The sequence below is a fragment of the Bradyrhizobium sp. LTSPM299 genome (assembly GCF_000938235.1).
In the GTDB taxonomy this organism is placed as follows: Bacteria; Pseudomonadota; Alphaproteobacteria; order Rhizobiales; family Xanthobacteraceae; genus Bradyrhizobium.
The window spans coordinates 340,250-455,592 of the sequence record NZ_JYMU01000013.1 but is presented as its reverse complement, the minus strand read 5'-3'; the positions used below and the strand labels follow the sequence as shown (position 1 = coordinate 455,592).

At 64.3% G+C, this 115,343-nt stretch carries 98 protein-coding genes, 1 other RNA gene and 1 pseudogene (2 of these 100 running past the window's edge); 41 read left to right on the top strand and 59 right to left on the bottom strand.

Annotated elements, in window-relative coordinates:
• Positions 1-1,147 carry the 3' portion of a glycine betaine ABC transporter substrate-binding protein gene (locus UP10_RS10115; protein WP_044587145.1) on the top strand. Its footprint begins 413 nt before the window's first position, so only the last 1,147 of its 1,560 coding nucleotides appear in the window; the start codon falls outside the window, past its left edge; its stop codon occupies positions 1,145-1,147.
• Between the two features lie 96 nt (positions 1,148-1,243).
• Here the strand turns inward: UP10_RS10115 and UP10_RS10110 are convergent, their stop codons facing one another.
• Positions 1,244-2,956 (bottom strand): sulfatase-like hydrolase/transferase, encoded by a 1,713-nt coding sequence (locus UP10_RS10110; RefSeq protein ID WP_044587144.1) that lies wholly within the window; start codon positions 2,954-2,956, stop codon positions 1,244-1,246.
• A gap of 168 nt (positions 2,957-3,124) precedes the next feature.
• Positions 3,125-3,832, bottom strand: a complete 708-nt coding sequence (locus UP10_RS10105; RefSeq protein ID WP_044587143.1) for a TetR/AcrR family transcriptional regulator — start codon at positions 3,830-3,832, stop codon at positions 3,125-3,127.
• 110 nt (positions 3,833-3,942) lie between these two features.
• Between UP10_RS10105 and UP10_RS10100 the strand changes: the two genes are divergently transcribed.
• On the top strand, positions 3,943-4,563 hold the full coding sequence (locus UP10_RS10100; RefSeq protein WP_044587252.1) for a hypothetical protein: 621 nt from the start codon (positions 3,943-3,945) through the stop codon (positions 4,561-4,563).
• 20 nt (positions 4,564-4,583) lie between these two features.
• Here UP10_RS10100 and UP10_RS10095 read toward each other — a convergent pair whose 3' ends face one another.
• Together UP10_RS10095 and UP10_RS45730 are read right to left on the bottom strand one after the other, a co-directional pair.
• Positions 4,584-4,820 carry a hypothetical protein gene (locus UP10_RS10095; protein WP_245321704.1) on the bottom strand — a complete coding sequence of 79 codons (237 nt, stop codon included), beginning with the start codon at positions 4,818-4,820 and terminating at the stop codon, positions 4,584-4,586.
• A gap of 25 nt (positions 4,821-4,845) precedes the next feature.
• Complete coding sequence (locus UP10_RS45730; RefSeq protein WP_245321703.1) at positions 4,846-5,274, bottom strand: lysozyme inhibitor LprI family protein; 429 nt, start codon at positions 5,272-5,274, stop codon at positions 4,846-4,848.
• A 158-nt stretch (positions 5,275-5,432) separates the two neighbouring features.
• On the opposite strand from UP10_RS45730, the gene UP10_RS10085 reads away from it, so the two are divergent.
• Entirely contained in the window at positions 5,433-6,476 is a 1,044-nt protein-coding gene (locus UP10_RS10085; protein ID WP_044587142.1) for an adenylate/guanylate cyclase domain-containing protein, read from the top strand.
• Between the two features lie 201 nt (positions 6,477-6,677).
• A complete protein-coding gene (locus UP10_RS10080) occupies positions 6,678-7,784 on the top strand; it encodes a DUF2336 domain-containing protein (RefSeq protein WP_044587141.1) in 1,107 nt (368 codons plus the stop codon).
• Positions 7,785-7,809: 25 nt separating this feature from the next.
• Here UP10_RS10080 and UP10_RS10075 read toward each other — a convergent pair whose 3' ends face one another.
• Positions 7,810-10,836, bottom strand: coding sequence for a bifunctional diguanylate cyclase/phosphodiesterase (locus tag UP10_RS10075; protein ID WP_050043616.1), 3,027 nt, complete (start codon positions 10,834-10,836; stop codon positions 7,810-7,812).
• Between the two features lie 182 nt (positions 10,837-11,018).
• Between UP10_RS10075 and UP10_RS10070 the strand changes: the two genes are divergently transcribed.
• Positions 11,019-11,255: a PilZ domain-containing protein gene (locus UP10_RS10070; protein WP_082077045.1), complete on the top strand. Its 237-nt coding sequence runs from the start codon at positions 11,019-11,021 to the stop codon at positions 11,253-11,255.
• Between the two features lie 131 nt (positions 11,256-11,386).
• Here UP10_RS10070 and ilvC read toward each other — a convergent pair whose 3' ends face one another.
• The 8 genes from ilvC to miaA form a co-directional block, all read right to left on the bottom strand.
• Entirely contained in the window at positions 11,387-12,406 is a 1,020-nt protein-coding gene (ilvC, locus tag UP10_RS10065; RefSeq protein ID WP_044536126.1) for a ketol-acid reductoisomerase, read from the bottom strand.
• Between the two features lie 150 nt (positions 12,407-12,556).
• Positions 12,557-13,168, bottom strand: a complete 612-nt coding sequence (locus UP10_RS10060; protein WP_044587139.1) for a LysE family translocator — start codon at positions 13,166-13,168, stop codon at positions 12,557-12,559.
• Between the two features lie 7 nt (positions 13,169-13,175).
• Complete coding sequence (locus UP10_RS10055; RefSeq protein ID WP_044587138.1) at positions 13,176-14,051, bottom strand: EamA family transporter; 876 nt, start codon at positions 14,049-14,051, stop codon at positions 13,176-13,178.
• A 35-nt stretch (positions 14,052-14,086) separates the two neighbouring features.
• Entirely contained in the window at positions 14,087-14,782 is a 696-nt protein-coding gene (locus UP10_RS10050; RefSeq protein WP_044587137.1) for a class I SAM-dependent methyltransferase, read from the bottom strand.
• Between the two features lie 3 nt (positions 14,783-14,785).
• Positions 14,786-15,328, bottom strand: coding sequence for an acetolactate synthase small subunit (gene ilvN, locus UP10_RS10045; RefSeq protein WP_044536122.1), 543 nt, complete (start codon positions 15,326-15,328; stop codon positions 14,786-14,788).
• A 24-nt stretch (positions 15,329-15,352) separates the two neighbouring features.
• On the bottom strand, positions 15,353-16,351 hold the full coding sequence (locus UP10_RS10040) for a threonine dehydratase (RefSeq protein ID WP_044587136.1): 999 nt from the start codon (positions 16,349-16,351) through the stop codon (positions 15,353-15,355).
• Positions 16,352-16,510: 159 nt separating this feature from the next.
• The gene (locus UP10_RS10035; protein WP_044587135.1) at positions 16,511-18,286 is read right to left on the bottom strand and encodes an acetolactate synthase 3 large subunit; all 1,776 of its coding nucleotides are present in this window, start codon (positions 18,284-18,286) and stop codon (positions 16,511-16,513) included.
• A gap of 343 nt (positions 18,287-18,629) precedes the next feature.
• Positions 18,630-19,580 (bottom strand): tRNA (adenosine(37)-N6)-dimethylallyltransferase MiaA, encoded by a 951-nt coding sequence (gene miaA / locus UP10_RS10030; RefSeq protein WP_044587134.1) that lies wholly within the window; start codon positions 19,578-19,580, stop codon positions 18,630-18,632.
• Here miaA and serB point away from each other — a divergent pair.
• Entirely contained in the window at positions 19,558-20,463 is a 906-nt protein-coding gene (gene serB / locus UP10_RS10025; RefSeq protein WP_044587133.1) for a phosphoserine phosphatase SerB, read from the top strand. The genes miaA and serB overlap by 23 nt on opposite strands.
• Positions 20,464-21,548: 1,085 nt before the next feature.
• Here the strand turns inward: serB and UP10_RS10020 are convergent.
• From UP10_RS10020 to UP10_RS09970, 11 genes and pseudogenes are all read right to left on the bottom strand, one after another.
• Positions 21,549-23,057 (bottom strand): Do family serine endopeptidase, encoded by a 1,509-nt coding sequence (locus UP10_RS10020; protein WP_044587132.1) that lies wholly within the window; start codon positions 23,055-23,057, stop codon positions 21,549-21,551.
• A gap of 249 nt (positions 23,058-23,306) precedes the next feature.
• On the bottom strand, positions 23,307-23,507 hold the full coding sequence (locus tag UP10_RS10015; protein WP_044536117.1) for a DUF2065 domain-containing protein: 201 nt from the start codon (positions 23,505-23,507) through the stop codon (positions 23,307-23,309).
• A 95-nt stretch (positions 23,508-23,602) separates the two neighbouring features.
• Positions 23,603-24,505, bottom strand: a complete 903-nt coding sequence (hflC, locus tag UP10_RS10010) for a protease modulator HflC (RefSeq protein WP_044536116.1) — start codon at positions 24,503-24,505, stop codon at positions 23,603-23,605.
• Positions 24,502-25,641: an FtsH protease activity modulator HflK gene (gene hflK / locus UP10_RS10005; RefSeq protein WP_044587131.1), complete on the bottom strand. Its 1,140-nt coding sequence runs from the start codon at positions 25,639-25,641 to the stop codon at positions 24,502-24,504. Before hflK ends, hflC begins: the two co-directional genes overlap by 4 nt.
• A gap of 146 nt (positions 25,642-25,787) precedes the next feature.
• Positions 25,788-26,300, bottom strand: coding sequence for a dihydrofolate reductase (locus UP10_RS10000; RefSeq protein WP_044587248.1), 513 nt, complete (start codon positions 26,298-26,300; stop codon positions 25,788-25,790).
• Positions 26,300-26,785 (bottom strand): GNAT family N-acetyltransferase, encoded by a 486-nt coding sequence (locus UP10_RS09995; RefSeq protein ID WP_044587130.1) that lies wholly within the window; start codon positions 26,783-26,785, stop codon positions 26,300-26,302. The genes UP10_RS10000 and UP10_RS09995 overlap by 1 nt, the downstream gene beginning before the upstream one ends.
• 19 nt (positions 26,786-26,804) lie before the next feature.
• On the bottom strand, positions 26,805-27,599 hold the full coding sequence (locus tag UP10_RS09990) for a thymidylate synthase (RefSeq protein WP_044587129.1): 795 nt from the start codon (positions 27,597-27,599) through the stop codon (positions 26,805-26,807).
• Between the two features lie 197 nt (positions 27,600-27,796).
• On the bottom strand, positions 27,797-29,311 hold the full coding sequence (locus UP10_RS09985; protein WP_044536111.1) for a tripartite tricarboxylate transporter permease: 1,515 nt from the start codon (positions 29,309-29,311) through the stop codon (positions 27,797-27,799).
• Positions 29,312-29,318: 7 nt separating this feature from the next.
• Positions 29,319-29,819, bottom strand: a complete 501-nt coding sequence (locus UP10_RS09980; protein WP_044536110.1) for a tripartite tricarboxylate transporter TctB family protein — start codon at positions 29,817-29,819, stop codon at positions 29,319-29,321.
• A gap of 86 nt (positions 29,820-29,905) precedes the next feature.
• Entirely contained in the window at positions 29,906-30,439 is a 534-nt protein-coding gene (locus tag UP10_RS09975; protein WP_044587128.1) for a chromate transporter, read from the bottom strand.
• Positions 30,436-31,046 (bottom strand): annotated as a pseudogene (locus UP10_RS09970) (chromate transporter). The gene UP10_RS09975 and the pseudogene UP10_RS09970 overlap by 4 nt, the downstream one beginning before the upstream one ends.
• Positions 31,047-31,123: 77 nt before the next feature.
• Here UP10_RS09970 and ssrA point away from each other — a divergent pair.
• The 6 genes from ssrA (at position 31,124) to UP10_RS09945 (ending at position 35,079) form a co-directional block, all read left to right on the top strand.
• Positions 31,124-31,493: a transfer-messenger RNA gene (gene ssrA / locus UP10_RS42535) on the top strand.
• Positions 31,494-31,658: 165 nt separating this feature from the next.
• On the top strand, positions 31,659-32,189 hold the full coding sequence (locus UP10_RS09965; protein WP_044587127.1) for an SspB family protein: 531 nt from the start codon (positions 31,659-31,661) through the stop codon (positions 32,187-32,189).
• A 182-nt stretch (positions 32,190-32,371) separates the two neighbouring features.
• Positions 32,372-33,811, top strand: coding sequence for a class II fumarate hydratase (gene fumC / locus UP10_RS09960; RefSeq protein ID WP_044587126.1), 1,440 nt, complete (start codon positions 32,372-32,374; stop codon positions 33,809-33,811).
• Positions 33,812-34,091: 280 nt separating this feature from the next.
• Positions 34,092-34,280 (top strand): DUF4169 family protein, encoded by a 189-nt coding sequence (locus tag UP10_RS09955; protein ID WP_044536105.1) that lies wholly within the window; start codon positions 34,092-34,094, stop codon positions 34,278-34,280.
• Positions 34,277-34,549, top strand: coding sequence for a ribbon-helix-helix domain-containing protein (locus UP10_RS09950; protein ID WP_044536104.1), 273 nt, complete (start codon positions 34,277-34,279; stop codon positions 34,547-34,549). Before UP10_RS09955 ends, UP10_RS09950 begins: the two co-directional genes overlap by 4 nt.
• Before the next feature lie 176 nt (positions 34,550-34,725).
• Entirely contained in the window at positions 34,726-35,079 is a 354-nt protein-coding gene (locus UP10_RS09945) for a VOC family protein (protein ID WP_044587125.1), read from the top strand.
• Position 35,080: 1 nt separating this feature from the next.
• Here the strand turns inward: UP10_RS09945 and UP10_RS09940 are convergent, their stop codons facing one another.
• Both UP10_RS09940 and UP10_RS09935 read right to left on the bottom strand, forming a co-directional pair.
• A complete protein-coding gene (locus UP10_RS09940) occupies positions 35,081-38,806 on the bottom strand; it encodes an AsmA family protein (protein WP_044587124.1) in 3,726 nt (1,241 codons plus the stop codon).
• A gap of 188 nt (positions 38,807-38,994) precedes the next feature.
• Positions 38,995-40,227 (bottom strand): cytochrome P450, encoded by a 1,233-nt coding sequence (locus UP10_RS09935; RefSeq protein ID WP_044587123.1) that lies wholly within the window; start codon positions 40,225-40,227, stop codon positions 38,995-38,997.
• A gap of 158 nt (positions 40,228-40,385) precedes the next feature.
• On the opposite strand from UP10_RS09935, the gene UP10_RS09930 reads away from it, so the two are divergent.
• Positions 40,386-40,997, top strand: coding sequence for a TetR/AcrR family transcriptional regulator (locus UP10_RS09930; protein WP_044587122.1), 612 nt, complete (start codon positions 40,386-40,388; stop codon positions 40,995-40,997).
• 6 nt (positions 40,998-41,003) lie between these two features.
• Here UP10_RS09930 and UP10_RS09925 read toward each other — a convergent pair whose 3' ends face one another.
• Entirely contained in the window at positions 41,004-42,296 is a 1,293-nt protein-coding gene (locus tag UP10_RS09925; RefSeq protein ID WP_044587121.1) for an MFS transporter, read from the bottom strand.
• Between the two features lie 207 nt (positions 42,297-42,503).
• On the opposite strand from UP10_RS09925, the gene UP10_RS09920 reads away from it, so the two are divergent.
• Positions 42,504-42,980 carry a hypothetical protein gene (locus UP10_RS09920; RefSeq protein ID WP_156179731.1) on the top strand — a complete coding sequence of 159 codons (477 nt, stop codon included), beginning with the start codon at positions 42,504-42,506 and terminating at the stop codon, positions 42,978-42,980.
• 15 nt (positions 42,981-42,995) lie between these two features.
• Complete coding sequence (locus tag UP10_RS09915; RefSeq protein ID WP_044587119.1) at positions 42,996-43,673, top strand: class I SAM-dependent methyltransferase; 678 nt, start codon at positions 42,996-42,998, stop codon at positions 43,671-43,673.
• On the opposite strand, the gene UP10_RS09910 is transcribed toward UP10_RS09915, so the two are convergent.
• The 8 genes from UP10_RS09910 to UP10_RS09875 form a co-directional block, all read right to left on the bottom strand.
• Positions 43,588-46,776, bottom strand: a complete 3,189-nt coding sequence (locus UP10_RS09910; RefSeq protein WP_156179730.1) for an adenylate/guanylate cyclase domain-containing protein — start codon at positions 46,774-46,776, stop codon at positions 43,588-43,590. The two genes, UP10_RS09915 and UP10_RS09910, sit on opposite strands and share 86 nt — an antisense overlap.
• A 98-nt stretch (positions 46,777-46,874) precedes the next feature.
• Positions 46,875-47,621 (bottom strand): ABC transporter ATP-binding protein, encoded by a 747-nt coding sequence (locus tag UP10_RS09905; RefSeq protein ID WP_050043614.1) that lies wholly within the window; start codon positions 47,619-47,621, stop codon positions 46,875-46,877.
• Positions 47,602-49,401, bottom strand: coding sequence for a branched-chain amino acid ABC transporter ATP-binding protein/permease (locus UP10_RS09900; RefSeq protein ID WP_044587118.1), 1,800 nt, complete (start codon positions 49,399-49,401; stop codon positions 47,602-47,604). Before UP10_RS09900 ends, UP10_RS09905 begins: the two co-directional genes overlap by 20 nt.
• The gene (locus tag UP10_RS09895; protein WP_044587117.1) at positions 49,401-50,258 is read right to left on the bottom strand and encodes a branched-chain amino acid ABC transporter permease; all 858 of its coding nucleotides are present in this window, start codon (positions 50,256-50,258) and stop codon (positions 49,401-49,403) included. The genes UP10_RS09900 and UP10_RS09895 overlap by 1 nt, the downstream gene beginning before the upstream one ends.
• Before the next feature lie 21 nt (positions 50,259-50,279).
• The gene (locus UP10_RS09890) at positions 50,280-51,476 is read right to left on the bottom strand and encodes an ABC transporter substrate-binding protein (protein WP_044587116.1); all 1,197 of its coding nucleotides are present in this window, start codon (positions 51,474-51,476) and stop codon (positions 50,280-50,282) included.
• Positions 51,477-51,635: 159 nt separating this feature from the next.
• The gene (locus tag UP10_RS09885) at positions 51,636-52,619 is read right to left on the bottom strand and encodes an NAD(P)-dependent oxidoreductase (RefSeq protein WP_044587115.1); all 984 of its coding nucleotides are present in this window, start codon (positions 52,617-52,619) and stop codon (positions 51,636-51,638) included.
• A gap of 71 nt (positions 52,620-52,690) precedes the next feature.
• The gene (locus tag UP10_RS09880) at positions 52,691-54,544 is read right to left on the bottom strand and encodes a TRAP transporter large permease (protein ID WP_044587114.1); all 1,854 of its coding nucleotides are present in this window, start codon (positions 54,542-54,544) and stop codon (positions 52,691-52,693) included.
• Positions 54,545-54,554: 10 nt separating this feature from the next.
• Positions 54,555-55,586: a TRAP transporter substrate-binding protein gene (locus UP10_RS09875; RefSeq protein WP_044587113.1), complete on the bottom strand. Its 1,032-nt coding sequence runs from the start codon at positions 55,584-55,586 to the stop codon at positions 54,555-54,557.
• Between the two features lie 174 nt (positions 55,587-55,760).
• On the opposite strand from UP10_RS09875, the gene UP10_RS09870 reads away from it, so the two are divergent.
• A complete protein-coding gene (locus tag UP10_RS09870; RefSeq protein WP_044587245.1) occupies positions 55,761-56,504 on the top strand; it encodes a FadR/GntR family transcriptional regulator in 744 nt (247 codons plus the stop codon).
• 266 nt (positions 56,505-56,770) lie between these two features.
• On the opposite strand, the gene UP10_RS09865 is transcribed toward UP10_RS09870, so the two are convergent.
• Together UP10_RS09865 and UP10_RS09860 are read right to left on the bottom strand one after the other, a co-directional pair.
• On the bottom strand, positions 56,771-58,141 hold the full coding sequence (locus tag UP10_RS09865) for a serine hydrolase (protein ID WP_197086775.1): 1,371 nt from the start codon (positions 58,139-58,141) through the stop codon (positions 56,771-56,773).
• A 114-nt stretch (positions 58,142-58,255) separates the two neighbouring features.
• On the bottom strand, positions 58,256-60,316 hold the full coding sequence (locus tag UP10_RS09860) for an adenylate/guanylate cyclase domain-containing protein (protein WP_044587111.1): 2,061 nt from the start codon (positions 60,314-60,316) through the stop codon (positions 58,256-58,258).
• Positions 60,317-60,505: 189 nt separating this feature from the next.
• On the opposite strand from UP10_RS09860, the gene UP10_RS09855 reads away from it, so the two are divergent.
• The 11 genes from UP10_RS09855 to UP10_RS09805 all read left to right on the top strand — a co-directional run bounded on the left by UP10_RS09855 (position 60,506) and on the right by UP10_RS09805 (position 72,584).
• Positions 60,506-61,237, top strand: a complete 732-nt coding sequence (locus UP10_RS09855; RefSeq protein WP_082077036.1) for a cytochrome c biogenesis CcdA family protein — start codon at positions 60,506-60,508, stop codon at positions 61,235-61,237.
• A 137-nt stretch (positions 61,238-61,374) separates the two neighbouring features.
• A complete protein-coding gene (locus UP10_RS09850; RefSeq protein ID WP_044536087.1) occupies positions 61,375-61,839 on the top strand; it encodes a DoxX family protein in 465 nt (154 codons plus the stop codon).
• Positions 61,840-61,924: 85 nt separating this feature from the next.
• Positions 61,925-63,715 carry a DUF255 domain-containing protein gene (locus UP10_RS09845; protein WP_044587110.1) on the top strand — a complete coding sequence of 597 codons (1,791 nt, stop codon included), beginning with the start codon at positions 61,925-61,927 and terminating at the stop codon, positions 63,713-63,715.
• Between the two features lie 313 nt (positions 63,716-64,028).
• The gene (bufA2, locus tag UP10_RS09840) at positions 64,029-64,292 is read left to right on the top strand and encodes a BufA2 family periplasmic bufferin-type metallophore (RefSeq protein WP_044536085.1); all 264 of its coding nucleotides are present in this window, start codon (positions 64,029-64,031) and stop codon (positions 64,290-64,292) included.
• Between the two features lie 208 nt (positions 64,293-64,500).
• On the top strand, positions 64,501-64,758 hold the full coding sequence (bufA2, locus tag UP10_RS09835; RefSeq protein ID WP_197086774.1) for a BufA2 family periplasmic bufferin-type metallophore: 258 nt from the start codon (positions 64,501-64,503) through the stop codon (positions 64,756-64,758).
• Positions 64,759-64,929: 171 nt separating this feature from the next.
• Complete coding sequence (gene bufB, locus UP10_RS09830; RefSeq protein WP_044587108.1) at positions 64,930-65,778, top strand: MNIO family bufferin maturase; 849 nt, start codon at positions 64,930-64,932, stop codon at positions 65,776-65,778.
• Positions 65,775-66,560 carry an HvfC/BufC N-terminal domain-containing protein gene (locus UP10_RS41995; RefSeq protein WP_050043612.1) on the top strand — a complete coding sequence of 262 codons (786 nt, stop codon included), beginning with the start codon at positions 65,775-65,777 and terminating at the stop codon, positions 66,558-66,560. Before bufB ends, UP10_RS41995 begins: the two co-directional genes overlap by 4 nt.
• 10 nt (positions 66,561-66,570) lie before the next feature.
• The gene (locus tag UP10_RS09820) at positions 66,571-67,347 is read left to right on the top strand and encodes a creatininase family protein (RefSeq protein ID WP_044587107.1); all 777 of its coding nucleotides are present in this window, start codon (positions 66,571-66,573) and stop codon (positions 67,345-67,347) included.
• The gene (locus UP10_RS09815; RefSeq protein WP_245321702.1) at positions 67,344-68,333 is read left to right on the top strand and encodes a gluzincin family metallopeptidase; all 990 of its coding nucleotides are present in this window, start codon (positions 67,344-67,346) and stop codon (positions 68,331-68,333) included. Before UP10_RS09820 ends, UP10_RS09815 begins: the two co-directional genes overlap by 4 nt.
• A gap of 311 nt (positions 68,334-68,644) precedes the next feature.
• Positions 68,645-70,333, top strand: coding sequence for a SulP family inorganic anion transporter (locus UP10_RS09810; RefSeq protein ID WP_044587106.1), 1,689 nt, complete (start codon positions 68,645-68,647; stop codon positions 70,331-70,333).
• Between the two features lie 301 nt (positions 70,334-70,634).
• Positions 70,635-72,584: a potassium transporter Kup gene (locus UP10_RS09805; RefSeq protein WP_197086773.1), complete on the top strand. Its 1,950-nt coding sequence runs from the start codon at positions 70,635-70,637 to the stop codon at positions 72,582-72,584.
• A 115-nt stretch (positions 72,585-72,699) separates the two neighbouring features.
• Here the strand turns inward: UP10_RS09805 and UP10_RS09800 are convergent, their stop codons facing one another.
• Together UP10_RS09800 and UP10_RS09795 are read right to left on the bottom strand one after the other, a co-directional pair.
• Positions 72,700-73,092 carry a hypothetical protein gene (locus tag UP10_RS09800; RefSeq protein ID WP_044587105.1) on the bottom strand — a complete coding sequence of 131 codons (393 nt, stop codon included), beginning with the start codon at positions 73,090-73,092 and terminating at the stop codon, positions 72,700-72,702.
• 90 nt (positions 73,093-73,182) lie between these two features.
• A complete protein-coding gene (locus tag UP10_RS09795; protein ID WP_044587104.1) occupies positions 73,183-74,607 on the bottom strand; it encodes an FAD-binding oxidoreductase in 1,425 nt (474 codons plus the stop codon).
• Between the two features lie 82 nt (positions 74,608-74,689).
• On the opposite strand from UP10_RS09795, the gene UP10_RS09790 reads away from it, so the two are divergent.
• On the top strand, positions 74,690-75,202 hold the full coding sequence (locus tag UP10_RS09790) for a thioesterase family protein (protein WP_044587103.1): 513 nt from the start codon (positions 74,690-74,692) through the stop codon (positions 75,200-75,202).
• Positions 75,203-75,214: 12 nt separating this feature from the next.
• On the opposite strand, the gene UP10_RS09785 is transcribed toward UP10_RS09790, so the two are convergent.
• On the bottom strand, positions 75,215-76,774 hold the full coding sequence (locus tag UP10_RS09785; protein WP_197086772.1) for a helix-turn-helix domain-containing protein: 1,560 nt from the start codon (positions 76,772-76,774) through the stop codon (positions 75,215-75,217).
• 136 nt (positions 76,775-76,910) lie between these two features.
• Here UP10_RS09785 and UP10_RS09780 point away from each other — a divergent pair, with 136 nt between their 5' ends.
• Positions 76,911-77,753, top strand: coding sequence for a class I SAM-dependent methyltransferase (locus UP10_RS09780; RefSeq protein ID WP_502692174.1), 843 nt, complete (start codon positions 76,911-76,913; stop codon positions 77,751-77,753).
• 94 nt (positions 77,754-77,847) lie between these two features.
• On the opposite strand, the gene UP10_RS09775 is transcribed toward UP10_RS09780, so the two are convergent.
• Positions 77,848-78,021, bottom strand: coding sequence for a DUF1328 domain-containing protein (locus UP10_RS09775; protein ID WP_044536078.1), 174 nt, complete (start codon positions 78,019-78,021; stop codon positions 77,848-77,850).
• Between the two features lie 277 nt (positions 78,022-78,298).
• On the opposite strand from UP10_RS09775, the gene UP10_RS09770 reads away from it, so the two are divergent.
• The 5 genes from UP10_RS09770 to UP10_RS09750 all read left to right on the top strand — a co-directional run bounded on the left by UP10_RS09770 (position 78,299) and on the right by UP10_RS09750 (position 83,937).
• Positions 78,299-80,959, top strand: a complete 2,661-nt coding sequence (locus tag UP10_RS09770) for an ATP-dependent helicase (protein WP_044587101.1) — start codon at positions 78,299-78,301, stop codon at positions 80,957-80,959.
• 63 nt (positions 80,960-81,022) lie between these two features.
• A complete protein-coding gene (locus tag UP10_RS09765; protein ID WP_044587100.1) occupies positions 81,023-81,436 on the top strand; it encodes a hypothetical protein in 414 nt (137 codons plus the stop codon).
• Entirely contained in the window at positions 81,436-82,110 is a 675-nt protein-coding gene (locus UP10_RS09760) for an OmpA family protein (RefSeq protein WP_197086771.1), read from the top strand. The genes UP10_RS09765 and UP10_RS09760 overlap by 1 nt, the downstream gene beginning before the upstream one ends.
• A gap of 145 nt (positions 82,111-82,255) precedes the next feature.
• Positions 82,256-83,179 carry an ABC transporter ATP-binding protein gene (locus tag UP10_RS09755; RefSeq protein ID WP_044587098.1) on the top strand — a complete coding sequence of 308 codons (924 nt, stop codon included), beginning with the start codon at positions 82,256-82,258 and terminating at the stop codon, positions 83,177-83,179.
• Positions 83,176-83,937 (top strand): ABC transporter permease, encoded by a 762-nt coding sequence (locus UP10_RS09750; protein WP_044587097.1) that lies wholly within the window; start codon positions 83,176-83,178, stop codon positions 83,935-83,937. The genes UP10_RS09755 and UP10_RS09750 overlap by 4 nt, the downstream gene beginning before the upstream one ends.
• 147 nt (positions 83,938-84,084) lie before the next feature.
• Here the strand turns inward: UP10_RS09750 and UP10_RS09745 are convergent, their stop codons facing one another.
• Entirely contained in the window at positions 84,085-84,417 is a 333-nt protein-coding gene (locus tag UP10_RS09745; RefSeq protein ID WP_044587096.1) for a hypothetical protein, read from the bottom strand.
• A 289-nt stretch (positions 84,418-84,706) separates the two neighbouring features.
• On the opposite strand from UP10_RS09745, the gene UP10_RS09740 reads away from it, so the two are divergent.
• Both UP10_RS09740 and UP10_RS09735 read left to right on the top strand, forming a co-directional pair.
• Entirely contained in the window at positions 84,707-85,543 is an 837-nt protein-coding gene (locus tag UP10_RS09740; protein WP_044587095.1) for a L,D-transpeptidase, read from the top strand.
• Between the two features lie 263 nt (positions 85,544-85,806).
• Positions 85,807-86,670, top strand: coding sequence for an alpha/beta fold hydrolase (locus UP10_RS09735; protein ID WP_044587094.1), 864 nt, complete (start codon positions 85,807-85,809; stop codon positions 86,668-86,670).
• Between the two features lie 13 nt (positions 86,671-86,683).
• Here the strand turns inward: UP10_RS09735 and UP10_RS09730 are convergent, their stop codons facing one another.
• Positions 86,684-88,948: a spermidine synthase gene (locus tag UP10_RS09730; RefSeq protein WP_044587093.1), complete on the bottom strand. Its 2,265-nt coding sequence runs from the start codon at positions 88,946-88,948 to the stop codon at positions 86,684-86,686.
• Between the two features lie 177 nt (positions 88,949-89,125).
• On the opposite strand from UP10_RS09730, the gene UP10_RS09725 reads away from it, so the two are divergent.
• The 3 genes from UP10_RS09725 to UP10_RS09715 all read left to right on the top strand — a co-directional run bounded on the left by UP10_RS09725 (position 89,126) and on the right by UP10_RS09715 (position 92,415).
• Entirely contained in the window at positions 89,126-90,727 is a 1,602-nt protein-coding gene (locus UP10_RS09725; RefSeq protein ID WP_044587092.1) for a phytoene desaturase family protein, read from the top strand.
• 300 nt (positions 90,728-91,027) lie between these two features.
• On the top strand, positions 91,028-91,912 hold the full coding sequence (locus UP10_RS09720) for a 50S ribosomal protein L11 methyltransferase (protein ID WP_044587091.1): 885 nt from the start codon (positions 91,028-91,030) through the stop codon (positions 91,910-91,912).
• A complete protein-coding gene (locus UP10_RS09715) occupies positions 91,909-92,415 on the top strand; it encodes a hypothetical protein (protein WP_044587090.1) in 507 nt (168 codons plus the stop codon). Before UP10_RS09720 ends, UP10_RS09715 begins: the two co-directional genes overlap by 4 nt.
• A 19-nt stretch (positions 92,416-92,434) precedes the next feature.
• On the opposite strand, the gene UP10_RS09710 is transcribed toward UP10_RS09715, so the two are convergent.
• Positions 92,435-92,620 (bottom strand): hypothetical protein, encoded by a 186-nt coding sequence (locus tag UP10_RS09710; protein ID WP_044587089.1) that lies wholly within the window; start codon positions 92,618-92,620, stop codon positions 92,435-92,437.
• Positions 92,621-92,897: 277 nt separating this feature from the next.
• Between UP10_RS09710 and UP10_RS09705 the strand changes: the two genes are divergently transcribed.
• Entirely contained in the window at positions 92,898-94,727 is a 1,830-nt protein-coding gene (locus UP10_RS09705) for an aminopeptidase P family protein (RefSeq protein ID WP_044587239.1), read from the top strand.
• A gap of 282 nt (positions 94,728-95,009) precedes the next feature.
• Entirely contained in the window at positions 95,010-96,287 is a 1,278-nt protein-coding gene (locus UP10_RS09700; protein ID WP_044587088.1) for a multidrug effflux MFS transporter, read from the top strand.
• Positions 96,288-96,380: 93 nt separating this feature from the next.
• Here the strand turns inward: UP10_RS09700 and ligA are convergent, their stop codons facing one another.
• From ligA to murD, 15 genes are all read right to left on the bottom strand, one after another.
• A complete protein-coding gene (gene ligA, locus UP10_RS09695; RefSeq protein ID WP_044587087.1) occupies positions 96,381-98,534 on the bottom strand; it encodes an NAD-dependent DNA ligase LigA in 2,154 nt (717 codons plus the stop codon).
• 8 nt (positions 98,535-98,542) lie between these two features.
• On the bottom strand, positions 98,543-100,213 hold the full coding sequence (gene recN / locus UP10_RS09690; protein ID WP_044587086.1) for a DNA repair protein RecN: 1,671 nt from the start codon (positions 100,211-100,213) through the stop codon (positions 98,543-98,545).
• A 6-nt stretch (positions 100,214-100,219) separates the two neighbouring features.
• A complete protein-coding gene (locus UP10_RS09685) occupies positions 100,220-101,134 on the bottom strand; it encodes an outer membrane protein assembly factor BamD (RefSeq protein ID WP_044587085.1) in 915 nt (304 codons plus the stop codon).
• Between the two features lie 269 nt (positions 101,135-101,403).
• Entirely contained in the window at positions 101,404-102,366 is a 963-nt protein-coding gene (gene lpxC / locus UP10_RS09680) for a UDP-3-O-acyl-N-acetylglucosamine deacetylase (protein ID WP_044587084.1), read from the bottom strand.
• A gap of 349 nt (positions 102,367-102,715) precedes the next feature.
• On the bottom strand, positions 102,716-104,506 hold the full coding sequence (gene ftsZ, locus UP10_RS09675) for a cell division protein FtsZ (RefSeq protein ID WP_044587083.1): 1,791 nt from the start codon (positions 104,504-104,506) through the stop codon (positions 102,716-102,718).
• Positions 104,507-104,595: 89 nt separating this feature from the next.
• Entirely contained in the window at positions 104,596-105,912 is a 1,317-nt protein-coding gene (gene ftsA, locus UP10_RS09670; RefSeq protein WP_044587082.1) for a cell division protein FtsA, read from the bottom strand.
• The gene (locus UP10_RS09665) at positions 105,909-106,910 is read right to left on the bottom strand and encodes a cell division protein FtsQ/DivIB (RefSeq protein WP_044587081.1); all 1,002 of its coding nucleotides are present in this window, start codon (positions 106,908-106,910) and stop codon (positions 105,909-105,911) included. The genes ftsA and UP10_RS09665 overlap by 4 nt, the downstream gene beginning before the upstream one ends.
• A gap of 293 nt (positions 106,911-107,203) precedes the next feature.
• Positions 107,204-108,220: a D-alanine--D-alanine ligase family protein gene (locus tag UP10_RS09660; protein WP_044587080.1), complete on the bottom strand. Its 1,017-nt coding sequence runs from the start codon at positions 108,218-108,220 to the stop codon at positions 107,204-107,206.
• Positions 108,220-109,143, bottom strand: coding sequence for a UDP-N-acetylmuramate dehydrogenase (murB, locus tag UP10_RS09655; protein ID WP_044587238.1), 924 nt, complete (start codon positions 109,141-109,143; stop codon positions 108,220-108,222). Before murB ends, UP10_RS09660 begins: the two co-directional genes overlap by 1 nt.
• Before the next feature lie 2 nt (positions 109,144-109,145).
• Entirely contained in the window at positions 109,146-110,549 is a 1,404-nt protein-coding gene (murC, locus tag UP10_RS09650) for a UDP-N-acetylmuramate--L-alanine ligase (protein WP_044587079.1), read from the bottom strand.
• 170 nt (positions 110,550-110,719) lie between these two features.
• Positions 110,720-111,550 (bottom strand): class I SAM-dependent methyltransferase, encoded by an 831-nt coding sequence (locus UP10_RS09645; RefSeq protein WP_044587237.1) that lies wholly within the window; start codon positions 111,548-111,550, stop codon positions 110,720-110,722.
• A 126-nt stretch (positions 111,551-111,676) separates the two neighbouring features.
• The gene (locus UP10_RS45165; RefSeq protein WP_197086770.1) at positions 111,677-112,225 is read right to left on the bottom strand and encodes a hypothetical protein; all 549 of its coding nucleotides are present in this window, start codon (positions 112,223-112,225) and stop codon (positions 111,677-111,679) included.
• A 111-nt stretch (positions 112,226-112,336) separates the two neighbouring features.
• Positions 112,337-113,437, bottom strand: coding sequence for an undecaprenyldiphospho-muramoylpentapeptide beta-N-acetylglucosaminyltransferase (gene murG / locus UP10_RS09635; protein WP_044587077.1), 1,101 nt, complete (start codon positions 113,435-113,437; stop codon positions 112,337-112,339).
• 147 nt (positions 113,438-113,584) lie between these two features.
• Positions 113,585-114,739, bottom strand: a complete 1,155-nt coding sequence (gene ftsW, locus UP10_RS09630) for a putative lipid II flippase FtsW (protein ID WP_044536053.1) — start codon at positions 114,737-114,739, stop codon at positions 113,585-113,587.
• A 365-nt stretch (positions 114,740-115,104) separates the two neighbouring features.
• Positions 115,105-115,343 carry the end of a UDP-N-acetylmuramoyl-L-alanine--D-glutamate ligase gene (gene murD, locus UP10_RS09625; RefSeq protein ID WP_044587076.1) on the bottom strand. The gene runs 1,162 nt beyond the window's last position, so the window shows 239 of its 1,401 coding nt (coding positions 1,163-1,401); its start codon lies off the right edge, out of view; the stop codon is at positions 115,105-115,107.

Genomic DNA, 115,343 nt, shown 5'->3' with positions numbered 1-115,343 from the left:
GCCGCGGCAGTCGTTATTCACGGTCGAGCTGCCGCTGGCGCTGCCGGTGATGATGGCGGGCATCCGCACCGCGGCGGTATGGGTGATCGGCACCGCGACGCTGTCGACGCCGATCGGCCAGACCAGCCTCGGCAATTACATCTTCGCGGGGCTGCAGACCCAGAACTGGGTGTTCGTGCTGTTCGGCTGCCTGGCCGCGGCCGTACTCGCGCTCACTGTCGACCAGTTGCTGGCGCTGATCGAGAACGGCCTGCGCAACCGCAGCCGCGTCCGCGCCGGGCTCGGTGTTCTCGGCATCGCCGCCCTGATCGCGGCCACGCTGTTGCAGGCGATCGCGCGCCCGCATGCGAGCTACGTGGTCGGCGCCAAGACCTTCACCGAGCAATATGTGCTGTCGGCGCTGATCGCGCAGCGGCTGCAATCGGCCGGGCTATCGGCCACGACGCGCGCCGGCCTCGGCTCCAACGTGACCTTCGACGCACTCGCCACCGGCGACATCGACGTCTATATCGACTATTCGGGCACGCTGTGGGCCAACCAGTTCCACCACACCGATATCAAGCCGCGCGCCGAACTGCTTGGCGAGTTGAAGGCGACGCTGGCGCGAGCGAACATCACCCTGCTCGGCGAGCTTGGCTTCGAGAATGCTTACGCGCTGGTGATGCCGAAGAAGCGCGCCGACGAACTCGGTATCCGCACGATCGCCGACCTGGCGTCGCGGGCGCCGACCATGTCGATCGCCGGCGACTACGAATTCTTCTCGCGGCCTGAATGGGCCGGCATCCAGAAGGCCTACGGGCTGTCGTTCCGCACCCAGCGACAGATGCAGCCGGATTTCATGTATGGCGCGGTCGCCTCCGGCGAGGTCGACGTGATCGCCGGTTACACCAGCGACGGGCTGATCGCGAAATACGACCTGGTCGCGCTCGAAGACAACAGGAACGCGATTCCACCCTATGACGCGATCCTGCTGCTGTCGCCGAAGCGCAAGAACGATCAGGCGCTGACCGCAGCGCTGCAGCCGCTGCTCGGCAAGATCGACATTACTGCGATGCGCGCGGCGAATCTACGCGCGGCCGGCAACGATGCATCATCGTCGCCGGACGTCGTGGCGCGTTGGCTGTGGGAGAAGGTCGGGGGCAAATGATCTGTCCGTCATTGCGAGGAGCGTAGCGACGAAGCAATCCATCTTTCCTCGCGCGCGGAACGATGGATTGCTTCGCTACGCTCGCAATGACGGAATTCAAAGTCCCTTGATCGTTCCGGCATCGATCAGCATGCGGTTGAAGCGGCGCGCCTCGGCGCCATCCTTGCACGAATAGAACATGCCGTTGCAGCGGAGCATGATGGCCTTCTGCTCCTCGAACGACGGATCGAGCGGAATGCCGGCAGCCTCCTGGATCACCAGCGGCAGATAAGCCGCATCGATCGTGTCCATCACCGCGGGGCTCTTCACCGGCTCGAAGTTGATGGCGTCGATCGCATAGTATGTCGCGTAGTAGCGCGGGTCATACGCCATGAGCTTCTTGCCGATGCCGGCCTCGTCGAGTTCGGGATCGAGCAGTTGCGGCGAGAATTCCGGCTGATGATCGCCGTAACGCACGATCAGGAACGGCTGCGCCGGAAAATTCTTCTTCAGCGCCGCGACGAAACCGGCATAGTCGTTGGCGCTCATGGCCTGCCGGCGCAGATATTCGTCGACCGAGGCCACGTTGCCCGGCCGCTTCCAGGACGGCAGCAAATCGGGACGGAATTTCGTCTCCCACGGGAAATGGTTGGCGGCGAGATAGACGAAGGCGAACAGCGGTGCGCCCGGCGTCTTCTGCTCCGCCATCAAATTGAGCGCCTTGTCGTAGAAGAAGCTGTCGGGCTCGACGTCCTTGGCGTGCAGATCGTGCGCGTCATAGAAGCGCTGGACGCCGGTCGTGGCCTGGAAGCTGCGCGCGCTCATGAAAGCACCGAACGCGGGATAGAGCGAAAGCGTATCGTAGCCGCAGCGGCGCAGCGCCAGCGGCAGTCCGCGCTCGACGCGCCCCGACGCGATGCGGGTCACGAAATAAGCAAAACGGCCGAACGAGCGGGACGACAGCCCCGCCAGCACGTTGTACTCGGTAAACCAGCTCGGCCCGCCATTGCTCTCAGCCAGGAATTTACGCTCGACGCCGTCATAGGATTTGAACTGGCTGCCGTAGCCCGGCGGCACCTTCACGCCAGCGGCCGCGCGGATGTCGAAGCTCGATTCATCATGAATCATGATGATGTTCGGCCGGCGGCCGGCGGGATGGCAGGCATCGACCAGCGGCACCTTAAGCCGGTCATTCACACTCGCATCCGACTCCATGAAGCCGTAGCTGACGAAATCGGAGACCGCGGTGACGCCTGACCGCGCGAATTTCGACAGATAGCCGTCGTCGTAGTAACCGCGCCAGGCCTCGTCAGGCCAGGTGAAGGCATAGGCCGAGAGCACTGCCGTGCAGGCGAGGCAGGCGGCGGCCGCCGGCAGGCGGCGGATGCGGAACGGATCGAGCCACCACAGCGCGTACATCAGCGGCAGCGTGACGAGGCCGGCAATTATGATCGACCAGCGCAGGTTCGGGAAGATCGTGAGCAGAAAGGCCGCGGTGTCGCGGTCGATCACCATCAGGTCGACGAAATTCGCCGTCATCTGCACCACGTCGTGCTTGAACCGCGACAGCAGCACCAGCACCACGACCAAGGTCAGCGACAGCGCCCCCGACAGCGCCGGCCTGCGCAGCAGCGCGATGAACAGGAAGTTCAGGATTCCCCAGGTCAACAGGAAGCAGAGCCGCGCGCCGAAATCGGTTTCGGTCCGCAGCATCAGGATCAACGCACCGAGATGCGGCGCGGCGACCGCCATCAGCCGCCAGATTCCGATGGCGACGAGGCCGCCGGCGAGCGCGGCAACGGAGGAATTTGGCTGTGGCGCGGGCGCCATGGGTGAGACGCAATACGACCCGGCGCAATGCATGAGCCTTGGCTGGCAAAGGCCAGGAGACGCACGGTACAGCCGGAACCTGCACCGCGTCATAAAAACGTAGTGGAATCGTCATGAACACGCAATGAACTTGCCGGCCCGCACGCGGCCGGGCCGGCGCTGCGCGCCTTAAACTTTCGCAGCAGGCGTTACGTGCCTTGCGACACCCGCGATGAAGAGATCGATGATCCCTGCGGCCGTCTGCTCGACGTCCGCATCGCTGACACCCCAGCGCGGCAAATGGCCGTCAATGTTCATCCGCGCAAAGCCGTAGACCAGCGCTCGACCGGCGATCTGGACCAGCTTCAGATCCACAGGCCCGAGCTGGCCAGCCGAGACAGCTTCCGCCAACAAGCGCTCGGTCAGGGCGATCAACTCGGCATTGTCGCTGGTAACCCCCGCCGACCGGTCATGGTCGAAAAAGCGGCGGCTGGAGATGATCTCGAAATGGGTGGGGTTGCGCATCGCCCAGCGCAGATAGGCCATCCCGAGCCGGCGGAAACGGCCCAGGGGGTCGGCGGGCGGCGCATCGGACAACGTCGCCTCGATCTCGGCGCGGAATCGGCGTTGGGCTTCCTCCGCCACCGCGTTCATCAGGGCATCCCGGCTCGGAAAATGCCGGAACGGCGCCCCTGGCGAGACCCCGGCACGGCGGGCGGCCTCGCGGACGCTGACCGCCTCCGGCCCACCCTCGCCGACCAGTTGCATGGCGGCGTCGATCAGGACGCGGCGGAGGTCGCCATGGTGATACGGCTTCGCCGCCGGCGCGCGCGCCGTGGCCGGGCGCGGCTTGGCCTTTCGGGATCCGGACGGTGAACGGGTGGCGGGGCGGCGCATCCCGGACCTCTAGCATCACCCCCTTGTGAATGTAAACGCTGATTACACGGATTGACCTGATGTCGCCGCGCTATGTAATTGGCGATTACATTGCAGGAGGACACCTGAACATGTGGACACGTCAAAACTGGTTCGAGGGCTGGCGGCTGTTTGCCGTGCTCACGCTGATCCTGATCGGCCTCAGCTTCTGGATCGCCGGGATGCGGCAGTTCGAGGTCGAGGGCGTGCGGATGGTGATCCGCTTCACCGCGCGAACCTCGCTGTTGTTCTTCTGCTTCGCCTTCTCGGCCGCGTCGCTGGCATATCTCAGGCCGAACGCCTGGACGCGGTGGCAGCGCCGCAACCGCCGCACTCTCGGCGCCACTTTCGCCGCCTCGCACACGATCCATGCGGTTGCGATCATCTGGTTCGCGGCCATCGACCCGGCCGGCTTCGCGGGCGCGACCTCGGCCGCGTCCTACATCTTCGGCGGCATCGGCTATGGCTTCATCATCGCGCTGACCGCAACCTCGTTCGATCCGACCGCGGCGATGCTGGGTCCGCGCGCCTGGCGCGTGCTGCACCTGACCGGCGGCTACTATCTGCTGCTGCAGTTCACGGTCTCGTTCGGCAAGCGGATTCCCGAGATGCCGCTCTACGCGCTGTTCCTGATCCCGCTCGCCGCCGTGTTCGCGCTGCGGATGGTCAGCATGGCCTCACGGCCCGCACCGCGCCCGGCGCAGGCGGCTTAGGCCAGCCCGCGAGGCCAGCACTACACAAGATGGAATTTGCGGCCAAGCTGGCGGTGAATCGACATCACGGCACGATCGACGTCGCTGATCAGGCTGTCGCCAAGCACAACGTTTGGAATTTCCCAGTTGCGGTCGCTGTGACTATGCGGCAGCGCGGCGACTGCCGGCACGCGGGCCGTCTCGCAGCCGGGGTGGGCCCGCAGCGCATCATCCGCAAGACGGGTCAGTTCGTCGTGGCTCTTTGCCTCGGTCATCATGTTTGGCGTGACACCGGAAGATGGCTCACTGATGGCCGAGATCTTCCAGCTCCTTGGCGCGGGCTACCGTCATGTTGCGCATGCATTCGCCCGCATCGATGCGGGCGATGGTGCCTTCGCCCAGCCCGTAATAGAGGCAATTGGCGTCACGGTACTGGACCCAGAGGCGTTGCGCCGCACGCAACTGTTCACCCTGTTTCTCGCCGGCATCCTTGATCGCCTGCTGGTAGGCGATATTCATCCGCTTGTCCCATTGTGCGGTCTTGGCCTTCAGGCACTCGACCATCTGGAACGTGTTGCCGTCGCAGGATTGTTCGGGATCACCCCCGTCGCCGGCCTGAGCCGATGAAGCGAGGACGGCGGTGAAGGCCGCGGCGATCACTACGCGCGATGCGCGATCGACCAGCAGTTTTGCGGCAAACCGGCCGATCCCGGTAAGGGTCCTCGTGATCATGGCAGATTTCATGTCGCTTCGCCTCGGGTCTGGTTCGGGCCGCAAGTGGCCCGAACCCACATTAGTGCAACGGCGGCGGTCTCCGTTCACTTCCCGACCATGCTGCGCCCGCTGGCCTTCCCGATCCGCGCAGGATATCTGAGGAGCGTGGAGGGATCATGCGGCGCGCGATGAGGCCTGCGATCGTTCTGGCCGTCTTCGGCCTGCTCGTTGGCGGGTTGTTTCGCTATGTCTTCGACGAGTCCAGCGCAGCCTCTGTCGCGAACTATCTGCGCAGCGCCCTGGAAGGCGCCGCCCTCACCCTGACCGCGTGGGGCACGCATCTCTATCTGACCGCGTTTGGTGGCGGCTGGTTGCGAAAAAGGCCGCTGATCGTCGAACTGATCGCCCGCTCCGTCATTATGGCCACGGTTGTGGCAATCGCTGCGATGGCGCTCGAGGTCGTTCTCTACGGACATGGTATCGAGGCGAAGTGGATCGGCGAGAGCTTTCCAAAGATCATCGGCACCTCCCTGCTGCTGTCGATCCCGATCACGGCGTTCTACGAACTGATCCGGATGATCGGCGGCCGGACGCTGCTCAATGTCGTGCTCGGACGCTATCGCAGACCGGTCCGCGAGCAGCGTGTGCTGCTGTTTCTTGACCTCGTCGGCTCGACCACGCTCGCGGAGACGATGGGCGAGCTGCGCGTGCAGGAACTCCTGACGCGCTTCTTCTTTGATATCGACGAGGCGATCGTATCGCATGACGGCGAAGTCCATGCCTATGTCGGCGATGAGGTGATCGTGACATGGCCGGTCCATGCCGGCCAACCATCGCCGCGCTGTCTCGACTGCGTGTTCGCGATCGAGGATCTCCTTACACAACGGGCCGACCGCTATCGCAGGGAATTCGGCGTGGTTCCTGCGTTTCGTGCCGGGATTCATGCCGGACCGGTCGTCATCAGCGAATGCGGGGATTCCCGCCGGCAGATCGCCTATTTCGGCGACACCGTGAACGTTACGGCGCGGCTGCAGCAGCATTGCAAGGAAGTCGGCCGCGCGCTGCTGGTGTCGGGCGAACTGCTTCGCCTGCTGCCGCCCGCCGATGACCTTGTCATCGACCCGCTCGGCTCGACGCAGCTGCGCGGCCGCGCCGCGCCGATCGAGGTATTCGCCGTCGCGCGTCGCCCGGCGGCCGCGGTGCAAGCGTACTCATCCTGAACAAATCCTTAAGCCACTGTCAGCGCCGATGGACCAGGCTACCGAAATCCGCGGGAAGCGCGAATTGAATCGTGTCCAGTGGCCGTCCGTTAAGGATGCAACGCACCCGTATTTGCGCCGGGTTCCACCTTAACGCAGGTGTAAGACCACGCGCTGCATCCTGCACGCAGGTGTCATCCAGCAACAACAGGCTGCCCATCAATGGCGCAACAGCCGGCACAATCGATCATTGCCGAACTTGAAGATGCTGTCCGGGACGGAACGTCCGCGAAGCGCGTCCAGACGCTGCGGCGCGTGACTGACCTGTTCCTGAACGACGGCGATCGCCTCAACGACGAACAGGTCAAGGTGTTCGACGACGTGCTTTGTCTCCTGATCGCACGCGTCGAAACGCGTGCGCGGGCCGAGCTGAGCAAGCGGCTGGCGCCGCTCGACTACGCACCGTTCGAGGTGATCCAGTCGCTCGCCTGGGACGACGACATCAGCGTCGCCGGCGACGTGCTCACCCATTCCAGCCGCCTCAGCAACGAGGCGCTGCTCGAGATCGCCAGCACGAAGGGACAAGAGCATCTGTTCGCTATCTCGACGCGCGAGAACCTGCCCGAATCCGTCACCGACGTGATCGTCGACCGCGGTGAGGACAGGGTGGTCCGGCGTCTCGCCAAGAACGCCAGCGCAAAGTTCTCCGACAACGGCTATTCCAATATCGTCGCCCGCGCTGAAGGCGACGACGAGCTGGTCGAAATCCTCGGACTGCGCATCGATCTTCCGGCCAAGCTGCTGAGTGAGCTCCTGCGCCGAGCCAAGGACGCGGTGCGCGCCCGCCTGCTGGCGCTCGCGCCGCCCGCGGTGCGCAATGAAATCCAGAAGGTGCTGAACGATATCGCCCAGGAAGGCGGCGCCGCCCCGCGCCGCAACTACGGTGTCGCCGAAGAGCTGGTCAAGCTGATGAAGCAATTGAACGAGCTCGACGACGCGGCGGTCTACAAATTCGCCGAAACCGGCAAGTTCGACGAGGTCACGGTCGCGCTCGCGGTGCTCAACGACATGCCACTCGAGATGATCGAGCGGCTGATGCTCGGTCCCCGCGCCGACCTGATGCTGATCCCCTGCCGCTCCGCCCGCCTGAACTGGCCGACGGTCGAAACCATCTTGCGCAAGCGGCCGCTGCCGCATCCGATCGACGAGGCGACGCTTTCGGTCGCGCAGCGGGATTACCGCCGGTTGTCGCTGGAAACCGCGCAACGCACCGTGCGCTTCTGGCAGCTGCACAACAGGATCGAGAAGCCGGCGATGGTGGCGGGGTAGCCTGCCAGAGCCCTTTCTCGGGCGCTCAGGCGACGTGCTTTGCTGACGTACTGCGCGGGCCAAACGCGAGCTCGGCAACCGGCACCGGTCGCCCGAACAGATAGCCCTGGACAAAGTCGACGCCCGCCGCCCGCAACGCTTCGAATTGCCCTTCGGTCTCGACGCCCTTGGCGGCCGTCGCGACGTTGAGCCCGTCCGCCAAGGCTAGAACGGACGAGACCATAGCCGCGCAATCGCGCCGATTGGCCAGGCCCTGCGCGATCGGCTTGTCGATCTTGATCTTGTCGAACGGGAAGCCCGCCAGAGAACTCACTGCGGAATATCCCGCACCGCAATTGTCGAGGACGATCGAGACGCCGAGATTCTTCAACTGCCGCATGGTACGTAGATGGGCCTGATTGCCCTGTACGACCGCGTCATCGGCTATTTCCAGTTCGAGCCGGTCGGGTGACAGGCCGGCCGCGACCAGCACGCCCAGCACGGAGTCGAGCAGATCGCCCCCATCGAACTGGGCGGCGGAAATGTTAACCGCAAGGCGGATCGATGACGGCCAACCGGCCGCGTCCAGGCAGGCTTGCCGCAGGATCCACTCGCCGAGCGGCAGCATCAGCCCAGCCGCTTCCGCGAGCGGGAGGAACTGGTCGGGCAGCAATATACCCTTTGACGGATGCCGCCAGCGTACAAACGCCTCTGCGCCGCAAGTGGTCTGCGTCGTCGCATCGACCATGGGCTGATAGTGCAGCTCGAACTCGTTGCGGGACAATGCGTCGCGCAGGTCGCTCTCCAACGACTTCTGCATGTCGGCGGCCTCGGTAAGCTCGGGTCGGAATATCTGGAAGCCGTTTCGCCCGCCGGATTTCACCGCATAGAGCGCGATATCGGCCTTTTGCAGCAGGACATCCGCGGTGTCGCCGTGCTCGGGCGCGAATGCGATGCCGACACTGGTCCCGACATTGACCTTGTTGCCACCGAGGTCGAAAGGCTGCTCGATCAAGCCAATGATCCGGCGAGCGAGTCCGACCGCGCCGGCGACCTGGTCTTTCTCGTTGTCCTGAATGATCGCAAATTCGTCGCCGCCGAGGCGGGCGACCACGTCGGTGTCACGCAGCGACGATTTCAGACGCTGGGCGACTTCCACCAGCAATCGATCTCCGGCGGGATGCCCGAGCGTATCATTGACGTTCTTGAACTTGTCGAGATCGAGCATCAGCACCGTAAACGTGGTGCCGTGCCGCTGAAGCCGCCGCGCCGCTTCATCGAGTTTCTCGGAAAACACGGCGCGGTTGGCCAGTCCCGTGAGCAGATCGTGCTGAGCGAGGAACGCGACCTTCTTCTCGTTGCGCGCCCGCTCCGTGATGTCTTCATGGGTCGTCAGCCAGCCGCCGTCCGCCATGATGTGGCGGGCGATTGCAACGACACGGCCGTCCACGAGTTCGCGAACCTCGCCCGCTTCCTTGATGTTCCGGGTGAGATAGGTCTCCGGCGCCACATCGGCGAAGTTGGTGCCCTTCTCGCGACGATATTCCAGGATCTGCGCAAGCGACGTTCCGGGTCTGATCTGGTCCCGGTCCAGACGATAGATCTCGCCGTAACGCGCGTTCGCGACCACGATCTTCTGGTCGGCATCGAACATGCACAGCCCCTGCGACATGTTGTTCAGCGCAGCGTCGAAGCGGAGGTTGATGGCCCCGAGTTCGGCGGCCTTTTCGGCGAGCAATTGCTCGCTGCGCTTCAACTCTGTGATGTCTTCGTGGGTCGCGACCCAGCCACCATCCGGCAGCGGTTTGCGTTGAATGAATATCTTGCGGTCGTCCGCCAATTCGTGATCCTGCTTGCGCTGGGTCGGCATGAGCTGGACATGCTGGTCGACGGTCAGATTGCTGGCTTCACCGCGATCCTTGTAGAACTGCAGGATGCGATCCAGCGGCGTCCCCGGCACGACCAGATCGTCCGGCAGGTCGTACATTTCCTGATATTGACGATTGGAGATGACGAGCTTCTTGTCGGCATCGAACAAACACAGCCCCTGAGACATGTTGCTGATCGCCACATCGAACCGGGTGTTGGTGCGTCCCAACGCCTGCGTCTTCGCAGCAAGTCGATTCGTCTGCCGTACCAGCAAATAGGTCCCTAACAGGATGAACAAGACGATCGTGGCCACGAGCAGACCGTAAGTGTAGAGGTGGCGATACCACGGTGCGAGGACGTCGGTGCGCGCGTAGGTGACGATGAGGACCAGCGGCAACCCAGGTACTGCCTGATAGCCGGCAATCCGTTCAATGCCATCGACCGGACTGGTCGACTCGAAGGAACCGCTCGGAGATGTCGGCAGATAGTCGGTCAGCAGCGGGACATCCGCGAACGACTTTCCGATCGCGTCCCGCCGCTCGGGTTCTCGGGCCAGAATGCGGCCCTCGCGATGCAACAGCACGACAGAGCCGTTCTTGCCGAGATCGATCGAGCGGTAAATCCTGGCGAAGTACGATTGGTCGAGCGGCGCAGTGACGATGCCGGCGAAGCTGCCGTCGGGGTTGCTCAACCGCCGTGATGCCGCGCTGAACCATTTGTCGCCGACCGCCGAACGATATGGCGGCGAAATGAACAGCTGATCATCCGCGCTGTCGCGTTGCGCGACGAAGTGCGCCATGTCGGAGATATTGGTGCGAGGCGGCGCGGCGGCATAGGAGTGCGCCAACACGTCGCCGGATGCGTTGGTCCAGCCGATCGCAACGAGAACGGAGGAGTTGCTTTGCAACTGGCGAAGCGCAAGGTTTGCCGTTGCGGGATCAGTGCCCCTCACCGCCAGGCTGCTGGCCCGGATCGCCTCTGCTTCAAGCAGAACGCGGTCGATATCATCGAATGCCAGGGCAGTATGTTCGGCAAGGACTTTCGCGAAGCTGCGCGCATCGGTCTTGGCAGCAACGATCCGCTCCAGATAGCGGGTCTCTATATCGAAGCAGAACAAAACGATCGTGGACATCGACAGCAGGATGCCGAGTACCGCAACCGGCGATCCTGGAGACCGCCCCAGCCATCGAAAAAGTCCCAGCATGTCGATTCCGCCCGAAGATATCGACGGCCAAGGTGACCGGGGCACCTTAATATTTCGTACGTAATATAAGCCGTCAAAACAGCGGTGATGCCCCGTAGTCTTACAGGCATCGCGGGTAAATCTGCATTAACGCAGCCGGTTCAAGTTGAGACCAATCGAACCAGTATGGAACGAGGACGATGGTGAACGCTCGTCGCGATATCAGACATCGGGTGTTAAAGGTCGGGACGATCGAGTTCGGCGGCGGCGCGATCGATTGCACCATTCGCAATCTCTCGCCCTCGGGAGCGGCGCTTCAGGTCGAGAACCAGACAGGCATCCCCGATCAATTTACCTTGGTGATGCCTGCGGAAGGACTGCACATGCCCTGCCATGTCGCCTGGCGCAGGGCCTACCGGCTCGGAGTGGCGTTCGACTAGAAAAGCCTTCTCCCCGCCTGCGGTTGCAAACGGGGAGCGCCCGATATCTCACAGTTCTCGATCCCGACAGCCCCGTGAACATCGAGATCGCGCATCGCGCGACCTCGATGACAAAAGGCGGCGATCATGCCTTAGTTCTTGGTCTTGTCGACCAGCGCGCCCTTCTTGATCCACGGCATCATGTCGCGGAGCTTGGCGCCGACTTCCTCGATCGGATGCTGGGCAAGCTTGGCGCGGGTCGCCTTGAACGAGGTCTGGTTGACCTTGTTCTCCAACATCCAGTCGCGGGCGAACTTGCCACCCTGGATGTCGGCGAGAACGCGCTTCATCTCGGCCTTGGTCTCCGCGGTCACGATGCGCGGTCCGGTGACGTATTCGCCATACTCGGCGGTGTTGGAGATCGAGTAGTTCATGTTGGCGATGCCGCCTTCATAGATCAGGTCGACGATCAGCTTCACTTCGTGCAGGCACTCGAAATAGGCCATCTCCGGCGCGTAGCCGGCTTCGACCAGCGTCTCGTAGCCGCCCTTGATCAGCTCGACCAAGCCGCCGCAGAGCACCACCTGCTCGCCGAACAGGTCGGTCTCGCACTCTTCCTTGAAAGTCGTCTCGATGATGCCGGCGCGGCCGCCGCCGATCGCCGAGGCGTAGCTGAGGCCGAGGTCATGGGCATTGCCGGAGGAGTCCTTGGCGATCGCGATCAGGCAGGGCACGCCGCCGCCGCGCTGATATTCGGAGCGCACGGTGTGGCCGGGGCCCTTCGGCGCGATCATCAGCACGTCGAGGTCGGCGCGCGGATCGAGCAGGTTGAAGTGGACGTTGAGGCCATGCGCGAACACCAGGGCTGCGCCCTTCTTCATGTTGTCGTGCAGGTGCTCGCGATAGATGTCGCCCTGCAGCTCGTCCGGGGTCAGCATCATGACGAGGTCGCCCCATTTGGCGGCCTCGGCGACTTCCATCACCTTGAAGCCGGCGTTCTCGGCCTTCTTGGCCGAGGCCGAGCCCTTGCGCAGCGCGATCGCGACGTCCTTGACGCCGGAATCCTTCAGGTTGAGCGCATGGGCGTGGCCCTGGCTGCCATAGCCGACAATCACGACCTTCTTGCCCTTGATCAGGTTCAGGTCGGCATCGCGATCGTAGTAAACTCGCATCGTATTTTCCTCGTTTGAAGGGGGCCACAATCGGCCGATAAATCAGGCTTTCGAGAGGTCACAACCGCCGGGCGCCCGCGAATTTCCGGGGTTGTCTAGAGCATTTTCCCTCATCTGGGAAACCCCCATCTCGCATGGCGCGGTGCGGCATCATGCGTCCATGAAGACGGGGTAGAGCGAGGCCAGCAGCAGGATGGCCATCACCACATTGAAGACCCGGATCGCCCGGCGCGAGGTCAGGACCGGCCGCAGCGCGGTGCCGAACAGGGCCCAGGCGATACAGGAAACAGTTCCCAGCAGCAGGCTCACACCGACCTGGATCGCGATGTTCCAGGGGAAGGCGGCGATCGCCGCATAGGCCGTGATGGTGCCGATGACCATCACCCAGCCCTTGGCATTGATCCATTGGAACATGGCCGCGCCCCAGAACGTCATCGGGCCGCGGCCGCCCCTGGCATCCCCCTGATCCGCCGAGGGCGGCTCGGCCATGGCGATGACGGCTGCGAGATAGACCAGATAGGCCACACCGGCATATTTCAGGATCGTCTGCAGCACCGGATAGGTGATGAAGATCGCGCCGAGCCCAATGCCGACCGCACCGACCATGAAGGCGAAGCCGACCGTGATGCCGGCGATATGCGGTACCGTGCGGCGCAGGCCGTAGGTCAGCCCCGACGACAGCAGCATGATGTTGTTTGGGCCCGGCGTGAAGAACATCACGACGGCGAACACGACAAAGGCCAACAGCAACGAATGCGACATGGTGCCCTCACGCGACTTTCGGCAAAATTTTGGGCCGCTTCGACAGCAGCATCACGGCGATGCCGCCGACGACCGTGATCATGCCCGCGAGCCGCAGCGGCCCGAACCTCTCGCCGAACACGATGCTGGAGGCGGCCGAGCCGACGAACGGTACAAGCAGCGCGAACGGCACCACCTGCGCGGCGGGATAGTCCCGCAACAGCCGTCCCCACAGCCAGTAGGCAATGCTGGTCGAGATGCCGCCCAGACAGAGCACGCAGATAAATCCTGTCAGCGACATATGGGTCAGCGCGTGCCAGGTCGGCTGCGGTCCGTTGCTGATCAACGTCAGCAGGGCAAGCGGGATCGCGGCCGAGAGGCACAGCCAGGCAAACAGATCGAACATTGGCGCGCCGTGCGCCCGCCGCAGCAGAAGATTGCCGATCGCAAAGCTGATCGGGCAGATCACGAGGATTGCGAACGAACCGACGCTGAAGTCGTAGCCGACGGTGCCGCAGATCATCAGAAGGCCGACCGCGGCGATCGCGACGCCGGTGGCCTGCATCCGCGTCGGCATCTCGCCGAAGATCACGGCGGCAAAGCCGATGGTGAACAGAGCCTGGCTCTGCACGACAACGCTGGAGAGGCCGACTGGAACGCCATGGGCGATGGCAAAGGCCTGCGCCAGGAATTGGCCGAGGAACAGCGTGGAGCTGATCGCGATCAGCAGCGGCCAGGAGACGTCGGGCTTGCGCAGGAACAGGCACGGCAACGCCGCGATGGCGAAGCGTAGCGTCGTCATCAGCTCCGGCGAGAATTCGTCGAGTGCGATCCGGCTTGCGACAAACGCGAGCCCCCAGATCGCCGCGACCATGACGGCGATGCCAACATCAGCCGGCTTCATTGTTTTTCTTCTTTGGTTCCGTTTGGGTGCGACGGCTAGATTTGTTGGTCCGGCTTCGGTTTGCGCAGCAGATAGGTGCCGTGCAGCGGCGCGTGATAATCGGCAGAGACCAGCGTGAAACCGGTCTCCGTCAGCATGCGCTCCATCACCCAGCCGAAAGTGGAGTATTCGTCGCGCATGTGGGTCATCACGCTTTCGCGCTCGAAATCGTGGTTCTTGATCGAGAAATCGGCCCAGCCCTCGACGTCGCGTTCGACGCCGTCGGGCATGCTGACGAACACCATGTCGCGCAGATAGAAGTTCGCGCCCGGCTTCAGCGCGTTGAAGATCCGCGACATCGCCACCGCCTTCCAGAAATCCGGCAGATGGTGCAGCGTGAACTCGCTGACGATCAGGTCATAGGAGTTCGGCTGGTAGGCGAAAGACAACAGGCCGGCCGGCTGGGTCCGGACCCGCGCCTTGCGGTCACGGGCGTAAATCTCGGCAAGCCCGAGCATCGCCGGCGAGATGTCGATGGCGTCGACCTCGGCCCCCATCAACGCGGCCTCGGTCGCCAGCACGCCGTTGCCGCAACCGATATCGGCGACCCGCCAGCCCGGCTTGACGCCGAGCATGGTCAGCGCCTGATGGGCGCGGCCGTCGCTGTCGTCGTGGCGGTCATAGATCGAGGCGACCGCGGTATCGAGACCGACCTGCCGCCGTTGCGTATAGTACCAGTCGCGCGCCAACATGATTCACATCCCTTCCGGCCCGCGCGTGATCGCGGCCACCCCGGTTCGTGACACCTCGACCAAGCCCAGCGGGCGCATCAGGTCGATGAACTGATTGATCTTGGACGAATTGCCTGTGATCTCGAACACAAAGCTCTCGGTCGTGGCGTCGATCACGCGGGCGCGGAACGCATCCGCCAGCCGCAGCGCCTCGACGCGGTGGTCGCCACCGCCCCGCACCTTGACCATCGCGAGCTCGCGTTCGATCGCCTGCCCGGTCACCGTCATATCGACCACGCGATAAACTGGAATCATACGGTCGAGCTGGTGCTTGATCTGCTGGATCACCATCGGCGTGCCCGTGGTGACGATGGTGATCCGCGAGAGGTGCTTCTGGCTCTCGGTCTCCGACACGGTGAGGCTGTCGATGTTGTAGCCACGGCCCGAGAACAGGCCGATCACGCGGGCGAGCACGCCGGGCTCGTTCTGCACGAGCACGGACAGCGTGTGCGTCTCGTTGGGATCGTGGCGCTCTTCCAGGAAGTAGGCGGATGCGGGCTGGTTCATTGTCGTCCCCTTACGGTCTCATCGTCATGCCACCGCCCGCTTGGCGGCCGGGTTGGCATCCATTTTGGCATCCGTTCCGACCCAGGTGCGGAACAGATCGAAATCGATATTGCCGCCGCTCAGGATCAGGCCGACCCGCTTGCCGGCGAGCCTGCTCTTTTCCTGCAGCGCGGCCGCGAGCGGAGCGGCGCCCGCGCCTTCGGCGAGGTTATGCGTGTCGGTCCAGTAGGCGCGGATCGCATGCCCGATCTCGTCGTCGGTGACCTGCACGATGCGGGACGCGCCTTTCCGGATCAGCGCGAACGCATCGAGATCGGGAATCCGCGTCGCCATGCCGTCGGCGCGGGTGTCGCTGGTTTCGGTGGTCACGATGTTACCGGCCGCGAGCGACAGCGCGTAAGACGGCGCTTCCGTCGACTGCACGCCGACGATCTCCGTCTTCAGACCGAGCAGGTCGCGCGCCATGATACAGCCGGAGATGCCGGAGCCCTGCCCGATCGGCACATAGAGAATGTCGATGTCAGGCGCGGTCCGGAACAGTTCAAGTGCGTAGGTCGCAACTCCCAGCACCAGGTCTGGATGGAACGACGGCACCATGTGCAGCCCGGCAAACTGCGCGCGCCGCTGGGCCTCTTCCTTCGCGGCCTGGAAATCCTCGCCATGCTCAACCAGCTCGGCGCCGAACGCCCGCATCGCGCGGTTCTTCTCGACCGAGTTGCCACGCGGCACATAGATCACCGCCGGCACGCCGTGTCGACCAGCGGCAAAGGCCAGGCTCTGGCCATGATTGCCGCGCGTCGCCGAGATGATGCCCGGAACATCCGGCCGCTCGCGCTTCAACCGTTCAAGATAAACGAGGCCACCGCGCACCTTGAAGGCGCCGATCGGCGTGTGGTTCTCATGCTTGACCACGACCTCGGTGCCGAGCCGCTGGGCCAGCAGCGGCCAGCTGTACGCTGGCGTCGGCGGCACAGCGGTGCCGACGATCTTGTGCGCGCGCTCGAGCTCATTGAGGTCAAACATCTTCGCTTCCAATCGCTCTACTCTCTCCGTTGTCATCGCCCGGCTTGACCGGGCGACCCAGTACGCCGAGACCTTTCGATTCAATCTCAGGCGTCCCGGCGTACTGGATCCCCGCTTTCGCGGGGATGACAGCGGAGTTTGTGTTTGCGTCGAACATCATCACACCAGCGCCTTGCCGCCGGCGAAGGCCTTTGCGGTGGCTTCATCGGTCGCCTCTTCCGGCAGCAACATCTCGTTATGCGCCTTGCCCGACGGGATCATCGGGAAGCAGTTCTCCAGCGCCGCGACACGGCAATCGAACAGCACCGGTTTTTTGACCGAGATCATCTCCTTGATCGCGCCGTCGAGATCGGCGGGCTTGTGCGCGCGGATGCCGACACCGCCATAGGCCTCGGCGAGCTTGACGAAATCCGGCAGCGCTTCCGAGTAGGAGTGCGACAGGCGGTTGCCGTGCAGCAGCTGCTGCCACTGCCGCACCATGCCCATGTACTGGTTGTTCAGGATGAAGATCTTGATCGGCAGCTCGTGCTGGACCGCCGTCGACATCTCCTGCATCGTCATCTGCACCGAGGCGTCACCGGCGATGTCGATCACCAGGCTGTCGCGATGCGCCACTTGCACGCCAATCGCGGCCGGCAGGCCATAGCCCATGGTGCCGAGACCGCCCGAGGTCATCCAGCGGTGCGGCTCCTCGAAGCCGAAGAACTGCGCGGCCCACATCTGGTGCTGCCCGACTTCGGTCGTGATGTAGGTGTCCTTGCCGCGGGTCAGCTCGAACAGCCGCTGGATCGCGTATTGCGGCAGGATGATATCGTTGTTCTTCCGGTAGGACAGCGACTTGCGCGCGCGCCATTGCGCGATCTGCTGCCACCACGCCTTGATCTCGGGCTTCTTGGCTTCCGCCTTGAACACCTGCAGCAAGTCACCGAGCACGTTGCCGCAATCGCCGATGATTGGCACGTCGACCCGGATGTTCTTGTTGATCGAGGACGGATCGATGTCGATATGGATCTTCTTCGAGCCCGGCGAGAACGCATCGACGCGGCCGGTGATCCGGTCATCGAAACGCGCGCCGACGCACAGCATGACGTCGCAATCATGCATGGCCATGTTGGCTTCGTAGGTGCCGTGCATGCCGAGCATGCCGAGCCAGTTCGGACCCGAGGCCGGATAGGCCCCCAATCCCATCAGCGTCGAGGTGATCGGAATGCCCGTCACCTCGACCAGCTCGCGCAGCAGCTTCGAGGCCTCGGGGCCCGAATTGATGACGCCGCCGCCGGAGTAGATCACCGGGCGTTTCGCGGAGGCCAGCATCGCGACCGTCTTGCGGATCAGGGTCGCGTCGCCCTTCACGCGCGGCGTGTAGGAGATGTGCACGTCCGACTTGCGCGGCGGATGGTAGGTGCCGGTCGCGAATTGCACGTCCTTGGGCACGTCGACCAGCACCGGGCCGGGCCGGCCGGTCATCGCGACATAGAAGGCTTCGTGCAGCACCTTCGCGAGGTCGTTGACGTCGCGCACAAGCCAATTGTGCTTGGTGCAGGGCCGCGTGATGCCGACCGTGTCGCATTCCTGGAAGGCATCATTGCCGATCAGGTGGGTCGGCACCTGGCCGGAAATGCAGACCAGCGGGATCGAGTCCATCAGCGCGTCGGTCAGCGGCGTCACCATGTTGGTGGCGCCGGGGCCCGACGTCACCAGCGCCACGCCGGGCTTGCCGGTCGAACGCGCATAGCCTTCGGCGGCGTGGCCGGCCCCCTGCTCGTGGCGGACCAGGATGTGCTCGACCTCGCTCTGCTGGAAGATCTCGTCGTAGATCGGAAGCACCGCGCCGCCCGGATAGCCGAAGATGTGCTGGACGCCATGATCGATGAGCGCGCGCACGATCATCGCGGCGCCGGTCATCTGATTGGGGTCGTGGCTCTTGTCGGTCATGGCTCGCTCCGGATGCGCTTGGTTTGCGCGGCTTCTGTTGGTTTCTTGCAGGTCTGCTTCAGGCAATAAAAAAGGGCCCCAGAGGCCCCATGCACACCGCCCGTATCTGGATGGCCGCTAGCCATCCCCGGCGGTGTGCCTGGGTACGACGACGATAAGGAGTTTGGTAATAATGTTGCGCACGGCGTGACCCAAGCTTCCCAAAGGTTGCGCGAAACATAGCGGCCAAAGCCCGAATGTCAAGGCAACGGCACCCACTTTCGCGATTTGGCCACTCTAGCGGGGTTCCGGCCGTTCGGCGAGTGTTTTTGGGTGGCGCAACGTGCATGGCAGACGGGCTCGACTAGGAGGTCGCCCCGGAGAGCCATTCCCTCGCCGCCTCCGGGGCCACCCACTCGAATTCCGGGAGCTGGTGGCGGAACCAGGTGAACTGGCGCTTGGCGTAGTGGCGGGTGTCAGCGCGGCCAATCTCGGCGGCCTCCTCGCGGCTGATCTCGCCCTTCAGATGCCGGATCAGAGCCGGCACGCCATGGGCCTTCATGGCCGGCAGCAGCGGGTCCAGGCCCCGTGCCGCCAGCCGCTCGACCTCGGTGAGCGCGCCGGCCTCCAACATGGTGCCGAACCGCGCATCGATCCGCGCGTAGAGCTCGTCACGCTCCGGCGCGAGGAAGACCGCGGAGAATTCGCCCGGCGGCAGCAGCGGCGGAAGGCCATCGCGATGCCAGTCGGGCAACGGACGCCCGGTCGCCTCGACGACCTCGAGCGCGCGCGCGATCCTGATACGGTCGCGCGGCTTCAGGCGTTCGGCCGACACCGGATCGCGCTGCGCGAGCTCGACATGCAGCGCCTCGACGCCGTGCTGCTCGAGCCTTGCGCGCACGCTGTCACGGACCTCGGCAGGAATCGGCGGCACCGCCGAGAGCCCACGGGTCAGCGCCTTGAAATAGAGGCCGGAGCCGCCGATGAAGATCGGTAGGCTACCTTGCGTGCGCGCCTCGCCGAGCACCTTTGCTGCGTCGGCGACCCAGGCGCCCGCGGAGAAATTCACGCCCGCATCGACATGGCCGTAGAGCCGATGCGGAACCAGCGCCTCCTCGTCCTCAGTCGGCCGCGCCGTGATGATGCGGAGGTCGCGATAGACCTGCATGGAATCGGTGTTGATCACGACGCCGCCGGTTTTCTGCGCCAGCTCGAGCGCGAGCGCCGACTTGCCGCTGGCGGTCGGCCCTGCGATAAGCACTGCCTTGTCCAACAATCCCGAATGCGCCCGCATGTCCCTCGTCGCCACGCTCATCTGCAATCCCGCGAGCCCTGCGCTCGACTCCACCATCGTCGACGGCGCGCGGGCCGTGCTGCCATCACCCGGCCCGGCACAGTGGCTGTTCAACGAAGTCGCGGTCGACATTCCTTTCGAGAGCCAGGACGCCGACCGGGACGCCGTCAAGGCGATCGAAGCCCGCCTGCAACAGGCGCGCGGCGACCTGCCGATCGACATTGTCGTGCAGCCTCGGATCGCCAGGCGCAAGAAGCTTTTTCTGGCCGACATGGATTCCACCATGATTGACCAGGAATGCATCGACGAGCTCGCCGATTTCGCAGGCCTCAAGGCCCACGTCGCCGGGATCACCGAGCGCGCGATGCGCGGTGAGATCGAGTTCGAAACGGCGCTGCGCGAGCGCGTCGCGCTGCTCAAGGGGCTTCCGGTCAGCGTAGTCGACGAGGTGCTGGAGAAGCGCATCACGCTGACGCCGGGCGGCCGCGCACTCGTCATGACCATGCGCGCCCACGGCGCCTATACCTGCCTGATCTCGGGCGGCTTCACGCTGTTCACCAACGTGGTCGCGGCGAAGATCGGGTTTCAGGAGAACCGCGCCAACCAGTTGCAGGTCGAGGACGGCAAGCTGACCGGCGAAGTGGTCGACCCGATCCTCGGCCGCGCCACCAAGCTCGCGACCCTGGTTGAGCTGATGGAATCCTTCGACCTTGACGACATCGACACGCTGGTCACCGGCGACGGCGCCAACGATCTCAGCATGATCCAGGCCGCTGGGCTCGGCGTCGCCTATCACGCCAAGCCGGCGGTCGCTACGGCCGCCGCGGCACGGATCGACCACGGTGACCTCACCGCGCTGCTCTATGCGCAGGGGTATCGGCGGGACGAGTTCGTGGAGGGGTGAGTGGCGTCGTCCCGGCGAAGGCCGGGACCCATTACCACAGGGTTGTGTCGTTGAAGCGAGCTGTGGCCCCAGCGTATGTGACAACTGGTATTCGTGGTTATCGGTCCCGGCCTGCGCCGGGACGACGGCAAATTTGTTGCACCGTCTCTGTGTCATACCTTCGCATTCTCGCGACATGATTTGCCCGAGTTCTGCATCTCGTTCCGCGCTCGTCGAAAACAGGGCGCAGGGAAAGCCGGGTGCGCGCTGCACCCGCGATCTCGTGTGCAATGTAAGGAAGAGAGTGCGCACACGAGCATACAGGTCCAGCGGAGGCATCCCGGCTTTCCCTGCGCGATGGTTTACGGCTTACTTCGTGCTCTTCCCGGTGCCCAGGCGTTTTGGTCACCGTCGTTCGTGATCAGCGTCGGCGTCTCACGAACTTGACGCCAGCCTTGGGGCGTCAAAACCACACGACTTCACCGTCCGCCGCCGGCGCAATCGTCAACCGCGCCGTCAGCGTCCACCGCATCCCACCGCGCGTTCGTGACGTGCGCACGCCCCTCTCATCGGGTGAGACGGGCGCGATTATGGCGGTGAGTTGGGATGGCAGTCAAGATAAATTACGAAAATCAGAACTCGCGCGGCGCGTCAGATGCACAATTAACGGCGTGTCCTACACATCTCGCGCCAAAAGCTTGCTTAGTTTCGCTTCCACATCGATCAAGTGCACCGTCGTCGCAATTACGCGGTGTTATGGTGCAGGCGCCACAAGCGGTACATCTACGGATAGACAGCTGGAGCGTGAACGCCCACCGTCACCTATTGCCCGTTTGGAAGATATTCGCATTCGCCCGGTGCTTTAGCGAGCGCCGGGCCTTCGCGCGTGCTTAAATCGCTTCTGGCACCACCTGCTCAAGCTTCCAGCGCCGCGATACACGCAAGAAAGAACGGGCAATGGACGGTGTCGTCCCGGCGAAAGCCGGGACCCATAACCACCGATGTCGGTTATCTAGAAAGCCGTCGACCACTTCCTCAACCAGAACGGCCGCGGCGTATGGGTCCCGGCTCCCGTGTGCAATTGCGCATTAGGCCGGGACGACGGGTTACTGCACACCCAGCGCGACGAAGCGCAATTCACCGTCGCCGTTCGAGACGAGCAGCAGCACCGACTTCTTGCCGTCCTTTTTCAGCTTCTCGACACGGTTCTTGATATCGGCCGCGCTGGCGACCGCCTCCTGCGCCACCTCGACGATGACGTCGCCGGCCGACAGGCGCTTCTCGGCGGCGTCGGAGCTGGCGTCGACGCCGGTGACGATGACGCCCTTCACGCTGTCCTTGATCTTGTACTTGGTGCGCAGATCCTTGCTCAGCGCGGCCAGGTCGAGGCCGAGCGCCTTCTGCGTCACCAGCTTCTCGGCGGGCTCGGCCGGCTTGGCGTTGGCCTGCTGAACCTTGTCGGTGTCTTCGAGGCGGCCGAGGGTGACCTTGTGCGTTTCCTCATTGCCTTTACGGATGATGACAACCTCGACTTCCTTGCCGACCGCGGTGTCGGCAACGATGCGCGACAGATCCTTCGGATCCTTGACGTCCTTGCCGTCGAACTTCACGACGACGTCGCCGGGTTCGATGCCGGCCGGCTTAGCCGGGCCCTTGTCGTCGATGCCGGCGACCAGCGCGCCACGTGCCGGCTTGATGCTGAGGCTTTCGGCGATTTCGTCGGTGACCTGCTGGATGCGCACGCCGAGCCAGCCGCGGCGCAACTCGCCGAACTTCTGCAACTGGTCGACGACCCCGGCCACCGTCTTCGACGGCACGGCAAAGCCGAGACCGATCGAACCGCCGGTCGGCGAGATGATCAGCGTATTGACGCCGATCACTTCGCCGTCGAGGTTGAACAGCGGACCGCCGGAATTGCCGCGGTTGATGGCGGCGTCGGTCTGGATGTAGCTGTCATACGGCCCCTGGCTGATGTCGCGGTTCTTCGCCGAGACGATGCCCGCGGTGACCGTGCCGCCGAGACTGAACGGATTCCCGATCGCGACCACCCACTCGCCGAGGCGAAGCTTGTCGCTATCACCGAACTTGACCGCAATGAGCGGCTTCGGCGGCTTGAACTTCAGCACGGCAAGATCGGTCTTCTTGTCGACGCCGACCAGCTCGGCCTTGATCTTGGTGCCGTCGTTGAGGATGACGTTGATCTCGTCGGCGTCGGCGATGACGTGGTTGTTGGTGACGACAATGCCCGCGGTGTCGACGATGAAGCCGGAGCCGAGCGAGTTGGTCTTGCGCGGCGAGAACTCGCCGTTCTTCTCACCGCCCTTGCCGCCAGGACCGCCTGGGCCGCGCCGGTTCTTGAAGAAGTCGTCGAAGAATTCCTCGAACGGCGAGCCCGGCGGCAGTTGCGGCATCGCGCCACCGCCGCCCTTGGCGTCGATCGTCTGCGACGTCGAGATGTTGACGACGGCATCGATCACCTTCTCGGCGACGTCGGCGATGCCATCGGGGCCGCGTGCAAACGCCGGCACTGAGCTCAGCATGCTTGCAGCACCGATCGAGATCGCGGCTCCCATCAGGCGGAGGCGACGGCTCAGGGCTGGTCTGGCAGCGGTCATGTCGGCTTCTCTCCAGGCAAACAGGTGAATATCGTTTGGCCGCACAGTGCGCCCGAACCGGCTTTCGGCGCAAGCATCAGAGCTAGCCATTTCGGCTAAAAACCGGCCGTAAAAGGCTCACGATTGCGTTCAATTTTGGTTGTCATTCCGGGATGGTCCGAAGGACCAGACCCGGAATCTCGAGGTTCCCCGATGCGCAATCGCGCATCTGAGGTTCATGCTTCGCATGCCCCGGAACGACGATAACGATCAGCGCCGCACCAGCCAGATCAGCAGCAACCCACCGACCGCCGACCCGATGCCGACGACGCGCAGGATATTGTCGGGCGTCGCCAGCGCACTCTTCATCGCCCGGCGCATCCAGGCCGGACTTGCCGCGAACATGATGCCTTCGAGCACGAACAGAATTCCCAAACCGATGAGGAAGTCGCCGAACGCTATTGACCTCATCGGATGAGAGCCTCCCGCTTAGTGTTTGTTTTTCTTTGATGGCGGCGACGCGTTGACCGTGTCGCCGCCAGATCTTGAAGTTACATGTCTTGAAGTTACTGTTTCGCCGCGGCGGCCGCCTCAGGCGGCTTGCCGTTGGCATTGCCGAAATACTTGAAGAATTCCGAATCCGGCCGCAACAGGAAGCGCGTCTCACCCGATTTCAGGCTGTTCTCATAGGCCGACATCGAACGATAGAACGCGAAGAAGTCCTTGTCCTGGTTGTAGGCTTCGGCGAACAGACGGTTGCGCTCGGCGTCGCCGCCGCCGCGTGTCTGCTCCGCCGTCGAGTTGGCTTCGGCGACGATCACCGTGGACTCGCGGTCGGCCTTCGAGCGGATTTCCTGGCCCTTCTGGGCACCCTGGGCGCGGAACTCGGCGGCCTCACGCTGACGTTCCGTCTGCATCCGCTGATAGACCGCCTGGCTGTTCTGCTCCGGCAGATCGGCGCGGCGGATACGCACGTCGACGACCTGGATGCCGTAGCCGTCGGCCTCCTTGTCGAGCTGATCGCGGATCCGCGACATCAGCCGCTCGCGCTCGTCGCGGACGACCGTGATGAAGGAGACCTCGCCGAGCACGCGGCGCAGCGACGCGTTCAACAGCGTGGTGAGCTGCAGATTGGCGGCCTGGATCGAGCCGACGCTCGTGTAGAAGCGCAGCGCGTCCTTGATGCGGTAGCGGGCGAAGGCGTCGACGACGAGTCGCTTCTGGTCCGATGCGATCACTTCCTGCGACGGATTTTCGAGGTCGAGGATGCGCTTGTCGATCGAGATGACGCTGTCGGTGAACGGGACCTTGAAGTTCAGGCCCGGCTCGGTGACGACGTCGACCGGTTTGCCGAACCGGACCACGAGGGCCTGCTCGGTCTGCTGCACGGTGAACATCGAGCTGTAGGCGATGATGGCCACGACGAACAGGACGATCAGGGTCGCAATGCCCGTGACGGGGGATCTCATCGCGTGCCTCCCTGCGGCTGGCCGGTTGTGGCCTGGGCTGCCGGACGCCGCGGCGTCAGTTCGCCGAGCGGAAGATACGGCACGATGTTCTGGCCCGGTCCGCCGTCATAGACCAGCTTCTCGGAGCCACCGAGCACGCGCTCCATGGTTTCCAGATAGATGCGTTCACGCGTCACTTCGGGAGCCTTCTTGTACTCTTCATAGACTTTCAGGAAGCGCGCGCTCTGGCCTCTGGCCTCGGCGACCGCCTGCTCCTTGTAACCTTCGGCGGCCTGCAGGATCTGCGCGGCACGGCCGCGCGCCTCGGGCACGACGCGGTTGGCGTAGGTTTGCGCCTCGTTCTGCGCACGCTCGAGATCGGAGCGCGCCGCCTGCACGTCGCGGAACGAATCGATGACCTGCGCCGGCGGATCGACCTTCTGCATCTGCACCTGCGCGATCTGGATGCCCGCGCCGTAGCCGTCGAGCGTCTTCTGCATCAGCTCCTGCACGGTTGCTTCGGTCTGGGTCCGCGCGCCGGTGAGGATCGGCTGAATTTCGGAACGGCCGATCACCTCACGCATCGCGCTTTCGGCGACCGCCTTCACGGTGCCTTCGGGATTCTGGATGTTGAACAAATAAGCGCCGGCCCCACCCGGCTTGATGCGCCACAGCACGGTGAAATCGACGTCGACGATGTTCTCGTCGCCGGTCAGCATCAGGCTCTCCTCCGGCACGTCGCGGATGGTGCGGCCGCGCCGGGCGGGATCGTCGATCAAGGTCATGCCGATCGAGAGCGTGTTCACGCGCAGCGCCTTCGGCAGCAGCACGGTCTCGATCGGATATGGCAGGTGATAGCGCAGGCCCGGCTGCGCATCGCGCACATACTTGCCGAAGCGCATGACGACGCCGAGCTCTTCCGACTGAACGCGGAAGATTCCGGTCGCAAACCAGATCACCAGCGCGGCAACCAGCACCAGCGCGATGCCCATGCCGCTGAAACCCCCACCGGGCAGCCATTGCTGCAGCCGGTCCTGGCCGCGGCGCAGAAGGTCCTCAAGGTCCGGCGGCCTCGGCCCGACCGATTGCGGACCGTTGCCCCATGGTCCTTTCGGACCTGAGCCCCACGGCCCTCCGCCTTGATTCTTCCACGGCATCAAACATCTCCTGGGCAAGCCTCGACCGGAACGGTCCGGGCTCGAATGTCCGGCCCGGTTATAGGGGACCGTCGAGGCCCTTACAACGCAAGCTTCCTGACGGCACGAGCTATGCGCCGGGGCAAAATTGTCAATGCAAACATTGGTTAACGTTGGCTGCGCCGACGATATGTCACATAGGAGAAGTCGGCGCTGTCGTCAGGACCGGCCGGATTTCGCACCCGCGCGATCTCTTCCCAGTCCTTCGTATCAATTGTGGCAAGGCGCGTGTCGCCCTCGGGCCTGGCATGCACTTCGGTGATTTCGAGCCGATCGGCCACATCCATCCATTGCGCGTAGATCTGCGCACCGCCGATCACGGCAATCTCGGTGGCCAAACGCCGCAACGCGTCGCCGTGCGCGACCGCACGGGCATTTTCGAACGATGTCGTGACGACCGCGCCGCGCGCCGTGTAGTTCGCGTCGCGCGTCACGACGATGTTGGTTCGTCCGGGAAGCGGCCTACGCAAGGATTCAAAGGTCTTTCGTCCCATCACGATAGGCTTGTTCAAGGTCATCGCCTTGAAGCGCTGCTGGTCGGATTTCAGCCGCCACGGAATCGTGTTGTCGCGCCCGATCACGCCATTTTCGGCGGCTGCGACGATCAGCACGATCTCCATCAGCGCGCGCCTTCCGACAGCGCCGTGAGCGCCGCACCGGAGACGCGGCAGATCGTCCATTCGTCCATCAGCTCGGCGCCGAGCGATTTGTAGAACGCGATCGACGGCGCGTTCCAGTCGAGCACCGCCCATTGCAGCCGCGACCACCCCTGGGCGAGGCAATGCTTGGCGAGGTGCATCAGCAATGCCTTGCCGATGCCGTGGCCGCGCAGCGCCGGGCGCACGAACAGATCCTCGAGATAGATGCCGTGGCTGCCCGCGAAGGTGGAGAAGTTGACGAACCACACTGCGAAGCCGGCGGGCTCGCCGTTCCACTCGGCGACGTCGCAGAACAGCCGCGGGCTGGCACCGAACAACGCGTCGGCGATGTCGGCCTCGCTGGCGTGAACCTCGTGCGAGAGCTTTTCGTATTCAGCGAGCTCGCGGACCAGCGAGAACACCAGTCCGGCCTCATCGAGCCGCGCGCGGCGGATGGTGAGAGACATCAATCGCTCGCGCCGCCACTCATACCGCCACCGCCGCCTTGATATGCGGATGCGGGTCGTAGCCTTCGAGTTTGAAATCTTCGTAGCGGAACGCGAAGATGTCCTTCACATCGGGATTGATCGACATCGTCGGCAACGGTCGCGTCGGCCGGGTCAATTGCAGGCGCGCCTGCTCGAGATGGTTCGAATAGAGATGCGTATCGCCGAGCGAGTGCACGAAGTCGCCGGGCTTCAGCCCGGTCACCTGCGCCACCATCATCGTCAGCAGCGCATAGGAGGCGATGTTGAAGGGCACGCCGAGGAAGACGTCGCCGGAGCGCTGATAGAGCTGGCATGACAGTTTGCCGTTCGCGACATAGAACTGGAACAGGCAGTGGCATGGCGGCAGCGCCATCTTGTCGACCTCAGCCGGATTCCAGGCGCTGACGATCAGCCGCCGCGAATCCGGGGTGCGCTTGATCATCTCGATGACATTGGCAATCTGGTCGATGCTGCGGCCGTCAGGCGCGGGCCATGATCGCCATTGCGAGCCGTAGACCGGGCCGAGATCGCCATTGGCGTCGGCCCATTCGTCCCAGATGGTGACGCCGTTGTCGTTGAGATATTTGATGTTGGTCTCGCCGGCGAGGAACCACAACAGCTCGTGCACGATCGCCTTCAGCGGCAGCCGCTTGGTGGTCAGCATCGGGAAGCCGGCCGCCAAGTTAAAGCGCATCTGGTGGCCGAAGATCGACAGCGTGCCGGTGCCGGTGCGGTCCTGTTTCTCGGCGCCATCGGCGAGGATGCGTTCGAGCAGATCGTGATACTGGTTCATGGCGCTGGCTTCGGGGTTTGTCGGAGATCACGAATTTAGCGGCCTGGGCCGCCGATCGACACGCCGATTCGGTTGATTGCGATGATTATACCCGGAAAAATGATCACGGAATCGCAAACAACAAGCGGGCGGAACCGGCGTTCCGCCCCTCGTCTATCCACTTGATTACATTGCTTAACTTGCCGGCCGCCGCGCGATCAGCTCTCCGACTCCACGAACACCTGGTCGCGCTTGGCGCGCAGCGCCGGCAAGATCGCCAGCACCAGCAAACCGGCTGCGATCGCCAGCAACACCGCCGACAGCGGCCGTGAGACGAACACGCTCCAGTCGCCGCGCGAGATCAGAAGCGCGCGGCGCAAATTCTCCTCCATCAGCGGGCCCAGCACCATACCGAGCAACAGCGGCGCCGGCTCGAAATCGTGCTTGATCAGCCAATAGCCGAGCAGTCCGAACGCGCCGGCGAGGACGACATCGACCGGTGCGTTGTTGATGGAATAGATGCCGATCGCGCAGAAGATCACGATCGAAGGGAACATCAGCCGGTATGGCACCCGCAACAGCCTCACCCAGATGCCGACCAACGGCAGGTTGATGACGATCAGCATCAGATTGCCGATCCACATCGAGGCGATCATGCCCCATACCAGCTCTGGCTGCTTCTGCATTACCTGCGGGCCCGGCACGATGCCATGGATGGTCATCGCGCCGACCATCAGCGCCATCACGGCATTCGGCGGGATGCCGAGCGTCAATAGCGGGATAAACGAGGTCTGCGCCGCCGCATTATTAGCGCTTTCCGGCGCCGCCACGCCTTCGATCGCGCCGCGGCCGAAGCGCGACGGATCCTTGGCGATCTTCTTCTCGAACGTATAGGCCGCGAACGACGCGATCACCGCGCCGCCGCCCGGCAGGATGCCGAGAATCGACCCCAGGATCGTGCCGCGCACGATCGCAGGGAACGAGTCTTTCAAATCTTTCTTGGTCGGCATCAGCCCGGTGATCTTTTGCTGCACCAGATCGCGGTCCATCTCGGCGCCGGCGTCGAGGTTGCGGATGATTTCCGCAAAGCCAAACACGCCCATCGCTACGGTCGCAAAGCCGAGGCCGTCGGCGAGCTCGGGAACGTTGAACGCCATGCGCGAGGCGCCGGTCTCGATGTCGGACCCGACCATCGACAGCAGCAGCCCGAACACGATCATAGCGATCGCTTTCAGGATCGACCCCTTCGCCAACACCGTCGCGAAGATCAGGCCCAGCACCATCAGCGAGAAATATTCGGCAGGCCCGAAGGCCAGCGCGAGTTTTGTCAATGGCGCACCTAGTACAGCGATCAAAACCGTCGCGACGCAGCCGGCGAAGAACGAGCCGATCGCGGCGATCGCGAGTGCCGGGCCGGCGCGGCCCTGCTTGGCCATCTGGAAGCCGTCGAGCGTGGTCACGACCGATGTCGCTTCACCGGGAATATTGACCAGGATCGAGGTGGTCGAGCCGCCATATTGGGCACCGTAATAAATGCCGGCGAGCATGATCAGGGCGCCGACCGGCGGCAGGCCGAAGGTGATCGGGAGTAGCATCGCCACCGTGGCGATGGTGCCGATGCCCGGCAGCACGCCGACCAGCGTGCCGACCAGCGCGCCGATCAGGCACAGCAGAAGATTGATCGGGGTCAGGGCGACGCCGAAACCGAGGGCGAGATTGGCAAAGAGGTCCATCACGCCCTCACTGGATCAGGAAACGCGGGAACATCGGCATCGGCAGTCCCAGCACATAGGGAAAGAGCAGCGCGCAGCCGAGCGTCAGGCAGGCGCCGACGATGATCGCCTCCAGCCATTTCGTCTCATGCGAGCCGAGTGCCGCGATCAGGAAGCACGAGAAGGCGGAGACGACGAGACCGAGCGGCCTGATCGCCAGTGCAAAGAATACGATCGACAGCATGACGAAGAGCGGCCCGCGCCATGCATAGGTCCCGATCTGCGGGCCATCGTTGAGGACTCCTATCAGCGCGATGACGCCGCCCAGCAGCAATAGCAGCACCGCGAACATGCGCGGCACTGTTCCGGCGCCGAACGAAAATCCGTGCATGCCCTGCAGATCGCTGGACGCCCACAGGGCAAACAGGGCGATCGCCATCAAGGCGATCCCGCCGACAAAATCCTGCGGGCCGCGGACCCATTTTGGCAGGATCGATTTGACCGGCGCCTCGCTCGGCGTGTCACTCATGATTTCACTCCCCCACGGCAGGCTTGCCCGCCCGTTCTGATTTGATGGCTCGTGATGCTGGCCAAAGGAATTGCTAGCGATTTTCGTCAGACAACGCCAGCAAAACCCAGAATGCCGCCAGCAAGCAGCAGCCAGAAAGGATTGACACGCGTCGCAAACGCAAGCGCGGCTGCGACAATGGTGAGCAGCGCCGCGATCCAACTTTGGTCTGATGTCCGCGCCAGGATCAGCCCGCTCGCCGCCATCAGGCCGATCGACAGCGGAACCAGTGCCGCTTGAACGAGCGCAGGCCAGCGCGCATGACGCGAGCGTTCGAGGAAACGGCTCACATAATAGGCAAGCAGCGCGGTTGGACCGCACATCGCCAGCGTCGCCGCCAATGCACCGGCGACGCCTGCGACAGAATAGCCTATCAGCGTCACGATCAGCACGTTCGGTCCCGGCGACAGCTGCGCGAAAGCGAAGACGTCGGCGAACTGCTTGTCGGTCATCCAGTGATGCACGTCGACCGCGGCGCGGTGCATTTCGGGGATCGCCGAATTGGCGCCGCCGACCGCAAACAGCGACATCAAGCCGAAGGTCCAGACCAGCATGGCGATCGGGTTGGACTCGGTATTCATGCCTTGACCTTGCGGCGCGTCAGAATCGTGATCGCAAGGCTGAGCGGGATCGCGACCAGCAGCACGAGCTGCAGCGGCCATCGGATCAGCCCGATCGCGACGAAGACCGCGAGCATGACGACGAGGCCCGTGACGTCGCGCCGCTTGAGCAGCGGCGTCATCATCTTGAAGACGACGGCGAGCAGGAGGCCCACAGCGACACAGGACACGCCGGCGAGCGTGCGGCGCAGCGCATCGATTTCACCGTAGCGCACATAAAGCGCGGCGAGGATGGTCGCGATCACCATCGGCGGGCCGACCAGGCCGGCGAAGGCAGCAACGCCACCGGCGATGCCGCGAAAGCGCGAACCGAACACGACCGACAGATTGACGATATTCGGCCCCGGCAGGAAGTGGCAGAGCGCGAAGGTCTCGTTGAATTCTTCCGCCGTCATCCAGCGGTGCTGCTCGACAATGCCCGCCGGGCCCAGACCAGCACCCCGCCGAAGCCGGCCAGCGACATCTTGGCAAAGGCAAAAAACAGCTCGGACAGGCCGGGCTGGCTGGGCGAAGATGACGGGGGAACGTCCGGCGCCGGGACGGCAACCGGCTGGGAATCCGGAGGCATAAACAAAATCTAGGACGACCGCACGACGCAGACCAACCCAAATCGGCGTGTTTTCACACCTCAAGAGCCCTGAATCGGCTCTATTTTTCTCCAGCGTTGCCGCCTATATTGGGGCTGCCGGTTCGCCGGCTATGGAAATAAATGGCCGTCGCAATAAACCATTCGGACCCGGGGGCGGTACCCGGCGCCTCCACCAAAACCCATCCTGACCGACCGATCATGGGGTGGCTTTCGGCGGGGGCGAAATAGGATCGACGAGGGCGTAAAGGGCGTGTTTTTTCTCGGTATGGTTCCGCCGTTATCGGGCTAATGCAATAGTTGCCAACGACAACTTTGCTCCGGTTGCTCAGGCTGCGTAACGCAGTTTGAAAGACCACACTTAAAGTCCTAACGGGTTAAGCTCCGTTAGGCGGGGTTCGGAGGCACCTGGCAACAGAAGCCTCCACTTCATTCCAGACCCGGATTCCAGACCCGGCGCTTCCCGCCCACATTTCCGGCGCCGCCCCTGCTGATTTCCGGCTCCCGGCAGGGTAGCATGGCTCAAAGGGGCGAGTCGGGCGGTCCGGCGGCGCTGCCGAGCCAGGCATTATTTTCGAAAGCGACAGGATCACCATGGCGACCGATCACATCCGATATGACGTGCTGGCGCGGGACGCGCTGCGCGGGGTGCTGCGCCGGGTTCTGACCGACGCCGCCGAACACGGCCTGCCGGGCGAGCACCACTTTTACATCACCTTCCTGTCGACCGCCGATGGCGTGAAGATCTCGCCGCGGCTGCTGGCGCAATATCCGGAGGAAATGACCGTCATCCTGCAGCACCAGTTCTGGGACCTGGTGGTGACGGAGGAACGCTTCGAGGTCGGCCTGTCGTTCGGCGGAATTCCCGAGCGGCTGACCGTGCCGTTCGCCTCGGTCACGCGCTTCCTCGATCCGTCCGCGCCGTTCGATCTGCTGTTCGATGTGTCAGACGCAGCGGTCGAAGAGTCCCCGGCCAAAGTGCCGGCTGCATCGCCGGCCACCTCCCTCCCCGCGCCCCCGCTCCGGGCAGCGGCCGAGACCAGGGCCGCCGAGACCGACGACGAGCCGGCGAAGCCCAGCGAAGGCGCCGAAGTGGTGCGGCTCGATCGTTTCCGCAAGAAATAATCCAAGAAATAATCTAAGCGCGGATCAAACCTCGACCTTGTAGGGTGCTTGCGAAGATCAGGATGACAGATCGTCATCCCGGACTATCTTCTGCATGGGCATGAGCTTTCGCGCGACGTCGCGTTGTCGCGCGGGACCGGCCCATTGCGGGATCACGCTATCGTGACGCACGGAAACCATCCATGGCTCGATCAACGACACGTTCCAAAACAACCGCCAAAACGACTACCAAAACCACCACCCGCAGCGAGACCGACAGTTTCGGTCCAATCGACGTGCCCGCCGACCGCTACTGGGGCGCGCAGACCGAACGCTCGCGGCAAAATTTCAAGATCGGCCATGACCGGATGCCGATCGCGATCGTTCACGCGCTCGGCATCGTCAAGCTCGCGGCCGCAGAGACCAATCGCGATCTCGGCCTGCTCGATGCGCGCCGCGCCAGCGCCATCGTTCGCGCCGCCAAGGAGGTAATCGAGGGCAAGCTCGACGATCATTTCCCTCTGGTGGTCTGGCAGACCGGCTCCGGCACCCAGACCAACATGAACCTCAACGAGGTGATCGCCAATCGCGCCAACCAGACGCTCGGCGGCGAACTCGGCACCAAGAAGCCGATTCATCCGAACGACCATGTCAACATGAGCCAGTCGTCGAATGATTCATTCCCGACCGCGATGCATATCGCGGCGGCGACGCGGATCATCGCCGATCTGATTCCGGCGCTGACCGAACTGCATCGCGAGCTGCGCAAGAAGGAGAAGGCGTTCGCCGGGATCGTCAAGATCGGACGCACCCACACCCAGGATGCGACGCCGCTGACGCTCGGCCAGGAATTCTCAGGCTACGCCGCGCAGATCGGGAGCGGCATCGCACGGCTGCGGGTGGCGGTGAAGGATCTGTTTCCGCTGGCGCAGGGCGGCACCGCGGTCGGCACCGGCCTCAACTCGAAGCCGAGATTCGCCAAGACCTTTGCCAGGCACGCAGCCAGGATCACCAGGCTGCCGTTCACCAGCGCCGAGAACAAATTCGAGGCCTTGGCCTCGAACGACGCCTATGTACTGGTTCACGGTGTGATCAATTCGGTGGCGACCGGTCTGTTCAAGATCGCCAACGACATCCGCTTCCTCGGATCCGGTCCGCGCTCGGGCCTCGGCGAGTTGATCCTGCCCGAGAACGAGCCGGGCTCGTCGATCATGCCGGGCAAGGTCAACCCGACCCAATGCGAAGCGGTGACCATGGTCTGCTGCCAGGTGTTCGGCAACGAGACGGCGATCACGATCGCCGGCAGCCAGGGTCATTTCGAGCTCAACGTGTACAAGCCCGTTTTGGCATATTGTATGATGAATTCCATCCAATTGCTGACCGATGTCGTCCGCTCGTTCACCGAGCATTGCGTTGCCGGCATACGCGCCGACGAAAAGCGCATCAGCGAGTTGATGCAGCGCTCGCTGATGCTAGTGACGGCGCTCGCGCCGAAGATCGGCTACGACAATGCGGCCAAGGTCGCCAAGGCTGCGCACGCGCGCGGAACGACGCTGAAGGAAGAAGCTTTGCGGCTCGGCTTTGTATCTGCAGATGAATTTGATCGGCTCGTGCAGCCGGACAAAATGACACACCCGGGCTGAGTGCATGATCATTGTCCGGACAATTGCAGACAACCTGCGTGATATAATTATAGATCATAACGCCTAAAGACTAAGGCCGGTCATCTATCGGCTCCGCGCTGACGCATGTTACAGCAAGACAGATGTCAAGTTTTCGCAGAGCGAAACTGATTCTTTGATGCTATCACGAGGCATCAACCGGGGATTCTGGATGGATATCGAGCCAGGCGCGCAGCGCGACCACTCTTGCGTTCGTCACGATGCATCACCAATTCGCATAAGGGGACGATGAGGGACGAGCATGGGCGACGTGGTCAATCTGAAACGATTCAAGAAGCGGGGCGAGCGCGAACAAGTGGCGAAGCAGGCCGAAACAAATCGTGCGCTATTTGGTCGCACCAAGTCTGAACGCGCGCGCGATGAACATCTTGCCGAGCACAACGCTCGTCAGCTTGAGCAACATCGCATCGACGGCGGAGACGCATCATGAAATCTCCCGTCGTCAAACGTTCGATTGTCGTCGCCGGACACAAGACCAGCGTCAGTCTTGAAGAGGCGTTCTGGAACGGAATGAAGGAGATTTCCGGTCTGCGAAACATGACGCTGTCGGAACTGGTCGGCGAGATCGACAGCAATCGCCAGCAGGGCAATCTCTCCTCCGCGATCCGCCTCTTCGTGCTGGACTATTTCCGCTCGCGCGCCACACCGGCCGTGCCGGAGGCAAGGCTGCAGCCCGTCGATACGCGTCAGCAGGCCTAGAGCCCTTTCCGTTCCGATGGAATCGGAACGGGCTCTAGATTTTTGTTTTGACGCGTTTTCTTCCCGCGAACCGGCGGCCACTTCGCTGGAAAACGCTCTGACGGCCTCTCCGCTTCCCGCGACCGATCGCCGCTATGCTATAGAGCGGGCGATCGTATCGTCGCGCGGATATCAGCATGAAAGTCAAACGCATCGTCGCCAACATTGCCGCCACTGACGTGGCGGCAGCGAAGACATTCTATCAATACATCCTGGGGCTCGAGCCGCTGATGGATTTCGGATGGATCGCGACCTATGGCTCTTCCGAAACGATGCAGGCTCAAATCAGCTTCGCATCCGAAGGCGGCTCCTGCACGCCCGTGCCTGATCTCTCGATCGAGGTCGACGATCTCCACGACGCGCTCCGTCGCGTGACGACGGCCCGCATTGCGATCGAATACGGACCGGCGGATGAGCCGTGGGGCGTGCGGCGCTTCTTCGTCCGCGATCCCTTTGGCAAGCTCGTCAATATTCTCCAGCACCAGCCGTAAGCTAATTCTGTATCGCCGGCCGCGGCGGCGGATTGGCGACCTGCGGCGTCAGTGACAGGGGCGGACGCGGCTTCGGCTTCACTGCGCCCGGCAGCGGCTTGACCTCGATCGGCGGCGGCAAGGGTGTGACCTGCGACTGGCTCGCAATCGGTGCAGGAGGCGCAATGGCAAGCGCAGGCGCTGCGGCCACCGGCGGGACGATGGGCGGACGCGGCGCCACGATCTTCGGCTTCGGCGGCACGCGGCGCGGCAGCGGCACGTCCGCAGGAGGCACCGGCGCCGAATTGGCGTTCGGCGTCTCGGTTGCGGGCGCGCTGGGCTGCGGAATCGTCGCCGGCATCGGCTCCGGCGGTGGCGGCGGCTCACCGCGCTCGATCGCATCGAGCCGCCTGGTTTCGCGGTCGATCGCACGCACCGCGAGCCACGACGACAATGCCGCGATGTCGACGCTGCGCGTCAGTCCGTCGGGCGTGCCGACCGCAAGCATCTGGATCTCCGGACGATTGTTGGCCGTGCCGATCAGCGTCGATGCCAGCGCGGCACGAATGTCAGCCTGGTCGGCCGGAATGTCGTAGCCCCCCGATACGGTCGCATTGGCGCCGTTGGCCGCCAGCGTGGTGGCGCCGACGCGGAGGCGGCCGTCACGGATGTTGAAGGGAATCTGCGCGGACGGAATCGACAGCGTGCCGCCCGCCAGCACCGGCTCGACGATCTGCTTCAGCCTGACGTCGTCGGTCGCCTGTCCGGAGTCGCTGGCGCGGATCGCAACCTCGAACGACCGTGGATCGAGACCCGCAAGCGTCACCCCGTCCAGCGTGACGGTGCCACTGCCGGAGAGCGCACCCGTCAGTGCGGAAGCACTGCGGCCCTGGCTCAACACGGTCATCTGCATCGACGCGCGGCCCTTGGGCATCGACAGGCCGCGATAGCGCAGCGCCGAACCGTCGACGCCCGAAAGCTGAACGTTCGCATTCAGCGCAAGTCCATTAGCGCCTTGTCGCACGTCGACGGTAGCAGTCGCCTCGCCGCCGCCGATCTTGCCCTTGATGCCATCGAAGGTCAGCGACTGTCCGTCGGACTTGATAGTGCCGCTGACCGGCTGCAGTTCGGCGCCGCCCGGCAGCGCGCCGCGAAGCGCCTCGAACGTGACCTTGCCGCGCCAGCCCCTGGTCAGCCCCGCGCCGAGCGGCTCGGTCGCATCATGCCCTGCAGCGCCGATCGCGGTCACAAAGACCGGCGCCAGCGCGATCTGATCGAGGCCGAGTTCGCCCTCGATGCTCTTCTCGTCGGCGAGCGTCAGCGCCAGCCGCCCGCGCAGCCGCGAGCCGGCGACGATGCTGTCGAGATCGTCGAAGGTCAGTCTGTCTCCGGCCAGCGTCACGCGCGACGACAGGCGGATGTTTCCGGCTTGATCAGGCGGTTTCAGATCGAGCAGCGGACTGATGTCGGCGCTGCGGACGCGCAGACTGACGCTCGATTTGGCGTCCTTTGCCCATGGCTCGGCAGTGCCATCGGCATCCGCATCAAGTCCGGCGCCCCAGAGCCTGGCCTTCAGCCGCAACGGCGCGCGCCACGCGCCGTTCACGGTCCCCTCGAACTGCGCCGGGCCGGCACCGGCTACGATTGCACGATCAAGGCCCAGCAACGCCAGCAGGGCGTTTCCCTCGCCAGCCGAGAATTTGGCCTCCGCCGCAATGTCGCTGCGGCCAATCGCGTCGAGATCCAGCGCGCGGATCGCAGCGGTCGGCGGCATCGCCGATATCACGGTGCGTCCCTTCACCTGAGGCGCATCGAGATCGAGCATTGCTTGCGCACTGCTCCGATCGGCAGCCTGTCCCTTGCCCTTGCTGAGATCGAGCGCAAGCTTTGCGTGGACAGGACCGGCATCGGCCCGGGGTCCGCCGAGCCGCGCGGCGAATGACGGCGCGAACGGCTGAACAATCGCGGCAAGCCGGCCGAGCGACGCGGCGGTCGCATCAATCGCCAGTCTGCCGGTCGCATTGATGCGGTCGAAATTGCCGCTGCCGTCCAGCGTGACATTGTCGGGCTGGCCGATCTGCACACGCTCGAGCACGATGTCCTTCGGGCTATAGGCGAACTTCGCGACCAGCGGCCGCAATTCCTGGCCCGCGGACATGGCACGCCCGATATCGAGCGAGAGCTGCGCCTCGTCGGGCCATTCGGCCTGCGGGCCGGCCAGCGAACGGATGAAGGCCACGGTCGCGTCGAGATCGAGCCTGTCAGCCTTCAACTGCGCCTCGACCTTCGATCCGGTGCTCGCCTCACGATGCGAGACCGCGACACGGCCTTCGACCGCGCCGCCCTCGATCTCTGCCTTCATGGCGTCGATCGCAAAGCCCGCCGGCGACACCGTGACGTCGCCGCGCAGCCGCAGCGGCTTCTGGCTGCGATAGGCCATGTCACCACGACCCTGCAGCCAGGTCATCAGCGCGTCGGGATCCGACGATTCGATATCGAGCGCGGTCTTGAAGCTGTTGGACGCGCCCGCCTGCGCGCTGGCGCCGCTCATCGAGACCCGCGTGGCGCCCGGCGCGCGGAACTCCAGCCGGCGCACCGTCCAGGATTTGGCGTCCGAATGCAGTTCTGCCGAGATGTCCTGCAGCGGACGGCCGCCGAGCATGACCTGCTCGGTGGCCAGTTCGACCTGCGCCGGGATCGGGCTCTGTGGGAGGCCCGAGACGAATGCGCGCAACGCCGGCAGCACGCGGGCCGGCTCGGCATTTCCGTCCTTGCCATCCTTGCTCGCATCCTTGTTCGTATCCTTGGCGGCGAATTTGTCGGCGTCGAGCTGGCGCGCCGAGAGCGAGGCGCGCAACAGCGGCGCCGCGCCAAACCGGATATCGCCGGAGCCTGCGAGTTTCAGCGCGCGGTCCTCGGCGCCGTAGCTCACCTCGACCTGGTCGAGGCGGGCCGCCGAATAGTCGGTCTTGACCTTGGTGGCGATCCGCCATGCCGGCTGATCGCCGCTACCGCGTTGGCCAGGCGTGCCGGCCAGCATCACCGCCCCCTCGAACCGCGGCGCCCGCGCCTCGAAGGTCAGGACGCCGTCGAGATCGGCCGAGATCGGGCGCTGGCCCGGATCGATGCTGAGATGCAGGCGCGTGCCGTTGCCGTCGGGTCCCTGCCCCGACGAGACTCGAAACGGATAGCGATTGCCATCGAACATGAAATTGCCGTCGCCGCGGATCGCGCCGGCGAGCGAGCGGACGTCGCCGCTGAAGGCGATGTCGCTCAGTTCGAGCGTGCCGCGGCTCGCCGCATCGTGCAGCGCGAGGCGGCCGGTGAGATTGAGCCGGTCGATCGCCAGCGACGCCAGATTGAAGGTGCCGCTGGAGGTGGGCCAGTCGATCCGTCCCTTCGGGTCGAGCCCGAGATCGAGCGACACGCCATTGATGGTGAGTTCGGTGGCGCGCACCTCGCCGCGCATCAGCGAGCTCAGGCTGAATTCGACGTCGAGCTTGGCGGCGCGGACCTTGCCGAGGTCGTTGGCGCCGCCGACGGTGACCGTTTTCAGCCGCAGCGAGGGCGCCGGCAGCAGGCGCGCGTCGAGGTCCCCGGCAACGCGGACCGGCGCGCCGATGATCTTGCTCGCCTCCGCCTCGAACTGCGGCCTGAACTGGTTCCAGTCGACGAAGTACGGACCGACCAGCGCGGCGACCAGTGCAAGGATGAAGGCGATTGCCAGGCCGAGCAGCGTCGTCTGCACGGTGTCTCCCTTTGAGCCCGCTCCGCGGCAGCGTGCCTACGCCGAGCCTGAACCGGAGCAGCTCAATATATAGAGACAAGTATGGCGAAGTCACAGCAGCTTTGCTGCTGTGACTTCAGGCCGGACGGCGTTTTCCGCTCAACAGCGCGTGCGCGGCGGGATCGCGACGCGCCCGAAAGATCGAGCGATCACCAGCTCGCGGGCAGGCTCTTCAACCCGCGCAGCACGAAGGTCGGCCGCCACTCCGGATTCTCCGCGTCATCGAGCCGCAGGTCCGGAAGCCGGCGCAGCAGGGTCGAGATCGCGATCTCCGCCTCGATCCGCGCCAGCTGGGCGCCGAGGCAGAAATGGATGCCGCCGCCGAACGACAGCGGCTTCACGTTCGGCCGCTCGATGTCGAGCTTTTCGGGGTGGTCGGGATAGACCGCCGGGTCGTGATTGGCCGAGCCGAGCAGGCACAGCACACTCTCGCCCTTCGGGATGCGCTTGCCGCCGAGATCCTCGATATCCTCCAGCGCGACCCGGCCGGTCATCTGCACTGAGGAATCGTAGCGCAGGAACTCCTCGATCGCATTGGTAATCAGGCCGGGATTGGCGTTGAGCAACGCGAGTTGGTCCGGGTTTCGATAGAGCGCGAGCAGACCGTTGCCGATCAGGTTCACCGTCGTCTCATGGCCGGCGCCGAACAGCAGGATGATATTGGCCGTCAGCTCCTCGTTGGTGAGCTTCTGGCCGTCTTCCTCGGCCTGCACCAGCTGCGTCGTGAGGTCGTCGCCGGGCTGCTTGCGACGCAGTTCGAACAGCTGGTGGAAGTACATCGCCGCCATCGCGTTGCCGGCGTTACCCTGTTTGATCTCCTCGGATGTCATCGGCACCGGCTCGAGCAGGCGTCCGCCATCGCGCGAGCCATTGTAGAAGGCCTCGCGGTGCTCCTCGGGGATTCCCAGCATGTCGCAGATGATGGTGACCGGCAGGCGGAAGGCGAAATCCTCGATCAGGTCCATCTTCCCTTGCGGAATGATGCGGTCGAGCGTCTCGTCGACGACGTGCTGGATGCGCGGCCGCATGTCCTCGACCCGGCGCGCGGTGAAGGCCTTGACCACGAGGCCGCGCAGACGGGTGTGATCCGGCGGGTCCTGCTGCAGCATCCAGTGGCCCATGCTGCGCATGACCGGCTCGTCCATGATCTTGGGCCCGTAGCGGCGGATGCTGCGCTCGACATAGTCCTTGCCGAAGCGCTTGTCGCGCAGCACGAGGCTCGCCTCGGCATGCCGACTGGCGACAAAGGCGCCGTGCGCGTTGACGTGCATCGGGTCCATGGTGCGCAACCGCTCGTAATACGGATAGGGGTTGCGGATGAATTCAGGCGCCAGTGGATTGAAAAGCGGTTCATTGCTCGCCGACTGAACATGCTCGTTCATGGTGACCCTCGCTCGCTGGGCTGCGCCGGTGCCTGCACCTTGACGCGCCTTGGTGTTATCCTCGGGGCCGGACCTGCAACGGCCTGGCTATCTTGGTTTGGTCAAATGCAACTCGATACACTCTTGTATTGAGTTGCAATATGCCCTAAACTGCGCGGATGTCAAGGGTTCGAACCAGACCGACACGGGACGACACCTGCGAGAAGCTGTTCGAGGCGGCGGCGCGGGTGTTCGAGGACCAGGGAATCGGCGGCGCAAGCATCGAGGCGATCGCGGCCGCGGCCGGTTTCACCCGCGGCGCCTTCTATTCGAACTTCAAAACGAAGGACGAGTTGATCATCGCGATGCTCGAGGATCACGTCGAGCAAACGATCCGGCGCAATCTCGATTTGCTCGACAGGCACAAGTACCTTCCGGATTTCCTCGAGGCGCTCAGGACGATGGATCGCAGCCGGCAGGATCCGCTCGGCCGCTCGCCTCTCCTGCATATGGAGATGATCCTGTTCGTAGCGCGCGCCGAGAAGCGCCGGCCCGAGCTCGCCAAGCGGCTGCGCGCGCGCCGCAAGCTGATCACCGACATCGTCGCGACCACGCTGAGAAATTCCGGCAGGAACGGCGTGATCAACCCGGAATGGACCGGTGCGATCGTATTGGCGCTGGAAGACGGTTTCCGGCTGCACCGCCTGATCGATCCGGAGACCACGCCATCCGACAGCTTCCTGCGCGCGATCACCGATCTGCAACGGGCGATCGGGGTTGCGCCCGCCTGATCCTGCTCACGTCGCGCTGCCGATCTTATGCATCTGCCCCGCGACGGCGCGGACCCTGCGCGGCGCGGCCTGCCAGATCGCAATGGCCGACAGCAGGCTGACGGCGATGCCAAGGATGAACGCCGCCGTATAGCTGCCGGACAGATCATACAATTGCCCGGTCACCCACGGTCCCGCGGCGCCACCGGCCAGCGCGGCGAGCATGATGGTACCGAAAATGCTGCCGTAGTGCTTGCCCTGGAATATCTCGAGCACCACTGGCCCCATCACGGAGGTGAGCCCGTAGCCGAGTGCGCCTTGCGTGAAGACCATCAGATAGATCAGCGGCATGACCTGCCAGAATTTCAGGGCCACCAGCGCGGCAAAGCAGATCGCGAAGCCGAAGCAGGCGATCGCCCAGACCCATTCGCGGCCGATGCGGTCGGACAGATGGCCGAGCCAGATCTGGCCGGGAATGCCGAGCGAGCTGACCACCCCGAGCGCCCAGACGCCGACGCTGGAGCTGAAGCCGATATCAAGCAGGAACTTGGTCTGGTGCACCTGCACCGCGTACCAGATATACAGCGCGCAGAAATAGCCGATCGCGATCCACCAGAACTGCGTGGTGCGCAGCGCGCGCGGCAGCGTCCAGTCGACGCTGGCCCAAGCCGGATCGACGATGTTGGAGGCCGGCCTGGCCGATGTCGCCGTCGGCGCAGCATCACCGTCGGGTTGCAGCCCGATATCCTCGGGCCGCCTGTGCAGTAAGAGATTGATCGGCGCCAGCACGACCAACACCACGATCCCCATCGCGGTGCAGGCGGTGCGCCAGCCGGTCTGCTCGATCATGTGCTGCACCCATGGCAGCAGCGTTACCGAGCCGATCCCGACGCCGGCGAAGGCCAGCCCGATCGCCAGCCCGCGGCGGCGGGTGAACCAGTTCGGCAGGAACAGCGACTGGCCGGAATAACCGAGGCAGACGCTGCCGGAACCGACCAGCACGCCGATGGTGAGATAGAGATGCCAGGGCTGCGAGGTCAGCGGCGCCAGCAGCAGCCCCGATCCCATCAAGAGGACGCCAATCTCCATCACCGCGCGCGGCCCGCGTCGGTCCATCAACCGGCCGATCAGTGGGCTCGCAATGCTCGAGGCCACGAAGCCGAACGAGAATGCGCCGGCGGTGACGCCGCGCTCCCAGCCGAACTCGCTGAGGATCGGCGGATAGAACAGCGAGAACGCGGTCCGCGCGTTGACCCCGATCGCCATGGTGACGAAGGTCACCGCGACGATGATCCAGCCGTAGAAAAAGCGGGGGCGCATGAAAGCACTGTGGAATGGGATGGATAAGAAGCCAACCGGACATGGCGGCTCATGAAAGACGTCGACTTTGCATCATGCATGGTCAACTCTGTGAAGCAATTCATAGACAGCGGTGCGATTTGGTGATTGTACCGTGAGCTAGCCATCCGCCGACATCTCGCCGAAAGCAGGGAATCGGGTTATCATGGCTTTTTGGGGAGAAATACCATGGGCAGTTTGGTTGCCGACCGTTACGTCCCGGATCTTCTACAACAGATGAATTCCCGATTTATTGCTGAAGCCCTGGGCGAAATGGTCCAGTTCCAGAAGGAGTTCAAGGTCTTCTCGCCGCAGCATACGCTGCGGATGTCCTTCGGGCTGCTCAATATTGCGCCGGTTGGCGAAGAGGATCGCGAGGGGTTTTTCAAGTATCTGAATCTGCTGAAGAAGGCGGGCGCGTCGGTCGACGGCAAGCCGTCGAAGCTGAATGGACACAATCAAATCATCGCGTCGCTGCAAGGCAATCTCGAGAGCGGCAAGCCGTTGTCGGTGTTCTTTACCTCGCACTCAGGGGACCAACCGAAGGGCGTCGTGAAGGTGACGGCCGGCGATCGCGTCCTGAGTTTTTCCCCTTTGGTTTTTCTCACGATCTCGATGCCAACGATCGGGGCCGGCCACCCGAAGGCGGGCAAGCGGAAGAAATAGCGTGAAACCTCGGCGATGCTCGAACTGCACGCCAAGGTTCGCGATTATTATTCCGGAACGCTGGAGCGTCACGGCCCGACCCCGCTCGGGGTTGATTGGCCGAACGTGCTCTCGCAGTATCTGCGCTTCGTCCAGCTCCTGAAGCTATGCGATTTCGGGCAAACGTTCAGCCTGAACGATTTCGGCTGCGGCTACGGCGCGTTGCTGGAATTCCTGGCCATGCGGCATGGCGATGCAAAGGTGACCTATCGCGGTATCGACATTTCGCCGGCGATGATCGCTGCCGCCCGTACCCGCTGGGCCGGCAACACGCAGGCCGAGTTCGCCGAGGGTTCGCAGTGCGGCGCACTCGCCGACTATTCGCTCACAAGCGGCACCTTCAACGTCCGGCTCGGTCATCCCGTCGACAAATGGGAAGTCTATGTCGAGGCGATTCTCACCGATCTCGAGGCCAGCAGCCGGATTGGTTTTGCCGTGAATTTCATGCTGCCTCGCGATGAGGCCCCTGCCGAGGCGGGGCTGTATCGCGCCGCGCCGGAGCGGTGGACGCCGCTTTGCGAGCGGTTTGGCCGCGTGGAGTTGATCACCGGCTACGGACTTCAGGAATTCACGCTTCTTGTCCGCAAGACCCCGCCGACGACTGTGCGAGCGGGAACAGGCTCTCGAAAGGCCGCGCGCCGGTCTCCTCGATAAGGTCCCGGGCGCGGGCCAGCAGGTCACTCAGCCGATATCCCGGATGCTGTACGCTTCCTGCGCTGACCACCTGTGCCAGCACCAGCGTGGCACGACACTCCGCAAGGCGCGATCGCCGCTCCGACGCGATCGCGATGGCGTTTTCGGCAGCGCGGAAGGCCGCGGCAGGACTGTCATTCCTAAGATGGATTTCCGCCAAGAACGCCAGCATGTCGCTTTCGTATTCCAGGCCGGCAAAAACCTCCCGCGCAAGGTGAATGGCTGATTCAATCTTCTGAATCGCCCCGACGTGATCTCCGGATAATGACAGCGCAAGCCCGCGGAACGCATTCGCATAGACCGCGAGGTAAGGGATGCTGCTTGTAGCAGCGATCTCGTCGATGCGCTGACTATGAAATCCGGCAAGCTCCCGGTCATGCATCAGCCAGGCCAATTCGGCGCCGGCATGGTGCGGTATTGACTGGATGGCCGCATCGGGGTGTTCCTGCTCGCTCGATATCAACTGCGCAATGCAGTTGCGTGCAATGTCGAAGCTGCCCATCCGCGCCAAGATCCGTGTGCGCAGGCTCTCAGCCCAGCGCTTCACATTGAATCCGATCACCGCCTCGTGGGATTTCCGGATGTTGTCGATCTGGCGAAGGGCGGTATCGCCGGCCGCGAGCGCTTCCCGCAGCTTGCCGGCGTGGCCGTAGGCCTGGCAGAGGAACACAAGCAGTATCGCCTGGACGCTGAGGTCCGTGCTGTCGGACAAATCAATCGCCTGCAACACCTGCTTTGCGTATTCATCCGCCGAGCCGGTGCAGGTGGAGATTCGGCCAAAGGCGGCGAGGATCAACACCTCCGAGACCGAGTCCTTCAAATCCCGCGCGATATCGAGCGCTTCCTTGAAGAACGGCGCGGCCTCTTCGACAGTCATACCATCGCGCCAGCCAAGAGCCACGATCTGCAGCGATGCACGCATGCGCAGCTGATTGGTCTCGGACGAATAAGGCAGCGATTGTAGCAGCCGGCGGACCTTCAGCCACGACTTCATCGCCAGGCGCGAATTGGTGGTGCCGATCCAGGCCGCAGCGCGCGCGGTGTAGGCGGCCGCCGGCGCATAATCCTTCGCCGCCTCGAAATGATGGGCGATCGGGTCGGCATATTCGCTCAGCTGATTGTGGTGGAAGCGCTCAAGCGCCCTGGCCACCGCGGCATGCAACTCGACGCGGCGTGTGCGCAGTTGCATGGCGTAGGCAACTTCCTGGATCAGCGGATGGCGGAAGGCAAAGCGAACCTGCTCAGTCTCGCTGGCCCCCGCCTGGATCAACTCAAGCTGCGACAATCGGCCGAGAATGCCAACGAGATCGGTGTAGGTCGTGCGTGTCACTTCGGCCAGCACCGAAAGTGGAAATTCCCGTCCAATCGTAGCGCCGATCTGCAGCACCTCCTTGTCCATCGGCGCAAGGCGGTCGATGCGCGCACCGATCACAGTCTGGACCGTCGCCGGCAGTGTCTCAGGCGATACCTGCCCGGACGTCTCGTAATGGCCAGGCCTGCCGGTGAGATCGCCGCCATCTATCAGCGACCGGATCAATTCCTCCGCGAAGAACGGATTCCCGCCACTTCGTTCGACAATGCTGCCGGAAATTGCGCCGGTGGATGGATGATCGCCGATCACGTCCTCGATCAAGGCGGAAATATCCTCATCACGGAGTTCGACGAGCCGTATCTCCTTGAATTCCGGCCCCTCCTGCCACGGCGCATGATAGCTCGGCCGGTAGGTGAGAATAATCAGTGCGCGGCTGACATGCGCGACATTCACCAGCGCCGAGACGAACTCGATGCTCGCCTCGTCGAGCCAGTGGATGTCCTCGATGATAATCACCGACGGCGTGCGCGTGCCGTCGCGCACGAGGCTTACCACGAGATTGACAAGCCGCGTGTGCCGCGTCTTTGGCTCCATCGCAGGCGCCGGGGATTGCGGATCGCGGATGCCGAGAAAATCGGCGAGCAACGCCACGTCGTCCATCAAATGCGGGACCGAGGACTCGATCCGTTCCGCGATCTTGGAGCGCGCCGCCTCCGCATCGTCGCTCGAGGCGATCCGGAAGAAGTTGCGGAAGAATTCCAGCAGTGGCTGCAGCGGGCCGGAATGGTCGTAGGGCGATGCGCTTGCCTCCTGCACCGGCACCAGACGCTCCCTGGCGCTGCGGGCGAATTCGAAGCACAGACGGCTCTTGCCGATGCCGGGCGGCGCCGAAATCCCGATCACCTTGCCGGCGCCCTGCTCGGCCCCGGCAAACGCCTGCTGGAGGATCGCAAGCTCGGCATCGCGCCCCCGATAGGTGCCGGCGACAGCATCACGGAACGGCGCGCGCGCCGGCGTCATGCCGACCAGCCGGTAGATGCCGATCGGCCGCGGAAATCCCTTCACGTCCTGATGGCCCAAGGCACGCGCATCGCAAGATGCCTGCACCAGCTTGAACGTCGACTCGGTGACGCAGATGTCGCCCGGCTGGGCCATATGCTCGAGCCGGCTCGCCAGATGTACGGCGGCACCGTAGACGCTCTGCTCCTTGGTGAACCTGTCGGGCACGCCCGCGACGATTTCCCCGGAATGAATGCCGACGCGCAGCACGATGTCGTTGTCCCGCGACGACTGCATCATCGTGAGCGCCGCCTGGCAGGCACGCAGCGCGTGGTCCTCCTGGGCATGGGGGACGCCGAAGATGACCATCAGCCCGTCGCCCATGCTGCGCATGATGGTGCCGTGAAACTGCTGGACCGCATTGCCCATCCGCGCCAGCGCGGGCGGAAGGCGATCAAGGGCGAGCTCGGGATCGTTGTCCCCGATCAATTCGGTGGAGCCGACAATGTCGGCAAACATCACGGTGACGACCTTGCGCTCGCCAACCGGCTGGACCTGGACCAGGCGCTCACCGCAGGCACCGCAAAACCGTGCCGATTCGAGATTGGCATGCTGGCAATTCAGACAGACGGCGGTAAAGCTGAGGCCACACGACCGGCAGACGCCATCTTCCCCGAGGGTCTCAGTCTGACAGGCCGGGCACAGCATCAACACCACCTTCCCGATCTGCTGTCCGTTTACAGACTCCGGCACGCCCAGGCACGATCGGGGGCCGGCCACATGTGCCTATGAAGCCAGAATCGGCGTCCAACGCCAAGCCCTACCTTTAAGCGAGGCCGGGATAAGGCGCCTCAAACCCCCAGCGCATGGCTTTCGTGGCCGAAATAAGCGCGCTCGAGCCGGTGCGGCAGGTCGCTTTCGCCGGTCGGCGCCTCCAGCGCGATTGCGCCCTGCACCAGGGCATAGACGCGGTCGGCGGACGCTAGCGCCTTTTCCAGCAGCTGCTCGACCAGCAGCACGGCGGTGCCCTGCTGGCGCAACCGGTCGATGACATCGAGGACGCGGTCGACCAGCACCGGCGACAGGCCGGCGGAGGGTTCATCCAGCATCAACAGCCGGGGACGACGGACCAGGCCCTGCGCCACCGTCAGCATCTGCTGCTGTCCGCCCGAGAGCGCGCCACCGCGCTCGTGGCGCTTCTCGGCGATCTCCGGGAAGAACGACAGCGCCTCCTCGATTCGCCCGCTGCGTTCGGCGCGCGGCAGATCGTAGCCGGCAAGCAGCAGATTGTCGGTGACCGAGATCTGCGTGAACACGCGATGGCCCTCGATCACATGCACGAGGCCGGCACGCGCCGCATCGCGCGGCGTGGCATTGGTCATATCGCGGCCGTCGAACCGGATATGCCCGGCGGTAACAGGCAGCAGCCCCGACATCGCGCGCAGCAGCGTGGTCTTGCCGGCGCCGTTGGGACCGAGCAAGGCGACAACTTCGCCGGCGGCGATGGTGAGATCGATGCCGTGCAGCACGCGGATTTTTCCGTAACCGGATTCCAACGCGCGCACCGCGAGCAGAGGTTCAGCCGCCGAGGTAAGCACTGATGACCTCCTTGTGGACACGAATCTCCGCCGGCGTTCCCGCCGCCAGCGTGCGGCCGAGATTGAGCACCGTGACCTGGTGGCAGATGTCGAAGATCAGATCGGCATGATGCTCGACCAGCAGCACGCCGGTGCCGCGGCTGCAGACCGCCTTGATCAGCGCAGCCAGCCGCGCGATCTCGTCATTGGAAAGACCTGCCGCGGGCTCGTCGAGCAGCAGGAAATCCGGATCGAGCATCAGCGCGCGTGCGATCTCGATGAAGCGCAGTTCGCTGTGCTGCAGGCGATCGGCCCGCACATCGACGAGGCTTTCCAGCCCGACGACGCCGAGCAGCGTCCGCGCCTTGGCGGCGAGCAAGCGCTCGTCCGCGCTATTGCGCGGCAAATCAAGCATTGCCTCGACGAAACTGGCCCGGCCCTCGATCGACCCGCCGATCATGACATTCTCCAGCACCGAGGCCTCGCCGATCACGCGCGGTGTCTGGAAGGTGCGCGCGATGCCGCTGACGGCGCGCAGCACGGGCAGGCCCGCGGGCAGCACCTCGTCGCCAAGCGTCATGGTGCCGGCTTTCGCGGCGTAGTAGCCCGAGATCACGTTGAGCGTCGTGGTCTTGCCGCTGCCGTTCGGACCGATCAGGCCGTGGATCTGGCCGGGCGCGACGTCGAGGTCGAGCCCGTCGATCGCCTTCACATTGCCGAAGCTCAGCGCGATGCCGCGCAGCTTCAGCGCCTTGCCGCCGGCCCGCCGGCGCACGATCTCGGCGAGAACAGCCGGCCGCGGGACGATGGCGCGGTTGCTCGCGAGCGGACGACGGTTGCGGAAATCGAGCAGCGCCGCGATGCCGCCGGGCATCACCAGCACGATCACCAGCAGCAGCACGGCGTAGAGAAATGTCGACCATGCCGCCAAGGGTGAAGCGATCTCCGGCAGGATGGTCAGGATAATGGTGCCGAGCATCGGCCCCAGGATCGAGCCGCGGCCGCCGATCAGGATCGCGATGAAGAACAGCACCGAGAGATCAAAGGTGAAGGCATCCGGCGTAATGTAGGTCTGCAACGTCGCAAACAGTCCGCCGGCGATCGCGGCAAGCGCACCGGCGAACAGGAAGATCGCGACCAGCATCTTCGGCTTGGAGATGCCGGTGGCTTCGGCGGCGACTTCGGCATCGCGCACCGCGATCAAGGCGCGCCCGAACCGGCTGCGCGCGATATTGGCGCTCATCCAGGTGGTAACAGCCGCGAAGGCGATGCAGAGGCCGTAGAAACCCCACGGCGTGTTGAATGGCGCCGGGAATTCGGGACCGGCGATGCCGATGCCGCCGCCGGTCACGCTCTGCCAGGCCAGCGCGATCTGGGTCACGATGGTCGCAAACCCCAGCGTCGACATGGCGAAGTAGAAGGTGCGCAGCCGCAGCGCCGGCAGGCCGACGATCACGCCGAAAATCGCCCCGATGCAGCCTGCGACCGGCAACGCGGCAAACACCGGAATAGCCGGCATCACATTGCCCGCGACCAGCACGCTGGTCGTGTAGGCACCGAGCGTCAGCAGCGCGACGTAGCCGATCGCGAGATGACCGGCGAAGCCGACGACCAGGTTCAGGCCTGATACCAGCACCCAGTAGATCGCCATGCGAGTGCCGATCAGCGCCCAATAGTCGTTGCTGACGAACGGCAGCAGCAATGCGAGTGCGAGGATGCCCAGGAACGGCGCGACCTGCGGCAAGGCCGTGCGCCATGCGCCACTACCGGTCCGGGACGGAGTGGCAGTGAGCGCGGTCATCACACCCTCCGCGCGGTCGACGCACCGAACAGTCCCTGCGGCGCGGCGAGCAGGACCACGATGAACAGCGTGAACACGGCGATCGAGGAGAAGATGCCGCCGACCAGGAAGTTCGCGGCCTGCTGGAACAGGCCGAGCGCCAGCCCGCCGATGATCGCCCCGCGATTGTTGCCGAGCCCGCCGAGCGCTACCGGCACGAAGCCGTAAAAATTCAGCAACGCGCCATTGGCGAAGAAAGCGAGCAGCAGTTGCCCGCCGGAGAAGCCGGCGATGCCGCCAACCACGCCCGCGAGCGCGTAGCTTGCGACCCGCAGATTCCGTTCCGGCAATCCGAGCGCCCGCGCCGCAAAATTGTCCTCCGCGATGGCCAGAAAGGCGCGACCGACCAGCGTGCGGCGGTAGAGATATTCGAGGCCCAGAATCGTGACGGCGCAGGCCACAACCGGTAGCCAGAATTTCTCGTCGAGGACCCCCTCACCCAGCCCAACCACGCGTGGGAACGGTTGCGGCTCGGTGCCCCATTTGATCGCGGTGATCTGCTGGATCATCAGCGCCACCGCGAGCGTCGACAGCACGTAGAGGTGCTGGTCGAGATTCTTCAGTACCGGCCGCACCGCGACGAATTCGGTGATGATCCCGATCACGGCGCAGCAAGCGAGCGTCAGCAGGAAGCCTATGGCAACCGGCAGGCCCAGCTTCAACGTGAACATCGAGCCGAACACGCCGCCCAACATGGCGAGCTGGCCGGCGGTGAAGCTCATCACCCGCGAGGTCGAGAACATCGTGTTGTAGGTGACGCCGACCAGCGCGTAGATCGCGCCCGCCGCGAGACCGGAGGCAAGGATCGAGGCGAGCATCTTCTGCCCCTCGCCCGCGCTTTAAGTGTAGCCCGGCGCCAGTGCGAAGGTGCCGTTCTTCGCAGTGCTGGACTCCGACATCACGATCTCTTCGGTCAGGTAGCCGTTATGCTCGGTCGGCGAGAAATGGTAGTTGCCGAAATAGCCGGGATAGGCCGACAGCGTGTTCCAGTATTTGATGATGTCAGCGCCGTCGGTCGAGCCGCTTTCCGCAACTGCCTTGGCGATCAGCTCGATGCAATCGATGCCGCCCGCGATCCACCACAACAGCGTGTCGTTCAGCGCGACGTTGGCTTTGGCCAGGCGCGCGACCAGATCCGCGCTCTTCGGCGGCAGCTTGCCGGCGCTGTCATAGCTGCAGCTCTTGTAGCCGATCGCATAGACCTTCTTCCAGTTCTCCGGCTTGGCGACGAGGTTGGCAAGCTCGCCCGACGCCAGCGAGGGATGACCGACGAAGGGAACGTCCCAATTCAGCGCGGCGCGGGTGTTGAACATGCGCGCCTCCATACCGGTCGAGACGCTCCACACCACGATCGCCTCGGCGCCGGCGTTCTTGGCACGCAGCATGTCCGGCGTCATGTCGGGCTGGGTCGAATCGACATTGGCCTGATAGACCACCTCGGCGCCGTCCTTCTTGAAGGCCGTGACCGACGCGCCAACCGCAGTGACGCCGTATCCGGTGGTGTCACCGATGACTGCGACCTTCTTCACCTTGAGGATCTTGAGACAATAATTGCGCACCGCATCGTCCCATTGGCTATTTGATGGCGCGATGCGGAACGCATTGGGGAACTTGACCGGATCGATCAGGGTCTCGACGACGCAGGGGTGAAGATCCGGCATCTTGGCGCGCGCCATGATCGGCGTGGTCGCCAGTGCCTCGCCCGAATTCAGCGGTCCCCAGATCGCATGAACCTTAGCCTGGCTGATCAGCTCCTGGGTGGCGTTGACCGCCTTGGTCGGATCGCCTTGGGTGTCGCGCATCACCAGTTCGATCTTGCGGCCCTTCACCCCGCCGCCGCTATTGATGGCCTCGACCGCGAAATTGACGCCGCGATTGAAGCCGACAGTTGGTGCCGAGCTTGGACCGGTGATCGCCGCGAGGCAGCCGATCTTGATCGGTTCGGTTTGGGCGATGGCCGGAGCCGGGAACGAGAAGGATGCGGCGCCGAGTGCACCGGCGCTGCCCAACAAAACGTCACGGCGTGAAACGGCCATGTGATGCACTCCCTCTTTGCGGCGCCCGTCGTTTGGTTGCGGACGTCCGTTTGTTCATTGTCCACGGCTTCAATGGCTGCGGTTTCGGTCAACTCAAGTTTGGGCCAGAGACAAAGGTCTTGTCCAGCCCCATCCCCGCATTGACCTCGCAACCTTCGTTCATGGCTTTGGCCGTCGCGACCACCGATCGGCATTGACTGCACCGACGGGAATTTCGCCGGCAATGATCTTGGCAACCTGGCGCACTGTCTCCGCCGATTGATGCTCGATCGCTTGCGGCGTCAGGCCGCCGACATGCGGTGTCGCGATCACGTTGGAGAGCTTCGCAAGCCCCGGTGTCGGCATCTGGTCGAGCGCGCGGCCGACATCCATCGCCGCACCGGCGATGCGGTTGTCGCGCAATGCGACCGCAAGCGCCACTTCGTCGACGAGATTGCCGCGCGACAGGTTGATGAAGAATGCGTGCTTTGGCATTCGCGCCAGCGCGGCCGCCCCGATCAGGTTCTCGGTCTGCGCATTGGCGACCGCAAGGCAGACGACGTAGTCTGCCTGCGCCAGGAGATCGTCGAGCGGCAGACGCCGGATCGCGGCGTCGTCGATGGTGGCGAAGGGATCGGCGACCAGCACGTTCATGCCGAGCACCTTTGCGATCCCGGCGAGAGCGCGACCGATGGCGCCATAACCAATGATGCCGATGGCGCTGCCGGCAAGCTGCCGGCCCATCACAACGTCGGGAGTCCTCCCCGCGTGATACTCCGCGGTAGCGCGCGAGACGCCGCGCGACAGGTCGACCATGAAGCCGACCGCGAGCTCGGCGACCGACTGGATGAAGCCGGGGCTTGCCTGCGTCACCAGCACGCCGGCGGTGGACGCAGCTTCGACGTCGATGTTGCGGATGTCGACAGCGCAGCGCACAAAGGCCTGCAGCCGCGGCAGACGCGGAAATATTTCGCCGGGGCCCGGCGTCATACGGTCAGCGACGATGATGTCGACATCATCAGCGGCGGTCACCAGGGCTGCCGCGTCGAGCGCCTCGTCACCCTCATGCAGCTTGACGTCCGCCACCGCACGCAGCCCGCTCAAGCTGCGCTCGCCATAATAGTCGCGGCGCATCTGCGGCGTATGGGCGAGCAGAACCTTCACGCGCGCATCCCTTTTCTTAGTTTGAGCATGATCTTTTCGGAAAACCGGTCTCCACTTTTCCGGATCATGCTCTAATAACCCAGCGCACGCGGCAGCGCCGTGCTGATGGCGGGCACGAAGGCGATCACCAGGAGGCACAGTAGCAGCAGGCCGAGATAGCCCAGGATCGGCTTGATGGTCTGCTCGATCGGCACATTGCCGATCAGGCAGGCGCCGTAGAGCCCGAGCCCAAGCGGCGGCGCGAACAGGCCTAACCCCATCGCGATCACCAGCACCACGCCGAAATGCAAGGGATCGATGCCGAGCTTGACCGCGACCGGCAGCAACAGCGGCCCGAAGATGATCAGCGCCGCCGCGCCCTCGAGCACCGAGCCCATCACAATCAGCACCGCGATCGACAACAGCAGGAACAGCCAGACGCCGTGGCTGCCGGAGATCGAGAGCATGAACTCGCCGACCGCGTGCGGCACCTGCTGCAGCGTCAGGATGAAAGCGAGCGACTGCGCCGCCGCGACGATGAACAGCACCAGCCCCGAGCGCGTCGCCGATTGCACGAAGCAATGCGCGAGGCTCCTCACGCCAAGCTCGCGGAACAGCAGGCTGCCGACCGCAATCGCATAGACCGCGGCAAAGGCCGAGATTTCGGTAGCGGTGGCAAAGCCGCTCTTGAAGCCGAAGAAGATCATGAAGATCAGCCCGAACGACGCGATCGCGCCGGTCCACAGGCCGGACACCGCCGCGCGCGGTTCGGTGTCGCTGACATCAGCCGGGCGCTTGCCGAAGATGATCGACACCGCGATCAGCGCCACAGCCATCAAGGCGGCAGGCAACATGCCGGCGACGAACAGTCCGCCGATCGAGAGATTGGCGACGAAGCCGAGAATGATCAGATTGATGCAGGGCGGAATCGTCTCCGCCATGACAGCAGACGCGGCGAGCAGCGCCACCGCGCTGCCCGGGTTCTGCCGCGAGCGCCGCGCCGCCGGGATCAGCACCGAGCCGACCGCGGCGACATCGGCCATTTTCGAGCCTGAGATGCCCGAGAACAGCACCATCGACATCACCATCACGACATTGAGCCCGCCGCGCATGCGCCCGACCCCGCGCTGCAACAGCTCGATCAACCGCACCGACATGCCGTTGGCTTCCATCAGGTAGCCGACCAGGATGAAGAACGGGATCGCCAGCAGCACGAAATTGTCTATGCCGCGCGCCATCTGCTGGGCGAAAATCACGCCGGGCAGCGTGCCCTCGACCCAGAGGAAGATCAGCGCCGCCAGCGCCAGCGCAAATCCGATCGGCAATCCACCGACCAGCGTGACGAAGAAGCCGACCAGCATCAGCGTTTGCGAAGACGGTACCGACGACGGCGCGAATGCATCCCAGGCCAGATAGAGGCCGGCGATCACCCCGGTCGCGACGATGCCCGCGATCATGTCGCGCAGCGGCCGGCTGCAGAACAGCTCGAAGGCGAAGATCGTCATGAACAGCGCGCCGACGCCCATCGGATAGAACGTCCATTCCAGCGGCAGGCCGGAGCCCGATGTCTGCCCGGTGGTCAGCCAGCCCATCTTGAGAGCGTTGAACGCGACGTAACCGGCGACGATGGTGACGAGCAGCGCGCCGACGGCATCGACGACACGCCGCGCGCTCGAGGCGAGCATGTCGACGAAGAAAGCGACGCCGAGGTTCTCGCTGCGCGCCAGCGCGCTCGCCGCGCCGAAGAAGCTCGACCCGACCATCAGGCCGCGGGCGACGTCGTCGGACCACTCGACCGGCGCATTGAACAAATAGCGGGCGAGCACCGAGACGCAGACCACCACGAGGTCGGCGGCGAGCAGGACCGCAGCGATCGCGTCGCTCAAGCCAAGCAGCGGCGCCGTGATCCGATAGCTGGTGCTGGGCGCGACTGCGGCGACTGACATCGCGACCGCCTCAGGCCTGGGTCGCGCGGATCATGTCGACGACGGCCTTCGCCTCTGGCCGCGCCTTGATGAAATTATCGGTCTGCGGCAGCACGCGCTTGCGGAACGCTTCCTTGTCGCATTCCACGACAGTGACGCCCTTCTCCGCCAGCGCCGCCAGCGCTTCCTTCTCGACCGCAAGGCCGTGAACGCGGGTATCGATCGCGGCCTTTTTGGCGGCATCGAGGAACCCCTCGCGCAGCTTGGGATCCATGCGGTTGAACGTGGTGTCGCTGAAATAGACCGCGAGCGGCGAGAAGATATGCTGCGTCAGCGCGTAGTTCTTTGCGGTCTCGTAGAACTTGCTGGCGAGGATGGTCGGCGGGTCATGCTCGAGCCCGTCGAGCACACCGGCCTGCAGCGCCGTGTAGATCTCGCCGAACGCCAGCGGCGTCGCCGCGGCGCCCATCAGGCGCAGGCATTCGGTGATGATCGGGTTGGGCAACGTACGGATCTTCAACCCGGCGAGATCCTCCGGCGTCTTCACCGGCTTCTTCGACAGCACGCTGCGCGCGCCGAAATTGTAAGCCCAGGCGATGATGCGGATATTGCCGCCCTTGAGCAGCGCATCCTCGATCGGCTTCGCGCCACCGGCGTCGAACGCCTTGGTCTGCTGCGGGAAGCTCGAGAAGAGGTATCCGAGGTCGAAGGTGCCGACCAGCGGCACCAGGTTGGCCGAGATCGACGAGCCCGACACCATCAGGTCGATCACCCCGAGCTTCACCGAATTGATGACGTCGATTTCCTGGCCGAGTTGGTTGTCGGGGAAGAAGGTGACGTCGATCTGCTCGCCGAGCCCGTTCGCTTTGATCTGCTTGACGAGATTGTCGTAGTAGACGCGGCCGTTGGCGAATTTGGGATCGTTGGGCAGCGACGACGAACATCGCATCTTCATGGTCGCAGCCTCGGCACGCCTGATCAGCGCGGGTGCGGCGGCGAACCACGCGCCGGCTCCAACCGACGACTGCAACACAATTCGGCGGCTCAGGCGCTTCGACATCATGGTGCTCCTCCCGAGGAACGCATGGTTGTTGCCCGTCGCATTGATTGCAGCGAGCTTGGCAGGCTATTTGTCATAATGTATGACAAAACAAATCCGGTTGCGCAAGTCCGCAACCGGATTGTGCAAGGGCGCGGCCCGCCGACGCGCACGCACCAACCGCAACGAGGCTCCCCGATGTTCCAGACCTCCAACGCGTTGCGCCGGAACGTGCACAGCCAGGTCACCGACCGGGTCGGCAGCAGCATCGTCCGCGGCGAGATCGGCATCGGCGAGACGCTGCCGCCGGAAATGCAGATCTGCGAGATGATGGATGTCAGCCGCACCGTGGTGCGCGAGGCGATCCGCACCCTCACCGGCAAGGGCCTGATCGAGTCGCGGCCGAAGAGCGGGACGCGTGTCCGTCCAGCCGAGCAGTGGAATCAGCTCGATCCCGATGTGCTGCGCTGGCACCTCGAGACATCGGATATGGATCAATATCTTGCAAAACTGTTTCAGTTGCGCACCGCGGTCGAGCCGGCCGCGGCCGCGCTCGCGGCGACCCACGCCAGCGAGGACGACATCGCGTTGATCCGCACCGGCTGTGACGGCATGGAAGCGGCAAGAACCGACGAGGCATTTGTCGCCGCCGACATCACCTTTCACCAGGCGATCTATTTTGCCACACGGAACGAGTTCTTCTGGCCAATCGCCCAGATGTTCGAGATCACCTTGCGCCAGAGCTTTGCGATCGCCGCGACCGGTTCGCACCGTCCGCGCGCCCTGATCGAGCACCGCGCCGTGCTGGATGCGATTGCCGCCGGCGACGCGGACGCCGCGCGCGAGGCGACGGTCGTGCTGCTGGCGCATTCGGCGGATGATCTGGTGCGGATTCGCGGTCGCGAATTCGAGACGGCGCCGCGGCCTGCGCGCAAGCGGTGATGGTGGGACATGCTTCGGCATGATGGCCCTTAATTATGATTTCGCTGAGCGGTCCACCATCTCGAGATGTCGTCGCCCGGGTTGACCTGGGTTGACCGGGCGATCCAGTATTCCTGAGACAGTCGTGCTTGAGCCGATGGGCCGCGGCGTACTGGGTCGCTTGGTCAAGCCGGGCGATGACATCTTTGGATAGGGACGCAGCATCGCATTCTCGCGACACGAACTGTCCGAGCTTTGCATTTCGTCAGTGATCGTGTTCGACCCCGTCAAGGCGTCCGCGGGCAATATTGATATCTTCCGCCCTGATGCCAGAGCAGCCGGTCGACCTTTCCATCCTTGTCGCGCAGAAAGGTTCCCTGCGCGTCGACCATCCGCATGAAGAAGCGGTTCTCGCTCTCGGCAAATAATTCAAACTCGGGCTGTCCGGTCCCGCGCACGAACAGCCTTTCCGGCTCCGCGCGGATCGTCAGCGCGAAATTCGGTCCCAACTGGTAGACGCCCGCGTAGGCCGCAAGGATCGCAGGATCGACCGTCACCTCCGGAGGATATTGGGCGAGTTTGTTCGCAGGATTAGCCAGGTTGAACCCGATGTCGTTGACGGAATTTGCCGTGTTGGACAACACAACCGCACCGGAGCGCAGCGAGGTGGAGTACCCGACAAAGGTGCCGTATCCGCCGGTCATGCCGTCCTTCCAGACGATCTCATCCTTGTTGGCCGACAGGACGAACCAGCCAAGGCCGACTTCCCACCTCGGAACGTTCGTTGGGCGGCGGGTTTGCAGCAAAAGACCGATCGCCGGGCGCAGCGGCGCGCCGGCGCCGGCCATGCAGGTCGCGTTCATGAACTTGACCAGGTCGTTGGCGGTCGATCGCAGCGCGCCGGCACCGGCAAGCGTGGGAATATCCCAGTTCGAGGCCGGCTTGAGATTGGAGAGATGACCCTGCGCCAGGCGTTCGCGCATCGAGGAGGTCAGCGAAATCCGGGTATCCGCCAGCCCCAGCGGCGCGCATATCCGCGACACCACAAGGTCCTCGTAGCTCATGTTGGCCCGCAGCGCGAGCACATGCCCGAGCAGACCGAATCCCAGATTGGAATATTCGTAATGCGTCCCTGGATCGAAGCGCAGGGTGTGGCCGGAGAGAAACGCGTAGAGCTGTTCGACGGTGTAGGCCGCATAGGGATTGTCACCGTCGGCCGGTATTCCGTCGGGGACACGCGGCAGCCCGGATGAATAGGTCGCAAGATCCAGCAATGTGATCTGCTTTCCGCTGCGAGCCGGCATCTTCACGTCAGCGGGAAGAAATTTTGCGGCCGGATCGTCGAGGGCGACCTCGCCGCGCGTCACCATCTCGGCCAGCAGCAACGCCGTGAAGACCTTGGTGATCGAGCCGATCTCGAACACGGTGTCGCCGTCCAGCGCCCGATCATTGGCCGCGCCGCTGTGGCCATGGGCCACCGTTTTCTGGCCGATGGGATCGAATACGCTGGCGACGATGCCGAGGCTTTGGCGGGCTCGATCGACGCGATCCCGCAGGATATTTCTGATGTCCTCATCCGGCGCGAAGCCGGCGCCCGCCCGCACCGAACAGACCGCACTCGCGATCGTTCCGAGAAGAAAGTCCCGACGCGCAATCACCATCGCTCTCCCGGCAGGCCGGATGCACAGCCTCGAATTCTAAGGCCATCCGCGGTGGTGGCAAGGGAGCGACGTGCCATCAACAACACTTGAAGAGACAGATTTGACGACGACCTACTTGGTCCGCGCCACACTGGTGCCGTCCCAATCCGCATCGCTGGGATTGGCGAGCTGATGCTGGCAGCGCGCGATCATCTGCGCTGATGCGGCATCCCCGCCGCGCAGCGCCAGGGTCTTCTCGAACGCTGTTATCGCCGCGGTGAAATCACCGGCGCGCCATGCTGCCAGGCCGGCTTCGTAGGATGTCACCCAATCGGGAGGCGTTGCGCTTTGATCGGCCATTCCGATCAGTTCAAAGATCTGCAAGCCGCCGGCGCGGCCGTAGACCGCGAGCCGGTCGAGCTCGCGGACCAGAATGCGAGCGCCTGCCAGCCGCCGCGTCGCCTCGCCGATGATGATGGTCGAACCATAGACCTTGTTGGTGCTCTCGAGGCGGCTTGCGATGTTCACGGCGTCTCCGATCACGGTATAGTTCAGTCGCACCTCCGAGCCGATATTCCCGACCAGCATGTCGCCGGAATTGATGCCGATGCGGATCCTGATCGCCTCGCCGGTGTCGTCGACCAGACCGGCCTGCGCAACCGCACGCTGGCAGGCGAGCGCCGCGCGGCAGCAATCGACGGCATGACCGGGATTTTCCGCCGGCGCCCCCCAGAACGCCATCACGGCGTCGCCGATGAACTTGTCGATGGTGCCATCTTGCTTCTGGATTTCCCCCGAGACGGCATCGAAATAACGCGACAGCAATGGGATGATGCGGTCGCCCGATCGTTCCGACATCCCGGTAAAGCCGGCGAGATCGATGAACATCACGCTCATCGGCCGTACCGCGCCGCCAAGCCGCGCACCGTTGCCGTCGCTGACCAGCCGCCGGACCAGATCGGCCGGGATATATTTGCGGAACGCGGCGAGCCCTTGCGCCATGTCTCCGATCGCACCGGACAGGTTTTCGATTTCGGTCAGCCGCGACGGGTGCCGCTCGACCTTGTCCAGATCGAAGCGTTCGACATGCCTGATCTCGCCCATCACCTTGATCAGGGGTGCTGCGATCAGGCGCTGGGCGAGCCATGCCGATACCAGCCCGGCAAAGACGATCAGGATCGCCAGGCCGATCAGCAATTTCCGGATGGTCAACTGGACCGGACCAAGAAACTCCGACTCCGGCACCACAGTCACCAGCGACCAGCCCGGAAACGAGATCGGCGTCAGCACGGCCTTGTAGGCCTTGCCATCCCGCGTCACCTGGGTGTGAAACGGCTGCCCTTCGTTCGGATTGTAGGCACTCCCGGCCTGCCGCATTGCATCGACCGCGACGGGAAACAGCGGATGATCGGTTTTCAGTGCGTTGAGTTCATTGGCGTCCGGATCGGGGGACGCCACGGCGCTGCCGTCGCGCTCCAGAATGAAGGCGCCGGCGGATTTTCCGACCGTGAGCTGCGACAGGAAATTCGAAACCCGCGTCAGTTCGATGATGATGGACAGAACGCCGGTGGCCTTTTGATCGACGTCGATCGGCGCAGCAAAGGCCGCCGCCAGCCGCTCGCCGCTGGGAAGCGTCGTCAGCGTGGACCAGTGCTCGTCATTGGTTTCCATGGATACGCGAAACCATTCCTGATCGGCGACCCGATATTTGGTGTCCTCGATCTGGCTGCTCTTGAGCCGCAGGTCATTGCCAACAAATTCGTACCGGTCGCGCCGCATCTTCGCATCAGACGCGTTGGCGTCGGGCGTGATCTCGAACATTTCGATCACGGCGTCGCCGAGCTTGTGTCCGGCAAAGAACGATCCGTCCGGCCATCCGAATGCAACCCAGGAGATGGTCGGTTCAGACAGCAACTGCGATTTGAAGACGAATTCGCGCTTTTCGGCGTCACGCGTCTCGAACACTTTTCCGGCCAGCAGCGTGCGCACCGCCATCATCGACGAGCGCGCTTCGGTCGTGATCGACTGCAGCTCGTCACCAACGGCAGAGACGATCTGGTCGTTGATCGTGTCGGCCAACGTCTGGCTGACCTTTTGTGCAGTGCGCCACCACAGCAGATGCACACCGACGGCGCTGACCACGATCGAGGTCAGCACGAGGGCGGAGATGGCACTGCGGATGCCGATGCGCATTGGATAACCCGGTTTCGCGGTATCTCTACCGCATTACGGAACATATCCGCATTTGTTTCGCCGGCGCGGACGCAAGTCGGGACGACGGACACGGGCCTGTGACCATAGTTGAACCGACCAATAACGAAACTTCTGGATTGTTGGCTGCGTACACGCCAAGACAGGACAGTTACCCTCAAAGGCTCACTGATGCACGACGTCTCGATCCCGGCGGCCCTGATCGCCGGCCTTGTCAGCTTCCTGTCGCCCTGCGTGCTGCCGCTGGTGCCGCCCTATTTGATCTATTTGACCGGCGCGACCATCGAGCAGGTCAACCAGGACGGGGCGACGGCGGCCTCCAAGCGCGCGGTGATGATTGCGGCGCTGATGTTCGTGCTCGGCTTCTCCACCGTGTTCGTCGCCCTCGGCGCCAGCGCGTCCTTTGTCGGCGGCCTGATCCGCGCATGGTCGGCCGAGCTCTCGATCCTGGCCGGGATCGTCATCATCATCATGGGCCTGCACTTCCTCGGCGTGACCCGGATCGGGCTCTTGATGCGCGAAGGGCGGCTGACCGCGCCCAAGCCGGTCGGGTTGTGGGGCGCCTATGTCATGGGCCTCGCCTTCGCCTTCGGCTGGACGCCGTGCATCGGGCCGATCCTGGCCGCGATCCTCTCGATCGCCGCGGGGGAGGCCACCGTGACCAGAGGCGCCGGGCTCCTTGCGGTATATTCGGCGGGACTCGGCATCCCGTTCCTGCTCGCGGCCTTCCTGGTCGAGCAGTTCTCCTCGCTGTTTGCCCGGATGAAGCGCCAGCTCCACAATGTCGAGCGCGCGATGGGCGTGCTGATGGTGATCACCGGCATCGCTTTCCTGACCGGCAGCGTGTCGACTGTCAGCGTCTGGCTGCTGGAAACCTTCCCGGCGCTGCAAAATATCGGTTAGGCCGCTGTAACAAGCGGCTCACCTGAACGAAACTCCTCCCATGACGCGGCCGTAGCTTTCGGCTCGAGCCGATTGACGCGCGTTCGCCCTGAACACCGGCGCAGGCCGCGTGACGACATGTTCGAGAGGGGTTTCCCATGAATTTCATCGTCAACCTGCTGATTTTGCTGCCGGCGCGGATCGCCGCGTATTTCTCCTGGGCCGGGCCGCTGATCATGCGGATCATCGTCGGCTACACCTTCATGCTGGCCGGCTGGGGCAAGCTCACCAACCTCGCGCAGGTCACCGCGAACTTTGTCGACTGGGGCATTCCCTTCCCGCACATCCTCACCCCCTTCGTCTCGGGCGTCGAATGCTTCGGCGGCGTGATGCTGATCCTCGGCCTGTTCACCCGCATCCCCGCCGCGATGCTGGCGGTGGTGATGCTCGTCGCGATCAAGTCGGCGAAATGGGGCGACGTCGATTCGCTGGAGACGCTGTTCGGCTTCGAGGAGATGACCTACTTCGCCGCCTTCATGTGGCTTGCGATCGCGGGCCCCGGCGCCGCCTCGCTGGACCGCTTGCTGGTGAACGCAACGGGGCATCCGAAGGAATCGACCTGAGGTAGCGGCTCACAATCCCGTGACATCGCGAGCCCCGATCCCGGGCGGCGCGTAGCTCCCAACGCCTCGTGCTCCAGGAGCCGCCATGAAACTCGTCCGCACCATCGCAATGCTCGCCGCGCTGACCGCTTCGCCCGCGCTCGCGGCCGACGGGCCGGCATGGGGTGACTGGAACAACGATCTGTTCGCGCATGCCACGGCCGAAAAGCGCTTCGTCATCCTCGATCTTGAGGCGGTGTGGTGCCACTGGTGCCACGTGATGGAGAAGACCACCTACGCCGATCCGACGGTGCAGGACTTGCTATCGGCAAAATATCTCCCCGTTCGCGTCGACCAGGATGCCAACCCGGACCTGTCGAGCCGCTACGGCGACTGGGGTTGGCCGGCGACCATCGTATTCGCGCCAGATGGCACCGAGATCGCGAAGATCAGGGGCTATATCGAGCCGGAGCGGATGCAGGCGCTGCTCAAGGCCATCATCGACGATCCCTCGCCGGGCCCCTCGGTTGGCGAAGCCTTCGAGGTCAAGCCGACGGCGTCCGCTTTCCTGACCAAGGAGCAGCGCACCGAGCTGACCAAGACCTTTGACGACTCCTATGACGACAAGCTCGCGGGCTGGGGCGAGAACCAGAAATATATCGACGCCGACAGTTTCGACCTCTCGCTCACGCGCGCCGAGGCTGGCGATGCCGTTGCCACCAAGCGCGCGCGGCAGACGCTGGATGCCGCGGTGGCGCTGATCGATCCGGTGTGGGGCGGCGTGTTCCAGTACTCGGAGGCCGGCAGCTGGAGCCATCCGCATTTCGAGAAGATCATGTCGTTCCAGTCGCAATATCTGCGGCAATACAGCCAGGGCTATGCGCTGTGGAAGGACCCGAAACTTCTCGCCGCCGCGCGCAACGTCGAGCGCTATCTCACGAGTTTCCTCCTGAGCCCTGACGGCGCCTTCTATGCGAGCCAGGATGCCGATCTCAACCACGATGTCGACGGACACACATACTACGCGCTGCCAGACACTGAGCGCCGCAAGCTCGGCCTGCCCCGCATCGATAGCAACCTCTATGCCCGCGAGAACGGCTGGGCGATCTCGGGACTGGCGGCCTATTACGCAGTCAGCAACGATCCGAAGGTGTTGGCGATCGCCGAGCGGTCGGCCAAATGGGTGCTTGCCAATCGCGCGCTGCCGGATGGCGGCTTCCGCCATGGCGACAAGGATCGCGGCGGGCCGTTCCTCGGCGACAGCGTCGCGATGGGGCAGGCCTTTCTCGATCTCTACGCCGCGACCGGCAACCGCGACTGGCTGACCGCGGCCGCCAAGGCGGGGGATTTCGCCGCGACCTTCCGCGACGAGGCCGGCGGCTTCTTCACCTCGAAGACATCGGAAGGCAAGGCCGGCGTGTTCGCGAAGCCGGCCAAGCTGATCGACGACCAGATCCTTCTCGCGCGCTTCATGAACATGCTCAATCGCTACTACGGCACCGAGGCCTATCGCGAACAAGCCGCGCACGCGATGCGCTACCTCAGCGCTGCGGCATCAGACATGCAGCGGCCGCTGCCCGGCGTGCTGCTCGCCGATGAGGAACTTGCGGTCGAGCCGACGCATATGACGATCGTCGGACACAAGGATGACAGCCGCGCGCAGGCGCTGCACGCCATCGCCCGCGCCGTGCCCGCCCGTTACAAGCGGCTCGATTGGTTCGACCCGCGCGAAGGCAAGTTGCCGAATCCCGATGTCGAATATCCCGACCTCGGCGAGCCCGCGGCCTTTGCCTGCAGCAACCGCATCTGCTCGTTTCCCTCGTTCAATGCGGCAGAACTGCAGGCGAACGTCGCGCAGATGGCCAAGCTGAAGCCGGCGCGCGCAGCCCAGAACTGATTCAATCCGGTTGTGCAACGCAGCATGTACATCGCCCGGACGCAATGAAATACTCCCGGCGCCGCGGGGTTCAACATGAACGGGTTGTCCAACCGGCCAAAACAAAATTTTCTTTTGAAACTCTGTAACCAAATCACCTGACGTCCCGTAGCTGTTTTTGGAAGAGCATTCAGACCGCGGAAGCACCGTCCTCCGACAGCCGCTGCGATCTGATTGTTTTCCGAATGTCCACTCGTTGTGGTCTGGGATCGAACGATCGTCGGATGCCCACAGCGTCACACTCAGTGTTCAAACAACCATCGAGGAGATCGTCATGAAGTTGAATTCCAAGTCCGGTGCGACACTCGCAGCCGCTGCCGCGACCTTGTTCCTCGCCGGCGCGGTGGTCACGACCACCACGACATCAGCGAGCGCTGCCCAGGGCAAGTGCATGGCCGGCAACGCCTGCAAGGGCCAGAGCGCCTGCAAGGGCGGCGCCAACGCCTGCAAGGGTCAGAACGCCTGCAAGGGCACCGGCTTCTCGATGACCTCCGAGAAGAAGTGCGCAGCGTCCGGCGGCGCCTACGTCAAGGGCTGATTGTCCCGGATCGATGCAACGAAGGCCCGGCGCTGCCGCCGGGCCTTTTTCTTTACGAGCCACCACGAAAATAAATTCTAAAATAAAGCTCGCCCGCGATGTAACCAATGCGCGCCGCGCGCGTAGCTAACGCTGGGTGCAGCCTTTGGCCGGAACTGTCGCGGCCAGCGGGCGGCGCACCTTCAATGTTATTCCAGAGGAGATGCTCATGAAGGTTACTTCCAGGTCTGGAGCCGCGATCGCCGCCGCTGCAGCCACTTTGTTCCTCGCCGGTGCCACCATGTCGACCACGGCCTATGCCGCCGGCGAAGGCCATTGCGTCGGCGCCAATGCCTGCAAGGGCCAGAGCGCCTGCAAGGGCGGCAATCATGCCTGCAAGGGCCAGAACGCCTGCAAGGGTCAGGGCTTCTCGGCCATGACCAAGGACAAGTGCGACGCCGCCAAGGGCAAGTTCGAGCCCGCGTAAGCGCTTCGGATCATACGGGGCCCGGTGTAGGCCGGGCCCCGTTTCCGTGATAGTTTCACCAATCATCGTTTTGCAAGTCAGGCGCCGACGTCACGGCGCCCGCAGCGCGGAGACGCCATGAACGTCGCAAGCCGATTGCCCGATCCATCGACGGCGCGCAGCGAGCGTCCGATGCAATCAGCCAAGCCGCCGTTCCTCGGTTTCGGCCTCGGCCTGCGCGCGCAACATTACGACGAGATCCTCAACGGCAATCCGCCGATCGACTGGTTCGAAGTGATCAGCGAGAACTACATGCTGCCGGGCGGCCAGCCGCTGCGCATCCTCGATCAGATCTGCGAGCGCTATCCGGTCGTGATGCACGGCGTCTCGCTGTCGATCGCCTCCACCGCGCCACCGAATTTCGAGTACCTTCAGGGCCTGAAGGACCTCGCGAAACGCGCGCAGCCGAAATGGGTCTCCGACCATCTGTGCTGGACCGGCGTGCATGGCAAGAATTTGCACGATTTGCTGCCGATCCCCTACACAATGGAAGCGCTCGACCATGTCGTGAGCCGCGTGCAACTGGTGCAGGATGTCCTCGGCCGCGCCATCGTGCTCGAGAACGTCTCGACCTATGTGCAGTTCAACAATTCCGAGATGACCGAATGGGAATTCCTCTCCGAGCTGTCGCGCCGCTCGGGCTGCTGGCTGCTGTTTGACATCAACAACGTCTATGTCAGCGCCTTCAACCACGGCTATGATCCGCTGACCTTCCTCAACGGCATCCCTGCTGACCGCGTCGTGCAATTCCACATGGCCGGCCACAGCCACATGGGTACGCACATCATCGACACCCACGATCATCCGGTGTGCGAGGACGTCTGGGATCTCTATGTCGCGGCACTGAAGCGGTTCGGGCGAGTCTCGACCATGATCGAGCGCGACGACAACATCCCACCGCTCGACGAGCTGATGGTCGAAGTCGTCAGGACGCGCGAGATCGCGGAGAAGGTGCTGCCCCCGGGCGCGCTGGCGCGATGAGCGACTTCGCACGCCAGCAGGCTGACTTCCAGCACGGCATCCTGACCGGCGACGACAAGATCCTGGCCGAAATCCTCGACAGCCCCCAGGAGAAGCGTGAGACGCTGTTCGGCGTCTATCGCTATGCCTATGGCTCGCGGCTGGTCGAGGCGATGCGCAACGACCACGAGCTGCTGCATCTTTATCTCGGCGACGAGACGTTTGACGAGATGGGCCATGCCTATGTCAAGGCGCGGCCGTCGCAGCATCCGAATTTGCGCTGGTTCTCGCAAGCGTTGCCGGACTTCCTGCGATCCAACGAGCCCTACAGCGATCATCCCGTGCTGGCCGATCTCGCCGCGCTGGAGCAGGCGCTGAACGACGCCTTCGATGCCAAGGAAGGCGCCGTGCTGGCGCTGGAAGCGATGGCCGGCTTCGCGCCCGAGATGTGGAACGATCTGGTGTTCGAACCGCATCCGAGCGCGGCCAGGATCGATCTCTCGACCAATGCGGCCGCAGTCTGGATGGCGTTGAAGAACGACGAGGCGCCGCCTGAAGCCGAAACGCTTGCGGAGCCGTATCGCACGCTGATCTGGCGCCAGGACACCACGCCGATGTTCCGCGAGCTGCCGATCGAGGAAGCCATGATGTGGGACGAGGCCACAAACGGCATTCCGTTCGGCGTGCTCTGTGAAATGCTCGCAACCTACGACGACCCCGACGGCGCGGCCGCGCGCGGCGCCGGTTATCTGCACGGCTGGATCACGGCAGGACTCCTGACGGCAGCATCCGTCCGCGAATAGAGGGCCCGGCATGGGCGCCGACATCAGCAGCCACTTCATCGAGCGCCTCACCTGGGACGAGGTGGCGCATCGGATTGCGGCAGGTCACCCAGCCATCCTGCCGGTCGGCGCCGCTGCCAAACAACACGGCTTTCATTTGCCGCTCAACACCGACCGCCTGCAGGCCGAATGGTTCGCCGCACGGCTGGCTGAGCGCATCGACGCGCTGATCTGGCCGACCGTCACCTACGGCTATTATCCCGCCTTCATTGAATATGCCGGCAGTGCCAGCCTGTCGGGCGCGACCTTCGAGGCTTTGATCCACGAGATCGCCGCCGAGATCCTTGGCAGCGGCTGCAAGGCCCTGTTCGTGCTCAACACCGGCATCAGCACGCTGGCGCCGGCCGAACGGGCGCTGAGCCGCCTCGAGAGCGGCAAGGTCCACCATTTGCGCATCTACGAAGGCCCGCGCTATGTGCACGCCGCCGAAACGCTGAGCCAGCAAAGCTACGGCAGCCATGCCGACGAGCTCGAGACCTCGCTGATGCTCGCGATCGCCCCTGATATGGTCGAGATGGCACGTGCCGAGGCAAGCCCTGCCATCCGGCATGAAGTGCCCGGTCGCCTGACGCCATCGGATACAAACTCGCCGAACTACAGCCGCTCCGGCAGCTACGGCGATCCGACGCTGGCGACGCGGGCCAAGGGCGAGGTTCTGCTGGCCGCGCTGCTCGACGATCTCCACGAACAGGTCGCCGCGGCGCTGGCCGAGCGCGAAGCGCCGGCGTCTCGCAGCGTGTCGCGATGAAGAGCATCCCGACATATCGGGTGATCGCCGCGGCCATGCTCGTAGCCTCGCTGCTGATCGGCGTCGTGTCCTGGCACGTCGAGGCGCAGTCCGAATTCATGCGGGGCGATCGCATGCCCTACGACGCCTTCGACAGGCTGCCCAAGACAGACCTCGAGGTCCCAGGCGCGACGATCCATGTCGGTTTCGCGCCCGGCGACATCGCGCTGCCGAAGGAGAAAATCCTGGACTGGGTGAAGATGTCGGCGAAAGCCGTGTCGACCTATTACGGCCGCTTCCCTGTCGATTCACTGCGATTGCTGCTCGTGCCCGTCGACGGCCCGCGCGTCCGTGGCGGCACCACCTGGGGCTATCGCGGCGCCGCGATCCGCGTGATGCTTGGCCGCGCCTCCGACGAGGACGATTTGAAGCGCGACTGGGTGATGGTGCACGAGATGGTGCACACCGCCCTGCCCGACCTCGACGATCGTTACGGCTGGCTGTCCGAAGGCCTCGCCGTCTATATCGAGCCGATTGCGCGGGTGCAGGCCGGCGACCTCACTGCGCGAGAGATCTGGCAGGCGATGATGCGCGACATGCCGAAGGGCCTGCCGCAGGCCGGCGACGAGGGGCTCGACAACACCGACACATGGGGCCGCAAATATTGGGGCGGCGCGATGTTCTGCCTGCTTGCGGATATCGAGATCCGCAAACGCACCGGCAACCGGCTCGGGCTGCAGGATGCGATGCGCGGCGTGCTTGCCGCCGGCGGCAATCACGAGAAGGACTGGTCGATCGATCGGGTGCTTGCGACCGCTGACAAGGCTGTCGGCGTCGACGTGTTGACACGCATGCACAACGAAATGGGACCAAAGCCGGTGACGCCCGATCTCGCCGCGCTGTGGCGCGATCTCGGCGTGAGGATGCAGGGCGACACAATTGACTTCGACGACGCCGCGCCGCTGGCGGCGATCCGCAAGGCGATCACCGAAACGCGCGCCCGATAGGGACGCACGGCCAAAATATCGAAAACAACCCCATGCAAAGTAGCCGGCGGCTGCCGGCGTTCGGCACGGCACTCGACATGTCGGGCAACTCAGCTGCATTATTCCATTATTCCGAAATAAATGCAGGCGTCCCTCGCCCCCCGCAAGCGGGAGAGGGAGCACAGACTTCGCGGCGGCTATTCAACCTGATCTCGTCATGCTCTGGCTACCGCCCTTCGCGGCCGCACACGCGGAACTTAGCTGGATTTTGGCCGTGCGATGGCGGACTATTTCCTCTCACCGCAGCAGACGCCGAAAGAGATTCGAAATCGATGGCCAGGGATCATACACCGCGCGCCAACTGGCCGATCTTCCGTTCGCTGAAAGCCTTCCGTCCCAGCGACCTCCCGGGCGATCTGATCGCCGGCCTGACGCTGGCCGCGATTGCGATCCCCGAACAGATGGCGACCGCGCGGCTCGGCGGCTTCTCGCCGCAGATCGGCTTCTTTGCCTTCATGGCGGGATCGCTGGGCTTTGCGATGTTCGGTGCCAACCGCTTCCTGTCCTGCGGAGCTGACTCCACAATCACGCCGATCTTCGCCGGCGGCCTGGCGCTGATGGCAACAGCCGGCACGCCCGAGTATCAGTCGCTGGCAATGGCGCTGGCGCTCCTGGTCGGCGCGATCATGGTTGCCGGCAGCCTGTTCAAGCTCGGCTGGATCGCCAATCTGCTGTCGACGCCGGTCACCGTCGGCTTCCTCGCCGGCATCTCGGTCCACATCCTGGTCTCGCAACTGCCCGGCGTGCTCGGCCTCGCCTCGCCCGACGGACCGACGCTTTACAAGCTCAGCGTTCTCGCCGGCGAAATCGACAAGACCAACCCCTATACGCTGGTGATCGGTCTCGGCGTGCTGGCGCTGGTCGCCGGATCGGAAAAGATCAGCGCACGGATTCCGGGCGCGCTGATCGGTCTGGTCGCGGCGACCATCGCGGTGATCGCCTGGCATCTCGAAAGCAAGGGCGTGAAGGTGGTCGGCACCGTGCCGGCGACACTGCCGACGCCGTCGCTTCCCGTGATTGCCCCCGAGCGATGGGTCAAGCTGTCGTCGCTAGCGATCCTGATCGCTGTTGTCGTGATGGTGCAGACGGCGGCGACGACGCGATCGTTTCTGTCGGATCCGGACAAGCCGGCCGATGTCGACCGCGACTTCCTCGGTGCCGGCGCCGGCAGTCTCCTCGCCGGCCTGTTCGGCGCCTTCCCGGTCAATGCCTCACCGCCGCGGACCGGCATCGTGTCGGAAACCGGCGGCCGGACGCAGCTTGGCGGGCTGGTCGCCGCGGGAATCGTGCTCGCGCTGTTGGCATTCGGCGCGACGCTGCTGCAGCACGTGCCGGACGCCGCGCTCGGCGGCGTGCTGCTGTTCGTCGCGCTGCGCATCATCCGCGTCAAGCAGATCGTCGCGATCTTCCACCAGTCATTCTACGAATTCCTGCTGGTGGTGGCGACAGCAGCCGCGATCATCGTGCTGCCGATCGAGCAAGGCGTCGCGGTGGGCATCGCGCTGTCGCTGCTGCACGGCATCTGGACCACGACGCGGGGCAAGGTGGTCGAGTTCGTCCATGTCCCCGGCACCACGATCTGGTGGCCGTCGGGCCCGCACACCGCGGGCGAGCGCAAGCCCGGAATGGCCGTCGTCGGCCTGCAGGCCCCACTGTCGTTCCTCAATGCAGAAGGCTTTCACGCAGAGGTGCTCAAGATCATCGCCGCATCGACACCGACGCCACGGCTGCTGGTGATCGAAGCCAGCGGCATGATCGAGATCGACTTCACCGCGGCGCAGTGCCTGCACGATTTGTTCCGCGAGTGCCGCGAGGAGAGCGTGACGGTCGCCGTCGCGCGGCTGGAATCATCGCGCGCGCAGGATGCGTTCGAGCGGTTCAATCTCTACGAGGTATTGCCGAAGGATCACGTCTTTCACAGCGTCGATGAAGCCGTGCGCGCGCTGGGCGGGCAGGCATAGAGCGCGTGCTCATAACGTCGGCTCTCGGGAGCAGAGCGCACGTCTTGTGCTCCGCTTAGGATTTTTCTGGCTTTGACCCGTTGCCGACTCGCGTGTCGATCTCGGTGACGTGCAGGCCGTGATTGGGTCGCTTTCACGTCAGAGCAAATGCGTACCCGCTCTCGGCCGAAAGCCGTGAAAGCGGACATCGACTAAGCCGTATTGTTCGAGTTCGATCCGTTACTGCCAGTCCTGAGGAGTGTTCCGGCACGGCGCTTGCATTTTGCAGAGGTAGATTCCGTCCACCGTGCGAGGTGCAGCCTTGAGCGACTTGATCGATCGTTCGGTGAGAGGGCTCGGTTTCGACCATCCGGAGCCCACGCTCGACCAGGCGAAAGACCTGCATCATGCGGGCAATCAATGGTTTTTGGCCCTGACCGCACTTGGCGTGGTTTTCGGCGATATCGGAACGAGCCCACTTTATGCCTTCCAGATGGCGCTTACTGGGCTCGGCCACCCGGCTCCCGCCGCAGCCGAGGTGACCGGAATCGTATCGCTCATTCTTTGGGCGCTGATCGCCATGGTCTCCTTGAAATACGTCGTCTTGATCCTGCGCGCCGATAATGAAGGCGAGGGCGGCATCTTATCGCTGCTGTCACTGGTCGCGGCGGATAAGGTCGGGGACGGCGCGAAACTTCCCTTGTTGGTCCTCCTCGGCGTGATCGGTGCTTCTCTTCTTTATGGGGACGGCGTCATAACGCCGGCTATCTCCGTGCTTTCGGCAATGGAAGGCCTAAAGTTAGTCGCTCCCAGCTTCGAGCATTTCATCCTGCCGGCCACGATCGCGATCCTGGTCGGCCTGTTCGTGATTCAGCGTCATGGGACCGAGAGCATCGGAAAGCTGTTTGGTCCGGTCATGGTGGCATGGTTCGCCGTGATTGGCCTGCTCGGCGTGGTCAACATCATCGCCGCACCGGCAATCCTGCGTGCCGTCAATCCGCTCGAGGGAGCGCAGTTCCTGCTCGGGGATCCCAAGGTCGCCTTTGTCGTTGTCGGCGCCGTCTTCCTCGCGCTCACCGGTGGCGAGGCACTCTATGCCGACATGGGCCATGTCGGAGCGGCTGCGATCCGGCGCGCATGGTTTGCGCTGGTGCTGCCGGCGCTGCTGCTGAACTATTTTGGGCAGGGCGCGCTGATCCTCGCCGATCCATCCGCTGCCGATAATCCCTTTTACAAGCTTGTCCCTGGCTGGGCGCTGATCCCGATGGTAGGGCTGGCGACGCTCGCCACCATCATCGCCTCGCAGGCGCTGGTGTCCGGCGTGTTTTCGCTGACGCGCCAGGCGATGCAGATGGGGCTATGCCCGCGGGCGCGCATCATCCCGACCTCGTTCGATGAGGCAGGCCAGGTTTATGTGCCCGCGGCCAACTGGCTGTTAATGACTGGCACGCTGTTGACGGTGGTGTTGTTCCGCTCGTCGGACAATCTTGCTGCGGCCTATGGCATCGCGGTGTCAGGCACCATGCTAATCACCACAATCCTGCTCTATCGGGTCGCGGTATCGCTCTGGAAATGGCCGCAAAGCTTCGCAATTCCCGTCATCGCCATCTTCGGTGCGATCGACTCCACTTTCCTCGTGTCCAACTCGCTGAAGATCGTCGAGGGCGGCTGGTTTCCACTGCTCGTCGGCACGCTGATCGCAGCGCTGATGCTGTCATGGCGCAAGGGCTCCTCCGCAGTGCGACACCGGCTGCAAGAGATGTCGATGCCGCTGAAGGAATTTCTGGACTATGCAGACAAAGCGGTGATCGGCCGCGCGCCCGGCATGGGTGTCTGGCTCACTAAGGTCGAGCATGGCGCTTCGCCGATGCTGCTCCGCCATATCGAGCATAACCGCGTGCTCCACCAAACGGTGGTGCTACTCACCTTTGCTTCTGATCGCCGGCCGCGCGTGCCCTTCGGCGAACGCCACTCCGTGCATCGCCTCGGCCACGGCTTCTATCGCATCCAGGTCCGGCTCGGCTTCATGCAGACGCCGGACATCCCGCTGACCCTAATCAATTGCAACAAGCTCGGCTTCGACGGCGATCTCGACCACAAAAATTACTATCTCGCGCACGAGACCATCGTGCGCCGCGAAACTGGATCGTCGATGGATCCTTTCACCTTTGCGCTGTTCACGTTCCTTAACAGGATCGCCAGTCGCGCGCCCGACTTCTTCAAAATCCCGCACGATGCGGTGATCGAAGTCGGTTTCCGTGTCGAGGCCTGAGCGGCGAGAATCGCTTGTGGCCCGGGCCGACATGCACACATGTCGGCTTCAACGTCCGCTGTCGAGGGTAAACGGACGTTACGAATTCATGAGTACACGCCATAGCCGGAGCAACTCAGCCGGCCTCCGCCTCCAGCGTCGGATGCTCCTTCAGCACCTCGGCCTTGATCGAGCCCGCGTGGATCGCACGGTACAGCGCCCGCGCCGTCTTGATGTTGTGGGCCTTCATGCAGAGGCCGACGATCTCGCGGACCGCGGCGTCGCGCACCAGTTCGTCTGAAATCTTCATCGCGAGCGCCATCGCGGCCTTGGCGGCGCGCTGGTAGCGGTCGCGGTCGACCTCAAGTTTCTTCGGCGAGCGGCCCTCTGATGTGCCGACCTTCTCGGCGCTGTCGGCGGCGGTACGGCAAATCGCACGGATCTTCTGCGCAGCCTCGATGTCGCCGAGTTGTTCCTCGACGGGTTCGTCCCAGACCTCGATGCGCTTGGCCTTGCTAAACCACAACATCGCCACGTCCTGTGGCCGGAATATCCCAATAGCTTATTCTTTGAGCATGATCTTTTCGGAAAACTGGTCTCCACTTTTCCGGATCATGCTCTAGACAGCCGGGACGATCTTTCCGGGATTGAAAATGTTCTGCGGATCGAGGGCGCGCTTCAGCGCCCTCATCGCGTCGAGGGCCTCGGGGCCAAGTTCGGCCTTCAAATATTTCTGCTTGCCCTGGCCGACGCCGTGCTCGCCGGTGCAGGTGCCGCCCATCGCCTGGGCGCGCTCGACCAGGCGGTGCATGAACTCCTCGCCGCGCGCCATCTCGTCCTTGTTGTCGATGTCGCAAACCAGCGAGCAGTGGAAATTGCCGTCGCCGACATGTCCGACGATCGGCGACAGCAGATTGAGCCGCTTCAGATCGTCCTCGGTCTCGGTGACGCAGTCAGCGAGCCGCGAGATCGGCACGCAGACGTCGGTCGCGACCACGCCGATGCGGTCACCGGGGCGGAGCGCCTTCACCGACCAATAGGCGTCGTGCCGCGCCTGCCACAGTTTTGTGCGGTCTTCCGGCTTGGTGGTCCAGCTGAAGTCGCCACCGCCGCATTCGGCGGCGAGGTCCCGGAAATTCTTCGATTGCTCGGCGACCTCGACCTCGCTGCCGTGGAATTCCAGCAGCAGCAGCGGCGTCTCCGGCAGCGTCAATTTCGAATAGGCATTGCAGGCGCGCACCTGCTCGGCGTTGAGCAGTTCGATCCGCGCGACGGGAATTCCAGTTTGAATGGCGAGGATGGTGGCCTGGCAGGCGCCGCGCACGGTCTCGAACGAACACGCCGCCGCCGCGATCGTGTCAGGGATGCCGCGCAGCTTGATGGTGAGTTCCGAGATGATGCCGAGCGTGCCCTCGGCGCCGACGAACAGATGCGTCAGATCATAGCCGGCAGAGGATTTCTTCGCCCGCGTGCCCGTGGTGATGATCTCACCGTCGCCGCGCACCACCTTGAGCGCCAGCACGTTCTCGCGCATCGTGCCGTAGCGCACCGCGTTGGTGCCGGAGGCGCGGGTCGACGTCATGCCGCCGAGCGAGGCGTCGGCGCCGGGATCGATCGGGAAGAACAGGCCCTGGTCGCGCAGATGCTCGTTGAGCGCCTTGCGGGTCACGCCGGGCTGGATCACGCAGTCGAGGTCCTCGGCATGGACCTCGAGCACCTTGTTCATGTCGCGCAGATCGAGGCAAACGCCGCCCGCGGGCGCATTGACCTGGCCTTCCAGCGAGGTTCCGGTGCCGAACGCGATCACGGGCACGCCGTGCTTGGCACAAATCCGCACCACGTCCTGGATGTCGGCGGTTTCCTGGGCCATCACCACCGCATCCGGCGGCTGGGTCGGCAGCCATGTGGTGGTATGGGCATGCTGCTCGCGCACGGCCAGCGACGTCACGAGCCGATTGCCGAACCGCGCCGCCAGCGCATCGATGGCGCCCTTCAGGGCCTGCGGCTCAGGTCGCGTCACATTGCTCGAAATCGTTGTCGCCACGTCGAATTTCCTCCGGCTTTAGCCGACCGTGGCAAAGCTTGTATAAGGGGTCAAGAACCTATCGAACCAACAGGGATGGATAATGACTGACGTGACTGCCGCCGGGGAGGTGCCGCTTCCGCCTGCCCCGTTCAAATCCTCGGTGATGCAGATCGAGCCGCAATGGATCGACTATAACGGCCATCTCAACATGGCCTATTACAATGTGATGTTCGACCGCGCCATCGACGAAATGTGGCTGCAGATCGGCATCGGCCCGGCCTATATGAAGGAGCGGCACTGCTCGACCTTCACCGCCGAATGCCATGTCCGCTATATCAGGGAGATCCACCTCGGCGATCCCGTGCAGATCACGATCATCCTGCTCGGCGCCGACGAAAAGCGGCTGCACACATTTCAGGAGATGCGCCACGCCACCGAGGGCTGGCTGTCGGCGACCTCGGAGAACATGTCCCTGCATATGGACATGCAGGCGCGAAAAGTGGCGCCGTTTCCATCAGACATCCGCGCCCGCGCTCAGGCGATCTTGGGCAGCCACGCGGCCGTGGCGCGTCCCGAGGGCATCGGCCGCAACGTGGCGATGCCCTCGAAATAGGCGTTTGGGGACCTAGGCCGGGAGCCCGATGTCGCGCAGCGCGCCGACCACAAGATCGCAATAGCCTTGCGGCAGCGGCGGCATTCCCAGTTGCACCTCCGACACCGTGAGTTCCGGATATCGCTCCCGCAGCGCGCCGAAACTTCGACGGGCTGCGGACTTGCCCCCGCCAAGCACGTAGGCGGGACACAATGTTCGATGCACCCAGATCGCCGACGGATGCTCGATCAGCGCGCGCTCCTGCCAGCCGGCAGCTTCCACATAATTGCCCGCCTTGAAATGTGCACAGCCGATCCCGACCATGCTGTTGAACGCAAGGGAGTCGTGCGGCGCGAGGTCGAGCGCGATCTTCAAACGTTCGATGGCAGATTCGGGTTCGCCTCGATAGACGTCGATCCACCCACTGCGGCTCCACGCCCAGGCCGACCCGCCGTCCACCGACAGCGCCTTGCGAATGACCAATTCGGCGGAATCGAGGTCGTCGAGCAACGTCAGGGCGTTACCGAGCACCGCAAGCACGATTGCGTCGCCGGACAGCACCATTGCCTTCCGCGCCAGGTCAATGCTTCGAGCCCGCTCCGCCTGCGCCGCCGTGGTGAAATGATAGACCACACGCTGAATATGCGCCCAGGCTGCCAACGCCGTCGCCAGCGCGTGCTTGGGATCCTGGTCCATCGCCCGTTCCAGCAATTCGAGGGCACGCGAGTTGCCGTCGGCGTCGAGGGAGAGAACACCCGGCATGGCTCGGAGAGCGAGGTCATGCGGACTGAGGTCGCTGTCCGGCTTCCGTAGCGCGCGATCAACCTCGGCAAGACGCAGGCACGGCTGAAGCGCCGCGGCAATCCGCGCGGCGAGCTGTTCCGGGATGGAGTCGTCATCGAGAGCGCCGTCGGAGCGATACGCCCAGAGCTGGCGGCCAGTTCCGGTCTCGATCAGCCGCAACGTCAGGTGCATCCGCGCACCCGATCCTCGCATCGCGCCGGCCAGATGATAGCGCGCCGTGCGCTGCTTGCTTACAACGGAAATTCCGGCGCGCGTGAGCGCAGTGGCGAGATCGTCGGTGACGTTGGCCGCCACCTCACCGTGTTCCGCACAAGCCTCGATCGGGCCAAAGGCGACCGTCGGCCGATCGCAAGGCAACACGAGGAATGACGGGAACGACGCGAGCGCGGCAACGACCACGGCCTGCCGCTTCAGGGTCTGGGATGGTGCCTCGCCATAGCGGCGGCGATACGCGACGGAAAAACGCCCGAAGTGCGTGAAGCCGCAGCGCAGCGCTACATCCATGACCCTGGCGCAAGGCAAACCCTGCAGCAGCTCACGCCGCGCGCGCTCGAATCTGATGTCGCGGAGCATGGTGCCCGGCGTCTTGCCGAGAAACGCCAAAAATTGCCGTTGCAGCGTCCTGCCGCAGGTGCCGGCGACAACGGCCAACTCCGTCACACGCCAGTTGCGCGCGGCATTCTCATGCATGGCATCAAGCGCGCGACGAACGCTGCGCGGCAGCGGCGATGCCGTAGAAGGACGGATTTGCTCCGCAATCATTTCAGAAACCCCGAAAACCTCGATCATGGGTCTCGACCCCACGCGAAAAAGTTCATGATCGGGATAGCCGTGTCGCAAACTGGATAGCTGCCGGCCGGACCGCGGCCTACACCCCGGCCTCGCCAAGATGGCAAAGCCCGCAAGCTTCGAAGGAGGCACAACCATGATGACGCCGACCGCCGCCCACAGCCATCAGCCCGGCCAGATCGACCTCGGAGCGCTGAAGGCCCGCCAGCATGGTGCATGGTCCTCCGGCGATTATGCCGTCGTTGGCACCACTTTGCAGATTGTCGGCGAGCAGCTTTGCGAGGCCCTTGATATTCGCTCGGGACAGCGGGTTCTCGACGTCGCCGCCGGAAACGGCAATGTCACCCTCGCGGCGGCCCGTCGCTGGTGCGATGTCGTCTCCACCGACTATGTCCCGAGCCTGCTCGAGCGCGGCCGGCTCCGCGCCGCCGCGGAGGGCTTGTCGGTCGAGTTCAAGGAAGCGGACGCGGAGGCGCTGTGTTTCGGCGACGCAGTTTTCGACGTCGTGGTCTCGACCTTCGGTGTGATGTTCACACCCAATCAGGACGTCGCCGCGACCGAACTGCTCAGGGTGTGCAAGAGCGGAGGCAAGATCGGCCTAGCCAACTGGACGCCGGAGGGCTTTATCGGGCAGGTCTTCAAGACGCTCGGCAAGTACCTGCCGCCGCCCGCCGGCGCAAAATCGCCGGCGCTGTGGGGAACCGAGCCGCGCATCAGAGAGATGTTTGGACCCTCAGCCAGCTCGGTTAAGGCCGAACGACGCAATTTCGCATTCCGCTACCGATCACCTGAGCATTTCCTCGACGTCTTCAAGAGTTACTACGGCCCGATGCTCAAGGCTTTCGCGGCGCTCGACGCGGCGCACCAGCAGGGACTGAGAGACGATCTTCTCGCGCTGATCGCCCAAATGAATCGCGCCGAAGACGGCACCATGATCGTTCCGAGCGAATACCTCGAAATCGTGATCATCAAGCGCTGATGACGACTTGGTAGAGCAGTGACAGCGGTCCCGTCAGGCCGCCGTCGCTGCTGGCCGATTCGCCGCACTTGTCGGCGCGACGCGTCTGGTTAGGCTAGACCCTCGTGCGGCCGCGCGCCAATCCGACCACCGCCGACACCAGGAACAGCAGGATGGCGATGAAGAAGATCGCCTTGGCGATTTCGATGGAGGCGCCGGCGATACCGCCGAAGCCCAGAATGCCCGCGATCAGGGCGACGACCAGGAATGTGACGACCCAGCTCAGCATGACCAAAACCTCCGCTTCGTTTCGCTTCCTCGCCCGGACCGATGCCCGGCGCACTGCCTGTTGAAACAAGCCAGAGCGGAAACGCAGGTTCCTGACCGCGAACCCGCGAAATTTTCTCCGACATCAGGAACCAAATTCTCGGCAAAAGCCGGCCCGCGGCTATCAGATAAAACCTGTCAAAACAGCCGGCGAGGCCCTATATGGCCTTCAATCCCTGCTAAGAAGGCTCTCCTTCACCATCCCGCGGTGCCATCGTGGGGCCTAAGACGATTCGCGCATGACCGAACCGAGCAAACTGCCTCATCACGGCGTTCCCGAGCACCAGCCTTTGGCTGGCGGCATCGCCGCGCGTGCGCGGGCGGCCGCCGGTCCGCAATATCTCAGCGGCCTCAATCCGGAGCAGCGCGAGGCGGTCGAGACGCTCGACGGCCCCGTGCTGGTGCTCGCCGGCGCCGGCACCGGCAAGACCCGGGTTTTGACCACGCGGATCGCGCATATCCTGAGCCAGGGCCGTGCGCGGCCGCAGGAAATCCTGTCGGTGACCTTCACCAACAAGGCGGCGCGCGAGATGAAGCTGCGCCTCGGCCAGATGCTGGGACAGGCGGTCGAGGGCATGCCGTGGCTCGGCACCTTCCACTCGATCGGCGGCCGCATCCTGCGCATCCATGCCGAGTTGGTTCAGCTCAAATCCAACTTCACGGTGCTCGACGTCGACGACCAGGTCCGGCTGTTGAAGCAGTTGCTGAAGGCCGAGAACATCGACGACAAGCGCTGGCCGGCGCGGATGCTGGCTGGGCTGATCGACAGCTGGAAGAACCGCGGGCTATCGCCGTCGCAGGTGCCGGCAGGCGAGGCCGCCTCGTTCGGCAACGGCAAGGGCGGCAAGATCTATGCGACCTACCAGGAGCGGCTGAAAATCCTCAACGCCGCCGATTTCGGCGATCTGCTGCTGGAGAATATCAGGCTGTTCCGCGAGAACCCCGATGTGCTCCGGTCGTACCAGAACCGCTTCAAGTTCATCCTGGTCGACGAATATCAGGACACCAACGTCGCGCAGTATCTGTGGCTGCGGCTGCTGTCGCAGGCGCCGTCGCGACAAGGCGTGCCGCTTTCGGCCGTGATTCCGGGGCATGTCGACTCCTCCGTCATTCCGGGGCGCATCGAAGATGCGAACTCTGTTGCGCAATCGCGCACCGGAGAATCTAGAGGTAAAGAGGACTCAGCTCGAGACTCCGGGTCTGGTCCTGCGGACCATCCCGGAATGACGCCGGGACAATCTCAACAGCCATTGAAGAACATCTGCTGCGTCGGCGACGACGACCAGTCGATCTATGGCTGGCGCGGCGCCGAGGTCGACAACATCCTGCGCTTCGACCATGATTTTCCCGGCGCCAAGGTGATCCGGCTCGAGCGCAATTATCGCTCCACCGGCCACATCCTTGCCGCCGCCTCGCATTTGATCGCGCATAATGAAGGCCGGCTCGGCAAGACGTTGCGCACCGAGGATGTCGACGGCGAGAAGGTCACCGTCACCGGCTCCTGGGATTCGGAAGAGGAGGCGCGCGCGATCGGCGAGGAGCTCGAGGAGCTGCAGCGCGCGGGTGAAAACCTCAACAATGTCGCCATTCTGGTCCGCGCCTCGTTCCAGATGCGCGAGTTCGAAGATCGCTTCGTCACGCTCGGCCTGCCCTATCGCGTGATCGGCGGCCCCCGATTCTACGAGCGTGCCGAAATCCGCGACGCGCTGGCGTATTTGCGCACCATCAACTCGCCGGCCGACGATCTCGCCTTCGAGCGCATCGTCAACGTGCCCAAACGGGGGCTCGGCGATGCCACCGTGCAGATGCTGCACGACCATGCCCGCAAGCGCCGCATTCCGCTGTTCGAGGCGGCGCGCGCCGTGGTCGAGACCGACGAACTAAAGCCGAAGGCGCGCGGGTCGTTGCGCGAACTCGTCATGCAGTTCGACCGCTGGCGCGCCCAGCGCGAGGTCACCTCGCATACCGAGCTCGCCGAAATCGTGCTCGACGAGAGCGGCTATACCGAGATGTGGCAGAAGGACCGCTCGGCGGACGCCGCGGGCCGGCTGGACAACCTCAAGGAACTGGTGCGCTCGATGGAGGAGTTCGAGAACCTGCAAGGGTTCCTCGAACACATCTCGCTGGTGATGGACCGCGACGGCGGCGCCGACGACGAGGCGGTGTCGCTGATGACGCTGCATTCGGCCAAGGGCCTGGAGTTCGACAATGTGTTCCTGCCAGGCTGGGAGGAGGGCCTGTTCCCGAGCCAGCGCACGCTGGACGAGCAGGGCCGCGCCGGGCTCGAGGAGGAACGCCGCCTCGCCCATGTCGGGATAACCCGCGCCCGCCGCCGCGCAAAAATCTATTTCGCGACCAACCGCCGCATCCATGGCACCTGGTCGACCACGATCCCCTCGCGGTTCCTCGACGAACTGCCGGCGCACAATGTCGAGATCACCGAATCGAAGGGCGGCTCCGGCTGGGGCGGCAGCGGCGGCTATGGCGCATCGCGGTTCGACGATATGGAGGCGTTCGGCTCGAGCTACTCGACCCCGGGCTGGCAGCGCGCCCAGGCCAATCGCAACCGCGGCCAAGCGCGCGGTGGCGGCAGTGGCAGCGGGTTCGAGGAGCGGCAGTCGTCATTTCGGGGGTCGCGAAGCGATACCTCAGGCTCGCGCAGCGGTGCCTCCGCCTCGTCGGGCGGCTTCGGACAGGCCAAGCGCGGCCCGATGGTGATCGAGGGCGAGCTGGTGGCGAAATCCACGGGCACGACGTCCGACTTCGCGCTGGAGGACCGCGTATTCCACCAGAAATTCGGCTACGGCCATGTCGTGAAGATCGACGGCAACAAGCTGACCATCGCCTTCGAGAAGGCCGGCGAGAAGAAGGTGGTCGACAGCTTCGTGGAGCGGGCGTGACTAAAGTCACTCCTCTCTTCGTAGCCCTTGACCATCGCTGATTTCATGGGTTCAGATGGCCGCATGGTCCGGGGAGTTTTTTTCCTTTTTGTCATCGCGCTCACTGCGCCGTCGCTGGCGGCCGCGGAGACGATGAGCTTTGGCGATGCGGCAGCGGCGCTTGCCAAGAGCTGCGGCGCCGACATCACCGCCAATTGTCGCGGCGTCAACCTCGACGCCAGCCGCCTCAAGGAATGCCTGTCGCGCAACCGCGACGTGATATCGGCCGATTGCAAGGCGGGCTATCCCTCGACCCTCGACGCGATCCAGAAGCGGATCGCGGCGCGCGTTACCGTTGCCAACGCCTGCGCCCGCGAGATCGTCAAGGTGTGCGGCGGCTCGACCAAGGAAACCAGCAAGTCGGTGCCCTGCCTCGTGACGGCCAAGGGCGCGAGCCGCAACTGCACCCAGGCGATCATCGATGCGGGGTATCAGTGATGCGTCGGCTGATTCAAGGCCTGCGCGAGGTCGGCATGCTCGGCACGCTCCTGCTGCTGGCGACGCCGCTGCTTCCGGCGCATGCGCAAACGGCGGTGACGCGCGACGACGTCATCGCCAAGCTGGATCATTTCGAGACGGCCGCCGATCTCGACATCCCCGCGCTGCGTCAGCAGACCGCCGAACGCTCGAAGTCCCGCGGGAAGAACGAGCCGCCGCCGCAAAAGCGGCCGCCGATCGCACCTGATCTGGCCAATCTGCCGACCTTCAATGTCGACGTCCAGTTCGACGTCGACACGCCGATCGTCCTGCCGGGGTCCTACCAGACCGTCGGCCGGATCGCCGATGCCCTGAACCACGCATCGCTGTTGCCCTACACATTCCTGATTGTCGGCCACATCGAATCGACCGGCCGGCGCGAGAACAACGTGCTGCTGAGCCAGCGCCGGGCCGACGCCATCAGGGACATCCTCGTCAACACCTTCAAGGTCGCCCCGAAACGCCTGCAGTCGGTCGGGCTCGGCGAGGAACAATTGCTCGACCCCGCGCATCCCAACGCAGCGGTCAACAACCAGCTGCAGATACTGACCGTCGCCAAAGTGGCCGAGACCGAGCCAGCCGCGCATCCCGCGCCGGCCGCTGCGGCCAAGAAGCCCGCGAAGAAGAAGCACTGAATCGGCTTTCGCGCCGCGCCGCAGAATAAATTTCTGCCCCATTGGGTGATTGCAGAACGGATTGATCGTCCCTATCTGCCGTTAACCCCCCGCCTTCCCCGGGCCGCCATTTCGCGCCCCCACCCCCCACATCATCGCTCCGCCCATGTCGCCGATCATCTCCGTTTCCAATCTCTCGAAAACCTACGGCTCCGGTTTCAAGGCGCTGAACAACATCAATCTCGACATCGTCAAAGGCGAGATCTTCGCGTTGTTGGGCCCCAATGGCGCCGGCAAGACCACGCTGATCAGCATCATCTGCGGCATCGCCAATCCGAGTCAGGGCAAGATCCTGGTCGATGGCCACGACATCGCCAGCGACTATCGCGCGGCGCGATCGATGATCGGGCTGGTTCCGCAGGAACTGCACACCGACGCGTTCGAGACCGTATGGGCCACGGTCAGCTTCAGCCGCGGCCTGTTCGGCAAACCGAAGAACCCCGCCCATATCGAGAAGGTGCTCAAAGACCTGTCGCTGTGGGACAAGAAGGACAACAAGATCGTCACCCTGTCCGGCGGCATGAAGCGCCGCGTGATGATCGCCAAGGCGCTGTCGCACGAGCCGCAGATCCTGTTCCTCGACGAGCCCACCGCCGGCGTTGACGTCGAGCTGCGCAAGGGCATGTGGGAAGTGGTGCGCGGCTTACAGGCCGCCGGCGTCACCATCATCCTGACCACGCATTACATCGAGGAAGCCGAAGAGATGGCGGACCGCATCGGCGTCATCAACAAGGGCGAGATCGTCCTGATCGAGAACAAGGCGTCGCTGATGCAGAAGCTCGGCAAGAAGCAGCTGACGCTGCACCTGCAGAGCAAGCTCGACGCCGTGCCGCCGGCGTTGGCCGCCTACAATCTCGAACTGTCCGGCGACGGCCGCGCAGTGACCTATGACTACGACACCAAGGGGGACCGCACCGGCATCACCAGCCTGCTCAGCGATCTCCGCAACGCCGGCATCCGGATCTCCGATCTCGATACCAAGCAATCCTCGCTTGAAGACATTTTCGTCAACCTGGTGAGGGCGCCATGAACTACCGCGCAATCCGGGCCATCTATCTGTTCGAAATGGCGCGCACCTGGCGCACGCTGCTGCAGAGCATCGTCTCGCCCGTGGTGTCGACCTCGCTGTATTTCGTGGTGTTCGGCGCTGCGATCGGGTCGCGCATCACCCAGGTCGAGGGCGTCAGCTACGGCACCTTCATCGTGCCGGGGCTCGTCATGCTGTCGGTGTTGACGCAGAGCATCTCCAACGCCTCGTTCGGCATCTACTTCCCGAAATTCGTCGGCACGATCTACGAGATCCTGTCGGCGCCGATCTCCTACTACGAGATCGTGATCGGCTATGTCGGCGCCGCCGCCACCAAGTCGATCATCCTCGGCCTGATCATCCTGGCCACTGCCGGACTTTTCGTCCCGTTGCATATCAACCACCCGATCTGGATGCTGACCTTCCTGGTGCTGACCGCCGTCACCTTCAGCCTGTTCGGCTTCATCATCGGCATCTGGGCCGACGGCTTCGAGAAGCTGCAGATGATCCCGATGCTGGTGGTGACGCCGCTGACCTTCCTCGGCGGCAGCTTCTATTCGGTGAACATGCTGCCGTCGGGCTGGCGGACTCTCACGCTGCTCAATCCGGTGGTCTATTTGATCTCCGGCTTCCGCTGGAGCTTTTACGAGATCGCCGATGTCAGCGTCGCGCTGAGCCTCGCCATGACGATCGGCTTCCTGGTCATCTGCATGGCCGCCGTGGCGTGGATCTTCAAGACCGGATATCGGCTGAAGAACTGACTTGCGAAAGCAAGTCATTCCGGGGCGCGCCCAAGCGCGAACCTCAGATGCGCAATTGCGCATCGGGGAATCTCGCGTCACGATCAGAGATCTGAAGCCACAATCTCGAGATTCCGGCTCATGCTCCGCATGCCCCGGAATGACTGCCTATCCATAACAGCGGAAATGACCGTAGCTGTTGTAGTAGCCGCGGCAACCGTGGCGCCGCCAGCCGCGGTTCGGGAGCCCGAGGACGCCGTTGACCGCGCCCATGGCGCCTCCGACACCGGCGCCGACGGCGCCGCCGACCACGCGGCCAACCGGTCCGGCAGCCCGGTCGCCTTCATAGGCCCCTTCCTGGGCGCCGCGGACGATGCCCTGGGCATGGCCGGCATGGGGGAGCGCCAGCAGCGCCAAAGCGAGAGCTGCGCCGGCAAGCAGGTGCCGCGCGAACTGGCCGGCTGGAGCGACGGCCGCGGTCTTGACCTTGGTCTTGTTCATCTTGATTCCTTGCAACGCGCCGCGATGGCGACGCCGGGCGGGACCATGAAACGCCCTTGCGGCCAAATGGTTGCGTGTTCGCGACCAATCGAGGCCGATGTCGCGGCCCCGCTCGCGAAAAAGTCAGGACGCCGCGACCGACAAGCCCGTCTTCGGCCTTGTTTGCGCCGCGCGCTGGATTAACGATGGGCTAGCGCGCCACTGGAACCAAGGCTGTATTCCGTGCATATTAGGTGCCGGGGGACGGAGAGCCGCGGCGCCGCGATCAGGCCTGGAGGCCAAAAGTAAAATGCGTTCGTTCCTCGTTGCTGTCACCAGTTTGATGCTTTTCACCGCCGGCGCAGCGCAGGCGAAGGTCGATATCACCATCGACAAGGACAATCAGCAGATGACCGTCGCGGTCGATGGCATCGAGCGCTATCACTGGCCGGTCTCGAGCGGCATCCCCTCCCGCGAAACGCCGAACGGCAGCTTCCGCGCTTTCCGGATGGAGGAGGATCACTACTCCAAGGAATTCGACGACGCGCCGATGCCGCATTCGATCTTCTTCACCAAGGTCGGGCACGCGATCCACGGCACCGACTCGGTCAACCGTCTCGGCACGCCCGCCTCGCACGGCTGCGTGCGGTTGTCGCGCGACAACGCAACTACGCTGTACGCGCTGGTCGAAAAGGAAGGCGTGCTCAACACTACGGTGACGCTGACCGGCTCGGCGCAGGTCGCGATAGCGCGCAATCCGCGTCCGCGCAACGGCACTGCCGTCGCCCGCAGCGCACCGCAGCAGCAGGTTGACCAGCAATACAGCGCCGCCGGCGAGCCGGTGGTACTGACGCCGCAGCCGCGCGTTTATCCGGCGCAGCCGCGCACCGACGACGGCTATATCTATCCGGCCGACGGCAACTCGAGCGACCAGCGCTACCCCGCACCGCCGTCGTCGCGGACGACCCGTCGGGTCTACGACGCGCAAGCCTACGGTCAGCAAGGCTACGCTCAGCCAGGCTACGGCCAGCAAGGCTACTACGGCCAGCAGCAGTACTACGGCAACCAGGGCTACGCGCCCGCGCCGCAGGGCTACTATCAGCCACGGCCCACTTATCAGCAGCAGCGCGGCTTCTATCAGGACTGAGACGCGACCGCTCCCCAGCTGACGGCGCCGTGACGACAGCGCGCCGTCAGTTCCTCCGGCCCCCGTTCACCTGCTTGTGACCCTTCAAAGCCGTTGCCGCGTTCACACGCCGTGGCTCGTCGTCGCGTTGTCATCGGATTGTAAAAATAGCCCTTTAATCGGCAGCGATAGCGCCGCTGGGCCTTTTTGGAGGCCATGTGATGCGGAGTGCCTGTTGAATCAGAGCCAGAGCGCGTCCACGCTACGCAAGATCAGAGGTCACAATGAAACGAGGCATCGTCGTCCTTTGCCTGTGCACTGTCGCGATCGCTGCCTACTACTCGGCGGACCGCTGGGCCATCCGCCACACGACGCTGACATTTCATGACGTCCTGCGCGACGACCGCGACGTGACGGTCGACATCGCGGTACGCCGCGACAAGGAAATGCAGGCCCTGGCCGAGATGATCGAACTGCCGGTCGCGATATTGAGCCATGGCAACACCGTCAAGAACACCGAGTATTCATTCCTCACCAACGTCTTCGCCTCGCGCGGCTACCTCGTGATCAGCGTTCAGCACGACCTCGACACCGATGCTCCGATGGTGACCCGGGCCGGCGAGGAATATGCCGGCCGCCGCATGCAATATAATCGCGGCGTCTTCAACATCATGGCTGCGATCGACGAGATCAAGAAGCTCTATCCCAACGCGAATTATCAGCGCCTGACGATGATCGGCCATTCCAACGGCGGCGACATCTCGATGTTCTTCGCCAAGCAACATCCCGACCTGGTCAAGAAGGTCGTCACGCTGGACAATCTGCGCGTCCCCTTCATCACCGACGGCAAGATCAAGATCCTCTCGTTCCGGTCGAAGGATCCGGTGTTCAAGGCGGACCCGGGCGTCGTGCCTGACGATGAGATCTGCGCCAAGGCCGGCATCAAGGTGGTCAGGACCGAATTCCAGCACAACGATCTCAGCGATCGCGGTCCTGACAACGTCAAGTCGTCGATCCAGGCGAAGGTGCAGGAATTCCTCGACGAAGACGAGGGCCAGCAACCGACGATGCCGCTGCTCACTGCGGCGGCACCAAGCCAGGACCACTTACCGGGCCAGGACAAGCCGGCGACCGTCGACAACAAATGACCGACGGTCGAAGCTACTGCTCGCCGTCGCGCAGGCGGCGGTAGACCGCACCCAGCACGTTCGAATAGTCGTCGGTCCAAACCCGCTGGTTTTCGTCGGCCTCGGTCTCGGCCCAGACGTCCGATGATGCGAGCTTGCCGACATCGGCCTCCTCGCGCGCCGAAACCACGACCGAGGTCGCGAAGATATACTCATTGTCGCGGCCGGAATCCTCGCTGTAGACCCAGCTCTTCATCTCGTTGGCGTCGGCGATGCCGACGATGACGCTGGCGAGCTCGAGATGCCGGTTGGAGACGTGCATCACGACCGCGCCCTGCGGCGCCAGCTTCTGCTTGTAGATCGCCATCGCCTCTTCGGTCGCGAGGTGGATCGGGATCGCGTCCGACGAATAGGCATCGACGATGATCAGGTCGTAGACGCCGTCGGGCTCCTTGGTGAAGGTCAGCCGCGCATCGCCGATGACGGGCTTCAGGTTCGGTTCGCAGTTCTGGATGTAGGTGAAGTATTTCGGATCGCGCGCGGTATCGACCATCGACTGGTCGATCTCGAAGAATTTCCAGTCTTCGCCGGGTTGTGACGCGCAGGTCAGCGTGCCCGAGCCGAGCCCGATCACCGCCACTTTCAGCGGCGCGCCCTTGCGCTCGCGGATCGCCGTGATCGCCTGCCCGATGCCGCCGTCCTTGTGATAATAGCTGATCGGCTCCGGCCGGCCGGTCACCGGCGTGCCGTCGTCGTTCTTGAATTTCTCGGCGCCGTGGATCGTGGTGCCGTGCATCAGCACGTGATACTGCCCGTTCGGCGTCACCACGATCTTGTGCACGCCAAAGAAGCTGCGCACGGTTTCGACGCGGCCGTCGTCGGAGGGATAGGCGCGCAGCAGCACCAGCGCGACGGCGACGGTGGCAAAGATCTTCCAGCGGCTGGCGCTCAGCGCAAGTGCCAGCAGCGCGGAGAGCACGCCGACCGCGCCGATCACCCAGACCCGCCAGTCGTCGAGCCAGTTGAAGACGTTGCCGGTCGAATAGGACGGCGCGATCAACGCAACCGCCAGCACCGCGAGGAACGGCCAGTACCAGGCGCTCCAGCGCGGCAGCCGCTCGGCGCCGCCGGGCGGGCGGCACAGCGCCGCCAGCGCCAGCAGGATCGGATATTCGGCGACCCATGAGAAGGTGAACGGTGCGATCAGTCCTGCGAAGATGCCGCCGATCATGCCGCCGAACGACAATGCGACATAGAAGCCGGTGAGATATTTCGCGGCCGGGCGCGTGCGCGCCAGCTCGCCGTGACAGGCCATCGCGATGATGAAGAAGCAGAGCTGATGGCCGCCGAGCGTCAGCAGCAGATTCTGCTCGCCGCCGACCGCCAGCAGGATGACGACGCCGGCGAGAGCCAGCGGCTGGGCCAGCAGCATCCATCTGTGCGGCAGCAGTGGCCGCGACTGGAACACCAGCACCCAGGTCAACAGATACAGCGAGAGTGGCAGCACCCAGAGCAGCGGCGCGGCGGCAACGTCGGTCGAGATATGCGCGGTGACCGCGATCAAAAGGCCTGACGGCACCGCCGCGAGGAAGATCCAGCGCGCCCGCACCGTCCAGGACGGTGCCGGCGCAGCCGCATCGTCAACCTGCAGGTTGAGCGCGCCTGCATTGGCCGGCGAGCGCAGCAGCAGCGTGCCGCAGCCCGCGATCAGCACGATCAGGAGGCCATAACCGCCGGTCCAGATCAGGTTCTGGGTGCGCAGGGTGAACATCGGCTCCAGCAGCACCGGATAGGACAACAGCGCCAGGAAGCTGCCGATGTTCGAGGACGCATAGAGGAAATACGGGTCGGGGCCGTTGGGGTGGCCGGTGCGCACGAACCAGGCCTGCAGCAGCGGATTGTTGGCGGCGAGCGCGAAGAACGGCAAGCCGATCGAGACCGCGAACAGGCCGAGCAGCCAGAACGCATAGCCCGAGGTCGGCGGCTCGCCCCAGCCGCTCTTGATCGCCAGCGGCAGCGTCAGCAGCGCGATAACAAGCAGCAGCAGATGCACCACGACCGGAAGCACGCGGTTCTTGAGCTTCATCAGCAGATGCGCATAGGCATAGCCGCCGAGCAGCAGCGACTGAAAGAACACCATCGCCACCGACCACACCGCCGGCGAGCCGCCGAGCCGCGGCAGCACCATCTTGGTGAACAGCGGCTGCACCGAGAACAACAGCAGCGCGCTGACGAAGATCGCGGCGGTGTAGACGACCAGCACCAACCGGTTTCGCGAGGCGGACGGCTCAGAAATCATGGAAGCTCCGGCATGGACCCGGCGGGCGCCGGACACGGATGGCCGGACGGCAGCGCGCCGGACGGTGTGAGTTGAGCATATGGCATCAGGACGGGCAAGAAACCGCACTCACGCGGACTTGACGAAGCGCCGCTGCGGCGCGACGACAGATTGTCATCCCTCCTTCTTGAAGCGGACATGAACGAAACTGACGTCGTCATCATCGGCGCGGGGCACAACGGCCTCACCTGCGCGGCGTATCTCGCGATGGCGGGCTTGCGGGTCCGCGTCGTGGAGCGACGCAAGGTGGTCGGCGGCGCCGCCGTGACCGAAGAGTTCGTCCCGGGCTTCCGCAATTCGGTCGCCGCCTACACGGTGAGTTTGCTCAATCCGCAGATTATTGCTGACCTGAAACTTGCCGATCACGGCCTCAGAATCGTCGAGCGCCGCGCCCAGAATTTCCTGCCCGCGCCCGACGGCAGCTATCTCTTGACCGGCGAGGGCCGCACCGCGGAGTCGGTGGCAAGATTGAGCCCGCGCGACGCCGCTGAAATCGACGTGTTCTCGCGGGAGCTCGAGGCGATCGCGGATGTGCTGCGCCAGTTCGTGCTGCGCGCGCCGCCGAATGTCGTCGAGGGTTTCGGTATCGGTGCGGTGAGCGAGGCCTTCAACGCGCTCGGCAGCGCCAATAGGCTGCGGCGGCTGTCGCTCGAGCAGCAACGCAGCCTGCTCGATCTGTTCACGCGCTCGGCCGGCGAGATGCTCGACGAGCGCTTCGAGAGCGATCTCGTCAAGGCGCTGTTCGGCTTCGACGCCATCGTCGGCAATTATGCCAGCCCCTACGCGGCCGGCTCGGCCTATGTGATGCTGCACCACGCCTTTGGCGAGGTGAACGGCAAGAAGGGCGTCTGGGGCCACGCCATCGGCGGCATGGGTGCGATCACGCAGGCGATGGCGCGTGCCGCGCGCGGCCATGGAGCCGAGATCGAGACCGACGCCGGCGTGCGCGAGGTCATCGTCGAGAAGGGTCGCGCCTGCGGCGTCATCCTCGACAATGGCGAGACCATCCGCGCCAAATATGTTGCCTCCAACGTCAATCCAAAACTGCTCTACACACGGCTGGTGCCGGCGGGCGCGCTGGCGTCCGAATTCCTCACACGGATCTCACGCTGGCAGAACGGCTCCGGCACGTTCCGGATGAACGTCGCGCTTACCACCCTGCCCTCGTTCACCGCGCTGCCCGGCCCCGGCGATCACCTCACCGCCGGCATCATCATCGCGCCTGATCTGGGCTACATGGATCGCGCCTGGCGCGATGCGCACGATTTCGGCTGGAGCCGCGCACCTGTCGTCGAGGTGCTGATCCCCTCGATGCTCGACGACTCTCTCAGCCCGCCCGGCCAGCACGTCGCGAGCCTGTTCTGCCAGCACGTCGCGCCGCAATTGCCGGACGGCAAATCCTGGGACGATCATCGCGAGGAGGTCGCCGATCTCATGATCGCGACGGTTGACCGATACGCCCCCGACTTCGCGAGTACTGTGATCGGCCGTCAGATCCTGTCGCCGCTCGACCTCGAGCGGCGGTTCGGCCTGCTCGGCGGCGACATCTTCCACGGCGCACTGACGCTGAACCAGTTGTTCTCGGCACGCCCGATGCTCGGCCATGCCGATTACCGCGGGCCTCTGAAGGGCCTCTACCATTGCGGCTCCGGCGCCCACCCCGGCGGCGGCGTCACCGGCGCCCCCGGCCACAATTCCGCGCGGGCCATCCTGGCGGACCATCGGAGGCTGTTCTCGTAGGGCACGCGCTCGGAGACGCGGCCGCCGCCCGCGGCAACCTGTGGATAGCTTGTGGAGAAGCGGTGGACTGGTCCTGTACAGGTCTCTGGAGTTTTCCCCGGAGGAGTGGTGAAAAACACTGTGGATCGGCTGTGGAATGCTGGCCAATAACCTCGCCACAACGCCCATGGTATCCTGTTGATAGGTTGGGGTCGGCTTTGTGAACATCCGGTACTGTCAGCTGATGCACTACCCGATCCTCGCGATAATCGAATGAAATCTGAGTTGAAATCATAGCAAAAACCGCGCTACCGGCATGCGATGACACCCTCCACACATCGCGCCAGCGTCATGCTGACAGACGAATTGACCGGAAAACGCGTGATTGACGCATTGTCCGAGGCGATTTTCGACGATTCTGCGGCTTTCACGGCGTTCGAACGGCCCGATGGCCGTTGGGCTGTCACAGTCCATTTTGCCGACCCGCCGGACCAGGCGCACTTGCGCGAGCTGGTCGGACAGGCCGTGGGAGCTGATGTCGCGGCCGCCATGACCTTCGACACCGTGGAAGCAAAGGACTGGGTGAAGGCGTCGCTGGAAGACCTCGTCCCGGTCTCGGCCGGCCGTTTTGTCGTCCACGGCCAGCATGACCGGACGCGAGTTCCACCGAACAAGATCGGCATCGAGATCGAGGCGGCGCTCGCCTTCGGCACCGGGCATCACGGCACCACGCGCGGCTGCCTGTTGCTGCTCGACCACGTGCTGAAGGCGTATCACCCGCGCCGCGTGCTCGATCTCGGCACCGGGACCGGCGTGCTGGCGATCGCCGCCGCCAAGGCGATGCACGCCAAAGTGCTGGCAAGCGACATCGACCCGCTATCTGTGCGGGTTGCCGAGGAGAACGCCAGGCTCAACGGGGCTGGACATTTGCTTGATGTGATCAGCGCCACCGGCTTTGCGGCACCGCAATTTGCCGCGGACGGGCCGTTCGATCTCGTGCTTGCCAACATCCTCGCCAATCCGCTGCGGCAGCTGGCCGGTCCGATGGCGCAGCACCTTGCGGCGTCGGGGCAGGTCATCCTGTCGGGCCTGCTGACGCACCAGGCGCCGGCGGTCATCGCTGCCTACCGCGCCCGCGGGCTGGTGCCGCTGCGGCATGTCAGAATCGAGGGCTGGAGCAGCCTGTTGCTGCGCGCGGTGAAATGACCTCAACCGGCAGACAGTGCGGCGACTGCACGCTCTGCTGCAAGGTAATGGCGATCGAGCAACTGGCAAAGCCGGCCAACGCGTGGTGCCCGCATTGCAAGCCGGGGCGCGGCTGCCAGACTTACGCGAACCGTCCGGCGGAGTGCCGGTCGTTCGGCTGCGTCTGGCTGGTCAATGACCGGCTGGAGGAGCACTGGAAACCAAGCCGATCCAAGCTTGTCCTGACCACGTCGGAAGATGGCCTCGAGGTCAGATGCGACCCCGGTTTCCCCGACGCCTGGCGCAAGCAGCCGTTCCGCAGCGAGATGCATCAATGGGCGCAGTCCGGCGAGCCGCTCGACATGACCATCGTCGTCATCGTCGGCCAGCGAATGACGCTGCTGACGCCCGACCGCGAGTTTGATCTTGGAATCGTCGGCCCCGACGAGCGGATCGTGCGGGAACTCGAGGGCACGAAGGTCGTCAATGCGACCGTGGTGAAGGCATCCGACCTGGCGAGGTGATTGCGATCTGTTTGGAAGGCTATTCGGGCTTTGCAGGATCGCGGCTGATAATCACGACCTTGCCCTGCTTCAGCGAGCGCCGGACGCGTGCCTCGACGAAGCGGTCCAGGATCTGGACGATGACACCGCGCTGCTTCTGTTCGATGGGCGGGATCGGCCCGCGGCGGACCGGCGGCGAGATCTTCTCAAAGCTGAATGCAGGCATCGTGCATCTCCTCGCCATTGAGTTGAGACACTCCCGGACACTCCCGATATTTCTGACGAACGATTTGCCGTGGAATTCGTTCCGTCTTTCTAATGGTTATGCCACGATTCAAGCATAAGTTATGCCAAATTGTGATCATGCCGGCCGCATTGCGGACTTGTCCACCTGAACCCAAGTCCACCCGAAGGCATGATCCGGACCGGTGGAAACCGGTTTTCCCGCGCGACAAACGCGGCGCGTTTGCGCCAAGATGCTGCTCAATCCAACGAGAGTGCCGATGTTCGAAGCCCATTTCCAGACATTCGAAGAACCCGAAAGCGGCGTGGCGCTGACCGCGCGCTTGAGCGCCTTCCGCGAGGAGCTGGTGCGCCGCAAGCTGACGGGCTTCGTGATTCCCCGCGCCGACCAGCAGCAGAATGAATATGTCGCCCCCGCCGAGGAGCGGCTGGCCTGGCTGACCGGCTTCACCGGATCGGCGGGGCTGGCGATCGTGCTGACCAGGGAAGCCGCAATCTTCGTCGACGGCCGCTACACCCTGCAGGCCGGCAAGCAGGTCGACCGCAAGGCGTGGGAGGTCGAACCGCTGGTCGATCCGCCGCCGGAGCACTGGCTGACCCGACACCTCGCGAGCGGCGACCGCCTCGGATTTGATCCGTGGCTGCACACGTCGGCGGCAGCCGAACGTCTCGCCGCCGCCTGTGCCAAGGCCGGTGCAGAGCTGGTCGCGGTCGACAGCAATCCGGTCGACACGGTCTGGACCGAACGGCCGGCACCGCCGCTCGGCCCGGTCACGATCCACGGCGCGCAATTCGCCGGCGAGATCGAGGCCGAAAAGCTCAAGCGCATCCGGCTCGAGATCAACAAGATCGGCGCCGATGCGCTGGTGCTCTCCGACAGCCATGCGGTGGCCTGGGCCTTCAACATCCGCGGCGCCGACGTCTCGCATACGCCGCTGCCGCTGTCCTACGCGCTGGTGCCGAAGGAGGGCCGGCCGCTGGTGTTCATCGATCACCGCAAGCTCTCCAATGCGACGCGCGACCATCTCGAGCAATCCGCCGATGTCGAGGAGCCGGCGGCGCTGACAACAAAACTCACCGAGCTCGCCAAGCGCGGCGCCTCGATCGCGCTCGACAGCGCGACCGCGGCGGATGCCTTGAGCCGCCTGATCTCGGGTGCCGGTGGCAAGCCGGTGCGCGGCAGTGATCCGGTCAGCCTGTTGAAAGCGGTGAAGAACCTCACCGAGATCGACGGCACTCGCACCGCGCACCAGCGCGACGCGGTGGCGCTGACGCGTTTCCTCGCCTGGATCGACCGCGAGGCGCCTTCCGGCGGACTCACCGAGATCGACGCCGTCGAGGCGCTGGAGACGTTTCGCCGCCAGACCGGCGCGCTGAAGGATGTCTCGTTCCCGACCATCTCCGGGACCGGGCCGAACGGCGCGATCGTGCATTATCGTGTCACGCGCAAGAGCAACCGCCGGATCGAGCCCGGTGATCTGCTGCTGATCGATTCCGGCGCGCAATATCAGGACGGCACCACCGACGTCACCCGCACCATCGCGATCGGAAAGCCGACCGACGAGATGCGCGACCGCTTCACCCGCGTGCTGCGCGGCCATATCGCGATCGCGCGCGCGATCTTCCCCGACGGCACCACCGGCGCGCAGCTCGACACGCTGGCACGGCAATATCTCTGGCAGGCCGGCGTCGATTTCGAGCACGGCACCGGCCATGGCGTCGGCAGCTATCTCAGCGTGCACGAAGGGCCGGCGCGGATTTCAAAGCTCGGCAGCACGCCGTTGAAGCGCGGCATGATCCTGTCCAACGAGCCCGGCTACTACAAGACCGACGCCTACGGCATCCGGATCGAGAACCTCGAACTCGTCATCGGCACCGACATCGCGGGCTCCGAGAAGCCGGTCAACGCATTCGAGACGCTGACCCTGGCGCCGATCGACCGCCGGCTGATCCATACGAGCATGCTGAGCGCAGGCGAGCTGAACTGGCTCAACGACTACCACGCCCGCGTCGTCAGCGCGGTGCGCCCGCATCTCGACGACAACGCCACCAAGCTGTGGCTCGACGAGGCGACGGCGGAGTTGAAATAGAAGTCGTTACGTCCGAGCACTGTTCCGCGCACTCAGTGTCATCCCCCGCGCATGCGGGGGACCCAGTACGCCGCGGCCTATCGTTTAAGCAATCACTGCCTCTGGAATACTGGGCCCCCCGCTTTCCCGGAGGACGACAGCGGAGGTTGTGGCGCAACGCGTGTTGCCTCACGAGACAATGAGACGGCAGTCTCCCGAAACGCATGGCCGCATGCCGAAACACGCGTATTCCGCCCGACTGAGATCGCTACAGTCCGACTAACAACATTGGATCGGACCTGAATGCACGGCGTGATGGGCAAGCCGCCCGACGCGGGTACGGATAACCTCGCCACTTCGAAGGTCATGCTGCTGATGCTCGTCGTGATGACGGGCGTGGCGCCGATCTCGCTCTATATGCTGGTGCCGGCGCTGCCGGTGCTCGCGACCACGTTCGGCCGCGACATCTCCGTCGCGCAGATGACGGTGTCGCTCTACATGGTCGGCATCGCCCTGTCGCAGCTGATCATGGGGCCGCTGTCGGACAAGTTCGGCCGCCGCCCGGTGCTGCTCGCCGGTCTCGGCCTGATGGTCGTGGCTGGTGGCGGCTCGGTGTTCGCCGAGACCCTGCCGCAGCTGATCGCGGCGCGCTTCTTCCAGGCGCTCGGCGGCGCCAGCGGCATGGTGATCAGCCGCGCCATCATCCGCGATCTCTATCCGCGCGAGCGGGTCGGCGCCATGATCAGCCTGGTCGTCGCCGCGCTGATGATTGCGCAGATGGTGAGCCCGCTGACCGGCGGCCTGCTCGAGACCGCGTTCGGCTGGCGCGCGATCCTGTTCCTTATCACCGGCGCGTCGCTGACGATCACGATCTTCATTGCACTGGCCTTGCCGGAAACCCGTCGCGACCGCGCCGACAGCTCCAGCTTTCGCGGCGATCTCGGCAAGCTGCTGCGCAACCGCGCCTTCGTCGGCTACATGCTGTGCCAGGTGCTGGCCTCGCAGATCATCTTCGCCTTCGCCGGTGGCGGCCCCTATATCGTGGTGACGCAGATGGGCCGGACCAGCGCCGAATATGGCGCGTGGTTTGCGTGCACGGGCTTCGCCTACCTCGTCGGCAATCTGCTGTGCGTGCGCTTCGCGCCGCGGCATTCGCTGGAGCGGCTGATCTGGTTCGGCCTGGCGCTGCAATTGGGCGGCAGCCTGTTGAACCTGATCTGGAGCTTTACGGGATTCAACCAGGCGCCGCTCTGGCTGTTCGGCACCCAGATGATCGTGATGGTCGCCAACGCCTTCGTGATGGCCAATTCCGCCGCCGGCGCCATCAGCATCCGCCCCGAGGCCGCCGGCACCGCCTCGGGCGCGATGGGATTCCTGCAGCAGGGCATCGGCTCGCTGATCTCGCAATTCGGCGCCTATCTCGGCGGCCACTCCGCCACCACGCTGCCGCTGACTTCGGCGCTATTCGCGATCTCGATCGCCTGCGCCTGCACGATGATCTTCATCGTGCCACGGCGAACGATCGTGGTCAGCGAGGAGCTGATCGAGCAGGCGGAGGAGGAAGAACAGGGGATGATGTGACTTGTTCGTCATTCCGGGGCGATGCGAAGCATCGAACCCGGAATCTCGAGATTCCGGGTCTGGTCCTGCGGACCATCCCGGAATGACGCCATATCACTCCCCAATCAGATGCAGCCACTCGTCTTCGGTCAGCACCGCAACGCCAAGCTCACGCGCCTTGGTCAGCTTGGAGCCGGCTTCCTCACCGGCCACCAGATAATCCGTCTTCTTCGACACCGAGCCCGCGACCTTGGCGCCGAGCCGTTCCGCCACCGCCTTGGCCTCGTCGCGGGTGAACTTGGTCAGCGAGCCCGTGAACACCACGGTCTTGTCCGAGACCGGCGAACTCTTGCGCGGCTGCTCGGCCGGCTTCACCTCGATCTCGCGCAGCAACTCACCGAGCGCCTTGACGTTGCGCGGCTCGGCGAAGAACTCGACCACGGCGTCCGCGACGATCTCGCCGATGCCGCCGATATTGTTGAGGTCCTGATAGGCCTCGGTGGTGTTCTCTTCGTCCTTGCTTCCCTCGGCCGCGGCCAGCATCGCGTCACGGAAATTGTCGATGCTGCCGTAGTGCCGCGCGAGCAGCTTGGCATTGCCTTCGCCGACGTGACGGATACCCAGCGCAAAGATCAGACGATGCAAATCGATGGTTCGACGCGCGTCGATCGCGTCGAACAGGTTGCGCACTGAGGTCTCGCCGTAGCCTTCACGCTCCATCAACTTGCTGGTCGAACGCTTGTCCCGCTCGCGCAACGTGAAGATGTCGACCGGCGACATCACAAGACCGTCTTGATAGAATTCCTGGATCTGCTTGTCGCCGAGGCCATCGATATCGAAGGCCAGCCGCGACACGAAATGCTTCAGTCGCTCCACCGCCTGCGCGGGGCAGATCAAGGCGCCGGTGCAGCGGCGCACTACCTCGTCCTCCTCGCGCACCGCATGGCTGCCGCAGACCGGACAGGTATCCGGAAACTTGTACGGTTTTGCGCTTTTCGGCCGCTTGTCGAGCACCACGCTGACGACCTGCGGAATCACGTCGCCCGCGCGTTGCACGACGACCGTGTCACCCTCGCGGATATCGACGCCATCGCGGATCGGGCTGCCGTCATTGCCGGTGCCCTTGATGTAATCCTCGTTATGCAGTGTCGCGTTCTGCACCACCACGCCGCCGACCGTCACCGGCGCCAGCCGCGCCACCGGCGTCAGCGCGCCGGTGCGGCCGACCTGGATGTCGATGCCGTTGAGGACAGTGGTGGCCTGCTCGGCCGCAAATTTGTGCGCGATCGCCCAGCGCGGGCTGCGCGAGACGAACCCGAGACGGTCCTGCCAATCGAGCCGGTCGACCTTGTAAACCACGCCATCGATGTCGTAACCGAGCGTGGCGCGCTCCTCGCCGACCTTGCGGTAGAACGCGAGGACATCTTCGACATCCTTGCACAGCGTGATCAGCGGATTGACGACGAAGCCGGCTTTGTCCATCCATGCCAGCATGCCGTGCTGGGTATCGGCGGGCCGCTCGCTGATCTCGCCCCAGGTATAGGCAAAAAACTTCAGCGGGCGCGAGGCGGTGATCGAGACGTCCTTCTGGCGCAGCGATCCCGCCGCCGAATTGCGCGGATTGGCAAAGATGGTGTCGTCGGCTTCGGCTTGCTTCTTGTTCAGCTCGAGAAAATCCTTCTTGAGCATGTAGACTTCGCCGCGCATTTCGCAGGCTGCCGGAATATTCCGGCCCTTCAAATGATGCGGGATGTCCTTGATGGTGCGAACATTGGCGGTGACGTCTTCGCCGGTAAAGCCATCGCCGCGCGTCGCCGCGCGGACCAGTTCGCCGTTCTCGTAGCGCAACGACAGCGACAGCCCGTCGATCTTCGGCTCGGCGACGAGCGCTGGAATCTGCTCGGCATCGAGCTTGAGGAAGCGTCTGATGCGCTCGACGAACTCGGTCACATCCTCGTCGCTGAAGGCATTGCCGAGCGACAGCATGGGAACGGCGTGCTGCACCTTGGCGAAACCGCGCGCGGGCGCGGCGCCAATTTTTTGCGACGGAGAATCCTTTGCGACAAGATCGGGAAACCTCGCCTCGATCGCCTCCAGCCGCTGGCGCAGCGCGTCATAGGCTGCATCCGACACCGTCGGCGCATCCTTCTGATAATAGCGCTCGTTGTGGCTCTCGATTTCGAGCGCCAGCCGCATCAGTTCGACCTTGGCCTGAGCCTTGGTGAGCTTGGCGACGTCGACCAGCGCTTTCTTCGCCTTGGTGGCCATGGGAACAACTAACTCGCCGCGCGCAGCAGCCGTTCGGCAGCTGCCCTCGCCTCCGCGGTGATCTCGGCGCCGGCCAGCATCCGCGCGATCTCCTCGCGGCGGTGGTCGGCGGCGAGGGCGTTGACGCGGGTGGCGACCCGCTTGCCCTTGTCGAGCGCGTCCTTGGAGATCAAGAGATGCTGGCTGGCGCGGGCGGCGACCTGCGGCGCGTGCGTCACCGCCATCACCTGCACCTTGCCGGCAAGGCGCGCCAACCGGGCACCGATCGCGTCGGCCACGGCACCACCGACGCCGGTGTCGATCTCGTCGAACACCAGGGTCGGCGCCGAACCGCGATCGGACAGCACCACTTTCAGCGCCAGCAGGAAGCGCGACAGCTCGCCGCCGGAAGCGACCTTCATCAGCGGCCCCGGCTTGGTGCCCGGATTGGTCTGCACCCAGAACTCGACACGGTCGATGCCCTGCGGGCCCGGAGACTTCGCGTCGGTCTCGACCTGGGTCATGAACTTGGCGCGTTCGAGTTTCAGCGGCGCCAGCTCGGCGTTAACGGCCTTGTTGAGCTTTTCGGCCGACTTCACGCGCGCCGCCGACAGTTTTGCGGCGGCGGCTCCGTAGCGCTGGTCGGCCTCGGCAGCAGCGGCCTCCAGCTTCTTCAACTGGTTGGCACCGGCATCGATCAGCGCCACATCGGCAGCGTATTTGGCGGCCAGCGCCGCCAGGCCATCGACTGGGGTCGAATATTTGCGCGAGGCGGCACGCAGCGCAAACAGCCGTTCTTCGATTCGCTCCAGCTCGGCCGGATCGAAATCGGCCGCGCGCAGCGCGGCGTTGAGGTGCTGGTCGGCTTCTTCGAGCGCATTGATGGCGACGTCGATCGCCCTCACTGCCGGCTCGACCAGCGCTGGCATATTTCCCGCACGGCGCTCCAGCCGGCGCACCGCCGCCGACAAGGCCGCGACCGGCGAATGATTGCCGCCGACCGCCTCCTGCGCCTCGCGCAGATCGCTGGCGATCTTCTCGCCCTGCATCATCGTGGTGCGGCGTTCGGCCAGCGCGGTCTCCTCGCCGTCCTTTGGCTTCAGCTTTTTCAGCTCATCGGATGAATGGCGCAGATAATCCGCCTCGCGTGCCGCCCGCTCCATGCCGGCGCGGTGCTCGTCGAGCCCGGCATAGGCTGTGCGCCGCGAGTCCCACAGCGCTTCCAGCGCCGAGACGTCCTTCTCGAGCCCGGCAAACGCATCAAGCAGCTGGCGATGGGTGGAGGCGTCGACCAGTGCGCGCTCGTCGTGCTGGCCGTGGATCTCGACCAGCGCGGCGCCGACCGCCTTCAGGGTCTGCACGCTGATCGCCTGGTCGTTGATGAAGGCGCGGGTGCGGCCATCGGCGAGTTGCACGCGGCGCAGGATCATCTCCCCGGTATCGTCCAGGCCATTTTCCGCGAGGATCCTTGTCGCGGGATGGCCCTTCGGCACATCGAACATGGCGGTGACCTGCCCCTGCTCCGCGCCGTGACGGACGAGGCCGGCATCGCCGCGGCCGCCAAGCGCCAGCGCAAAGGCATCGAGCAGGATGGATTTGCCCGCGCCGGTTTCGCCGGTCAGCACCGCAAGGCCACGGGAAAATTCGATATCGAGCCGTTCGATCAGGACGATGTCACGGATCGACAGACGCGCCAGCATGCGGGATCAGTTCCTAGCGAGACCCAGTTTCCTGAAGGCCTTGGAGATGTAAGAGCCGGTGTCTTCATTTGGCTCGAGCCCACCCGACTTTACTAGATTATAGGCGTCCTTGTACCAGCGGCTGTCAGGAAAATTGTGCCCGAGCACGGCGGCCGCGGTCTGCGCCTCGCCGACGATCCCGACCGCCATATAAGCCTCGGTGAGCCGGTAGAGCGCCTCTTCGACATGGCGCGTGGTCTGGTACTGCGTGACCACCGTCTTGAACCGGTTGATGGCGGCAGTGAAGTCGCGCTTTTCCATGTAATAGCGCCCGACCGCCATTTCCTTGCCGCCGAGCTGGTCGCGTGCGGCTTCGATCTTGGACTTGGCGGTGGTGGAATATTCCGACGTCGGATACTTGCGCACCACCTCTTCCAGCGCCGCGATCGCCTTTTCGGTGCGGCCCTGGTCGCGGGAGATGTCCGGGATCTGGTCGTAATGCGAGGCGGCGATCAGGTACTGGGCATAGGCCGCATCCGGACTGCCGGGATGCAGCGTGACGTAGCGGGTCGCCGAGCCAATGCAGCTGTCGTAATCGCCGGCCTGGTAATAGGAATAGGCCGACATCAACAGCGACTTGCGCGCCCACTCCGAATAGGGATGCTGGCGGTCCACTTCCTCGAACTTCTTCGAGGCGGCCTTCAGATCCTTCTTCTGGTTCATCATGTACAAGCCCTCATTGTAGAGCTTGTCCGCGGGCTCATCGACGAAGGTGTCGTCTTTGGCCATGAACTTGTCCCAGAGCGCGCCGGTACCGCAGCCGCTCAGCGGCAGTGCCAGCGCGATCAGGCCCGCCGCGAGACGTAGCGCGCGACCGGCCTGCTTCAGGCCGGAGACATCAGAAGAATTGCGTGGTTCGAGCGCCATCCGCTTTGCCGACATGAAATATAAAACCTGACGCCTTTGATGCGGTTAACGGCGAAGCCCCACTCCATCCATGAACCGCGATCATGGATACAATATTCCCCGTGCCATTGGCGCAGTGTCGTGCAACCTCAGGCCTGTTTAGCCGAAAAATGGTCCTCGACCAATCGAATACGTAGCCATTCCGCCCGGATTAAGGCGGTCGGACACACCTGCTAACGGCTGTGGTACCTACGAAATCCGGGGCGAACGAAGCTATCCAGAACGAATGACGCCGGCTGCGACGATCAGGACACGTCCGGACCATAGGCCGGGGCAATCATGCCGCCCACCGTGCCTGCGCCAGCTTCCACATGGCCGCGGGCGGGGCGCCGTGCGGTCTCTGCTTCGACCACCCGCCAGGCGCTCCGGTCGGCGAGCAGCGCCTTCAGCACCGCGTGGTTCAGCTTGTGGCCGCCGCGCGTCGAGCGGTAGCTGGCAAGCAGCGGCAGGCCGGCCAGTGCGAGATCGCCGATCACGTCCAGAACCTTGTGGCGGACGCATTCGTCGCCGTAGCGCAGCCCCTCGGGGTTCAGCAGGCGGGTTTCGTCGAACACCACCGTATTCTCGAACGAGGCGCCGAGCGCGAAGCCGGCGCTCCAGAGCCGCGCCGTGTCACCCACGCAGCCGAAGGTTCGGGCGCGCGCGATATCGCGGCGGAAACCTTCCGGCGACAGATTGAAGGAGAAGCTCTGACGGCCGATCACCGGGTTGGTGAAATCGATCTCGACCTCGGCGCGGAACCCGCCGGCGAACGGACGCAGCTCGCCGATGGAATTGCCGATCTTGACCTGCACCGGCTTCAACACCTGGATGAAGCGGCGGACGGCGGGCTGGGTAACGATGCCGGCCTGGTCGATCGCTGCGACGAAAGCTGCGGCGCTGCCATCCATGATCGGAACTTCGGGACCGTCGACCTCGATGGTGGCGTTGTCGACGCCCATGCCGCGCAGCGCGGCCAGCACATGCTCGGCGGTGGAAACCAGCGGCCCTTCGCGGTCACCCAACACGGTCGCAAAATCGGTTGCGATCACGGCATCGGCGACGGCTTGAATTTCACGGTCGGCACTGTCGAGACCGGTGCGGACAAAAATAAAACCTGCATCAACAGGCGCAGGTCCCAGGGTCAGATGAACAGGAAGACCAGAATGAACGCCGACGCCCGTCACGGTGGCTTGCGACCGAAGCGTTGTTTGGCGACTGAACTTCATGCGTTAATGCCCACTACCCGACTTCGCCCAAACAAGCGGCCAATTTCCCCAAGGCCGATTCGTCCGAGCTCCCCAAGTCCGGGCAGACCATAGTCATTGCCCTAAACCGCGCCAACTCACGCTTCTTTACCGATTGTTACCCCATCTCTGCCGCATTCACGCCCGAGGTTAACCAAATTGCGGCAGCGAAAAACGCCCTTTCGGGACCGGCATCTGACCACAAGAAGAATAATTAATCATTTAAAATCAGTTGCTTGCTCACCGGACTGTGACCGGCCATACGCCTAAAGACGAAGGCCCCGGCGGTTCTCGCCGGGGCCTTCTTTGGTCGCCAGATTTGTAACAAACTTCAGTTCGCCTGCCGGCGCAGGAAGGCCGGGATATCAAGATGGTCGTCGCCCTGTGGCGCGGGCGCAACAGGTGCAGGACGCCCATGAACGTCCAACCCCTGTGGGGCGGGGCGCTTCGCATACTCCGACACCGGCGATTCGTTCGACGCAATCTGCTGCGCGACGCTGCGGGCCGGCCGGCGGTCGGGCAACGGCGGCATCGAGGGTGTCGGGCCGGAGGCGCGCGCCGCGATCGGCGGCTCAGTCTCTTCGTCGCGGCGGCCGAGGCCGACATTGGCCAGGCGCTGCAACAGCGACAGCCGGGTCTTCTGCGGATGTTCCTCCTCGCCCTCGCCGCGCGCCTGGCGGATTTCGGCCTGCGCCGGCATCGGAAGGTCCTCGAACTTCGGCATCCGTGGGGCGCGGACCGGCGAACGTTCGGCCGCCTGCGGGATGAAGGTCTCGGGCGGCATCGGCTCGTGCTGCTCGGCACGGACCGCGTCGTGATCGGGGAACAGCGTCGGCTTCTGGGCGATCGGGCGCACGGTCACGTCACCGTAGGACCCCGGCTGCATCGGCGCCGAATTGTCCGGAGCAACCGCGGCGGCGATCGCGGCGAGCGCGGCGCGCTCGACGTTGTTCGCAGTGGGACGCAGCTGCGGCGCGGCGGCGGCAGGCGCGGCAATCGGAGCGACAGTCACGCCGGTCGGCGGTTCCATCTTCTGGGTGCGCTCGGCAAGACGCTGATTGTCGGCGCGCAAGCGCGCGGTCAGATCGGCCAGCCGGCTTTCCGGCGAGCCGGCGGCGGCGGGCGCAGCGGCAGGAGCGGCAGCCCGCGCGATCGCGGCCTGCTCGATGCCGGTCGCGACCACCGAAACGCGGATGACACCATCAAGCGATTCGTCGAAGGTCGCGCCGACAATGATGTTGGCATCGGCATCGACTTCTTCGCGGATGCGGGTCGCGGCTTCGTCGACCTCGAACAGCGTCAGGTCCTTGCCGCCGGTGATCGAGATCAGGAGGCCGCGGGCACCCTTCATCGATGAGTCGTCGATCAGCGGGTTGGCAATCGCGGCTTCGGCGGCGGTCAGCGCGCGCTTCTCGCCGGTGGCCTCGCCGGTGCCCATCATCGCCTTGCCCATCTCACGCATCACAGCGCGGACGTCGGCGAAGTCGAGGTTGATCAGGCCTTCCTTGACCATCAGGTCGGTGATGCAGGCGACGCCCGAATAGAGCACCTGGTCGGCCATCGCGAAGGCGTCGGCGAAGGTGGTCTTCTCGTTGGCGACCCGGAACAAGTTCTGGTTCGGGATGATCAGCAGCGTGTCGACCACCTTGTGCAGTTCGGCGATGCCGGACTCGGCGGTGCGCATGCGGCGCTGGCCCTCGAAGTGGAACGGCTTGGTCACCACGCCGACCGTGAGGATGCCCATCTCGCGCGCCGCCTTGGCGATCACGGGGGCAGCACCCGTGCCGGTGCCGCCGCCCATGCCCGCGGTGACGAACACCATGTTGGCGCCGGTGAGATGATCGCGGAGCTCGTCAATGACCTCCGTCGCGGCGGCTGCGCCGACGTCGGGCTGCGAACCGGCGCCGAGGCCCTGGGTCACCTGGGTGCCCATCTGGATGATCCGCTGCGCCTTCGACATGGTCAGCGCCTGGGCGTCGGTGTTGGCGACGACGAAGTCGACGCCCTGCAACCCGGCGGTGATCATGTTGTTGACGGCGTTACCGCCCGCGCCACCGACGCCGAAGACGGTAATCCGCGGTTTCAGCTCGCTGATGTCTGGGGGGGTCAGATTGAGTGCCATGGTTGCCTCTCTGGATTACGCGCGCGTTGGTTCGCCCCGGCCGGCGGCCGCGGGAGTTGGTGAAAATCGTGTGAGCCGGGATGCGGTCATCAGAAGCCCTCGCGAAGCCATCGTCCGACCTTTCCGAAGTAACCGTCAGTCCCTGTCCTGAGCTGCCGCGTACGCCGCGGTTCGACATGTTCAAGATGAGCGTATTGCGGATAGACCAGCAGGCCCGCGGGCACCGCGAACGAGGCGCCCTTCGCCTCGTTGGGGAGCCGGCCGAAGCCGAGCGGACGGCCGATGCGGACCGGGCGGTTCAGGATCCGGGTGGCGAGCTCGACGGTGCCGGCGAGCTGCGAGGCGCCGCCGCTCAACACCACTCGCGCCCTCGGCTCAGCCGCAAAGGGGGAATCCGCGAGCCGGTCCCGGACCATTTCAAAAATCTCCTCGGCGCGATGCCGGACGATATTCGCGATCGTGGCGCGGGACACGATCTGCGGAGTCTCCCGATCATCGCCTGCGGTCGGAACGGACATCAGCTCGCGTGAGTCCGAGCCGCCGGTCAGCACCGTGCCGTATAAAGTCTTGATTCGCTCGGCATCCGCAATGCACGCCCCGATGCCGCGTGCAAGATCCATCGTGATGTGTTGCCCGCCGAGCGCAAATCCGGATGCATGCACGAAGCGGCCGCCAGAATAGGTCGCGATCGTGGTCGTGCCTGCGCCCATCTCGACCACGGCGGCACCGAGGTCGGCCTCGTCATCGGTCAGGATCGACAGACCGGCGACGTAGGGGCCCGCCGCCATGGCTTCGACGTTGAGATGGCAGCGCTCGACCACCAGCATCAGGTTCTTGGCCACCGTCGCATCCGATGTGACCACGTTCATGTCGACGCCGAACTGCCGCGCCACCATGCCTCTGGGGTCGCGGATGCCCTTGACGCCGTCGAGCGCGTACCCGACCGGCAGCGCGTGCAGCACGGTGCGGCCCTCGCCAGTGGCATGGCGCATGCCGGCCGACGTGACGCGGCTGATATCATCCGAGGTCACCGAACCGCCGCGGATATCGGCAGCGGCTTCAACCAGTTGGCCGTGCAGCCGGCCGCCGGACACCGACAGCAGCACGGACTCGACGCGGACCTTGGCCATGCGCTCGGCCAGCGCCACGGCATGGCGCACCGCCTTTTCGCATTCGGCCAAATCGACGACGGCGCCGGCCTTGACGCCGCGCGACTGGATCTGGCTGTAGCCGATCAGCTCGACCGCATGGCTGCGGCCGCGCAGCGCCTCGTTCGGCGGCGAGGGCCTCAGCCGCGCGATCATGCAGGCGATCTTGCTGGAGCCGACGTCGAGCGAGGCCACCAGCGCGGTGCGCTTCTGCATCGGGCGCGTCTTCGGGGTCAGATTGCGGTCGAGGCCGGTCATGCGGAGTCACCCGGCTTCTTCTTGGGCTTCTTGTCCTTGAACAGCTCGTCGCGCGCCTTGCCGGCGTCCTCGGACAATTGCACGATCAGACGGTCGGGCAGGCGCATATCGACGGCGACGATGTCGCGCGAGAACAGCCTGTCGTCCTTGTCGAGCTTGGAGAGCGCGGCGAGTGCGTTGCCTACGTCGTTCTCCGGCAGGCGGATGTCGAGGCCGTCCTTCAGGCGCAGGTTCCAGCGCCGCTCGCCGACGAAGATCGCAACCTTGGTCACCGAGCGGACCTGCGGATAGCGGTCGAGCAGGGCCAGGAAATCCTTTGCCCGGCTGTCGGCGCCCTTGCCCACCACCAGCGGCAAATTGAGGAATCGTCGCGACACGTATGGCTCGAGCACGGCGCCGTCGGCGGCGATGACCGAGAGCCGGCCGTCCTGTTGCCACAAGGCGAACGCGGTGCGCTCGACGATGTCGATCTGCAGCCGGCCCGGATAGAGCTTCAGGATCGTCGCATCGGCGATCCAGGGATTGGCCTTCAGCCGGTCGCGCACGGTCTCGGCGTCGAGGAACAACAGCGAGGAGCGGCCGTTGACGCCGCCGATCGCGAGGACCTCGTCCTGGCTCAGCTGCTTGCGGCCGTTAATGCCGACGGTGGTGATACGGAAGCCGGCGGTGTTGGCCAGTGCATTGCGGGTATCGCTCAGTGTTGCGACGAACTCGTCGACATGGCCACCTTTGACGATACCGAAGCCTGCACTGCCGAACAGGATCGCAAGCGTCGCGGCGAGGCCGACGCGGCGCGGCAGATAGCGCTCGACCAGCTGGATGAAACGGTTGGGCGGCTCGCGATCGATGACGTTCTGCCAGGCAGGACGCCGACGGCGGGCGAGATGCACGCCGATATACTCGCGCAGCAGCACCGCCGCTCCAATAGCGGCTGCTTTCAGGTCAGCTTGAGGCCCCTGCGATCGCAGCGATCGAGTGAGGCGTCCTGCTCCATCCATTGCACGAGCTCGTCATACGTTGTGCCCGCAGCACATCGCGGGTCCCGGCGCAGGTGACGTCTCGACGATACCGGTGGGATAGAGTGACCCCCTGTTCCCTGGTTGCGTTCCTCGAAGCGGTATTCCGCAACGCTCACGCCCCGGCAGCCAAGCGCTACATGCGCCGCCAGCGTTAACCTTCGGGCCTGCTGGTAAACAAACGGTAAACGGGGCCCGCCCATGGCGTGTTTTGATCAACGTTGAGAGTACTTTGCCGCGAACTCGTTTGCATTTTAGCAACAGTGCGGGTTCCCTCAGGGCACCGCGGCTCCCGGGCTCCCTCCCCAGCCCTGCGTGCGGCGCCGGGCGAATTCGATCTGGTCGTGCAGGAAATCGGCAAACGCGATGCCCTGCGCCTTCAGCGCCTTCGGATAAAGCGACGCCGCGGTGAGCCCGGGCAGCGTGTTGGTCTCGAGATAGACCGGCCCTGTCGGCGACACGATGAAGTCGCTGCGCGAGTAGCCGGAGCAGGACAGCGCACGATGCGCCCGCAATGCGTGGTCCATGATCGCGGCGCTGACATCAGGCGCGAAGCGGCCCGGGCAGATCTCCTGCGTCGACTTCAGGAGATATTTGGCTGTGTAGTCGAAGGCTCCCTCGGCCGGCACGATCTCGATCGGCGGCAGCGCGAACATCGTGCCGTCAGACTGCTCAAGCACGCCACAAGTCGCTTCCACGCCCGATATAAACGGCTCGATCAGATACTCCTCGGCTTTCGCAGCATTGCGGACAGCGACAAGGTCCTGCTTCGCGTTGACGAAGATCAGCCCGTAGCTCGATCCATCCTTCGCCGGTTTCGCAATCAGCCTGCCGTGCGCCGCGAAGGCCTGATCGATCTGTTCGAGCGCCACGCCCTGCGGCGCATTCAGCCCTGCGATCGCAGCAAACCGCTTGGCCGCGACCTTATCGAACGCAAGATTCGACGAGGCCGAACCGGAGCCGGTAAAGGCGATGCCGCGCATCTCGCACATCGCCTGCAACTCGCCATTCTCGGCGCGGCCGCCATGCAGGCCGAGCACCAGCTCGCGCTCCTCGATCTTCGCGTCGTCAAGCGCCGCCGCGAGACCGATGCCGCGATCGTCGGGCTTGAAGTCGACCTCGAACGGACGCGCGTGATTGAGCAACTTTTCCGACGTCACCGCATGCACGGTGTCGTCGACGTCCCAGAACCACAAATCCGCATCCGGCAGCGCGCGGTGCAGCGCCTGCGCACTCGCCACCGAGACCAGCCGCTCCTTGTTGGTACCGCCGAAGAGAATGGTCACCCGCATCAGGTCTGCTCCATTCCGATCCGCTTGATTTCCCAGTGTAGCTCAACCCCGGAATTTTGCTTCACCCGTTCACGCACCGTCTCGCCCAGGGTTTCGATGTCGTGCCCGGTGGCGTTGCCGGTGTTGATCAGGAAGTTGCAGTGCATCTCCGAGACCTGCGCGCCGCCGATCTTGAGGCCGCGGCAGCCGGCGGCATCGATCAGCTTCCAGGCGCTGTTATCAGGCGGATTCTTGAAGGTCGAGCCGCCGGTCTTTTCGCGGATCGGCTGCGCGGTCTCGCGATGGGTCTGTACCTCGGTCATGCGGGCGCGGATCGCATAGGCATCCGTGATCGTCCCGCGAAAGCGCGCTGAGGTGAAGATCACCGACGGATCGACGCCGCTGTTGCGATAGACGAACTTCATGTCGGCATTGCCAAACGTATGCTTGGCACCGTCGCGGCCGATGCCGGTGGCCTCCACAAGCACATCCTTGGTCTCGCCGCCATTGGCGCCGGCGTTCATGCGCAGCGCACCGCCGACGGTGCCGGGAATGCCGAAGAAGAATTCCATGCCGCCGATATTGGCGTTCGCCGCGGTCTCCGCCACCCGCTTGTCGAGCGCAGCGGCCCCTGCGGTGACGATATCGCCGGCCGCACTCGTCTCACCGAAGGCGCGCGGCGCGAGACGGATCACGACGCCCGACATGCCGCCGTCGCGGACGATCAAATTGGAGCCGACGCCGACGACATAGACCGGCAGCTCGCTCGGAAGGTTTGTCAGGAAGTAGGCGAGATCATTCTCATCCGCCGGCGTGAATAGCACCTGCGCTGGACCGCCGACACGAAACCAGGTCAGCTCAGCCAGCGACTGATTGGCAAGCAACCGCCCACGCAACTCCGGCATCGCGGCTTTCAGATCGGGCGTGATATCGGGAAACGTCACGGTCACCCCAGCGCCTTCAATTCGTCGGGCAGTGCGTAGGCCCATTGCGTGATGTTGCCGGCGCCGAGGCAGACGACGAGGTCGCCGGACTTTGCAAGACCGTGAACAATCTTCGCGAGCTCGCCGGCGTTCGGCAGCGGGATCGCGTTGCGATGGCCATGGGCGCGCAAGCCGATGACGAAATGATCGCGGTCGATGCCCGGGATCGGCGCCTCGCCGGCGGCATAGACCTCCGCGACCACAACCGCATCGGCGTCGCTGAAGCAGGTGCAGAACTCCTCGAACAGCGATTGCAGGCGGGTGAAGCGATGCGGCTGCACCACCGCGATGATCTTGCCGTTGGTGGATTCCCGCGCCGCCTTCAGCACCGCCGCGATCTCGACCGGGTGATGGCCGTAATCGTCAATCACGGCGACGCCGTTCCACTCGCCGGTCTTGGTGAAGCGCCGCTTGACGCCGCCGAAGCTGGCCATCGCGTTGCGGATGACGTCATCGGAAACGCCGAGTTCATGCGCGACCACGATCGCCGCCGTCGCGTTCGATGCGTTATGGCGGCCCGGCATCGGCAGCGTGATATCAGCAATCTCGTGGATGGCGCCGGTCGCGCGGTTGCGGATCGCGACCTTGAATTTCGAGCCGCCGCCCATTGGCGTCAGATCCATCAGCCGCGCATCGGCCTCTGGGTTCTGGCCATAGGTGATGATGCGGCGATCCTCGATCTTGCCGACGAGGGTTTCCACCACGGGGTGATCGGTGCACATCACGGCAAAGCCGTAGAACGGCACGTTCTCGACGAAATCGCGGAACGCGTCCTGGATCGCCTCGAAGGTCTTGAAGTGATCGAGATGCTCGGGATCGACATTGGTGACGATGACGACGTCGGAGGGCAGCTTCAGGAAGGTGCCGTCGCTCTCGTCAGCCTCGACCACCATCCAGTCGCCGCCACCGAGACGCGCATTGGAGCCATAGGCATTGATGATGCCGCCATTGATCACGGTCGGATCGAGCCCGCCGCCATCGAGCAGTGTCGCCACCATCGTGGTCGTCGTGGTCTTGCCATGGGTGCCGGCGATCGCGACGCAGCTCTTCAGCCGCATCAATTCCGCCAGCATCTCGGCGCGCCGCACCACCGGAATGCGCTGCGCGCGTGCCGCCATCAGCTCCGGATTGTCGCGCTTGATCGCGGTCGAGACGACGACGACGTCGGCGCCGTCGACATTCTCGGCCTTGTGGCCGACCGACACCTTCGCGCCCTTCTGGCGCAGCCGTTCGACGTTATAATTGTCAGAAGCGTCCGAGCCCTGCACGGTATAGCCGAGATTGACCAGCACCTCGGCGATGCCGCTCATGCCGATGCCGCCGATCCCGACGAAATGAATGGGTCCGATCTCGCGCGGCAGTCTCATGGTCCGGTTCCTGACGTCATCGTCCGCCTCGCTCGCTGGGGCGGATGATCCAGTTTGTGCGACGCTCGACATTCAAATCAGCGGCACGGGATACTGGATGCCCCGCTTTTGCGGGACATGACAAGGGCTTTTTCGATGCCTTTGGTCGCGGAAATGTCCGTATCATCGGCCTATCCGTGGTCGTCACGTCCCGCAGCTTCATCCTGAATCTCGATGACGCGAAGGTAGTTGCGCAGTCGGTTGGTTTCCAGCGCACGCAGCAGCTTGTTCTGGTGATACGGCACCAGGAGCTCGGCGAGCGATTGGCTCCAGGCAGCGTCCATATCGAACAGCACGCCGAGGCCAAAGACCGCTGGGATCTCGGCGAAGCCATATTCCCTGCCCTCCCGGAGCGACCCCGCCAGGAAATCATCGATCGCAGTCATCACGCCGTTGCGCGCGCCCCCGGCGACGGCTGCAAATGCGAATTGGCCCATGCCGCGAAATCCACGGCCTTCGACCAGGCTCGAATGATCCAGAGTGGCTCCAGCGTCATAGCGATGCGGATGCCGGTGCTCTGCGGGGATCTGTTCGGGGGCGTAGTACATGTCACGTCGCCCGCACGGCCAGCCGACATCGTGAAGGAAGACCAGGACTGGTTTTGCGGCGCGACGGTTGATTGCCTCGATCTGCCGGAGCTCATGATAGACGGTGTACCAATTATGGTCGCCGTCGACGACCCAGGCATCGGCCGCATCGAGTTCGCCGAACGCGTCGAGACTGGTCTTGGCCAGATGCCGGATGTCCGGATTGGTTGCCAGCCAATCCTGGAATTCGCGTTTCGGTGCGGGATCGATGGTGGTGAACTGCCCATCGCGGGCCCGGCAGTGCTCGACAAGCAGCGTCGACATGCCGCCATATTCCGCACCGATTTCGACGATGCTTCGCGCATCCGCCAGGCGAAGTGCCTCAAGGATCAGATCCGAAAATTCCGAGACGGAGTGAATCAGCAGGCCCGTCATCGTCAAACCTCCTCCGGCGTTCGACCTGCCTTGCGCATTAAATCCCCGCCACCTTCGCCACCAGATCGGCGAGCCGCTCGGCGGCATTGAGCCGGCCGACGCCGCGCGCGGCTTGCGCCATCGCGGTCAGCTTCGCAGGCTCCGCGGCGAATCCGGCAGCGCTGGTAGCGAGGATCCGCATGCCGGGCAAAACCGGTCGCTCCAGCCGACATTGTGGCCGAACGGACAGCGGCGCTGCAGATTCGAAAGCCCACGTCGATAGGCCGTCACCAGGATCGCGAGCCCCGCTGAATAGAACGCCATCCAATGACCGGAGAAGCCGTGCAGTACGACCGACGGAGGCGCTCCGCCGACCTGCTTGGGCGGCGGATGCAGCGACACGAGAACAAAGAAGATCGCGAAATTCACGGCGGCGTAGATGAAGAATCCGTAGGTCATATACTTCATCCACGCAGGACAACCGGAAAGCGCCACCTTCCAGAAATCTTTGCGGTTCGTGCCGCCTCCCGTCATTCTCATCGACAGGAGCACGACCGGAATCCAAAGCGGAAAAATGCCGACATGCAGTGCGACAAACACCGGCATGCCCAACTCGACTCCGAACATCGACAGAATATGCGCCACGAGGCTGAGCGCGAGGCCGCAGGTGGCGTAAACGATCAATGGGAAGAGCAATAATTGCGTCATGAACCGGGGACGGTGAAGCGAACCGACGACACGAATGTCCGTTTCTTCTAGCACGCCGCGAGATCGGATCGCTACTGGCGGTTGCGCGGAAGCTGACCATCAGATTTCCGCCACCTGCATCACCAAATCCGCCAGCCGCTCGGCGGCATCGAGCCGGCCGACGCCGCGCGCGGCTTGCGCCATCGCGATCAGCTTCGCAGGGTCGGCGGCGAAGCCCGAGATCTCGGCCGCCAGCCGATCAGGCGTGAAGTCGCCCTGCGCGATCCGGATTGCGCCGCCGGCCTGCGACAGCACGCCGGCATTGGCGAACTGGTCCTGGTCGATCGCCCCTGGCAGCGGCACCAGGATCGAGGGCCGGCCGATCGCGCCGAGCTCGGCGACGGTGCCGGCGCCGGCGCGCGAGATCACCAATTGGCTCGAGGCCAGTCGTGCCGGCAAGTCAGGGAAGAAGGGTGCCAGCTCGGCATTGATCTTGAGCCGGTCATAGACGGCGCGCACCCGCGCCATGTCCTCTTCGCGCACCTGCTGGGTGACGATCAGGCGGCCCCACAGCGCAGGATCAAGCTTCTCGATCGCGGGCGGCACGATGTCGCTCATCACCCGCGCACCCTGGCTGCCGCCGACCACGAGCAGGCGCAGCGAGCCGCCCATTTCGGGCGACCCATATTTCACCGCCGCGGCGGCCAGGATCGCCGGGCGCATCGGCGTGCCGACGGTGGTCGCCTTGCTCGCGAGCGCGGGATCGCGATCGAGCACGCCGGGCAACGACGTCGCGATCGCGTCGACACGGCTGGAGAGGAAGCGGTTGGCGCGCCCGAGCACCGCATTGGCGTCGTGGATGATACCGGGGACGCCAAGCAGGCGTGCCGCGATCAGCGGCGGCAAGGTCGGGTAACCGCCGAAGCCGACGACGGCTGATGGCTTCAGCCGCCGCACCACATTGGCGGCAACCATGGTGCCGTAACCGAGCATCAGCACGGTGCGCGCCAGCGAGACCGGATTGCGGCCGCGCACCGTTGCGCTCGGTACCACGTCGATACTGTCCTTGAGGAACAGCCCGCTGTAGCGCAGCGCGCGGCCGTCGGTCGCAAGTCGCACGCGCAAGCCGCGCCGGATCAATTCCACGCCGAGCGCTTCGGCCGGGAACAGATGGCCACCGGTGCCGCCGGCCGCCAGCAGAATCAGGGGCGCGTTGTCCATGACCGTCTTCTTACATCGTCATTGCGAGCGTAGCGAAGCAATCCATAGCGCCGCACAACGGATAGATGGATTGCTTCGTCGCGGAGCCTGTCATCGGGCGCGCATTTCGCGCGACCCGTTGGCTCCTCGCAATGACGACGAGAACCATTACGCGTAGGCGCGCAAGGCGCTGCTGGCGCCTTCCGCCGATTCGATTTCGGTACGCGGACGCTGCCGCGTCAGCGCCAGCATCATGCCGACGCCATAGGCCAGCGACACGAACGAGGAGCCGCCATAGGAGATGAATGGCAGCGTCATGCCCTTGGCCGGGATCAGCTGCAGATTGACCGCCATGTTGATGCCGGCCTGCACGCCAAACAGGATCGCCAGGCCCGACGCGGCAAAGCGCGCGAACATATCGTCGGTGGAATAGGCCCGCGTCAGCGTGCGGATCACGACGAAGGCGAACAGCGCCACCAGCATCAGGCAGAGGATGATGCCGAATTCCTCCGCGGCGACCGCGAACACGAAGTCGGTGTGGCTGTCCGGCAGGCTGCGTTTGGCAATGCCCTCGCCCGGCCCGAGACCGAACCAGCCGCCGTTCCAGAACGCCTCCATCGCGGTGTCGACCTGGAAGGTGTCGCCGGAGGCCGGGTTCATGAAGCGTTTGATGCGGCCTGCGACATGCGGCACCAGCAGATAGGCGGTGAACAGCCCCGCGCTGGCCGCACCGGCAAGCCCAAGCACCCAGATCATGCGCATGCCCGCGATGAAGAACAGCGTGCCCCACACCATCGAGATCAGCATGGTCTGGCCGAAGTCAGGCTCCATCACCAAGAGCGAGACCAGCGTCATCAGCAGCACCAGCGCCATCGAGGTCGCCGGCATCTCCGGCCGCTTCGTCGATTCCGCAAACAGCCACGCCGCGAGGATCACGAAGGCCGGCTTGGCGGATTCGGAAGCCTGGATGTTGACCCCGATCAGCGTGATCCAGCGCCGCGAGCCCTTGACCTCGGGCCCGATCAGCAGCGTCGCCACGATCAGTGCGATCGAGACCGCGAATACGATCACCGCGGTGCGCCGGATCTGCCGCGGCGTCATGAACGACACCCCGATCAGCACGATCAGCGACGGCACCAGGAACATGACGTGCCGGTTGAAGAAATGGAAGGGATCGAGCCCGATGCGGGTTGCGACCGGCGGGCTAGCCGCCAGCGACAGGATCACCCCGGCCAGCATCAACGCGGCGATCGCCGCAAGCAACAGCTTGTCGACGGTCCACCACCAGTCCGAGAACGGGGTGCGTTGGTCACGGGCGAGCATGGGCGTCCCCAGATGGCAGAGGTGGGGTCCATTCGTGGCGCAGGTTGGTTTCCAAGGAGTTAACGGGATGGATAACTTTTGAGGGAGGTGGTTTACGAGAACGGATGGCGCCCCACGCACAACTGTCGTCCCGGCGAAGGCCGGTGACCCATAACCACCGAATCGAGTTGTAAGAGAAACCGACTGCTTGTGCCCTTTCCACTGGCCGCGGCGTATGGGTCCCGGCCTTCGCTGGGACGACGCCGAATATGCTGCACGGCCAGTCATACAGCCGCGTTCTCGCGGCGAAGGCGTCATCCGCCGACAGTTGCACCAACGCGAGCCCGGCGGCGGATTACGCTAATGCTGATCCGCCCTACGTTGCGTCACACCACCGGCTTGACGCCCGGCAGCGCGCTGACGAGATCGCGAAACGCGGCGCCGCGGATTTCGAAATTGCGGTACTGGTCGAACGAGGCGCAGGCCGGTGACAGCAGCACGACGGCCTCACGGAGCCCCGAGGCTTCGGCGTCGCGCGCGGCGCTGGCGATTGCGACGTCGAGCGTAACTGACATCTCGTGCGGCACGCGGTCACCGAGCGTGCCGGCGAATTCCGGCGCGGCCT

Coding starts and splice junctions, on each gene's coding strand:
- ilvC (WP_044536126.1), bottom strand. CDS start 12,406: ATGCGAGTTTACTACGATCGCGATGCCGACCTGAACCTGATCAAGGGC.
- UP10_RS09660 (WP_044587080.1), bottom strand. CDS start 108,220: ATGCGGGTGACCATTCTCTTCGGCGGTACCAACAAGGAGCGGCTGGTC.
- UP10_RS09775 (WP_044536078.1), bottom strand. CDS start 78,021: ATGCTGAGCTGGGTCGTCACATTCCTGGTCGTCGCCCTGATCGCGGGC.
- UP10_RS10000 (WP_044587248.1), bottom strand. CDS start 26,300: ATGGAGATCGTGCTGATCGTCGCAGCCGCCGAAAATGGCGTGATCGGG.
- bufA2 (WP_044536085.1), top strand. CDS start 64,029: ATGAAGTTGAATTCCAAGTCCGGTGCGACACTCGCAGCCGCTGCCGCG.
- UP10_RS09995 (WP_044587130.1), bottom strand. CDS start 26,785: ATGTCTCTCACCATCCGCCGCGCGCGGCTCGATGAGGCCGGACTGGTG.
- murC (WP_044587079.1), bottom strand. CDS start 110,549: ATGAGACTGCCGCGCGAGATCGGACCCATTCATTTCGTCGGGATCGGC.
- hflK (WP_044587131.1), bottom strand. CDS start 25,641: ATGCCGTGGAAGAATCAAGGCGGAGGGCCGTGGGGCTCAGGTCCGAAA.
- UP10_RS09965 (WP_044587127.1), top strand. CDS start 31,659: ATGGCGACCGATCACATCCGATATGACGTGCTGGCGCGGGACGCGCTG.
- UP10_RS09710 (WP_044587089.1), bottom strand. CDS start 92,620: ATGCCTGCATTCAGCTTTGAGAAGATCTCGCCGCCGGTCCGCCGCGGG.
- bufB (WP_044587108.1), top strand. CDS start 64,930: ATGCAATCAGCCAAGCCGCCGTTCCTCGGTTTCGGCCTCGGCCTGCGC.
- UP10_RS10105 (WP_044587143.1), bottom strand. CDS start 3,832: ATGCGCCGCCCCGCCACCCGTTCACCGTCCGGATCCCGAAAGGCCAAG.
- UP10_RS09760 (WP_197086771.1), top strand. CDS start 81,436: ATGCGTCGGCTGATTCAAGGCCTGCGCGAGGTCGGCATGCTCGGCACG.
- UP10_RS09930 (WP_044587122.1), top strand. CDS start 40,386: ATGTCAAGGGTTCGAACCAGACCGACACGGGACGACACCTGCGAGAAG.
- ligA (WP_044587087.1), bottom strand. CDS start 98,534: ATGGCCACCAAGGCGAAGAAAGCGCTGGTCGACGTCGCCAAGCTCACC.
- UP10_RS09820 (WP_044587107.1), top strand. CDS start 66,571: ATGGGCGCCGACATCAGCAGCCACTTCATCGAGCGCCTCACCTGGGAC.
- UP10_RS09730 (WP_044587093.1), bottom strand. CDS start 88,948: ATGATTTCTGAGCCGTCCGCCTCGCGAAACCGGTTGGTGCTGGTCGTC.
- UP10_RS09990 (WP_044587129.1), bottom strand. CDS start 27,599: ATGAACCAGTATCACGATCTGCTCGAACGCATCCTCGCCGATGGCGCC.
- UP10_RS09900 (WP_044587118.1), bottom strand. CDS start 49,401: ATGACCGCGCTCACTGCCACTCCGTCCCGGACCGGTAGTGGCGCATGG.
- UP10_RS09745 (WP_044587096.1), bottom strand. CDS start 84,417: ATGAACAAGACCAAGGTCAAGACCGCGGCCGTCGCTCCAGCCGGCCAG.
- UP10_RS09770 (WP_044587101.1), top strand. CDS start 78,299: ATGACCGAACCGAGCAAACTGCCTCATCACGGCGTTCCCGAGCACCAG.
- UP10_RS09815 (WP_245321702.1), top strand. CDS start 67,344: ATGAAGAGCATCCCGACATATCGGGTGATCGCCGCGGCCATGCTCGTA.
- UP10_RS09720 (WP_044587091.1), top strand. CDS start 91,028: ATGACACCCTCCACACATCGCGCCAGCGTCATGCTGACAGACGAATTG.
- UP10_RS45730 (WP_245321703.1), bottom strand. CDS start 5,274: ATGATCACGAGGACCCTTACCGGGATCGGCCGGTTTGCCGCAAAACTG.
- UP10_RS09790 (WP_044587103.1), top strand. CDS start 74,690: ATGACTGACGTGACTGCCGCCGGGGAGGTGCCGCTTCCGCCTGCCCCG.
- UP10_RS09945 (WP_044587125.1), top strand. CDS start 34,726: ATGAAAGTCAAACGCATCGTCGCCAACATTGCCGCCACTGACGTGGCG.
- ftsZ (WP_044587083.1), bottom strand. CDS start 104,506: ATGGCACTCAATCTGACCCCCCCAGACATCAGCGAGCTGAAACCGCGG.
- UP10_RS09890 (WP_044587116.1), bottom strand. CDS start 51,476: ATGGCCGTTTCACGCCGTGACGTTTTGTTGGGCAGCGCCGGTGCACTC.
- UP10_RS09915 (WP_044587119.1), top strand. CDS start 42,996: ATGCTCGAACTGCACGCCAAGGTTCGCGATTATTATTCCGGAACGCTG.
- UP10_RS10110 (WP_044587144.1), bottom strand. CDS start 2,956: ATGGCGCCCGCGCCACAGCCAAATTCCTCCGTTGCCGCGCTCGCCGGC.
- UP10_RS09785 (WP_197086772.1), bottom strand. CDS start 76,774: ATGATCGAGGTTTTCGGGGTTTCTGAAATGATTGCGGAGCAAATCCGT.
- UP10_RS09875 (WP_044587113.1), bottom strand. CDS start 55,586: ATGATGTCGAAGCGCCTGAGCCGCCGAATTGTGTTGCAGTCGTCGGTT.
- UP10_RS09895 (WP_044587117.1), bottom strand. CDS start 50,258: ATGCTCGCCTCGATCCTTGCCTCCGGTCTCGCGGCGGGCGCGATCTAC.
- UP10_RS09685 (WP_044587085.1), bottom strand. CDS start 101,134: ATGTCGGCAAAGCGGATGGCGCTCGAACCACGCAATTCTTCTGATGTC.
- UP10_RS09955 (WP_044536105.1), top strand. CDS start 34,092: ATGGGCGACGTGGTCAATCTGAAACGATTCAAGAAGCGGGGCGAGCGC.
- fumC (WP_044587126.1), top strand. CDS start 32,372: ATGGCTCGATCAACGACACGTTCCAAAACAACCGCCAAAACGACTACC.
- UP10_RS09755 (WP_044587098.1), top strand. CDS start 82,256: ATGTCGCCGATCATCTCCGTTTCCAATCTCTCGAAAACCTACGGCTCC.
- ftsW (WP_044536053.1), bottom strand. CDS start 114,739: ATGCTCGCCCGTGACCAACGCACCCCGTTCTCGGACTGGTGGTGGACC.
- murG (WP_044587077.1), bottom strand. CDS start 113,437: ATGGACAACGCGCCCCTGATTCTGCTGGCGGCCGGCGGCACCGGTGGC.
- ftsA (WP_044587082.1), bottom strand. CDS start 105,912: ATGACCGGCCTCGACCGCAATCTGACCCCGAAGACGCGCCCGATGCAG.
- UP10_RS41995 (WP_050043612.1), top strand. CDS start 65,775: ATGAGCGACTTCGCACGCCAGCAGGCTGACTTCCAGCACGGCATCCTG.
- UP10_RS09700 (WP_044587088.1), top strand. CDS start 95,010: ATGCACGGCGTGATGGGCAAGCCGCCCGACGCGGGTACGGATAACCTC.
- UP10_RS09855 (WP_082077036.1), top strand. CDS start 60,506: ATGCACGACGTCTCGATCCCGGCGGCCCTGATCGCCGGCCTTGTCAGC.
- UP10_RS09780 (WP_502692174.1), top strand. CDS start 76,911: ATGATGACGCCGACCGCCGCCCACAGCCATCAGCCCGGCCAGATCGAC.
- UP10_RS10050 (WP_044587137.1), bottom strand. CDS start 14,782: ATGTTGGCGCGCGACTGGTACTATACGCAACGGCGGCAGGTCGGTCTC.
- hflC (WP_044536116.1), bottom strand. CDS start 24,505: ATGAGATCCCCCGTCACGGGCATTGCGACCCTGATCGTCCTGTTCGTC.
- UP10_RS09985 (WP_044536111.1), bottom strand. CDS start 29,311: ATGGACCTCTTTGCCAATCTCGCCCTCGGTTTCGGCGTCGCCCTGACC.
- UP10_RS09645 (WP_044587237.1), bottom strand. CDS start 111,550: ATGACGGGCCTGCTGATTCACTCCGTCTCGGAATTTTCGGATCTGATC.
- UP10_RS09980 (WP_044536110.1), bottom strand. CDS start 29,819: ATGAGTGACACGCCGAGCGAGGCGCCGGTCAAATCGATCCTGCCAAAA.
- UP10_RS09950 (WP_044536104.1), top strand. CDS start 34,277: ATGAAATCTCCCGTCGTCAAACGTTCGATTGTCGTCGCCGGACACAAG.
- UP10_RS10100 (WP_044587252.1), top strand. CDS start 3,943: ATGTGGACACGTCAAAACTGGTTCGAGGGCTGGCGGCTGTTTGCCGTG.
- bufA2 (WP_197086774.1), top strand. CDS start 64,501: ATGAAGGTTACTTCCAGGTCTGGAGCCGCGATCGCCGCCGCTGCAGCC.
- UP10_RS09850 (WP_044536087.1), top strand. CDS start 61,375: ATGAATTTCATCGTCAACCTGCTGATTTTGCTGCCGGCGCGGATCGCC.
- UP10_RS10095 (WP_245321704.1), bottom strand. CDS start 4,820: ATGATGACCGAGGCAAAGAGCCACGACGAACTGACCCGTCTTGCGGAT.
- UP10_RS09750 (WP_044587097.1), top strand. CDS start 83,176: ATGAACTACCGCGCAATCCGGGCCATCTATCTGTTCGAAATGGCGCGC.
- UP10_RS09800 (WP_044587105.1), bottom strand. CDS start 73,092: ATGTTGTGGTTTAGCAAGGCCAAGCGCATCGAGGTCTGGGACGAACCC.
- miaA (WP_044587134.1), bottom strand. CDS start 19,580: ATGAGCGTGGCGACGAGGGACATGCGGGCGCATTCGGGATTGTTGGAC.
- UP10_RS09740 (WP_044587095.1), top strand. CDS start 84,707: ATGCGTTCGTTCCTCGTTGCTGTCACCAGTTTGATGCTTTTCACCGCC.
- recN (WP_044587086.1), bottom strand. CDS start 100,213: ATGCTGGCGCGTCTGTCGATCCGTGACATCGTCCTGATCGAACGGCTC.
- serB (WP_044587133.1), top strand. CDS start 19,558: ATGTCCCTCGTCGCCACGCTCATCTGCAATCCCGCGAGCCCTGCGCTC.
- UP10_RS10040 (WP_044587136.1), bottom strand. CDS start 16,351: ATGTTTGACCTCAATGAGCTCGAGCGCGCGCACAAGATCGTCGGCACC.
- UP10_RS09715 (WP_044587090.1), top strand. CDS start 91,909: ATGACCTCAACCGGCAGACAGTGCGGCGACTGCACGCTCTGCTGCAAG.
- UP10_RS09725 (WP_044587092.1), top strand. CDS start 89,126: ATGAACGAAACTGACGTCGTCATCATCGGCGCGGGGCACAACGGCCTC.
- UP10_RS10085 (WP_044587142.1), top strand. CDS start 5,433: ATGCGGCGCGCGATGAGGCCTGCGATCGTTCTGGCCGTCTTCGGCCTG.
- UP10_RS09735 (WP_044587094.1), top strand. CDS start 85,807: ATGAAACGAGGCATCGTCGTCCTTTGCCTGTGCACTGTCGCGATCGCT.
- UP10_RS10060 (WP_044587139.1), bottom strand. CDS start 13,168: ATGTCGCATTCGTTGCTGTTGGCCTTTGTCGTGTTCGCCGTCGTGATG.
- lpxC (WP_044587084.1), bottom strand. CDS start 102,366: ATGAAGTTCAGTCGCCAAACAACGCTTCGGTCGCAAGCCACCGTGACG.
- UP10_RS09705 (WP_044587239.1), top strand. CDS start 92,898: ATGTTCGAAGCCCATTTCCAGACATTCGAAGAACCCGAAAGCGGCGTG.
- UP10_RS10015 (WP_044536117.1), bottom strand. CDS start 23,507: ATGAGGTCAATAGCGTTCGGCGACTTCCTCATCGGTTTGGGAATTCTG.
- UP10_RS09810 (WP_044587106.1), top strand. CDS start 68,645: ATGGCCAGGGATCATACACCGCGCGCCAACTGGCCGATCTTCCGTTCG.
- UP10_RS09870 (WP_044587245.1), top strand. CDS start 55,761: ATGTTCCAGACCTCCAACGCGTTGCGCCGGAACGTGCACAGCCAGGTC.
- UP10_RS09925 (WP_044587121.1), bottom strand. CDS start 42,296: ATGCGCCCCCGCTTTTTCTACGGCTGGATCATCGTCGCGGTGACCTTC.
- UP10_RS10075 (WP_050043616.1), bottom strand. CDS start 10,836: ATGCTGGGACTTTTTCGATGGCTGGGGCGGTCTCCAGGATCGCCGGTT.
- UP10_RS09920 (WP_156179731.1), top strand. CDS start 42,504: ATGGGCAGTTTGGTTGCCGACCGTTACGTCCCGGATCTTCTACAACAG.
- UP10_RS09665 (WP_044587081.1), bottom strand. CDS start 106,910: ATGGATGGAGCAGGACGCCTCACTCGATCGCTGCGATCGCAGGGGCCT.
- UP10_RS09845 (WP_044587110.1), top strand. CDS start 61,925: ATGAAACTCGTCCGCACCATCGCAATGCTCGCCGCGCTGACCGCTTCG.
- UP10_RS09860 (WP_044587111.1), bottom strand. CDS start 60,316: ATGCGCATCGGCATCCGCAGTGCCATCTCCGCCCTCGTGCTGACCTCG.
- UP10_RS09880 (WP_044587114.1), bottom strand. CDS start 54,544: ATGTCAGTCGCCGCAGTCGCGCCCAGCACCAGCTATCGGATCACGGCG.
- UP10_RS10080 (WP_044587141.1), top strand. CDS start 6,678: ATGGCGCAACAGCCGGCACAATCGATCATTGCCGAACTTGAAGATGCT.
- ilvN (WP_044536122.1), bottom strand. CDS start 15,328: ATGAACCAGCCCGCATCCGCCTACTTCCTGGAAGAGCGCCACGATCCC.
- UP10_RS09975 (WP_044587128.1), bottom strand. CDS start 30,439: ATGAATACCGAGTCCAACCCGATCGCCATGCTGGTCTGGACCTTCGGC.
- UP10_RS09935 (WP_044587123.1), bottom strand. CDS start 40,227: ATGAACGAGCATGTTCAGTCGGCGAGCAATGAACCGCTTTTCAATCCA.
- UP10_RS10055 (WP_044587138.1), bottom strand. CDS start 14,051: ATGAAGCCGGCTGATGTTGGCATCGCCGTCATGGTCGCGGCGATCTGG.
- UP10_RS10020 (WP_044587132.1), bottom strand. CDS start 23,057: ATGACCGCTGCCAGACCAGCCCTGAGCCGTCGCCTCCGCCTGATGGGA.
- UP10_RS09765 (WP_044587100.1), top strand. CDS start 81,023: ATGGTCCGGGGAGTTTTTTTCCTTTTTGTCATCGCGCTCACTGCGCCG.
- UP10_RS10035 (WP_044587135.1), bottom strand. CDS start 18,286: ATGACCGACAAGAGCCACGACCCCAATCAGATGACCGGCGCCGCGATG.